This is a genomic window from Pantoea sp. X-Soil-ISGK-259 (assembly GCF_059730705.1).
Genome location: NZ_AP035987.1, coordinates 170,852 through 286,194, shown reverse-complemented (window position 1 = coordinate 286,194; position 115,343 = coordinate 170,852). Strand labels below are relative to the sequence as shown.

The 115,343-nt window shown below is 52.3% G+C and carries 109 protein-coding genes, 2 pseudogenes and 1 riboswitch; of the genes and pseudogenes, 46 read left to right on the top strand and 65 right to left on the bottom strand.

Annotated features, from left to right (window positions below):
- Positions 1–156: 156 nt before the first annotated feature.
- A complete protein-coding gene (gene uilS / locus AC6I77_RS20560) occupies positions 157–1,017 on the top strand; it encodes a UilS family quorum-quenching N-acyl-homoserine lactonase (protein ID WP_497817284.1) in 861 nt (286 codons plus the stop codon).
- A 168-nt stretch (positions 1,018–1,185) separates the two neighbouring features.
- Here uilS and AC6I77_RS20555 read toward each other — a convergent pair whose 3' ends face one another.
- The 5 genes from AC6I77_RS20555 to AC6I77_RS20535 form a co-directional block, all read right to left on the bottom strand.
- On the bottom strand, positions 1,186–1,356 hold the full coding sequence (locus AC6I77_RS20555; RefSeq protein ID WP_497817283.1) for a DeoR family transcriptional regulator: 171 nt from the start codon (positions 1,354–1,356) through the stop codon (positions 1,186–1,188).
- 51 nt (positions 1,357–1,407) lie between these two features.
- The gene (locus tag AC6I77_RS20550) at positions 1,408–2,049 is read right to left on the bottom strand and encodes a DUF1109 domain-containing protein (RefSeq protein ID WP_485523243.1); all 642 of its coding nucleotides are present in this window, start codon (positions 2,047–2,049) and stop codon (positions 1,408–1,410) included.
- Positions 2,036–2,590 carry a sigma-70 family RNA polymerase sigma factor gene (locus tag AC6I77_RS20545; protein ID WP_008924684.1) on the bottom strand — a complete coding sequence of 185 codons (555 nt, stop codon included), beginning with the start codon at positions 2,588–2,590 and terminating at the stop codon, positions 2,036–2,038. The genes AC6I77_RS20550 and AC6I77_RS20545 overlap by 14 nt, the downstream gene beginning before the upstream one ends.
- Before the next feature lie 71 nt (positions 2,591–2,661).
- Positions 2,662–3,903, bottom strand: coding sequence for a protein-disulfide reductase DsbD family protein (locus AC6I77_RS20540; RefSeq protein ID WP_497817282.1), 1,242 nt, complete (start codon positions 3,901–3,903; stop codon positions 2,662–2,664).
- A gap of 24 nt (positions 3,904–3,927) precedes the next feature.
- Positions 3,928–4,491 (bottom strand): peroxiredoxin, encoded by a 564-nt coding sequence (locus AC6I77_RS20535; RefSeq protein WP_003855159.1) that lies wholly within the window; start codon positions 4,489–4,491, stop codon positions 3,928–3,930.
- Between the two features lie 360 nt (positions 4,492–4,851).
- On the opposite strand from AC6I77_RS20535, the gene AC6I77_RS20530 reads away from it, so the two are divergent.
- Both AC6I77_RS20530 and AC6I77_RS20525 read left to right on the top strand, forming a co-directional pair.
- Positions 4,852–6,060 carry an aldose 1-epimerase family protein gene (locus AC6I77_RS20530; RefSeq protein ID WP_497817281.1) on the top strand — a complete coding sequence of 403 codons (1,209 nt, stop codon included), beginning with the start codon at positions 4,852–4,854 and terminating at the stop codon, positions 6,058–6,060.
- A 251-nt stretch (positions 6,061–6,311) separates the two neighbouring features.
- Positions 6,312–7,406, top strand: coding sequence for an alpha/beta hydrolase family protein (locus AC6I77_RS20525; protein ID WP_497817280.1), 1,095 nt, complete (start codon positions 6,312–6,314; stop codon positions 7,404–7,406).
- On the opposite strand, the gene AC6I77_RS20520 is transcribed toward AC6I77_RS20525, so the two are convergent.
- A complete protein-coding gene (locus AC6I77_RS20520) occupies positions 7,312–8,385 on the bottom strand; it encodes a helix-turn-helix domain-containing protein (RefSeq protein ID WP_080601082.1) in 1,074 nt (357 codons plus the stop codon). The genes AC6I77_RS20525 and AC6I77_RS20520 overlap by 95 nt on opposite strands.
- 595 nt (positions 8,386–8,980) lie before the next feature.
- Here AC6I77_RS20520 and AC6I77_RS20515 point away from each other — a divergent pair.
- Positions 8,981–9,751: an ABC transporter substrate-binding protein gene (locus AC6I77_RS20515; RefSeq protein ID WP_003855153.1), complete on the top strand. Its 771-nt coding sequence runs from the start codon at positions 8,981–8,983 to the stop codon at positions 9,749–9,751.
- 36 nt (positions 9,752–9,787) lie between these two features.
- Complete coding sequence (locus AC6I77_RS20510) at positions 9,788–10,855, top strand: DUF2817 domain-containing protein (RefSeq protein ID WP_497817279.1); 1,068 nt, start codon at positions 9,788–9,790, stop codon at positions 10,853–10,855.
- Between the two features lie 2 nt (positions 10,856–10,857).
- Here AC6I77_RS20510 and AC6I77_RS20505 read toward each other — a convergent pair whose 3' ends face one another.
- Complete coding sequence (locus AC6I77_RS20505) at positions 10,858–11,631, bottom strand: HalD/BesD family halogenase (RefSeq protein WP_497817278.1); 774 nt, start codon at positions 11,629–11,631, stop codon at positions 10,858–10,860.
- 99 nt (positions 11,632–11,730) lie between these two features.
- Between AC6I77_RS20505 and AC6I77_RS20500 the strand changes: the two genes are divergently transcribed.
- A complete protein-coding gene (locus AC6I77_RS20500; RefSeq protein ID WP_497817277.1) occupies positions 11,731–12,636 on the top strand; it encodes a LysR substrate-binding domain-containing protein in 906 nt (301 codons plus the stop codon).
- A gap of 98 nt (positions 12,637–12,734) precedes the next feature.
- Here the strand turns inward: AC6I77_RS20500 and uca are convergent, their stop codons facing one another.
- The 6 genes from uca to AC6I77_RS20470 all read right to left on the bottom strand — a co-directional run bounded on the left by uca (position 12,735) and on the right by AC6I77_RS20470 (position 20,507).
- Positions 12,735–16,340 (bottom strand): urea carboxylase, encoded by a 3,606-nt coding sequence (gene uca / locus AC6I77_RS20495; protein WP_497817276.1) that lies wholly within the window; start codon positions 16,338–16,340, stop codon positions 12,735–12,737.
- Positions 16,341–16,458: 118 nt separating this feature from the next.
- Positions 16,459–17,094 (bottom strand): urea amidolyase associated protein UAAP2, encoded by a 636-nt coding sequence (locus AC6I77_RS20490; protein WP_039661427.1) that lies wholly within the window; start codon positions 17,092–17,094, stop codon positions 16,459–16,461.
- Between the two features lie 10 nt (positions 17,095–17,104).
- Entirely contained in the window at positions 17,105–17,833 is a 729-nt protein-coding gene (locus AC6I77_RS20485) for an urea amidolyase associated protein UAAP1 (RefSeq protein WP_497817275.1), read from the bottom strand.
- A complete protein-coding gene (locus tag AC6I77_RS20480) occupies positions 17,830–18,615 on the bottom strand; it encodes an ABC transporter ATP-binding protein (RefSeq protein WP_003855148.1) in 786 nt (261 codons plus the stop codon). The genes AC6I77_RS20485 and AC6I77_RS20480 overlap by 4 nt, the downstream gene beginning before the upstream one ends.
- A complete protein-coding gene (locus tag AC6I77_RS20475; RefSeq protein ID WP_140033883.1) occupies positions 18,612–19,427 on the bottom strand; it encodes an ABC transporter permease in 816 nt (271 codons plus the stop codon). Before AC6I77_RS20475 ends, AC6I77_RS20480 begins: the two co-directional genes overlap by 4 nt.
- Before the next feature lie 24 nt (positions 19,428–19,451).
- The gene (locus AC6I77_RS20470; protein ID WP_008924671.1) at positions 19,452–20,507 is read right to left on the bottom strand and encodes a putative urea ABC transporter substrate-binding protein; all 1,056 of its coding nucleotides are present in this window, start codon (positions 20,505–20,507) and stop codon (positions 19,452–19,454) included.
- A 60-nt stretch (positions 20,508–20,567) separates the two neighbouring features.
- Positions 20,568–20,666, bottom strand: a riboswitch (guanidine-I (ykkC/yxkD leader).
- A 286-nt stretch (positions 20,667–20,952) separates the two neighbouring features.
- Here AC6I77_RS20470 and AC6I77_RS20465 point away from each other — a divergent pair.
- Together AC6I77_RS20465 and AC6I77_RS20460 are read left to right on the top strand one after the other, a co-directional pair.
- Complete coding sequence (locus tag AC6I77_RS20465; RefSeq protein ID WP_497817274.1) at positions 20,953–22,002, top strand: ABC transporter substrate-binding protein; 1,050 nt, start codon at positions 20,953–20,955, stop codon at positions 22,000–22,002.
- On the top strand, positions 22,002–22,688 hold the full coding sequence (locus AC6I77_RS20460) for a molybdate ABC transporter substrate-binding protein (protein WP_497817347.1): 687 nt from the start codon (positions 22,002–22,004) through the stop codon (positions 22,686–22,688). Before AC6I77_RS20465 ends, AC6I77_RS20460 begins: the two co-directional genes overlap by 1 nt.
- Positions 22,689–22,822: 134 nt before the next feature.
- On the opposite strand, the gene AC6I77_RS20455 is transcribed toward AC6I77_RS20460, so the two are convergent.
- Positions 22,823–23,206, bottom strand: a complete 384-nt coding sequence (locus AC6I77_RS20455; protein WP_003855134.1) for a cupin domain-containing protein — start codon at positions 23,204–23,206, stop codon at positions 22,823–22,825.
- Positions 23,207–23,477: 271 nt separating this feature from the next.
- On the opposite strand from AC6I77_RS20455, the gene AC6I77_RS20450 reads away from it, so the two are divergent.
- Positions 23,478–24,275, top strand: coding sequence for a MetQ/NlpA family ABC transporter substrate-binding protein (locus tag AC6I77_RS20450; protein ID WP_003855132.1), 798 nt, complete (start codon positions 23,478–23,480; stop codon positions 24,273–24,275).
- A 139-nt stretch (positions 24,276–24,414) separates the two neighbouring features.
- Here the strand turns inward: AC6I77_RS20450 and AC6I77_RS20445 are convergent, their stop codons facing one another.
- Entirely contained in the window at positions 24,415–25,122 is a 708-nt protein-coding gene (locus AC6I77_RS20445; protein WP_008924668.1) for a phage antirepressor KilAC domain-containing protein, read from the bottom strand.
- 388 nt (positions 25,123–25,510) lie between these two features.
- On the opposite strand from AC6I77_RS20445, the gene AC6I77_RS20440 reads away from it, so the two are divergent.
- Together AC6I77_RS20440 and AC6I77_RS20435 are read left to right on the top strand one after the other, a co-directional pair.
- Entirely contained in the window at positions 25,511–25,945 is a 435-nt protein-coding gene (locus tag AC6I77_RS20440; protein ID WP_008924667.1) for a 6,7-dimethyl-8-ribityllumazine synthase, read from the top strand.
- Between the two features lie 51 nt (positions 25,946–25,996).
- Positions 25,997–26,470: a nuclear transport factor 2 family protein gene (locus AC6I77_RS20435; RefSeq protein WP_003855128.1), complete on the top strand. Its 474-nt coding sequence runs from the start codon at positions 25,997–25,999 to the stop codon at positions 26,468–26,470.
- A 44-nt stretch (positions 26,471–26,514) separates the two neighbouring features.
- Here AC6I77_RS20435 and AC6I77_RS20430 read toward each other — a convergent pair whose 3' ends face one another.
- Positions 26,515–26,910 (bottom strand): hypothetical protein, encoded by a 396-nt coding sequence (locus AC6I77_RS20430; protein ID WP_003855127.1) that lies wholly within the window; start codon positions 26,908–26,910, stop codon positions 26,515–26,517.
- A 357-nt stretch (positions 26,911–27,267) separates the two neighbouring features.
- Between AC6I77_RS20430 and AC6I77_RS20425 the strand changes: the two genes are divergently transcribed.
- The 3 genes from AC6I77_RS20425 to AC6I77_RS20415 all read left to right on the top strand — a co-directional run bounded on the left by AC6I77_RS20425 (position 27,268) and on the right by AC6I77_RS20415 (position 30,290).
- Positions 27,268–28,038 (top strand): hypothetical protein, encoded by a 771-nt coding sequence (locus AC6I77_RS20425; protein WP_003855125.1) that lies wholly within the window; start codon positions 27,268–27,270, stop codon positions 28,036–28,038.
- Between the two features lie 121 nt (positions 28,039–28,159).
- A complete protein-coding gene (locus AC6I77_RS20420; RefSeq protein WP_497817273.1) occupies positions 28,160–28,549 on the top strand; it encodes a DUF1090 domain-containing protein in 390 nt (129 codons plus the stop codon).
- Between the two features lie 466 nt (positions 28,550–29,015).
- On the top strand, positions 29,016–30,290 hold the full coding sequence (locus AC6I77_RS20415; RefSeq protein ID WP_003855119.1) for a Glu/Leu/Phe/Val family dehydrogenase: 1,275 nt from the start codon (positions 29,016–29,018) through the stop codon (positions 30,288–30,290).
- A 42-nt stretch (positions 30,291–30,332) separates the two neighbouring features.
- On the opposite strand, the gene AC6I77_RS20410 is transcribed toward AC6I77_RS20415, so the two are convergent.
- Positions 30,333–31,502: an ROK family transcriptional regulator gene (locus tag AC6I77_RS20410; protein WP_033763325.1), complete on the bottom strand. Its 1,170-nt coding sequence runs from the start codon at positions 31,500–31,502 to the stop codon at positions 30,333–30,335.
- A 296-nt stretch (positions 31,503–31,798) separates the two neighbouring features.
- Between AC6I77_RS20410 and AC6I77_RS20405 the strand changes: the two genes are divergently transcribed.
- The 5 genes from AC6I77_RS20405 to AC6I77_RS20385 are packed head-to-tail and all read left to right on the top strand — an operon-like array spanning position 31,799 to position 36,828.
- A complete protein-coding gene (locus AC6I77_RS20405) occupies positions 31,799–33,046 on the top strand; it encodes an extracellular solute-binding protein (RefSeq protein WP_375150343.1) in 1,248 nt (415 codons plus the stop codon).
- Positions 33,047–33,055: 9 nt separating this feature from the next.
- Positions 33,056–33,964 (top strand): carbohydrate ABC transporter permease, encoded by a 909-nt coding sequence (locus tag AC6I77_RS20400; RefSeq protein ID WP_497817346.1) that lies wholly within the window; start codon positions 33,056–33,058, stop codon positions 33,962–33,964.
- Complete coding sequence (locus AC6I77_RS20395) at positions 33,954–34,793, top strand: carbohydrate ABC transporter permease (protein ID WP_497817272.1); 840 nt, start codon at positions 33,954–33,956, stop codon at positions 34,791–34,793. The genes AC6I77_RS20400 and AC6I77_RS20395 overlap by 11 nt, the downstream gene beginning before the upstream one ends.
- Positions 34,794–34,795: 2 nt before the next feature.
- The gene (locus tag AC6I77_RS20390; protein ID WP_110411957.1) at positions 34,796–35,743 is read left to right on the top strand and encodes a carbohydrate kinase family protein; all 948 of its coding nucleotides are present in this window, start codon (positions 34,796–34,798) and stop codon (positions 35,741–35,743) included.
- Between the two features lie 2 nt (positions 35,744–35,745).
- Positions 35,746–36,828, top strand: a complete 1,083-nt coding sequence (locus AC6I77_RS20385; protein ID WP_105099744.1) for an ABC transporter ATP-binding protein — start codon at positions 35,746–35,748, stop codon at positions 36,826–36,828.
- Positions 36,829–37,067: 239 nt separating this feature from the next.
- On the opposite strand, the gene AC6I77_RS20380 is transcribed toward AC6I77_RS20385, so the two are convergent.
- Entirely contained in the window at positions 37,068–39,008 is a 1,941-nt protein-coding gene (locus AC6I77_RS20380; protein ID WP_497817271.1) for a methyl-accepting chemotaxis protein, read from the bottom strand.
- 521 nt (positions 39,009–39,529) lie between these two features.
- Here AC6I77_RS20380 and AC6I77_RS20375 point away from each other — a divergent pair.
- Positions 39,530–40,663 (top strand): Fic family protein, encoded by a 1,134-nt coding sequence (locus AC6I77_RS20375; RefSeq protein WP_008924656.1) that lies wholly within the window; start codon positions 39,530–39,532, stop codon positions 40,661–40,663.
- A gap of 74 nt (positions 40,664–40,737) precedes the next feature.
- On the opposite strand, the gene AC6I77_RS20370 is transcribed toward AC6I77_RS20375, so the two are convergent.
- From AC6I77_RS20370 to AC6I77_RS20315, 12 genes are all read right to left on the bottom strand, one after another.
- The gene (locus AC6I77_RS20370; RefSeq protein WP_105099745.1) at positions 40,738–41,079 is read right to left on the bottom strand and encodes a YebG family protein; all 342 of its coding nucleotides are present in this window, start codon (positions 41,077–41,079) and stop codon (positions 40,738–40,740) included.
- A gap of 156 nt (positions 41,080–41,235) precedes the next feature.
- Positions 41,236–42,030, bottom strand: coding sequence for an SIR2 family protein (locus tag AC6I77_RS20365; protein ID WP_003855101.1), 795 nt, complete (start codon positions 42,028–42,030; stop codon positions 41,236–41,238).
- On the bottom strand, positions 42,027–42,587 hold the full coding sequence (locus AC6I77_RS20360; protein ID WP_003855100.1) for a non-canonical purine NTP pyrophosphatase: 561 nt from the start codon (positions 42,585–42,587) through the stop codon (positions 42,027–42,029). The genes AC6I77_RS20365 and AC6I77_RS20360 overlap by 4 nt, the downstream gene beginning before the upstream one ends.
- Before the next feature lie 208 nt (positions 42,588–42,795).
- Positions 42,796–43,695, bottom strand: a complete 900-nt coding sequence (locus AC6I77_RS20355; protein WP_283543427.1) for an ABC transporter substrate-binding protein — start codon at positions 43,693–43,695, stop codon at positions 42,796–42,798.
- Complete coding sequence (locus AC6I77_RS20350) at positions 43,692–44,486, bottom strand: amino acid ABC transporter ATP-binding protein (protein ID WP_008924653.1); 795 nt, start codon at positions 44,484–44,486, stop codon at positions 43,692–43,694. The genes AC6I77_RS20355 and AC6I77_RS20350 overlap by 4 nt, the downstream gene beginning before the upstream one ends.
- Positions 44,470–45,396, bottom strand: coding sequence for an amino acid ABC transporter permease (locus AC6I77_RS20345; protein ID WP_008924652.1), 927 nt, complete (start codon positions 45,394–45,396; stop codon positions 44,470–44,472). The genes AC6I77_RS20350 and AC6I77_RS20345 overlap by 17 nt, the downstream gene beginning before the upstream one ends.
- Positions 45,397–45,405: 9 nt before the next feature.
- Positions 45,406–45,918: a GNAT family N-acetyltransferase gene (locus tag AC6I77_RS20340; RefSeq protein WP_003855096.1), complete on the bottom strand. Its 513-nt coding sequence runs from the start codon at positions 45,916–45,918 to the stop codon at positions 45,406–45,408.
- Between the two features lie 10 nt (positions 45,919–45,928).
- Positions 45,929–46,870, bottom strand: coding sequence for an ABC transporter substrate-binding protein (locus AC6I77_RS20335; protein ID WP_008924650.1), 942 nt, complete (start codon positions 46,868–46,870; stop codon positions 45,929–45,931).
- A gap of 10 nt (positions 46,871–46,880) precedes the next feature.
- Positions 46,881–48,194 carry an LLM class flavin-dependent oxidoreductase gene (locus AC6I77_RS20330; RefSeq protein WP_497817270.1) on the bottom strand — a complete coding sequence of 438 codons (1,314 nt, stop codon included), beginning with the start codon at positions 48,192–48,194 and terminating at the stop codon, positions 46,881–46,883.
- A gap of 80 nt (positions 48,195–48,274) precedes the next feature.
- Complete coding sequence (locus tag AC6I77_RS20325) at positions 48,275–49,426, bottom strand: amidohydrolase (protein ID WP_497817269.1); 1,152 nt, start codon at positions 49,424–49,426, stop codon at positions 48,275–48,277.
- Positions 49,427–49,445: 19 nt separating this feature from the next.
- Complete coding sequence (locus tag AC6I77_RS20320) at positions 49,446–50,444, bottom strand: MsnO8 family LLM class oxidoreductase (RefSeq protein ID WP_497817268.1); 999 nt, start codon at positions 50,442–50,444, stop codon at positions 49,446–49,448.
- Between the two features lie 419 nt (positions 50,445–50,863).
- Entirely contained in the window at positions 50,864–51,598 is a 735-nt protein-coding gene (locus AC6I77_RS20315) for a GntR family transcriptional regulator (protein WP_003855087.1), read from the bottom strand.
- Positions 51,599–52,042: 444 nt separating this feature from the next.
- On the opposite strand from AC6I77_RS20315, the gene AC6I77_RS20310 reads away from it, so the two are divergent.
- The 8 genes from AC6I77_RS20310 to AC6I77_RS20275 all read left to right on the top strand — a co-directional run bounded on the left by AC6I77_RS20310 (position 52,043) and on the right by AC6I77_RS20275 (position 62,630).
- The gene (locus AC6I77_RS20310; RefSeq protein ID WP_039661439.1) at positions 52,043–52,492 is read left to right on the top strand and encodes a PTS sugar transporter subunit IIA; all 450 of its coding nucleotides are present in this window, start codon (positions 52,043–52,045) and stop codon (positions 52,490–52,492) included.
- Positions 52,493–52,540: 48 nt separating this feature from the next.
- A complete protein-coding gene (locus tag AC6I77_RS20305; RefSeq protein ID WP_003855084.1) occupies positions 52,541–52,813 on the top strand; it encodes a PTS sugar transporter subunit IIB in 273 nt (90 codons plus the stop codon).
- A 39-nt stretch (positions 52,814–52,852) separates the two neighbouring features.
- The gene (gene ulaA, locus AC6I77_RS20300) at positions 52,853–54,226 is read left to right on the top strand and encodes a PTS ascorbate transporter subunit IIC (protein ID WP_187513084.1); all 1,374 of its coding nucleotides are present in this window, start codon (positions 52,853–52,855) and stop codon (positions 54,224–54,226) included.
- A gap of 533 nt (positions 54,227–54,759) precedes the next feature.
- The gene (locus tag AC6I77_RS20295) at positions 54,760–56,322 is read left to right on the top strand and encodes a pyridoxal phosphate-dependent decarboxylase family protein (protein WP_008924644.1); all 1,563 of its coding nucleotides are present in this window, start codon (positions 54,760–54,762) and stop codon (positions 56,320–56,322) included.
- Between the two features lies 1 nt (position 56,323).
- Positions 56,324–57,616, top strand: a complete 1,293-nt coding sequence (locus tag AC6I77_RS20290) for a lysine N(6)-hydroxylase/L-ornithine N(5)-oxygenase family protein (RefSeq protein WP_039661441.1) — start codon at positions 56,324–56,326, stop codon at positions 57,614–57,616.
- Position 57,617: 1 nt separating this feature from the next.
- Positions 57,618–59,972, top strand: coding sequence for a GNAT family N-acetyltransferase (locus AC6I77_RS20285; protein WP_497817267.1), 2,355 nt, complete (start codon positions 57,618–57,620; stop codon positions 59,970–59,972).
- A 76-nt stretch (positions 59,973–60,048) separates the two neighbouring features.
- Positions 60,049–61,275 carry an MFS transporter gene (locus tag AC6I77_RS20280; protein ID WP_497817266.1) on the top strand — a complete coding sequence of 409 codons (1,227 nt, stop codon included), beginning with the start codon at positions 60,049–60,051 and terminating at the stop codon, positions 61,273–61,275.
- Positions 61,276–61,490: 215 nt separating this feature from the next.
- Positions 61,491–62,630 carry an amidohydrolase gene (locus tag AC6I77_RS20275; protein WP_442843769.1) on the top strand — a complete coding sequence of 380 codons (1,140 nt, stop codon included), beginning with the start codon at positions 61,491–61,493 and terminating at the stop codon, positions 62,628–62,630.
- 177 nt (positions 62,631–62,807) lie between these two features.
- Here AC6I77_RS20275 and fhuE read toward each other — a convergent pair whose 3' ends face one another.
- Entirely contained in the window at positions 62,808–65,030 is a 2,223-nt protein-coding gene (gene fhuE / locus AC6I77_RS20270) for a ferric-rhodotorulic acid/ferric-coprogen receptor FhuE (protein WP_337028588.1), read from the bottom strand.
- 443 nt (positions 65,031–65,473) lie between these two features.
- Here fhuE and pagP point away from each other — a divergent pair, with 443 nt between their 5' ends.
- Complete coding sequence (pagP, locus tag AC6I77_RS20265) at positions 65,474–66,043, top strand: lipid IV(A) palmitoyltransferase PagP (protein ID WP_039661446.1); 570 nt, start codon at positions 65,474–65,476, stop codon at positions 66,041–66,043.
- 18 nt (positions 66,044–66,061) lie between these two features.
- Here pagP and AC6I77_RS20260 read toward each other — a convergent pair whose 3' ends face one another.
- Both AC6I77_RS20260 and AC6I77_RS20255 read right to left on the bottom strand, forming a co-directional pair.
- Complete coding sequence (locus AC6I77_RS20260; RefSeq protein WP_181405302.1) at positions 66,062–67,144, bottom strand: tyrosine-type recombinase/integrase; 1,083 nt, start codon at positions 67,142–67,144, stop codon at positions 66,062–66,064.
- A gap of 422 nt (positions 67,145–67,566) precedes the next feature.
- Positions 67,567–68,676 (bottom strand): SDR family oxidoreductase, encoded by a 1,110-nt coding sequence (locus AC6I77_RS20255; protein WP_105099760.1) that lies wholly within the window; start codon positions 68,674–68,676, stop codon positions 67,567–67,569.
- Positions 68,677–69,767: 1,091 nt separating this feature from the next.
- Between AC6I77_RS20255 and AC6I77_RS20250 the strand changes: the two genes are divergently transcribed.
- On the top strand, positions 69,768–69,998 hold the full coding sequence (locus AC6I77_RS20250) for a hypothetical protein (RefSeq protein ID WP_003855058.1): 231 nt from the start codon (positions 69,768–69,770) through the stop codon (positions 69,996–69,998).
- Between the two features lie 182 nt (positions 69,999–70,180).
- Here the strand turns inward: AC6I77_RS20250 and AC6I77_RS20245 are convergent, their stop codons facing one another.
- Positions 70,181–70,444, bottom strand: a complete 264-nt coding sequence (locus tag AC6I77_RS20245; RefSeq protein ID WP_369700130.1) for a hypothetical protein — start codon at positions 70,442–70,444, stop codon at positions 70,181–70,183.
- A gap of 997 nt (positions 70,445–71,441) precedes the next feature.
- On the opposite strand from AC6I77_RS20245, the gene AC6I77_RS20240 reads away from it, so the two are divergent.
- The 4 genes from AC6I77_RS20240 (at position 71,442) to AC6I77_RS20225 (ending at position 76,538) form a co-directional block, all read left to right on the top strand.
- Positions 71,442–72,173, top strand: coding sequence for a fimbrial biogenesis chaperone (locus tag AC6I77_RS20240; protein ID WP_231572349.1), 732 nt, complete (start codon positions 71,442–71,444; stop codon positions 72,171–72,173).
- A gap of 72 nt (positions 72,174–72,245) precedes the next feature.
- Positions 72,246–72,782 (top strand): CS1 type fimbrial major subunit, encoded by a 537-nt coding sequence (locus AC6I77_RS20235; protein ID WP_003855056.1) that lies wholly within the window; start codon positions 72,246–72,248, stop codon positions 72,780–72,782.
- Positions 72,715–75,270 carry a TcfC E-set like domain-containing protein gene (locus AC6I77_RS20230; protein WP_497817265.1) on the top strand — a complete coding sequence of 852 codons (2,556 nt, stop codon included), beginning with the start codon at positions 72,715–72,717 and terminating at the stop codon, positions 75,268–75,270. The genes AC6I77_RS20235 and AC6I77_RS20230 overlap by 68 nt, the downstream gene beginning before the upstream one ends.
- On the top strand, positions 75,267–76,538 hold the full coding sequence (locus tag AC6I77_RS20225) for a hypothetical protein (protein WP_497817264.1): 1,272 nt from the start codon (positions 75,267–75,269) through the stop codon (positions 76,536–76,538). The genes AC6I77_RS20230 and AC6I77_RS20225 overlap by 4 nt, the downstream gene beginning before the upstream one ends.
- A 452-nt stretch (positions 76,539–76,990) precedes the next feature.
- Here the strand turns inward: AC6I77_RS20225 and AC6I77_RS20220 are convergent, their stop codons facing one another.
- From AC6I77_RS20220 to AC6I77_RS20180, 9 genes are all read right to left on the bottom strand, one after another.
- Positions 76,991–77,683, bottom strand: a complete 693-nt coding sequence (locus AC6I77_RS20220; protein ID WP_003855051.1) for an amino acid ABC transporter permease — start codon at positions 77,681–77,683, stop codon at positions 76,991–76,993.
- A 16-nt stretch (positions 77,684–77,699) separates the two neighbouring features.
- Positions 77,700–78,404 (bottom strand): amino acid ABC transporter permease, encoded by a 705-nt coding sequence (locus tag AC6I77_RS20215; RefSeq protein WP_003855049.1) that lies wholly within the window; start codon positions 78,402–78,404, stop codon positions 77,700–77,702.
- A 64-nt stretch (positions 78,405–78,468) separates the two neighbouring features.
- Positions 78,469–79,284, bottom strand: a complete 816-nt coding sequence (locus AC6I77_RS20210; RefSeq protein ID WP_003855047.1) for a transporter substrate-binding domain-containing protein — start codon at positions 79,282–79,284, stop codon at positions 78,469–78,471.
- Positions 79,285–79,304: 20 nt separating this feature from the next.
- Entirely contained in the window at positions 79,305–80,042 is a 738-nt protein-coding gene (locus AC6I77_RS20205; RefSeq protein ID WP_497817263.1) for an amino acid ABC transporter ATP-binding protein, read from the bottom strand.
- Positions 80,043–80,054: 12 nt separating this feature from the next.
- Positions 80,055–80,621, bottom strand: a complete 567-nt coding sequence (locus AC6I77_RS20200) for a peroxidase-related enzyme (RefSeq protein ID WP_008924630.1) — start codon at positions 80,619–80,621, stop codon at positions 80,055–80,057.
- Positions 80,618–81,100, bottom strand: a complete 483-nt coding sequence (locus AC6I77_RS20195) for a CMD domain-containing protein (RefSeq protein ID WP_003855044.1) — start codon at positions 81,098–81,100, stop codon at positions 80,618–80,620. The genes AC6I77_RS20200 and AC6I77_RS20195 overlap by 4 nt, the downstream gene beginning before the upstream one ends.
- Entirely contained in the window at positions 81,097–82,551 is a 1,455-nt protein-coding gene (locus tag AC6I77_RS20190; protein ID WP_457171616.1) for an NAD(P)-binding domain-containing protein, read from the bottom strand. Before AC6I77_RS20190 ends, AC6I77_RS20195 begins: the two co-directional genes overlap by 4 nt.
- Positions 82,552–82,904: 353 nt before the next feature.
- Positions 82,905–83,864, bottom strand: a complete 960-nt coding sequence (locus tag AC6I77_RS20185; protein ID WP_497817262.1) for a LysR family transcriptional regulator — start codon at positions 83,862–83,864, stop codon at positions 82,905–82,907.
- Between the two features lie 186 nt (positions 83,865–84,050).
- A complete protein-coding gene (locus AC6I77_RS20180; RefSeq protein WP_187513095.1) occupies positions 84,051–84,365 on the bottom strand; it encodes an antibiotic biosynthesis monooxygenase in 315 nt (104 codons plus the stop codon).
- Between the two features lie 143 nt (positions 84,366–84,508).
- Here AC6I77_RS20180 and AC6I77_RS20175 point away from each other — a divergent pair, with 143 nt between their 5' ends.
- Positions 84,509–84,910: a VOC family protein gene (locus AC6I77_RS20175; RefSeq protein WP_497817261.1), complete on the top strand. Its 402-nt coding sequence runs from the start codon at positions 84,509–84,511 to the stop codon at positions 84,908–84,910.
- A gap of 185 nt (positions 84,911–85,095) precedes the next feature.
- On the opposite strand, the gene fetB is transcribed toward AC6I77_RS20175, so the two are convergent.
- The 4 genes from fetB to AC6I77_RS20155 form a co-directional block, all read right to left on the bottom strand.
- Positions 85,096–85,875 carry an iron efflux ABC transporter permease subunit FetB gene (fetB, locus tag AC6I77_RS20170; protein ID WP_497817260.1) on the bottom strand — a complete coding sequence of 260 codons (780 nt, stop codon included), beginning with the start codon at positions 85,873–85,875 and terminating at the stop codon, positions 85,096–85,098.
- Positions 85,862–86,530, bottom strand: coding sequence for an iron efflux ABC transporter ATP-binding subunit FetA (gene fetA, locus AC6I77_RS20165; RefSeq protein ID WP_497817259.1), 669 nt, complete (start codon positions 86,528–86,530; stop codon positions 85,862–85,864). Before fetA ends, fetB begins: the two co-directional genes overlap by 14 nt.
- Before the next feature lie 276 nt (positions 86,531–86,806).
- Positions 86,807–87,295, bottom strand: a complete 489-nt coding sequence (locus tag AC6I77_RS20160; RefSeq protein ID WP_003855038.1) for a hypothetical protein — start codon at positions 87,293–87,295, stop codon at positions 86,807–86,809.
- A 179-nt stretch (positions 87,296–87,474) separates the two neighbouring features.
- Positions 87,475–88,134, bottom strand: coding sequence for a DUF1345 domain-containing protein (locus tag AC6I77_RS20155; protein ID WP_497817258.1), 660 nt, complete (start codon positions 88,132–88,134; stop codon positions 87,475–87,477).
- Between the two features lie 314 nt (positions 88,135–88,448).
- Here AC6I77_RS20155 and AC6I77_RS20150 point away from each other — a divergent pair, with 314 nt between their 5' ends.
- Both AC6I77_RS20150 and AC6I77_RS20145 read left to right on the top strand, forming a co-directional pair.
- Positions 88,449–88,628, top strand: a complete 180-nt coding sequence (locus tag AC6I77_RS20150; RefSeq protein WP_442843771.1) for a hypothetical protein — start codon at positions 88,449–88,451, stop codon at positions 88,626–88,628.
- 166 nt (positions 88,629–88,794) lie between these two features.
- On the top strand, positions 88,795–89,475 hold the full coding sequence (locus AC6I77_RS20145) for a VIT1/CCC1 transporter family protein (protein WP_039661827.1): 681 nt from the start codon (positions 88,795–88,797) through the stop codon (positions 89,473–89,475).
- A gap of 29 nt (positions 89,476–89,504) precedes the next feature.
- Here AC6I77_RS20145 and AC6I77_RS20140 read toward each other — a convergent pair whose 3' ends face one another.
- Together AC6I77_RS20140 and cybB are read right to left on the bottom strand one after the other, a co-directional pair.
- Complete coding sequence (locus AC6I77_RS20140) at positions 89,505–89,855, bottom strand: DUF3147 family protein (protein WP_497817257.1); 351 nt, start codon at positions 89,853–89,855, stop codon at positions 89,505–89,507.
- A gap of 84 nt (positions 89,856–89,939) precedes the next feature.
- Positions 89,940–90,464, bottom strand: a complete 525-nt coding sequence (gene cybB / locus AC6I77_RS20135) for a cytochrome b561 (protein ID WP_187513098.1) — start codon at positions 90,462–90,464, stop codon at positions 89,940–89,942.
- 472 nt (positions 90,465–90,936) lie between these two features.
- Between cybB and AC6I77_RS20130 the strand changes: the two genes are divergently transcribed.
- The 4 genes from AC6I77_RS20130 to AC6I77_RS20115 all read left to right on the top strand — a co-directional run bounded on the left by AC6I77_RS20130 (position 90,937) and on the right by AC6I77_RS20115 (position 96,697).
- On the top strand, positions 90,937–91,875 hold the full coding sequence (locus AC6I77_RS20130; protein ID WP_497817256.1) for a GlxA family transcriptional regulator: 939 nt from the start codon (positions 90,937–90,939) through the stop codon (positions 91,873–91,875).
- 475 nt (positions 91,876–92,350) lie between these two features.
- A complete protein-coding gene (locus tag AC6I77_RS20125) occupies positions 92,351–93,961 on the top strand; it encodes an EAL domain-containing protein (protein WP_497817255.1) in 1,611 nt (536 codons plus the stop codon).
- Positions 93,962–94,044: 83 nt separating this feature from the next.
- Entirely contained in the window at positions 94,045–95,664 is a 1,620-nt protein-coding gene (locus tag AC6I77_RS20120) for a methyl-accepting chemotaxis protein (protein WP_497817254.1), read from the top strand.
- A 685-nt stretch (positions 95,665–96,349) separates the two neighbouring features.
- Positions 96,350–96,697: a hypothetical protein gene (locus AC6I77_RS20115; protein WP_003855026.1), complete on the top strand. Its 348-nt coding sequence runs from the start codon at positions 96,350–96,352 to the stop codon at positions 96,695–96,697.
- Positions 96,698–96,858: 161 nt separating this feature from the next.
- On the opposite strand, the gene AC6I77_RS20110 is transcribed toward AC6I77_RS20115, so the two are convergent.
- From AC6I77_RS20110 to AC6I77_RS20095, 4 genes are all read right to left on the bottom strand, one after another.
- Positions 96,859–97,782, bottom strand: a complete 924-nt coding sequence (locus tag AC6I77_RS20110) for a substrate-binding domain-containing protein (RefSeq protein WP_105099774.1) — start codon at positions 97,780–97,782, stop codon at positions 96,859–96,861.
- 86 nt (positions 97,783–97,868) lie between these two features.
- On the bottom strand, positions 97,869–98,648 hold the full coding sequence (locus AC6I77_RS20105) for a TIM barrel protein (RefSeq protein WP_497817253.1): 780 nt from the start codon (positions 98,646–98,648) through the stop codon (positions 97,869–97,871).
- A complete protein-coding gene (locus tag AC6I77_RS20100; protein WP_003855019.1) occupies positions 98,648–99,661 on the bottom strand; it encodes a Gfo/Idh/MocA family oxidoreductase in 1,014 nt (337 codons plus the stop codon). The genes AC6I77_RS20105 and AC6I77_RS20100 overlap by 1 nt, the downstream gene beginning before the upstream one ends.
- Positions 99,662–99,673: 12 nt before the next feature.
- The gene (locus tag AC6I77_RS20095) at positions 99,674–101,122 is read right to left on the bottom strand and encodes a sugar porter family MFS transporter (protein WP_497817252.1); all 1,449 of its coding nucleotides are present in this window, start codon (positions 101,120–101,122) and stop codon (positions 99,674–99,676) included.
- Positions 101,123–101,308: 186 nt separating this feature from the next.
- On the opposite strand from AC6I77_RS20095, the gene AC6I77_RS20090 reads away from it, so the two are divergent.
- The gene (locus AC6I77_RS20090; protein ID WP_187513102.1) at positions 101,309–103,270 is read left to right on the top strand and encodes a sigma-54-dependent Fis family transcriptional regulator; all 1,962 of its coding nucleotides are present in this window, start codon (positions 101,309–101,311) and stop codon (positions 103,268–103,270) included.
- Here the strand turns inward: AC6I77_RS20090 and AC6I77_RS20085 are convergent.
- Complete coding sequence (locus tag AC6I77_RS20085) at positions 103,251–103,637, bottom strand: YkvA family protein (RefSeq protein ID WP_008924616.1); 387 nt, start codon at positions 103,635–103,637, stop codon at positions 103,251–103,253. The genes AC6I77_RS20090 and AC6I77_RS20085 overlap by 20 nt on opposite strands.
- Before the next feature lie 114 nt (positions 103,638–103,751).
- Positions 103,752–104,369, bottom strand: a complete 618-nt coding sequence (locus tag AC6I77_RS20080; protein WP_008924615.1) for a TetR/AcrR family transcriptional regulator — start codon at positions 104,367–104,369, stop codon at positions 103,752–103,754.
- A 177-nt stretch (positions 104,370–104,546) separates the two neighbouring features.
- On the opposite strand from AC6I77_RS20080, the gene AC6I77_RS20075 reads away from it, so the two are divergent.
- Positions 104,547–105,755 carry an MFS transporter gene (locus AC6I77_RS20075; protein ID WP_008924614.1) on the top strand — a complete coding sequence of 403 codons (1,209 nt, stop codon included), beginning with the start codon at positions 104,547–104,549 and terminating at the stop codon, positions 105,753–105,755.
- A gap of 110 nt (positions 105,756–105,865) precedes the next feature.
- Here AC6I77_RS20075 and AC6I77_RS20070 read toward each other — a convergent pair whose 3' ends face one another.
- Positions 105,866–106,843 (bottom strand): MBL fold metallo-hydrolase, encoded by a 978-nt coding sequence (locus AC6I77_RS20070; protein ID WP_008924613.1) that lies wholly within the window; start codon positions 106,841–106,843, stop codon positions 105,866–105,868.
- 81 nt (positions 106,844–106,924) lie between these two features.
- Between AC6I77_RS20070 and AC6I77_RS20065 the strand changes: the two genes are divergently transcribed.
- The gene (locus tag AC6I77_RS20065; protein WP_476157870.1) at positions 106,925–107,851 is read left to right on the top strand and encodes a LysR family transcriptional regulator; all 927 of its coding nucleotides are present in this window, start codon (positions 106,925–106,927) and stop codon (positions 107,849–107,851) included.
- Between the two features lie 107 nt (positions 107,852–107,958).
- A pseudogene (locus AC6I77_RS20060) lies at positions 107,959–108,377 on the top strand (GNAT family N-acetyltransferase).
- A gap of 171 nt (positions 108,378–108,548) precedes the next feature.
- Here the strand turns inward: AC6I77_RS20060 and AC6I77_RS20055 are convergent.
- From AC6I77_RS20055 to AC6I77_RS20025, 7 genes and pseudogenes are all read right to left on the bottom strand, one after another.
- The gene (locus AC6I77_RS20055; RefSeq protein WP_497817251.1) at positions 108,549–109,973 is read right to left on the bottom strand and encodes an alpha,alpha-trehalose-phosphate synthase (UDP-forming); all 1,425 of its coding nucleotides are present in this window, start codon (positions 109,971–109,973) and stop codon (positions 108,549–108,551) included.
- A gap of 115 nt (positions 109,974–110,088) precedes the next feature.
- Positions 110,089–110,637 (bottom strand): GNAT family N-acetyltransferase, encoded by a 549-nt coding sequence (locus AC6I77_RS20050; protein WP_140033902.1) that lies wholly within the window; start codon positions 110,635–110,637, stop codon positions 110,089–110,091.
- 301 nt (positions 110,638–110,938) lie between these two features.
- Positions 110,939–111,379, bottom strand: coding sequence for a GNAT family N-acetyltransferase (locus tag AC6I77_RS20045; protein WP_033763312.1), 441 nt, complete (start codon positions 111,377–111,379; stop codon positions 110,939–110,941).
- Positions 111,380–111,491: 112 nt separating this feature from the next.
- A complete protein-coding gene (locus AC6I77_RS20040; protein WP_105099783.1) occupies positions 111,492–112,169 on the bottom strand; it encodes an anti-sigma factor in 678 nt (225 codons plus the stop codon).
- Positions 112,166–112,714 (bottom strand): sigma-70 family RNA polymerase sigma factor, encoded by a 549-nt coding sequence (locus AC6I77_RS20035; RefSeq protein ID WP_497817250.1) that lies wholly within the window; start codon positions 112,712–112,714, stop codon positions 112,166–112,168. Before AC6I77_RS20035 ends, AC6I77_RS20040 begins: the two co-directional genes overlap by 4 nt.
- A gap of 61 nt (positions 112,715–112,775) precedes the next feature.
- Positions 112,776–113,336 carry a fasciclin domain-containing protein gene (locus tag AC6I77_RS20030; RefSeq protein ID WP_003854991.1) on the bottom strand — a complete coding sequence of 187 codons (561 nt, stop codon included), beginning with the start codon at positions 113,334–113,336 and terminating at the stop codon, positions 112,776–112,778.
- Positions 113,337–113,529: 193 nt separating this feature from the next.
- Positions 113,530–113,889, bottom strand: a pseudogene (locus AC6I77_RS20025) (methyl-accepting chemotaxis protein); the annotation flags it as partial.
- A 53-nt stretch (positions 113,890–113,942) separates the two neighbouring features.
- On the opposite strand from AC6I77_RS20025, the gene AC6I77_RS20020 reads away from it, so the two are divergent.
- Positions 113,943–114,290, top strand: coding sequence for a hypothetical protein (locus AC6I77_RS20020; RefSeq protein ID WP_033742849.1), 348 nt, complete (start codon positions 113,943–113,945; stop codon positions 114,288–114,290).
- A 92-nt stretch (positions 114,291–114,382) separates the two neighbouring features.
- On the opposite strand, the gene AC6I77_RS20015 is transcribed toward AC6I77_RS20020, so the two are convergent.
- Both AC6I77_RS20015 and AC6I77_RS20010 read right to left on the bottom strand, forming a co-directional pair.
- Positions 114,383–114,910, bottom strand: a complete 528-nt coding sequence (locus AC6I77_RS20015; protein ID WP_140033905.1) for a rhodanese family protein — start codon at positions 114,908–114,910, stop codon at positions 114,383–114,385.
- Positions 114,907–115,224, bottom strand: a complete 318-nt coding sequence (locus tag AC6I77_RS20010; RefSeq protein WP_003854984.1) for an ArsR/SmtB family transcription factor — start codon at positions 115,222–115,224, stop codon at positions 114,907–114,909. Before AC6I77_RS20010 ends, AC6I77_RS20015 begins: the two co-directional genes overlap by 4 nt.
- Between the last annotated feature and the right edge of the window lie 119 nt (positions 115,225–115,343).

Sequence of the window (115,343 nt, the reverse complement as noted above, 5' to 3'; positions counted from 1 at the left end):
AAGCCCGGGTTTTAGCAGCATCGGAGGCGGATTTGTCCGCATTTCAGACAAAAGGTGTCAGCAGTCTGATCTGGATCTAAGTAAAAACGGTGCGGATGTGAAAGGGTGCTAGCTGAACTTTCTGACCTTTAACCTCAGCAAGGAGCATGACTCACGATGGAATTATCTACCCACACTCTTCCGGAAGGCATTGTGCTGACGCTGCGTCAGCCCACAGCGACCACTAAATCCCCGGTGATTATTCTGTGTCACGGCTTTTGCGGAATCCGTGAGATTTTACTGCCTGCGTTCGCAGAGGCGTTTACCCAGGCAGGTTTCGCGACACTGACATTTGACTACCGTGGATTTGGTGACAGCGAAGGCGAGCGGGGTCGTCTGGTGCCTGCGATGCAGATCGCTGATATTCTCTCGGTCATCACATGGGCAAAACAGCAACCGGCGCTGGACCCGAGCAGAATAGGTTTATGGGGCACGTCTTTTGGCGGATGTCACATCTTTGGCGCGGCAGCGAATAACCCGGATGTGAAATGTGTTGTCAGCCAGCTCGCCTTTGCGGATGGGGAAGAGATTGTCACCGGGCAACTGGACGCGACGGAGAAGGCGGGCTTTATTGCTACGCTGGAGAAGATGGATCAAAAGCGGCAGAACAGTGGCAAAGAGATGTTTGTGGCCATTACTCGCGTGCTGAACGATGAAGAGTCAAAAGCGTTCTTTGAGGAGAACCGGCATAAGCATCCGAAAATGGACATCAAAATCCCGTTTTTAACCGTCCGGGAAACGCTGCACTACAAACCCGCGATCAATGCCGCGAAGGTCACCTGTCCGACACTGGTCGTGGTCGCCGGTCAGGATAGCGTGAATCCGCCGGAACAAGGGCGTGCGCTGTTTGATGCGGTAGCCGCAACCAATAAGCAGCTCTTTGTGGCCGAAGAGGCCCGTCATTACGATATTTACAGCGGTCATCACTTTGCATCAGTGATTAAGGTGCAGACGTCGTGGTTCGCGGCGCATTTGTAACCTGAAGCAGGCTCGCTTCTGCGTGGTGTTCGCAGACCTCTGTCGCGCGCCGGCAGGAGCGAGTTGATTCCGTGCTGAACATTGCGCAGGTTCACACCCCTCTCTTCAGCCTCAAACACCTCATGCCGTTGTTTATCACGCTTTTATTCCACGACCCGCGTTGCGATTTCATGCCATTTCGCCACGATAAATCGCGCCGTTAAAACCGGTCAGCCCGGCCTCCGGATTCATGGCACAGCCGCCAATAAATGCCTGATCAGACAGAATTCCCGGGATCTGGTCGATCGCGGTTTGTCCGACCGTGCCGTCCGTGATCTTATGTCTCTGCCCGCCCGGCATAATCCTGACGGAAACCTGATTGAGCTGGTCGCAGAGTAATAAACAAAGTCATTACTTTCCCAGCTGAATCCAGCGGCGTCCGGCCAGCACCGTCAGCGCCACAATAGTAATGCCTGCGGCAAGATGCATTGAGAAATCAACAATATGCAGATGAGTGTCATGACACAGCGATAGCAGCATTGATGAGGTAAACGCGCAGCCACAGCCGCTCAGCGCGAGACTGCGCGCGGGATAAAGTGAACGGGTGCGTTTCAGGGCGATCACCGACATCAACATCATCGGCACGCTGGCAGACAGCATAAACAGATAGCAGTGTATCCCCTCACCAAACCGACCAGCACCTGCTGGCGGGGCTTCAGGTGACATATTGATCAGATTTAGCCCCAGCCACAAAACAGCCAGCAGTAGCGGCCAGCGCGGACTGATCGGTTTCCTGCCTGCAATGCTCAACGTAAAGGCTGCCGCAAGTGTGCTTCCCGCGATGATGAGAGACAGCAGTACGGCAACCAGCGCGAAAAACGCGCCGGGCTGCGACCAGTCAGTAAACCGGCTGTGAAACGCCCAACTGGTCAACGCGCCACAAGGGAGGGCAAGCGCGATCCAGCCCGCGACGCGCCAGGCCACAGGCCAGACGCGCTGCACCGGCTGCGCAGAGGCGCTGAGCTGATCAATTAACTGGTCATGATTTCTCATGCACACCCCGTCCATATTTTCTAAGATTGACCATTGCGCGATGCAACAGGGATTTAACCGCTGAGAGAGACTGATGGGTTTCAGCAGCTGCCTGCGCCAGACTCTGCTCACGCAGATGTACGGATTCGACAATCTCCCGCTGGCGTAGCGGAAGGATATCCAGATAACCGGAGAGGATATCGTTATCAGACTGGAGTTCACTGCTTTCAGCCGGGCGTTTTTGCAGCGCTTCCTCATCCTGTACTTCCTGACGTCGACCATGCTGACGCAACGTATCAATGGTCCGTGCAGAAGCAATTGCTGCAACCCAGGGCAGTATCGGGCGCTGCGGATCGTAGGTGTGGCGAACCCGATGGATCGCCAGCAGCGTCTCCTGAATCACATCTTCGACCAGCACCTCGTCACGGATTTTTTTGCACACTAATGCACGGATGGCCGGAACCATCGCTTTCAGTAACTGGTTATAGGCTGCTCTGTCGCCCGCCTGCGCCCGTGCCATCAGGGCAGGCCACTGCTGTGCGCGTGGATCAGTCTCTGACATTCGTCATCAGCAGTTCAGCACACAGTGACAGTGGCCTGGAAACGTCCCAGGAAATCGCTTAGTCAATCGTCTCAGGTTTTCTTTCCTTTTTCCGTTGCCTGATCGAGCGCAGAAATGACAATACCCGGCGTCAGGACCTGCGGTAGTACTACCGGTTTACCGCCATCAGCCGGGTAGACCACGTAGAGCGGCAATCCGCCGCGTCCGAAATCACTCAGCGCCTGTTCAACATCAGGATTATATTTGGTGGAGTCTGCAACCATGTAAATGGTATTCGTCCGCGCCATTGCGGCCTTGACCGCCTGCGTCGAAAGTGAAGTGCGATCGTTTACCTGGCAGGTAATACACCATGATGCCGTAAAATTCACCAGGATAGGCTTGCCCTGACCTTTAATCGCGTCGACATTCTGCGGCGACCAGGAGACAGTCGCTGCAGCCTGTGAAGCGGTTTCCGTTTCAGCAGGCGCGCTGGCAAAACGGTTCAGGTTCAGCAAAGGCACGACGACGAGTGCCAGGAAGAACACAGTTGCAACATGCATTACAACATGGCGCTGTCCCATCATACGGCGTTTCTGTGCCATGCCATACAGCCAGGCGGCAAAACTAAACAGCAAACAACAGACCAGAATCGCCGCCAGCGCTGCCGAGCCTGCCTGACGTTCCAGAACCCAAATCAGCCAGCCCACCGCGCCCAGCATAGGAAACGCCAGGCCCTGTTTCAGCGTGATCATCCAGGCCCCCGGTTTAGGCAATATGCGCGCCAGCACCGGGAAGAACGATATCAGGGTAAAAGGCGCAGCAAAGCCCAGCGCCAGCGAAATAAAGATAATGAGACTAATCAGCGGAGGCTGGGTGAGGGCATAACCCACCGCGCTGGCCATGAATGGCGCACTGCAGGGCGTCGCAACGATGATGGCCAGTGCACCGGTCAGGGCTGAACCCATTAACCCTGCACGATTGCCGCCCACTTCGCCAACGCGTTGAACCGACAAGCCGACCTCAAACAGACCGAGCAGATTCAGTGCTGAACCGAGCATCACCAGAATTAACGCGGCGATGACCAGCGGCGATTGCAGCTGAAATCCCCACCCAACGGACGTACCACCCGCTCTGGCCAGCAGTAATAGTGCTGCCAGGGCGACCATCGTCAGGACCACGCCCAGCAGAAATGCCAGGCCCTCTGCGCGGGCGTGAGAGGGCGATTCGTGATGGCGGATCAGGCTCAGTGCTTTCAGCGAGATTACCGGAAACACGCAGGGCATGAGGTTCAGAATAATGCCACCCAGAAAGGCAGCTGCAATCGCAGTCAGCATGATATACCTGCTCAGAAGATGAAGTTATGCCGGATTGGCCTGACGATATTTTTTAACAGCATCCATCGCTTTCTGAATATGCGTATCAGGATTTTTGTCGGTGAAGCTCAGCAGAATCTTGCCATCCGGCGCGATCACATAAGAGGTGCGGTCGGACAGTTTCTGACCTTTCATCTCCATGGTGCTTTTGTATTCAGCCGCCACTTTAGCGCCAGGATCGGCTGCCACGGTGAATTTGTCACGGCATTCCAGCTGAGAGAATTTAGCAATCTGATCGGTATTGCCGGCAGTGACACCAATCACGGTCGCACCCTGTTTTTTAAATTCATCGGACGCTTCGGCAAAATCATGCGCTTCAAGCGTGCAGCCAGCGCTGAACGCCGCCGGGAAGAAGTAGAGTACAACCGGGCCTTTCTTCAGAGCCTGCTGCAAAGAGAAGGTGGTCGATTTACCCGCCAGTGCGGCGTCGAGTTTGAAGTCTGGCGCTTTTTCACCGACCTGTAACGCCGCAAAGGCAGATGTTGCCGGAACACTCAGTGCCAGCAGCGTAGCGACGGCCAGGGTTTTCAGGGTGTTTTTCATTGGCATTTCTCTCTCCATTGACGAACAGACGGGGTTGCCTGACGTCTCTGATAAAAGGTTCGTTCAAAAATGGAAAAAGTTGCGGGGTTTTGAAATATTTTTACGATTTATTCGATTTAGGTGGTCTGGCTGAAAGGGTCAGGGAAATGCTCACAAAGCTGAATCGAATACAGCTAAGTCCGGATTTAACATTAAATTGGTCGCGATTATTCCTTTTTGGCTGCTTAATTATGTGATTTAACCCGCATTTATTCCTCTGGACGTTGCCGATTTACCGGCAGGTGAGCGTCGTCACGTTTCTGGTGAGCCTCAACCAGTAAATTCCGCTTAACGTATGAAAAAACGATTCAGCAAATGAGGTAAATAATGAAAATTAAACTGGCGTTAACGGTAGTAGCGGTTCTGGTTTCTGGTTCTGCAGCCGCAAAAACATGGGTGCTGACGAGTGCTGAAGAGGGCACAGATCAGGGAAACTGGCAGATTTCCAGTAGTGAGCTGAAGTTTCAGGGCAAGCCGTTCAGCATCGAGCAAAAAGTTCTGCACGGCGGCAAACAGGAAGGCAGTAAAACGCTGACGATTCGCAGTCAGGATGGCCTGACTATCACGCTCAGTCCCACCCGTGGCATGAACCTGCTGCGCGTCGAAGGCTTTGGTACGCGTATGGGCTGGGATTCACCGGTCAAAGAGGTGGTCAATCCTGCTTACATCAATCTGGAAAGCCGCAACGGCCTGGGCTGGCTGGACGGTTTCAATGAAATGATGGTGCGCTGCGGCTACGAATGGACCGGTCATCCGGTGACTGACCAGGGCCGCATCTACACCCTGCACGGTAAAGCAGGTAACACGCCGGTTTCACAACTGGAAGTTGAAGTGGCAGATGCAGCGCCCCATGAAATCCGTATTCGTGGCCTGATTAAAGAGAGCACCTTCAAGAAAACCGATTTGCAGACGATGACCGAACTGCGTTACGTGCCAGGCAGTAACAGCTTCAGCCTGCATGATGTGTTAACTAATCACGCTGACTATCCGCACGATTACCAGATCATCTATCACAGCAACTTCGGTAAGCCTATTCTTGAAGAGGGTGCACGTTTCCTGGCACCGATGTCCGGCATCAGCCCGTTTAATGATTACGCAAAAGCCGGATTAAAAGACTGGCAGACTTACAAAGGGCCGACCAAAGACTTCGATGAGATGGTATTCAACATCAAACCCCTTTCTGACAGTAATCATCAGACCGTGGCTGCAGTGATAAATAAAGCCGGAAACAGCGGCGCATCCATTCAGTTTGATACCCGCCAGCTTCCAATGCTTACGCTGTGGAAAAATACCGACACCTTAAAACAGGGCTACGTGACCGGTATTGAGCCGGGCACCAGTTATGCTTATCCGGTCACGATTGAGCGCGAACAGAAACGCGTTAAGCAATTGCAGCCCGGTGCCAGCACGGCGTTTGATCTGACCTATACCTTGCTGCATAACAGCCAGCAGGTGAATGACGTTGAGAAACGCATTAAAACTATTCAGGGTGATACAAAGATTGATGTGAGTGAGACGCCGATAGCGAAAGAGTAATAGCAGAACGCCCCGGCATATTGTGTCGGGGCTTTTTTCAGGAGAGGGTCAATGATTTCTGTAACTTCATAATTACTACTGCTGGAAGATTCTGACCCGCCATGGTGTATTGTCGCCGCTATCAAGTTTGGATGGCTGCATAATTAACCGCCATTTTTGCACTTTTAAAGACCTGGATCGTGTAAAAGGACGCATCGGTGCCTTGCTGCCCGTTATTAATAGGGCTCATTCATCACAGCAGGGCATTCATCATGTTGTTCAGAGCAGCGTTTATCGCATTATCGGTTTTAATCATCTCTTTGCAGGCTCATGCAACGCCAGGCTTCCGCCAGGTGACATTAAAAGGGGATCAGGGAGTGCCCCTGAACGTAGCCGTTTGGTATCCGGCGGCGGTCCAAAAAGGAGTCAGTGAAACGGTTGGAGGGAACGCCGCCTTTGTCGGCACGGACATTATCCGAGATGCTGTACCCGCATCTGGAAAACATCCACTTTTACTCATTTCACATGGGTTTAATGGCAGCTGGAGGAATCTCTCCTGGCTTGCTTCAGCAATGGCCGCGCAGGGATATATTGTGGCTGCACCTGATCATCCCGGCACGACGACTTTTAACCACAATCCTGAAGATGCCAGAAAACTATGGCGGCGCCCTGGTGAAATTTCACGGGTAATTGATTTCGTCAGTCAATCTTCAGAATTAACTGGCACAGTAGACCCGGCGCGCATAGCTGCAGCAGGTCATTCACTTGGCGGATGGACAGTCATGTCGCTGGCTGGTGCACGTTTTGATCCGTTACGCCTCCTGCATGACTGTCAGCGACACGTACTTCGCGGAGACTGTAAACTGACAACCAGGCTTGGAATAGATGACGCTTCAGCCCGCAACGTTTTTTTATCTGACTGGCAAGATAAAAGAATTAAAGCCGTCGTGTCACTTGATGCTGGTTTAGCACCAGGTTTTACGCCCGTAAGCCTTAGCAAAATTAACATACCCGTACTTATTCTGGCGGCAGGCAACGGTATGGTGGGCGAACTTCCAGCGCCTGAGGAATCTGAATATCTTGCTAATCAAATGCGTGTATCATTGCGGAAATACATCCTCATTAAAGGCGCAACACACTTCAGTTTTATGCAAATATGTAAACCCGGTGCAGAGAAAATTATTGATGATGAATCTCCGGGCGATGGCATTGTTTGCCATGACGATAAGGACGCGGACAGAACCGCGCTGCATCAGACGATAACGACTGAAATTACAGTTTTTCTGAATTCTGTACTGAATTATCAAGCGCCTGCTGGCGAAATAAACGCGGCGAAAGTCCTGAAAGCCGCTGAAACTCACGATTAAAATTCGATTTAGTCATAAATCCGGACTCCAGCATGATATGGGTAACGGGTAATGATGTGCTAAGCAGGAGTTCTTTTGCCCGTTCAACCCTGAACCCATTGATCCACTGAGAAACGTTGCATTGTTTGACAGAGTTAACCGCTGCAGAAAAATTGCGGGCGGGTACGCCGGTTTTTCTTGCCAGAAGAGCCAGGGTCAGATTGGGATCAAGATAGAGCTCAGATTCATGGATCTTTTTTTCCAGCACAATATATAACTCAGTCATATCAGCTGCTGGCGCTTTTTCATCGGTGGTATCTTTTTCCTGCCTGATATCTGGCTCAAATTGTTGATGCGAATTTATGAAGTTGTAAATAATCACACCAACAATCGGTAAGAGCAAAAGTTGAGTGATGAGAATTATTAAAGCGGCATGCTTTCCGCCACTGATATCAAAATCAATTGCGATGAGAAGATCTGTCAGTGCCGACAGGCAGAGAAAGCTTCCTGCGAAGAACGTCAGGCTAGCTTGCTGAGGGATCTCTTTCAGGCGATTGAATTTTAGTTTTTGCTCATTCACAAAAGCTTTTTTGAGCAGTCCAACGCCGTAGCTGAAAAAAAGCAGGCTGAGAATGAAGTCAGTCACAGGAGCCCAAACCAATCTGATCGCCAGCGATACGAGGACTGGCACAATCATGACGAATAAGTCATGTTTGCGTTTGTTGTCGTTAAGTGGGACAAAAGTGTGCCATGCAATCGCAGGTAATAGCATGGCCATAACAGACTGCAAATCCCTCAGAAAGTGAGAATCGTATTCCCAGCGAATGGTATTCAGTGAAACCAGGATGATGCAGGCCGAAAGGAAACGCAGTGCGCCGTTATTGCATGGTTTGCCAGAAAAGACTGTTGCCATCAGCAAAAATAAAGCAAGCAGGGTAATGACAGGAAAAGGCACTGAGAGCATAGGTACAGAACCAGAGCTGTAAATTTCCTGAATCATTACATAATCGACCACAAGTTGTCTTGTCTGGCCTTGGATGTTAAGTAAGGTCCTGACTAAGAAGAAACCGGCCTTAGTCAGTTTTGAACGTCATTGAGCTATTCAGGTATGGAAGGGTAACAGGAGTCACGCTGGCATCTGTAATTTAACATAAGATAGATTGTGCGCATCAATGGTATAGAGGCAAAGCTGACCTGGCCATCCTGGGCAACCTGCTGATAACCCCCGAACATGAGCTCTGAATGCCCTCTGAAAAAGATTCGTTTTTAAATCGTACTTTCTGCGTAATCTATCTGCTTTGATAAATCCGCTACTGCCTGACAAAACAAACCTCTTCTAAAACCAGAATTCTGAATCAGAGCTTTGATTTTTGCTGTTGCCTGACCTGAGCAGGCCCAGACCCTCATCCCGATTTATATCTGAAATTACCATCAGCATTAAGCAAAATTTAACGCCGTACAAAGATTCGCTAACTCACTTAATATTATAAGATTTTACTCTGGATGAATGCTGCTTATCTCTGGCGGGAAATGAACCTGCATGTTATTTGATTAAGGTGTCGTGCTTAAATTCACCAGCCTTCGGGAAATAAAACATGAAAAAGAGCTTATCTCTCGCATTACTGTTTTCGCTTACCGCGTTCACCCAGGGTGCATGGGCACAGCAAACGCTGCGCTTTGGTGTGGACCCTACATTCCCGCCGTTTGAATCTAAGGCGGCTGATGGGTCATTACAGGGTTTTGATATAGATATTGGTAATGCCATCTGTGCTCAGGCAAAGGTGAAGTGCCAATGGGTGCAAATGGGTTTTGATAGCAGCATCCCTGCTCTTCAGGCGAAGAAATTTGATGCCATCCTGTCAGCTATGTCGATGACCGATAAGCGCCGTCAGCAGGTGGCGTTTAGCGACATGCTGTATAACACGCCAAGTGCCCTGCTGGCACCGGCTGACAGCAAGCTGACGACCGACGTTGCTTCTCTGCGCGGTAAGACCATCGGTGTGGCTCAGGGCACCATCCAGGAAACGTACGCCAAAACTAAATGGGAGTCACAAGGCGTCAAAATCGTCTCGTATCCTAATCAGATGGAAGTCTATCCCGATTTGGTCGCCGGACGTCTTGATGGCAGCCTGGCGAATGCGGTCTCCGCTGAACAGGGATTCCTTACCTCACCGGAAGGCAAGACGTACGCCATTAAAGGAACACTGGTGGATAAAGTCATTTTTGGTGATGGCGTAGGTATTGCGTTACGCAAAGGCGATGAAGCGAATCTGAAGATGATCAACACGGCACTGGCTGAGCTTCATAAAAACGGAACTTATGATCAGCTCACTAAAAAGTACTTTAAATTCAAGGTTTATCCCTGATTACTATTGTGTGACGAATTCGGGAAGGTAGAGACTATGGCATTGCCCGACTACCGCGTTCAGCGTGAACGCTTTATGGCCGCAGTGGAGCGCAAAGGTGCTGCGATAACCTCATATCGGCATCCTCTTCCGGGTCCGCAGGGCGAAGCGCTATATACGGATGTGGCACGACTGGGACCCGCCAGCGCATCGCGTCTGATGCTGGTCGTCTCTGGCACACATGGCGTTGAAGGCTATTATGGTTCGGATTGTCAGATAGCGTGGCTCGATTCGCTGGATAAAATACCTGCTGACACCGCATTGCTGCTTGTTCATCTGCTCAATCCATGGGGTGCGGCGCATTTACGGCGCGTGAACGAAGACAACATCGACCTCAACCGTAACTTTATCAACTTCAGTCAACCGGTTCCTGATAACCCGGAATATGCGCAGTGGCACGCTATTTATCATGGCGACCGTGTCAGCGCAGACCGGCAACTGACTGAGGCGATGGACAACGTGGGCTGGCAGTCAGTTAAACGCGTGGTGGAAGCGGGACAATATACGTTTGCAGATGGCTTTTTCTTCGGCGGGCATCAGCCCGGCTGGTCTCATCTTACGATGAAGGCGATCATCGAACAGCATCTCTCGGTTGCGAAAATCATTGTCAGCTTCGATCTTCATACCGGCGCTGGCGCATGGGGCCATCCGATGCTGCTCTCAATTGCAGAGCAGCGTTATGCTGCTCACGACTGGGGCAAAGTCATTTACGGGGAGTGGCTGACGTTGTTATTCACCGGTGCCGGACGTGACAGCGTAACGGGCGTGACGGCAACGGCGACCGGATATCTGTCGCAATATCTGCTGACGTCGCTGGCGGAGACGCAAATATTGCCGCTGGTCGTGGAGTGTGGAACTTACGAGGGCCAGGATATGCATCAGCGGGTGCGTGAAGATCACTGGTTGCATCTCTATGGCGAACCCGCCAGTGCGGCAGGTCAGGCAGTGAAGCAACAACTGGTAGAGGGATTCTGGCCCGCCGATGAGGACTGGCGTGCGTTAGTGGCGTTTCGTACGCAGCAGATTTTCCAGCGTGGCTGGCGTGCCCTTACAGACACGCCCTGATGTTATAATTTGCCGTAGAAGGTCATACGCGCAGTTTCGGATAAAGCAATGTCAGGCTGAGTATTGTAGGCCAGTACCGCCAGCATCCGGGTGACCTCGCCTTCAGTTGGGGTCACCCGGTGCAGTGAATTACGGCCACGAAACAGCACCAAATCCCCGGCATCAATCTCCAGCTCATTAACCGGCTGGCGTGCATCAAGAACGGCTTCAACCCCTGCAAAGTTCATCTCACCGGCATCGGCATCCCGCAAATCTTTCACGTATTGAAATATGCCGCCCGCCAGCGGTTTCTGGACCAGCAAGGTGATAGCAAAGGAGGAGTTGTCGAAGTGCCAGCCCAGCTCCTGTCCGTGAGGCGCATAGTGCAGGTTGATCGAGGAAAGCGGGTCCGCGTAGGGATAGAGCGCATCCTCACCCAGCACATCGCACAGAAAACGCTGGAACAGGTCATCATTATAAAGCTGACGCAACGGCGAATCGGCAGCGATCAGATCATCAGTAATACAGCCTTTGGTGCTGAGCACATCCCGATTACGCGGGTGATTGGCTGAGAAAGCCTCATCAGGCTTCATCAGATACACATTGTGTTTGCTGCGGGTATGATAGGCCAGATGACGTTGCGCATTGCCCTCTTCGATGATCGCCTCTAAAGCCTGTGGTTTTAAAAACTGACGCAGTACCAGCGCGCCAGACTGGTTTAATTGCTCACGACAGCGTTGACGCCAGCCGTGGTCGGCCAGCGGATGAAGATCGAGACGAACAAGGGAACCAGACATAGCAACATTTCTCACGATGGGCAGGTGTAATGTTACTCTACCTGTCGCCTGCCACACTGCGTAACGATAAAAATTTACTGCCCTGATAAGGAAGCGTTAATGCCTGCCCAAATGCCAAGGTTGCCAAAAATCAGCGTCATACAGTCATTCAAGGTGGCCGCCGAGCTGGGAAGCCTGGCAAAAGCCGCCGCCCAGCTGGCCTTAACGCCGGCGGCGGTCAGTCAGCAGATTCGCCAGCTGGAGGAGCAACTCGGCAGCGCCCTGTTTTTACGCACGCAGAGCGGTGTCATGCTGACCGAAACCGGAAAAGAGTATCTGCGCTATGTCACCGAGGCCTTTGATATCCTGCATCTTGGCCAGCAAAATATTCGCCATGCGGCCAGTGCACCAAAACTCACGGTTTACGCATTACCGGCGCTGGCATCCAAATGGCTTTTGCCTCAACTGGCGAGCTGGCGCGATCATTGCCCGAATATTGATCTCTCATTATATGGCACGCATTCTCAGGTCGATTTCACCGCCATGCCCGCTGATTTCGTGATCTGTTTCGGTGAAGATCGTTACCCGCAACTGGATAAGCTGAAACTGTTTCATGATGAGGTGCTGCCGGTGGCAAGTCCGGCGCTGCTGCAACGCTTTGCGCCGGAAACGGTTCTGAGTCAGGCACCGCTGATCCATCTCGACTGGGGAAATGAAGGCCGTTTTCTGCCGGACTGGCCGGGTTGGTTTCAGACCAAAGGCATGGACGAACCGCTGCCGCAGCCCGCCTTTAGTTTTAATCTGACTTCACTGGCGATTGATGCGGCTGTTGCGGGTATGGGATTGCTGCTGGGACAACGACGCCTTATCGCGCCCGAACTGGCGCGTGGCGATTTGGTGGTAGTGGATGATCTTTTCCTGCCACTGAGCAAACCCTATTTCCTCGCCTGGCCACAACGCACGATGAGCCAGCCTGGCAGTGAAGCACTGATCGGCTGGTTAAACGAACAGGCTGCAGGTCGCTGATAGCCGGTGAACGTAAATGCCTGCGCCCGCCAGAGGTAACCGCCGGCGGGCGCAGGATAGTATTGTCACACCTTTATGTCACTACGCTATAAGCATCGTTACGCATTGTCCTCAGTGATGACTGCCACGCGCTGCCCTGCACGGACTGCGCTGCCTGGCTGTACGCTGACCTGCTGAACAATACCATCGCACGGGGCCAGAAGCGGGATCTCCATCTTCATCGACTCCAGCACGACCAGGACATCCCCTTCCCGAACCCTGCTGCCCGCCGTCGCCTGTACCTGCCATAAATTGCCGGATACCGGGCTTTCAACCCCCTGCTCACCCGGCTGCAGCGGTGCATCGCCGCCTTCATCCGCCACCGTTTCCTGACTGTCGAAATGCGCCTGGCCGCTGGCTATCCAGCGATCCCGTTCAGCATTGAATGCGTTTTGCTGATGATCGCGAAACTCGCCGATACTCTCCGCTTCACGTATGAGGAAGTCCTGATACTCCGCCAGCCGCAGCGTGCTGTGCTCAATACGCAGCGGATAGCGACCAAGTGGAAAATCGCGGCGAATCTGCAACAGTTCCTCCGCAGAGACCGGATAAAAACGGATCTGATCAAAGAAGCGCAATAGCCAGGGTTTGCCACCGAAATCGGCGACTTCATGATAGCGATTCCACATCTGCAGTGTGCGCCCCACAAACTGATAACCGCCTGGTCCCTCCATGCCATACACACACAGGTACGCGCCGCCGATGCCAACCGAGTTTTCCGCCGTCCAGGTGCGGGCAGGATTATATTTCGTCGTCACCAGGCGATGGCGAGGATCCAGTGGTGTGGCGACTGGCGCACCCAGATAGACATCACCCAGCCCCATTACCAGATAGCTGGCGTCAAACACCGTGTTCCAGACGGCCTGCTCATCCGGCAGATCGTTTATCCGGCGGATAAACTCAAGATTACTCGGGCACCATGGCGCGTCCGGGCGCACGGTAGTCATATATTTTTCGATGGCTTTCTGACAGGCCGGGTCGTCCCAGGAGAGCGGCAGATGCACCACGCGTGTGGGCACCTGCAGGTCATCACTCATGCAGACCGTCTCCCACTCACCCCGCACCCACGTCAGCAGTACGCTAAGCGTGAGCGTTTCCGGCTGAAAGTGGATTTGTAGCGAGCGAATTCCCGGCGTGATATCAATTATGCCGTTACGGCCCTGCGCTTCCAGCGCCTGCATTAATGCATGAATGCGAAAACGCAGCACCAGATCCAGCTCAGGCTCGCCGGCCTCCAGCAGCAGATGCGTATCGCCAGAGAGACGCGCCACCAGACGTTTATCCGCTTCGCCGCAGGTCATTACGATGGGCGACGTCAGCGGCGCAGGATGCCACGCTGTCTCGTGTGGCTTAAGCGTTGCGAGCTCGCTGAGACGGCTCTGGGCCAATCGACGTGCTGTCGGGATATCCACGGCTACAAACTGCACTTTGTCACCGGCTTTGAGCTGTCCCAGTTGCCACAGATCCGCTTCAATGACCGTCACCGGACAGACAAACCCGCCGAGACTCGGGCCATCCGGCCCCAGGATTACCGGCATATCGCCGGTAAAATCGACTGCGCCGATGGCGTAAGGGTTGTCATGAATATTCGAGGGATGCAGCCCTGCCTCGCCGCCGCTGTCGCGGGTCCAGATCGGCTTTGGCCCAATCAGACGTACGCCGGTGCGGCTTGAGTTAAAGTGCACTTCCCATTCTGTGGCAAAGAAGGTCGCGATATAATCCGGTGCAAAGAACTCCGGTGCACCGTGAGGGCCATAAATGACACGCAGTGTGCGTACTTTGGCGAGATCTGTGCGCAGTGCAGCGGGCAGTTCTGCGCCGTCTGGGATTGCGGCTTGCGGAGCCAGATGCAGCACGTCGCCGCTACGCAGCGCACGTCCTGCGTGTCCGCCAAACTGGCCCAGAGTAAAGGTGCTTTTGCTGCCCAGATAGTCAGGCACCTGAATGCCACCACGCAGGCAGAGATAGCTTCTGACGCCCGCGGCTCTCATCGCGCCCAGCTTCAGGGTTGAGCCAGCCGGGATAGTAAATACAGAGTCCATCGCCTGTTCAACACCATCCAGCGTAACACTCAGCGATGCGCCACAAATCACCGCCTGAATCTCTGTATTAAATTTCAGTGTGGGTCCGTTGAGGGTGATCTCCAGCGCGGCGTCCCCCTCGGCATTGCCCAGTAGTCGGTTGCCGAGACGCAGAGCACGATCATCCATCGGTCCAGACGGCGGCACACCGACCGCCCAGTATCCCAGACGTCCGGGATAATCCTGAACACTGGTCTGGGTTCCGGCACTCAGCACTTCAACCGTTGCCGCCTGATAGCTGAGTTGCTCCAGGCAGCGGGTCCAGGGTTCCCCCGCTGTGAAGGGAGAAAAAGCTAAAATCTGTAACAGATAGAGGCGGTTGGTTTCAACGCCATAGAGACGGGTTTCCGAGAGTGCCTGTGCCAGGGTCGCGATGGCTTCATCGCGTGTCGGTCGCCAGGCGATGGCTTTTGCCAGCATCGGGTCGAAGAATGGCGGAACTTCGCACCCCGCCTCCACCCAGCGGTCAATGCGCAGGTTTTTACCGTCTGCCGCCGGAAAGGCGACCTCGGTTAACAGTCCAGGCGATGGCTGGAACTGGCGGCCCGGATCTTCCGCATAGATTCGTGCCTGAACGGCATGGCCCTGTGGATTCAGCGTGGCGGCTAAAGCAGTCAGTGAGGGGAGATCGCCCGCGGCCAGTTCAATCATCCACTTCACCAGATCAACGCCCCAGACCTGCTCTGTCACGCCATGTTCAACCTGCAGGCGCGTATTCACTTCGAGGAAATAGAATTGCTGCGCCGCGCCGTCATAAACAAACTCCACTGTGCCGGCGCTGCGGTAATTCACCGCTTTTCCCAGGGCGATGGCCGCCGAACACAAGGCCTCAGCCATGCCTGCGGGCAGATTCGGGGCTGGCGTCTCTTCAATCACTTTCTGATTACGTCGCTGAATCGAGCAGTCGCGGACGCCCAGTGCGATGACCTCGCCCTTGCCGTCACCAAATATCTGCACTTCAAGATGCCGGGCACGTTCGATATATTTTTCGAGAAACACCCCGGCATCGCTGAAGTTGTTCTGGCCCAGCCGCTGTACGGTTTCAAACGCATCTGACAGCGCCTGCGCATCACGACAGACGCGCATACCAATGCCGCCGCCGCCCGCTGTGCTTTTGAGCATCACCGGATAGCCAACACTCTCTGCGGCATGATGCGCTTCGCTGACATCTGCCAGTAATTCACTGCCTTCCAGCAACGGCACGCCTTCTGCTCTCGCCAGTGCGCGGGCGGTGTGCTTCAGGCCAAACGTCCGCAGCTGCTGAGGCGCAGGACCGACAAAAATCAGTCCCGCAGCTTCACACGCTTCGGCAAAGGCGGCGTTTTCTGACAGGAAACCGTAGCCAGGATGAATCGCTTTGGCCCCGCTTTGCTGCGCGGCGGCGATAATTTTATCCGTCATCAGATAAGTTTGTGCGGCAGGCCCCTCGCCCAGGCTCAGCGCCACATCGGCTTCGCGGATATGTAAACTGCTCAGGTCAGCTTCGGAGTAAACAGCAACGCCTTTCACCTGCATGGCACGCAGCGTGCGCAGAATACGACAGGCGATAGCACCGCGATTGGCAATCAGTAAGGTATCAAACATAAGCGAACTCTCAGGGATGCGGGTCGTCCCGCAACATTCGATATTCCCTGGGGCCGTCCCCGGGGCTGACTGGCTCAAAACGTGCGGCCGGCAACATGCTCAGCCTCAGCAGGCTGGCTTAGTTCCAGACCAGCACTTCGGCGGGTGTCGGGTTCCAGCCGTTGCAGGGGTTGTTCAGCTGCGGACAGTTGGAGATCAGCACCATCACGTTACACGCCGCCACCAGTTCAACGTATTTGCCGGGCGCAGATAACCCATCCTCAAACGTCAGGCCGCCTTCGGGTGTCACCGGAACGTTCATAAAAAAATTGATGTTGGCGCCGATATCGCGCTTATGCAGACGACCATCGTGCAGGCAGGCGCAAAGGAAATTATCCCGACAGCTGTGCATATAGCGCTTATCCTGGGCATAGCGCACAGTGTTGCTCTCCTGCGAGCAGGCACCGCCGAGGGTATCGTGGCGACCACAGGTATCAGCAACGATCGTCAGCAGCGGATTACCCAGATTTGAATAGAGTACGCTGCCGGTAGTCAGATAGACTTTTCCCTGACGACGCAGAGTGCGCTGAGGATCGTAGCGTTCCCGCGGGTTATCAGTGTTATAGAAAAGAGTATCAATCGCCTGATTGCCTTCGAGATCGAGCAGGCGCAGCGTTTGCCCTTTTTTCACTTCAAACAACCACGGCTCGCCTGCCGGGATCTCGTGGCGATAGACAGCATCTTCAGGACGACGATCAGAGTGGATTAGTGTCATCGCAGCCTCCTTACAGGGCAAAAAATTGGGTATTTTGAAATGCGCGCTGGTTTTCACCGCGAGTGACCATTGCTTTGCTCACAGTCTGCATATCGTCCGCCTGATACCAGCTCAGCTGGACCGGGCGCGGAAGATAGTCAGTGGCGGGATCCTGCGGATGTGGCAGCGCAGTCAGCACCATCAGCACGTCCATCGGCGCATAGAGTTCGACGAAGTCGCCTGCATGGCTGTTGCGTGCGCTGAACCGAAAGCGGCCCTCTTCATCCACTGTGACCTTGCTGAAAAAGTTGACGACCATCAGCAGGTCTTCCAGGCCCAGATCCCATTTGCCCATTTCCACCAGCAGATTATCTGTACCGTTGCGATAGAAGCCGTTGCGCAATTCCTGGTAGCGGCCTGCTCCATACTTATCCTGTGTTTCCGCCGCGTTGAGTACGCCGCCAAACGGGTCGTGCCAGCCGCAGCTATCCGCGACGATCGCAGCCATCACACGTCCCATGTCTGAATAGAAACAGTGACCGGTGGTCAGGTGCGCGGTGTGCTGACCTTTCAGGGTATCAGGCAGATTCAGCCGTTCACTTTTCTCGTGCGGATTGAGCATCATCATGCTGACGTTCGCGCCGCCCTCGATGTCGGTCAGGCGCAGAATCTGCCCTTTACGCAGAATCAGCGAGGTATGCGCTCCGCCTGGCAGCAGCTCTTCGCGCAGGCTCGGGGCTGAATGAAAAAGTTCTGTCATTGAGCGATCTCCTTAAGGGGATAAATGTTGTTTTTGCTGCCGGTGGCCAGCTGAGAGAGGCGCGTTTCATTGAGCGGGATGTCATAAGTGATACGCGCGCCCCATGCATTGGGGGCCTGTGGATCGATTCGCACTTTGTCGAACACCAGCAGCCGGGTACCCAGATTGAAGCCTTCGGCCAGATCGTGCGTGACCATAAACACCGTCATCCTGGTTTCGCTCCAGAGCTGCAGCAGCAGTGCATGCATATCTTTGCGAATGCCGGGATCCAGTGCGCCAAACGGCTCATCCAGCAGCAGCACGCGCGGCTGCATCACAAATGCCTGAGCAATCGCCAGTCGCTGCTGCATTCCGCCGGAAAGCTGAGCCGGATATTTATCCAGTGAATGGCCCAGACCGACTTTCTCCAGCATCTGTTTTGCCTGGTCACGGGCCTGGCGTTTCCGTGCGCCAAAAAGCCGTCCGGTAAAAGGTGACGCCGGAAGTTCGAGGCCAATGGCGACGTTATCCAGCACGTTGAGATGGGGAAAAACCGAATAGCGTTGAAAAACCACGCCTCGGCTGCGATCGGGCTCCGCGGAGAGCTGCTCGCCATCCAGCGTGATCGATCCTCGCGTTGGTTTTTCCTGACCAAGCAGCAGGCGTAAAAATGTCGACTTACCGCAGCCGGAAGCGCCCACCAGCGAGCAGAACTCACCCTCTTTCACCTGCAGATTGATGCGTTCCAGCACCACGTGGTCGCCATACTCCTGCCAGATATTTTTGATATCGATAAAACTCATTCCCGGCCTCCTTCCGCCCAGGGGAAACAGGCTTTGTGCAGCTGACGCAGCGCGAGATCCATCAACCACGCCAGCAGCGTGATCCAGATGACATACGGAATAATGACATCCATCGCCATATAGCGGCGGACCAGGAAAATGCGGTATCCCAGCCCGGCGGTCGCGGAAATGGCCTCAGCGGAGATCAAAAAGAGCCACGCGGATCCCAGCAGCAGACGCAGTGAGGTGATCAGCCGTGATAAGAGTTGCGGCAGCACGACCCGCAGCACCACCGTCCAGCTGTTCGCCCCCAGGGTTTGTGCTTTAATAAACAGCTCCGCGGGGATTTCCCTGGCCCGATGTTCCAGATCGCGCGCCAGCATGGGTGTAATGCCGATAACGATCAGCATTACTTTTGACAGCTCATCCAGCCCGAAGACGATAAACAACATCGGCAGCAGCGCCAGCGGCGGGATCATCGACACGACGGTCATGAACGGTGACAGTGCCGCACGAGTCATCGGGAAAACGCCCGCCGCAATCCCGATGCAGAGACTAATGAGCGACGAGATCGCCAGGCCTGTCAGTAAACGACTTAAACTAATCCATGTATCCACCCACAGCAGATACTCCCCACTGCGCTTGTCCGGGGTAAACGCCATCCGGTCTATGGCCGCAATCATCTGCGACAGGCCGGGCAGCAGTTTGTCCTGAGGATTCGCTTCCAGACGCACCGCCGAACTGATAAACCAGACGGCGATTAGCAATACAAAAGGTAACAGCATCAGCGTCAGGCGCATTCCCTGCCGGGGATAGCGGTTGATGTGGCGCATGGCAAAAACTCCTGATATCGGTGATTACAGCTTGCCCGCGGCGGCCATCTTCAGATAGCTGTCGTCGAAGCGCAGTTTGATGTTTGCTGTATCACCGACGGTGATGTTGCCGGGGAAGCTCATGCCGATGAAGTCGGCACTTTGTGCGCCCTCGCCCAGTAATCCCTTATCAAAGGAGAATGCGGCGACGCGCTGCATGGTTTTCGCCAGATCGGGAGAAGAGACAAATGTCTCGGTTTCGGCAGGCGTCCAGAACAGATGGGTGGTTTTCAGCTGCGCCTTGTATCCGGCGAGGTCAGTACCGGAATCGGCGGCCATGGCACTCAGCGCCTGCGTATCTCCAGACTGCATTTTCGCCATCATCTCAAACCAGGCGCCGGTCAGCGCCTTGCCTAGCGCGGGGTTGTCTTTCAGGGTGTCGGTATTGACCACCATCATGTCAATCAGTTCGCCTGGTACGGCCGAGGAGCTGAACACTTCAGTGGTTTGCGGGGTTTTCTTAATCACCGAGAGCTGCGGGTTCCAGGCCACGGCGGCTTTGACGTTGCTGGTGCCGAAAGCTGAGACGATATCCGCATCAGAGGTGTTCACAACTTTGACATCTTTCTCCTGCAGTCCGGCTTTTTCCAGCCCGCGAACCAGCAGGTAATGCGACACCGACAGCGCAGGAAGATAGACTGACATTCCTTTCAGATCGCTGAGTTTCTTATTTTCCCCTTTCAGCACCACACCGTCGTTGCCATCGGAATAGCTGCCGGTGATCAGCGCCGTCGAGTCAACGCCACCTGCCGCAGGAATGGTCAGCGCATCCATGTTCGTCATGGTGCAACCATCAAACTGTCCTGCGGTGTACTGGTTAATTGACTCGATATAATCGTTGAGCTGGGTGATATGAATTTTAATGCCATATTTGCTGGCCCATTTATCAATGATCTTCTCATTGCTGATGGTGCCCCACGGCATCCAGCCTGCGTAAATGGTCCAGCAGATGTTGAACTCTTTTTTGACTGCGGCGGAAGACGGCGCGCTGACCAGCAGCGCCAGAGACATAACAAGCGTCAGGAGTGGTGATTTCTTCATGGTTGACCTCTGGTTGGCACAAAAAAACGGGAGCAGCGCAAGACACCAGATGGTGCCGCTGTCTCCCGGGCTTTTGTCCCGCCGTGTAACCTCGCAGAGGTCGCCAGCTCTCGGACCAGCCATTCACCTGCGTGAACCGGAACCCTAGCCAGCTATTTCAATCAATTGTGTCTGACGCTGCTTACTGCTAAGAGTCAGGCAAATGGCGTGCCAGAAATTAAATACTGAAATATCAGCAAAATAGACGAGACAAAATCTATGAGGCACCGGGATGGTGAGCCAGTAACGGGCGTTGCACATAATCAGTGCTGAGGTGAAAGGCACAATAAAATTTTGACGTACGCCCTTTTGATTATTCCTTCAAAAGATGAGGTGTAACCCAGACGATGACGTCTGCTACGTATCGCTATATAATTCTCTGTATAACGATTTTCGAGGATAGTTAATGAAGCGCTTCTGGCAGGCATGCACACTGAGTTTACTTATACTCCTTCCACTCTCTTCCCATGCGTCACGCCAGATAACCGATCAGACTGGCCGTCAGGTCACGATTCCAGACCATGTTGATCGCGTCGTGGTGCTTCAGCATCAGACGCTGAATCTGCTGGTGCAGATGAACGCCACGGATAAAATTGTGGGTGTAATGGCGAACTGGAAGCAGCAGCTTGGCGATAGCTATGCCCGTCTGGCACCCGAGCTAAACCAGAAAACCACGCTGGGCGATCTGACGCATGTCGATCCCGAAAAACTGGTGGCGCTGCATCCGCAGGTGGTTTTTGTCACCAACTATGCGCCGCATGAGATGATCGACAGCATTACTGCACTGGGCATTCCGGTGGTTGCTATCTCGCTGCGTCATGACCAGCCGGGAGAAAAGGCCAAAATGAATCCGACCCTCAGCGATGAGGAGATAGCCTATGACAAAGGGCTGCGGGAAGGTATTACGCTTATCGGCGAGATCATCAATAAACCTGAAGAAGCGAAAGCACTGATTGAGGCTACCGATCAGGGCCGCAAAATCGTCAGCGATCGCCTCCGGGATATTCCGGCGGATAAACGTATTCGCGCTTATATGGCTAATCCGGATCTCACCACCTACGGCTCCGGCAAGTATACCGGGCTGATGATGCTGCATGCTGGGGCGGTCAACGTCGCTGCGGCGACCGTAAAAGGTTTTAAAACCGTGCCTATGGAGCAGGTGATCGCCTGGAATCCACAGGTGATTTTTGTGCAGGATCGTTATCCTTCCGTCGTTAATGAAATCAACAGTTCACCGCAATGGCAGGCGATTGACGCAGTCAAACATCATCGCGTTTATTTAATGCCGGATTACGCCAAAGCCTGGGGCTACCCAATGCCTGAAGCGATGGGGCTCGGCGAATTATGGATGGCAAAAAAACTCTATCCGCAGAAGTTTACAGATATAAACATGAATAAGCTGGCTAACAGGTGGTATCAACGCTTCTATCGCACCACTTATCAGGGACCAGAGTGATGCGCGTACTGGCGGCGGGTAGCCTGAAAACGGTCTGGCCTGCAATGATGGCGCATTTCCCTCATCCTGTCGAAACCCACTTTGGTCCCGCCGGCTTGCTCCGCGAACGGATCGAGGCGGGTGAGCGCTGTGACCTCTTTGCTTCAGCCAGTGAGGAGCATCCACAGAGGCTGCTGGCTGCCGGGCGAGCTCTGGCGCTGATGTCGTTTGCGACCAATAAGCTCTGCCTCACGGTGCGCAGTGATTGCATTCAGGCGGGTGATGACTGGTATCAGCTGCTCACACGAGACTCGCTGCGAATCGCAACCTCTACGCCATTAGCCGATCCTTCAGGCGATTATGCTCAGGTTCTTTTTGCCCGGATGGGCCCGGCCGGAGAGGCCGTGCGCCAGCGCGCACAAACGGTGGTGGGCGGACGTGACTCAGCAGCCATTCCCGCAGGCAAGCTGGCGGCGGAGTGGATTATCCAGAGTGATCAGGCGGATCTGTTTATCGGCTACGCCAGCTATCGAAAAGCCCTGAGCCAGATTGCCGGCCTGCGGGTAATTGATATCCCCGAGGCTTTTAATCCTGTTGCGCGTTATGCCTGTGCCGTAATCACGTCTGAGGCAGGACAACTGGCTGCATTTTTAAGATCGGAACCGGCAAAAGCAGTACTTCGGGAAGCGGGGTTTGGTTGTGATTGAAAGACCCCTATTGTTCGCAACCTGGAGCCTTGTCACTTTCACTTCAGGCGTGTAAGCAATCGCGAAGGCGAAATGGATTCGGTCTGCAGAGTGGCAGCACGGCAGTGTTTTACGTTGCCGTGCTGCTTCAGGATTTAAAATTCCGCTGGCTCACCCGGCAATGGCTCGGTTAACTCCTGCCCTTTTACACCCGCATAGGTAATCACCAGTTCAGCTGGCTCATTCAGGGTATAGCCCCGATGCGCACTATTAACCGTCTCATTGAGGGCTTCACCTGCATGGAAAGTCCGTTGCTCACCGCTCTCTTTATCTTCCACGATCAGTGTGCCGGAAAGAATAAACGCCGCATTTGGCATGGGATGGGTGTGCCAGGGCAATGACGTGTGGGCAGGCAGTGACAGCCGCATGACGGTCAGTTCTGGTTCGCCAGCAGGATAGGCTTCGATAACTTCACCGTTCCACGCCTGACTGCTGCGCATCACTTCAACTGCGTTAATCCCGCTATCTTGCTTTGACATGGTTAATCCCTGTTAATAATCAATAAAATGCCAGTTACGACCCATGCCTAAGCGTAGAAGAAAATCACATGGCTGCGTAATACGCGGGCACACAGAAGATTTCATCCAGCAAAATCAGTAATCCAGGCAACCCATTATTGAAAGGTAAGAAGCTGGTTAATTTATGTTCGAATTACGCGTTGTGGTTATAAGATATATTCCGGCGTCAGTACGCAACCTGTGATTTCTGTATTATCTTTGATTCCATCTACTACCTGAGGGATTTCTGATAATGAAAGGTCTGTTTACGGCATTACTTGCCAGTTCTGTTTTATTATTGTCCGCCTGCTCAAAAGATGACGATAACAAAGTTAAAGTCGCGATTAATACCGGCCCGGACGAAGCGATCTGGCAGGTGGTACAGCAGGTTGCTAAAGATAAATACAAACTTGATGTTGAAGTGCTTAACTTCAATGATTATGTGCTGCCAAATGAAGCGCTGAATAACAAAGAAGTCGATGCCAATGCGTTCCAGAGCCTGCCGTATCTTGAGTCTCAGTCTAAAGAGCGCGGCTATAAATTTGCTGTAGTCGGCAAGACATTCGTTTTCCCGATTGCGGCTTATTCGCACAAAATCAAAAACATCAGTGAACTACAGAATGGCGCCACGATCACCATTTCTAATGAAGCCACTACGCTGGGACGCAGCCTGCTGCTTCTGCAGGCGCAGGGCCTGATTAAACTGAAAGACGGAGTGGGATATTTACCCACTTCGCTGGATATCGTCGAAAACCCAAAAAATCTGAAGCTGGTTGAGGTGGACACGCCCCAGCTGACCCGCACGTTAGATGATCCCAATGTAAGCCTGTCGATTATCAATACCAACTTCTCGGCTCAGGCTGGATTATCAGCACACCGCGATGGCTTATTCATGGAGAGTGCCTCATCGCCTTACGTGAATGCACTGGTATCTCGTGAAGATAATAAAGACAGCGATAAAATTCAGAAGTTAAAGGCTGCACTGCAGTCACCTGAAGTCGCGGCAAAAGCAGAAGAAGTTTATAAAGGTGATGCGATTAAAGGCTGGTAATTCATCCTGCAATCCATAACGTCGAAAAGGCCGCACTCTGTCGCGGCCTTTTTTGTCTCTGTATTTCAAGCCAGGCTTCAGTTATCGGTACATTTTATATATTTGTCCCTCTGCTCCGCCTGCTAAATCAAAGGCGCGGTTATGCGGCTGCGCCTTTAAGTTGAGCAGAAAGATGACCTGCCCAAAGGCTGGCGACCCATTTCACCCCTTTCGACGTAAAGCGAGCCTGAGAGAACGCGTGCTGGTTTTCGCCCGTGCCGGAGTGCAGCGTAAAATAGCCCGCCTGAAGATGGTAGTGCTGCGGGGTAAGTGTTCCCCTGGCACGATACATGATGTTTCGCTCCAGCAGGAACTGGCGGAACGCCGGTTCTTTCACTTTTAACATTTTGCAGAGCTGACGAAAGCCAAGACTCTCATCAACCTCAACGAAATTATCGAAGAACGCTGCCTTGGGTGCTGAGAGAGCCAGCTGCTGCTCAGCCGCCTGACGCTGTTCGAATTGCTCGGCCCAGGCGCGAGCCGCTTCAGCCGGGTTAGTGAAGTCAGGCAGATGTGAGGTTTTTTCGCGATCCTGCCAGCGATCCAGCACCTCAGCTGTGAAGCCTGGCGACAGGCGTGCCACGGCCAGCAGCGAGTCTCGCTTGTTGAGACGGTACTCCTGACGCACTTCCCCTTCCCGCTCATATTCATTCACGCTAAGTGGCTGGGAGAGACGCGCGGCCGTCTCCAGACTTTTGATTAAACGCTTCACTTCTCCATGTGTGATACCGGTCATCTGAGCCAGCTCACGACTGCTCATTGTGACCGATTGTTCCAGAGACCTGAGGCTTTCAGTCGATATCATCATGGATTCACCCCTCACTATCGCTTCCAATACCCGGCGGGCAGTCCATTTATTATACAAATACCTGTTCGGATATCCAGTATTTTATTTAAGCAATTCCGTAACTGGAAGCGGTTACGCAGATCAGGCAATAAGAGGCGGGTGTTGAACGAATAAGTGCGATGGCGTTGAGATTGTCAGCGCGTTATCCGCCTTTGCTGCAGCATATGAGGGTAATTTTCCCTTTGGTTATTTACATATAATCACAATGGTGGACACAGAATCTTTACATTACAGTATAGTGATGATTGTCAGCAGGTTAGTTGCCTGCCAGACTCACTATTTTGATTCGGGGTGCAGGGGCGCAAGCTGGCTCGTTACCACTGGATGTCACCTATAAATGGAGAAAGTCATGCAGCCGTTGAAAGTCGCCTTTATTAAAGCCAACTGGCACAGCGAAATCGTTTCGCAGGTTCTGACAGGATTTGAACAGGAACTGGAGAGCCGTGGGACCTCATACGAAATGAAAACCTGGGATGTGCCAGGGGCTTTTGAAATGCCGTTACTGGCGCAACGCCTTGCGCAGACCGGCAATTTTGATGCCATTGTCTGTGCAGCACTGGTGGTAGATGGTGGCATCTATCGTCATGATTTTGTCGCCCAGGCCGTGGTCAGTGGTCTGATGCAGGCGCAGCTGGCAACCAATGTGCCGGTTTTCTCCGTTTCCCTTACGCCACATAATTTCCAGCCTTCAGCCGAGTTTATCGACTTCTATACACAGCACTTCGTGAAAAAGGGTCAGGAAGCGGCACGTGCTGTCTGCCAGATTCACGCTCTCGAACTCTGATCATCCCGAATAATGATGGGGCTGCAGCCTGCGCGATAAAAGGAAACAACATTGGAAAATTCACGTCCGCCTCTACCGCCCTTTACCCGGCCTGAACAGGCAATTGAAAAAGTCCGTCTGGCCGAGGATGGCTGGAACAGCCGTGATGCTGAGCGGGTCTCTCTGGCCTATTCAGCGGATAGCCAATGGCGTAATCGCGATACCTTCCTGACCGGCCGGGCAGAAATTGTCGCTTTCCTTCAGCAAAAATGGCAGCGGGAGCAGGAATATCGGCTGATTAAGGAGCTGTGGAGTTTTGACCAGAACCGGATTGCGGTTCGGTTTGCTTATGAATGGCATGACGAGCAGCGTCAGTGGTATCGCTCCTATGGCAACGAGAACTGGGCCTTTGACGAGCAGGGATTAATGATGCAGCGCTTTGCCAGCATCAACGATCTTAAAATCGATGAAAAACAGCGATTGTTTCACTGGCCACAGGGGCGGCGTCCGGACGACCACCCCGCGTTGAGTGAGCTCGGTTTATAGTGTGAACGTACCAGCGGAGAGCGCGGCTCTCCGCCGTCATCAAATCAGCCCTGCACACCCTTATTTTCGACAAAGGTAGCTTTGCTGTTTGTAACCGTGTAAGCCACTTTTTTGACATCCTCAGGTGACGTGGTCACTTCTACAGGTGCGATTGTCACTCGACCCATACCAAACAGGGTTGGCACATAGCCGCCAATCTGGTGCTTTCCGGCAGGAACGTGCAGCAGCATGCTTTCGCCATTAGGTAATCTGCCGGCGTCTTTGCCATCTACGGTCAGGAACACACTGGAGCCATCATCTGCACGAGTCTTGATGTGTGAGACATCAATCTGCGTCGGACCAGCCGCAAATTCATCTGGCGCATCGCTGGCGGCATGTTTCGCACAACCAGTCAGTACAGCCGCAACCGTTACCACGGCGAGAGTAAAACGATAACGCATGGGACACTCTTTCTCCTGATCATCAGAACCCGCTATTTTAACGATTTGCCGGGTGGATGTAAGGGGTTAAGCAGTCAGCATGCTCTTAAAAAGGTAACAGGAGATCCGTTCCCGGTATATTTGCGTAAAGAATCTTTACTGAATAAATACACAGTTCTTTTCAAACGGTCCTGGACACTTTTAACTCTCTGATCATCATGAATTTACCATCAGAATAATAACGAATAAGCGAAGCGTCACGCGGCTTTCTCGCCGATTTTACACGGCTTTTCCCTGTTAATTCGCTGTTATAAGGTTCATAGTAGCCACTCATCCCCGGTTCAATACGGCGGCCTCTCCCTCAACAGAGGGCACGATATGCATTCTTTTACTACCGATACTATTTGCGGATTAACGGGTACGCATCCGGCTAACCTTAAACGCTGGATTAAACAGGGTTTACTGACGGCGCAGCAGAATCCCGACATCTGGAACGATGATCATCTCAGCGAAATCTATGCCTTAGTGGGATTAACCGCTACAGGCGCGACGCCTGAAGAGATCAGAGAGGGACAGCTGGCCGCATCAACGGTCACGACCTATGGCTGGGCAGCGCGTAAAGGCGACATGCTCTGGCAGCTTGAATTTGGCACACCCTTGTCGCTTGCCCGTCAGATGCACAACATGTCCAGCAACTACAGTGGTGATGATTTTATCATCAATCTTTTGCGACCTCTGAGCGTCTGGCTTCATGCCGATCAGCGTCAGGGTGCATCGCGACGCCTGGCGCGTTTTGAGCAATCTGTGCAGCAGCAGGCGGATAAAGTGATGCGCCTCTCATCGCGAAATAAATCATCAGTCCCTTTATTTCTGGAAGCGGTGAGTGTTCTGGATAAGACTGAAATCTGGCTCGAAGCGATTCGTCTTACTGCCATGGGCTTTAATGTCGAGGTGGATTCACATGCAAGTGGAGAACCTGCACTTAAGACCGAGCTTTACCAGCATCATGTCATGTGGTGTGGTGCCGGGATTTCTCAGGAAATGCAGGACTACTTTGAACAGCAGCATCAGAATGGTCACCCGGTAATGCTCAGCGGCCCGGATCGTAACCTGCATTACTTCCACTCTTCTGCATCATCAGCTGCCTGAAGCAGGCAGCCCTCCATTTCCCTTCTTTTCTTCCACCGCCGGTAAATTTTTTTTCGTTAAGAATCTCATAAGCTGGCTCCGTATACTGGTGCCACGATTCTGACTCATTGACGAGACGATAATGAAAAAGACCTTACTGACCTTCTGCCTCTATCTGTTACCACTTAGTTTGACTGTGGCTCATGCGGCCACGGCCCTGACAGGGTGTGCCGCCAAAAAGCAGGCGATCGAAACTCAGCTCTCTTATGCGCGCCAGCACAATAATACTCATCAGGTTGCTGGCCTTGAAAAGGCGCTACGCGAAGTCGATCAGCACTGTAGCGAAAGCAGCCTGTCAAAGGAACGCCACGAAAAAGTGACAGAGAAAAAGCGCGAAGTACAGGAACGGGAACAGGAACTGGCAAAAGCAAAAGCAGAAGGACGCAGCGCCAGCAAGATCCAGAAGCGTGAAGATAAACTGGCCGAAGCGCGTCAGGAACTGAATGAAGCTGAACAGGCCCTGAGCCGTTAACCATCTTTTGGGTCAGCCCTTTTACTGGCCCGCTATTTTTGTCTTTTCTGCACGACTCCCTCCCTCTTTTCTAAATCACTGATTAGCCAGCGCTATTAGCGCATGACTCATTACTTTATGTAATCCTTTGATTACTTATTCTCATGCACTTAATTGGTGCAACAAAGTCAACACAGATGCGATCAATTATTTAACTTTTTGAGCACCCTCAAAGAATTGAAAGATAGCGATATTTCCCGCCCTATGCATTGAATACGCACTTAAGCCGCATCATTATTCGCATTAAGCCAGTAACTATAACTAATCTATGCACTCAGGTTGCCCCAAAACAGGGCGTCGCTGCACGTCAGCATGCCTGGCACCGCATCTTATTTGTTTCAGGAGTGTTAGATTATGTCCGCGCAATACACTGCGTTTAACGTCCACGGCTCCACACAATAAATAACTTCATTAAGAAAGGTTTTTTATGGATAAGTTATCTTATGCGTCTGAAAGTAGCACATCTGCCTGGTCCACCTATCTGCAACAAATCGACCGGGTTGCGCCTTATCTGGGCGATCTTTCACGTTGGATAGATACTTTGCGTCATCCAAAACGTGCGTTGATTGTTGATATTCCTCTCCAGATGGATGATGGCTCAATTCGCCACTTCGAAGGCTATCGCGTTCAGCACAACCTGTCGCGCGGGCCAGGTAAAGGCGGTATTCGCTACCATCCGGACGTCGACCTTAATGAAGTCATGGCCCTTTCCGCCTGGATGACCATCAAGTGTGCGGCAGTTAACCTGCCCTATGGTGGTGCCAAAGGGGGTATTCGCGTTGATCCTTTCAAACTGTCCGATGGCGAACTTGAACGACTGACCCGCCGTTATACCAGCGAGATCGGCATTATCATCGGCCCGCAGAAAGATATTCCGGCACCAGATGTTGGCACCAACAGCAAAGTGATGGCTTGGATGATGGATACCTACTCCATGAACCATGGCACAACGATCACCGGCGTCGTCACGGGTAAACCTATTCATCTGGGCGGTTCACTGGGACGTGAAAAAGCTACCGGTCGCGGCGTATTCATTACCGGACGCGAAGTGGCGCGTCGTGCCGGTATCGAAATTGAAGGCGCGCGCGTTGCGGTTCAGGGCTTTGGTAACGTGGGTAGCGAAGCAGCACGCCTGTTTGAAGAGGCCGGCGCACGCGTGGTCGTGATTCAGGATCATACCGCCACACTGTTTAACGCCGATGGTATCAATATGGCCGCACTGACTGAATGGCAGATCGCCAATAAGCAGATTGCCGGCTTCCCTGGCGCTCAGAACATTGATAAAGAGGCGTTCTGGACCACCGGGATGGATATACTGATTCCGGCCGCACTGGAAGGACAGATTACCCGCGAGCGTGCTGAAGTCCTGAGTTGCAAAATCGTGCTGGAAGGGGCAAACGGACCAACTTATCCGGATGCCGATGACATGCTGGCAACGCGCGGCATTATTGTGGTACCGGATGTGGTCTGTAACGCGGGTGGCGTAACGGTCAGCTACTTTGAATGGGTGCAGGACATGGCGAGCTTCTTCTGGAGCGAAGATGAGATCAATCGTCGCTCAGATAAAATCATGACGGAAGCGATGGTTCACGTCTGGGAGAAGTCGAAGGAGAAAGATTGCTCGCTCCGCACCGCAGCCTATATCGTGGCGTGTGAGCGCATTCTGATGGCGCGTAAAGATCGCGGTATCTATCCAGGTTGATACGAAAGGCGCTGTTGCCTGCAACAGCGCCGATTTCCTTGCCTACTTCATCAGTACCTGAAACTGCGGGTTAAATTCATCGAAAATCGGCAAGGCTGCAGCACCCAGCGCAGCGGTATCGCTGCCGGTCATACCAATCTTTAGCCGCATATCAAACAGATAACGTCCCCGCACCGACTGATAAAGCGGTGGCAATCGTTTTATCATCTGCTCCAGCAAAGGCGCAGGCATCATCCCACCAATTATTACCGCTTCAGCATCAAACACCGACTCCAGAATATTGATCGCCTGACGCAACGGCGTCATTACACTCTCAATCCATGCAGTAAAGCGCGCGGGTTCAATCTGCAACAAATCTTCTGGTAACGCTCGCATCGGATCGAGGCCGCAGAATTCATACGCTGCCTGCAATGAGACATACCGCTCCAGACAGCCCTGATTGCCGCAGTAACAGTCCCGACCGCCCGGCTCCACCACGATGTGTCCGATCTCGCCCGCATTTTGAGCGTGGCCGGTATAGATATGGCCATCGGTGAAGATGCCTGCACCCAGACCGGTGCCGATGTAGAGATAGATAAAGGAATTAAGATGCCGCGCCGTGCCGTGAAAGCGCTCGCCGATAGCGGCCACCGTAGCGTCATTTTCCAGCGTGACCGGTAATCCGCTGATAGTGGCGAGCTCCGCCTCGATATCGACCTGCTCCCAGCCGTTCAGTGTCGTGGGGCCTGTTGATGAAATCCCCTCCACGCCAAAAGGCCCCGGCATCACCACGCCAATACCCAGCACTTTCTGCCACTGAGTACCAAGAAAGGCACGCATCTCTTCCAGCACGCTGGCAATGCACGCCAGAGTGGCAGCAGGCTGAGGCTTTTGCACCATAAGGAGGCGGCGGAAATGCACTTCGCCGCTAAGATCGACCAGCACCAGTAACAGTGTCTGATGATCGAGATGAATCCCGATTGACCACGCACTGGTGGGATTGAGCGTGACCGGAATCGAAGGCTGACCACGGCCGCTGCGGCGCGGCTGTCGGCTGGTCAGCAGCTCGGCCTGCTCAAGCTCCGCTACGATATTCGAGACAGTCTGCGGCGTCAGCGCTGTCATGCGAGCCAGTTCTGCGCGGGTCAGCTCACCGTGAAGTCGAATGGCTTCAATCACCACACGTCGGTTGTGCGCCCGCGCATGTTCAAGGTTGGTACCCGAGGTTTTCATGTTGTTTTCCATTACAGCGGGGCCTGACAGTATTGGTCCCCAGTGTCATTCGGGCAAACAATATCTTTGATGCTGCACGCAATTTCTGCACATCAGAATAGGCAATTTTGCCATAAAAGCGCAGTCTGAGTGTTAGCGTTGTTACGGCTTTGTTGCACAGATCTTCAGCACTGTGGCATGCCGTTTGCTTAACTCCTGACAGGTCAGTTTATATGCTGACCAAATTACGCCCCCGATTAAATCAATCAAATTGATTTAATTAACCGACAGCCTGTTGCTGCATAGTGGAGAAGACCATGTCACAGCGTTATACCCCCAAACTGAAAGCCGGTTTTGCTGCCTTACTGATGTTAAGCGCAGGCAGCGCGGCGGCGGCCAGCCAGATCAATGCCCTGTTTATGACTCAGGCGGCTTACAGCGAAAACGATATCCGCGCCATGACGCAAAATTTTCAGAAGCAGCACCCGGATGTCACTGTCAATCTGGAGTTTGTTCCTTACGAAGCGCTGCACGATAAAATCGTGGCAGCGCGCGGTGCAGGCGGTAATGGCTATGATGTGGTGCTCTTTGATGCCATCTGGCCAGCAGAGTTCGCCCGATTTGACCTGCTGCAGGATGTCAGCGCACGCATTACGCCAGAGGAAAAAGAGAAGGTCTTTCCGGGCGCGATGAACACGGTGATTTACAAGGGTAAGACGCTGGGTATGCCGTGGATTCTGGATACCAAATACCTTTACTACAACAAAGCGATGCTGGCTAAAGCGGGCATCACCACCCCGCCGCAGACCTGGCAGCAGGTGCTGGATGACGCGAAGATCATCAAAGATAAGAAGATCGTCAACTATCCGCTGGTCTGGAGCTGGTCTCAGGCTGAAGCGCTGGTGTGTGACTACACCACGCTGGTGTCAGGCTTTGGTGGAAAGTTCTATCAGAACGGCAAGCTCGACTTCTCCAGTCCTGCCTCGCTTAAGGCGCTGAACCTGATGAAAAGTTCGCTCGATGATGGGCTGAGTAATCCAGCATCCCGTGAATATCTGGAAGAAGATGTGCGTAAATCGTTCTCTAATGGCGATGCGGCTTTCGCGCTGAACTGGACCTACATGTACAACATGGCGAACGATCCTAAGCAGAGCAAAGTGGCGGGCGACGTTGGCATTATGCCAGCGCCGGGCGATGCGCCTGGAAAAGTGGGCGCAGTGAACGGCTCAATGGGACTGGGTATCACCAAAGGCAGTACGCATGCCAATGAGGCGTGGCAGTACATTCAGTACATGACCTCACAGCCTGTCCAGAATCAGTATGCCAAGCTCAGCCTGCCGATCTGGAAATCTTCTTATCAGGATGAGGCGGTGAAAAAGGATCAGGAGAGCCTGATTGCCGCAGCGGATAAATCATTAAACGTGATGCTGTCACGTCCAGAGACTGCTGATTATTCTCGTCTGTCCAATCAGCTGCAGCAGCAGTTACAACAGGTCTTGCTGGGAAAAACCCCGGCGCAGGACGCGATGGCAACGATTGATAAAAGCGCTGCCCGGCTGCGTTAAGGAGTCATGATGCTGAGTTTGCGTCAACGCGAACAGCGTCAGGCATGGGTGCTGCTTGCACCCATGCTGCTGGTGATGCTGTTGTTAACCGCCTGGCCTCTGCTGCGCACTATCTGGCTGAGCTTTACTGATGCTGCGCTGATTGGCAGCGGTGAGTCACCCGCCTGGATTGGCCTGGAAAACTATCTCTATGCGCTTACCGATCCCGACTTTCGGGCGTCGATCTGGCGCACGCTCTACTTCACCGTTGTATCCGTCACCTTCGAAGGCATCATCGGTGTGCTGGTCGCGCTGCTTTTGAATCAGAAATTCATCGGGCGAAACGTGCTGCGGGTGTTGGTAATTCTGCCATGGGCGCTACCGACCATTGTCAATGCCATGATGTGGCGGCTGAACTTTAACCCTGATTACGGCAGCATTAACGCGCTGCTCAGTCAGCTCGGTATTATTGATGGCTATCGCAGCTGGCTTGGCTCGCCGGGTGCGGCACTCAACGCGGTAATGTTCGCGGATATCTGGAAAAACTATCCACTGGTCACGCTACTGGTGCTGGCGGCACTGCAATCGATCCCTGAGGATCTGTTTGAAGCGGCACGGCTGGATGGCGCATCCGCCTGGCGTCGTTTCCGGGCGATTACCTTCCCAGCAATTGTTGCCCCGCTTGGCGTTGCACTGGTATTACGCACCATCGATGCTTTTAAAATCTTCGACATCATCTATGTCATGACCCGCGGCGGCCCGGTGGACAGCACCAAAACCTTAAGCTTTTTCGTCTATCAGGAGTCGTTCAGCTATCTGCGTGCTGGCAGTGGTGCGGCCTACGCAATATTGATGACCCTGATGTGCGCACTGCTTATTACGCTTTACCTGCTGATGTTATGGCATCAGCGTCGCCGGAGTTCCGCTTATGAAAACTAAACTGCGGGGTATGCTGCGTTATATGGCGGCGCTGCTGGTCGCCATCAGCATTCTGGCGCCAATGGGCTGGCTGTTTTTAATGAGCGTCAGTTCTGCCAGTGATCTTTCACGCGTTCCGCTGGAGTGGCTGCCGCGTCAGTGGGATTTCAGCCGCTATCAGGGACTGGTTTCACTGGCACCAAACCAGCCGGGCAACATTTTTCTGCATGCACTCGGCAACAGTTTGCTGGTAGCAACGGTGGCAACGGCGATTTCGTTGCTGCTGGCAATACCGGCGGCATTCAGTTTCTCACGCTACAGCGGACGTGATGCCTGGCTCTCCGGTGCACTGGCGATCTATATGGTGCCGCCGGTGGCGTTTGTTCTGCCGCTCTACTTTCTGCTGCAACTGCTGGGGTTGCTCAACACACGTCCCGGTCTGGTGATGGTCTACTGCTCGCTAATCCTGCCGTTTCTGACCTGGATGCTGAAGAACCAGTTTGACTCGCTGCCGCGTGATATCGAACAGGCAGCGCGTCTGGATGGTCTGCGCTTCTGGCAGGTTCTGCTACGCATCACACTGCCGCTGGCGAAACCAGTGCTCGGTGCCGCAGCACTGTTTGGCTGGCTGCTGGCCTGGGATGAGTTTTTCTACGCGCTGCTGTTCACCAGCAACATTTCAGCACAGACACTGCCAGTCGCGATTGCCGGTTTCACCGCCGGACGTGCGACCGATGATGGCCTGATCGCGGCGATTGGTATTCTGGCTTCGGTGCCGCCACTGTTTATTGCCATCTGGTTGCAGAAAACGCTGGTCAGCGGTCTCACCAGCGGTGGAAGTAAGGGATAATTATGGATAAGACCATTGCGTCCACACTTTATGTGGTGGGCAACATTAATGTCGATTTAATCATGGGTACGCTCGGCGACTGGCCGGCACGCGGTACGGAAGTGATGCTGCAGCACAGTGCGTTACGTCCCGGTGGCTCAGCGGGTAATTGTGCGCTGGCGCTGGAGGCAATGCAGGTGCCGCATCGGGCTATTGCCAATCAGGGTGACGATGGCTTCAGTCACTGGCTCGCCAGCCATTTTCCCCACAGCGCCGCACACTGGCCGCGTTACGCCTGTGAGACCTCGCTCACGGTGGGCATAACCCATCCTGATAACGAACGTTCGTTTTTGAGCAATCACGGTCATATTACCGTGCTCACCGCTGACGATGTGCTGGCGCAGTTACCCCAGCAGGCGACGCAGGGCGATATTGTGCTGCTGTGTGGCACCTTTCTCTGTCATGAACTTTATCGCCGCTATCCGACGTTGCTGGCCGCGCTACAGCACCGAGGCTTTTGTGTCGCCGTGGATACCGGCTGGCCGCCTGCGGGCTGGAGTGATGAGCTTCGCCTGGAAATGGGTAACTGGTTGCCTGACTGTGACTGGCTGTTGCTGAATGAAGTGGAAGCGTTGGGTCTGGCGGGCGCAGACCTGCTGGAACAGAGCGGTAAACGGCTGGCGGCTCAGCTCAGTGGTCGCGGTGGTTGCGTGATTAAGTGTGGCGCAGAGGGCGCGCGTCTCTGGTCTGCGGCCTCGGTGCAATTTGCCGCCGGTCAGCCGGTGACGGTAGTCGATACCATTGGGGCCGGTGACAGTTTTAATGCCGGTTTTCTGACTGCACTGCTTTACCGCCAGTCATCGCATACCGCGCTGCGCTGGGGCATTGAAGTGGCCTCACAGGCAATAAGCAGCTCTCCGCGCCGCTATCCCAGCTGGCAACAACTCCAACTATCAAATGAGGTGCGCTGAACATGGCCAGTGTTGAACTTGTACAGGTGGCGAAGCGTTATGGTAAACAGAGCGTGCTGCACCCGCTGGATTTAACCATTCCTGATGGCAGTTTTACTGTTCTGGTCGGCCCCTCCGGCTGCGGAAAATCGACGTTGCTGCGGCTGCTTGCCGGGCTTGATACCGTCTCTGATGGGGCGATTATGCTGGATAAAAAGCGGATTAACGATCTCGATCCTGCCGACCGGGATATCGCCATGGTATTCCAGAGCTATGCGCTCTATCCGCACCTCACCGTTGCAGAGAATCTGGCGTTTCACATGCAGGTAAAAAAGGTGAAGCGCGAGGAGCAGAAAAGCAAAATCGCCCGCATCGCCGGCATTCTCGGCATCGATCAGCTCTTACAGCGTTATCCACGGGCCTTGTCCGGCGGACAGCGGCAGCGTGTAGCGATGGGACGGGCCATGGTCCGCAACCCACAGGTATTTCTGTTCGATGAGCCGCTCTCGAACCTGGATGCCCAGTTACGTATGGAGCTTCGTGCCGAAATTAAATCCCTCCATCAGCGCTTCAACACCACGATGGTTTACGTTACCCACGATCAGGTCGAGGCGATGACGCTGGCGGATCAGATTGTGGTAATGAAAGAGGGCGTGATTGTGCAACAGGGCGCGCCGCTGGCGATTTATGATCGGCCGGTTAACACCTTTGTGGCGCGTTTTATCGGTTCGCCGCCAATGAACCTGATGGATGCCTGCTTCCAGTCACGGGATGGCCTGCCTGGTGTTTGCTGTGGTAAGCAGTGGCTGCCATTGCCGCCTCGCTGGCACCGTGCCGCTCAGCAGCAGGCCGGCCAGCCGGTTACGCTGGGCGTGCGCCCTCACGATCTGATTTTTGATGCCAGCGGACAACCCGCTGCGGTAAATATTGTCGAGATCACGGGTGAATCAACGCTGTTGCATCTGAACTGGCAGGGTTTCCCGCTGCATATGCAGTTGAGCGGTCGTAGTGACGCCATGCCTGGCGGTACGCTAGCGGTCACCGTAAACCCGGAAAAAATGCACCTGTTTGATGCCAGCAGCGGTGAGCGGCTGACGGAGCAATGATTAATCTGAAGTCAGTAGTGAATGCAGGGGGCAAACCCGCTTAAAGCGATGGGAGCATACGCCTGTAGCAACGCATCGCGGGCTATGGACAAAAAACTCCCGGCGCTTTTTGAACAACGTAAAGCGTTAGCCCGGCTAAGGACGCACCTCAGGGCTGAGGTGCGTCATCGCCACGTTGAGTCGCCATGGATGGTGCTCTTGCGTCTTTGCGTAAGGCGTATGCTCCCTGAGCTGCATCCTTATGCCAGATGGAACTGCTCCACCGTCTGTGACAGCTGCTGCGCCTGATCTTCCAGTGAGCTGGCGGCCACCGACATCTGCTGCACCAGCGCGGCGTTCTGTTGGGTCACGCCATCCATTTCATTGACGGCAATCGTCACCTGGCTGATGCCACGCGCCTGTTCGCTTGATGCAGTAACAATCTCACCAATGATGCCCTGCACTGAATTGACCGCGTGCATCATCTCCTGCATGGTTTTACCGGCATCGTTTACCAGCCTGACACCACTCTCGACTCGCACGCTCGACTCTTCAATCAGTGCGCCAATCTCCTTAACCGCGTTCGCGCTGCGCTGGGCAAGGTTACGCACTTCAGAGGCGACTACCGCAAAACCACGGCCCTGTTCTCCGGCACGTGCGGCTTCCACCGCCGCGTTCAGCGCCAGAATATTGGTCTGAAAGGCAATGCTGTTGATCATCGTGGTAATGTCGCCGATCTTTTTCGAGCTGTCATCGATCTGCGCCATGGTCTGCACCACCTCACCCACCAGCGAGGCACCGCGACTGGCAATATGCGTCGCGTTTTCAGTCAGGCTGGTTGCCTGCTGTGCATTGTCGGCATTCAGACGAATCGTGGCGCTGATCTGCTCCATACTGGCTGCGGTCTGCTCCAGCGCAGCAGCCTGTTCCTCGGTGCGTGATGCCAGATTGAGGTTGCCGCTGGCGATCTCGCCCGCGCCCTGACGTACTGATTCACTGGAATCTTTTATCTGTCCAACAATCTGTCGGAGCTGGCTTTGCATGGTGCTAAGCGCGAAGAACAGGCTGCTGCTATCCCCCCTCTTCACCGGGATCCGGTTATCCAGCTTGCCATCAGCAACGGCCAGGGCAATATGCGCCGCTTCAACCGGCTCGCCCCCAATTGGACGCAGCACTTTACGGCTGAACAGCATGCCCAGTACCGCGCCGACCAGCAGAACGCTGACGACCATCAGGATCACCGCCCACATCAGCTGCTGGGTGGATGCGGCCATCACCTGACTGACCGGTGCAACAACGCCCAGATACCAGGCTTTGTCGCTGTTCCCAATCACTACTGGCTGCCAGGTAACCAGGGCATCTTCACCCAGCACGGCATCAAAATGCTGTACGACTTTCGACGTAAAGCCATCTTTTTCCCCTTTCCACGGTTTCCCAGCCTCATCTTTCACCGGCGAGGAGACAACGTTACCGTTACTGGAGAGTAGCAACGCATAGCCGCTGCCCTGCCAGGGTTTAATCTGATTCACTTTCTGTTGTAGTGAAGCCAGGGATATATCAGAGGTGACAACTGCTTTTAAGGTGCCCTGATCCATAATGACGGCCGCTACGGAGGTGAGCAGGGTCGGCACGCCGTTATAGGCATAACTATAGGGTTCGGTAAGCGTGTCTTTTTGTGATTTTTGCGGAACCAGATAGTAATCGCCCTGACCCGGCGTCAGATAAGAGAGCAGCGGATGCATGGCATATTTACCTGCTGCGTCACGATCCACAAAAAAGGCATAGCGCCCCTGTGGCGCCTGTCCAGGCTGTGAGGCGAACTCTGCATCACGGCCATCAAACGCATTCTGTTCAAAGATGACTGACATCGACAGATAGTCAGGATTCGCGCGTAACGCATATTCCATCACTTTATCGACCGCTTTGCGATCGGTAATACCGGCGCGGGGTAACGCGATCAGACTTTGACCGAGAAGGCTGGCAACATCGCGGGCATGGCTCAGCTCCTGCTGCACCTGCAAGGCACGGCTTTGCGCAATCTGCTGCAGATATTTTTCGGCCAGTAGTTTTTGTTCTTTACCTGATTGCCAGCTGAGGACCCCAATTGTCACGGTAAATCCCAGCACTATCGTTAAACCACCCATGATTAACATCTGCGCACGGGTACTCATTTTTTTCTTATGCGTTACCTGACCGGCCATAGTGATTCCCCTGGAATTTACCTGCCTCAATACCTCCCTGTGTTCATGGTGCTCCTGAGATCATTTATCGGCGGCGTTTTTTTGAACTTTAATGGGGCTTATCCTGCCGTGATGGGGGTCTCAACGTGCGCGGTACAGGAAAGTTGATCGCCAGGGGAAGATGGCAAAACTGCAGAACGGGCTTTTTTTGATCTGCAACAATATCGCCGTCCGCTATTACTGTCAGTTTATGTCAACAGTTGCTGTAGCCCCCTTATCGCAGTGGAGAGAGAACAATGATCGGTAAATCAGGATTGGCTGTTGGGATGGTTGTCTGGCTAGCGTATATCGCCTGGATCGTTCACTACTATTCAGACACTTTTATGCAGTTCTCCCGCTAGTAAACAGGGCCTTCGGGTCCTTTTCTTTGCCTGCCATTCCGCACGGTTGGCCTGTGAGCCAAATATCCGCTATTATCGACTCATCTCGTGAGCCGATTAACCACACTTATTCGGCTCATTCTCTTTAACCGTGAGTGGATGATGAGCGTTGACTGGATCTGGCAACAGCCGGAATGGCCCCAATTTCACTGGCAGGATAACGAGCTGCTACCACGCCTGCGCCATTTGCAGCAGCAGCGCGGTTTGCTGCTTGGCCGCGCCAGCCTGCAGTCAGACACTGAATCACAGACGCTGGATACCCTGTTGGGTAATATTCTTTCCTCTTCGGCAATCGAAGAGGAGCGGGTCAACGTGCAGTCAGTTCGCTCGTCTCTGGCGCGCCGGTTAGGCGTTACGGAAACGCAGCCCTATCCGGTCTCCGATCGGTCAGAAGGACTGGCCGCGATGATGCTCGATGCCATCAACAATCGCAGCCAGCCATTAACGCTTGAACGGTTATTTCAGTGGCACCACTGGCTCTTCCCGGCAGATGAATGGACAGTACAGCGCCTTAGCGTCGGGACGCTGCGTGGCAGTGAACCGATGCAGGTGGTTTCAGGACGCATAGATCGTCCCACGGTACATTTTGAAGCCCCACCGCGACACGGACTGGAGCAACAGCTGGCACAGTTCATCGCGTGGTTTAACAGCAGTCAGCATGATGTGATGCTGGACCCGCTACTGCGGGCCGCCATCTGCCATCTGTGGTTTGTCACCCTGCACCCTTTTGATGATGGCAATGGCCGTATCACGCGAGCATTGACCGATCTCGCCCTGGCACAGGCTGACAGCCAGAGCATCCGCCTGTACGCCATGTCTCCGGCAATACTGGCGCAGCGTGCCGGGTATTACCGCATCCTTGAGCAGACGCAGAAAGGCGGCCTTGATATCACCCGTTGGCTGGTGTGGTTTCTGGATATCCTGGATGAGAGCCTGAAACAGGCATTGGATGTTATCGATCGCACACAGTTGAAAGCGCGATTCTGGTTACGACATCAGGGGATGGCATTAAGTCCGGAACAGGTAAAAGTCCTTAACCGGCTGTTAGACGGTGGCGAGCAGGGTTTCGAACAGGGGATAAGCGCCAGCCAGTATCAGAAAGTCGCGAAAGTAAGTAAAGCCACGGCGACCCGTCATCTGGCGGATCTGGTTGAAAAAGGCTGTCTGTTCCGGCTTGAGGGAGGCGGCAGAAGCACCCGCTATCAGGTTAAAACCCGCGAGATACTTACAGATTAATGGGATGAAAGCGGTGATCAAACCGTTATTCAAAAACAGCAACGCCGGAAGGTTCGCTTCCGGCATTGTGGCAATTACGCGGCTTTAACAGCGCGCACTTTCCTGGCAGCAGGCTCTTCAGCCTGATCATCCGCGCCAGCCTCTGACACGGCTTCCGGTTGAGAGACGGAGACTGCCGCTTCCGGCAATTTGCTGGTGCGCAGAATATGCTGAACCGCATCTTTCTGTTCTGCAATCAGCAGGCCCAGGGTTTCAGCCTGAGATTCATCCAGTGCAGGTTGATGCTGTAACAGCCAGTCAGTGAAAGCTTCGGCCATATCGAGCATTTTGTCGTAGGCATCGGCCTCTTTCTTATTGGCAAACGTCATCTTCTCTTCACCCTTTCTGACTACAACAAATTTTGTTTCAACAGCCATCTTTTCGCCCTCAGGTACTGTGTATACATACAGTATATCATGCCGGTTATGCTTTGCCAGCAGAGAATAGAGTTTATCGGTTATGCACCGGCTAACCTTAACCGGGCGCAGGTTTTTTTTATTTTCCTGAGACTTCTCTGCCGGAAACTGCGCTGACTAGACCAGCAGCTCTTCGAGAAACATCGCCAGCGCCTTGCGTGGATCGTCTTCTTCAGAAACGATCACCTCGATCCCCCACTGCCCCAGTACCTCTTTGGCGACCGGGTTATTACGGTTAGTGAACAGATACGATTTTGGTCGCGCCGTCGCCAGCCCGGTGCGGCCCCACATTTTAGTCAGACGGTAAAACAGCAGGCGAATGTTGAAATCACTGATGCTGTAGCCGACAAACAGCACAGAATTGCCCATCACGTCATGGGTCAGTTTAATGTCGAGCGGCGAGTCAAAATAGAGACGTTCGAAATAGCTGCTCTCATCAAGCACGATTGAGGTGTCATCATCGAAGTCACCGTGCAGTTTGATGATGTGGCGCTTATCTTCGGTCAAAGAGACCAGGTCGGCAGCATTGGCCACTTTATAATAGGGTACGCCGTGCGCGTCGTGCGCCGCTTCCAGCCAGCGATCATAGTTAGTAGTGTAAATGCGGGAGAAGTTACCCTGGGTAATCATGGTATGAATTTCAGAAGACCGGACATCGATATCCGGACGGTGCCACTCGCGATCCATCCAGCTGCGCAGCGGGCCTAACGAACCTTTCTTCTGCTTGTAATACTCCGCCAGCGACAGATGCGTGCCATAGGTATTAAAGATTTTGGGATCGTAACCCAGCTCGTTTGCAAGATGCGCAATCAGTTCGTGCCACTCGGGAAGACCAAAATTGCGCGAAATACCGGCACCGGCAAATAGAATCAGTTTGCCGGAATCATAGGCGCGCTTAAGTTCAGGTTTCATGCCACTCCCCGCGAGGTTTTTAAAAAGGTAGCGAAGCGATCCAGCGCAATGCGCCGCATCGAAATCTCATTCTTGAGTTCACCCATCTCCGCAAAGGTCTGGTCATAGCCTTCGGGAATAAAAACACAGTCCCACTGAAAGCCACGTGTCCCGGCAGGTTTCGCGGCGATGGTGCCACGCAGTTCGCCAGAAAACTGATACATTTTACGGCCATCGCAATAGCCCAGCACCGTTTTAGCCGTCACCGCCTGGCTGTCGAGCCCCTGCACCAGCGCGGTAAAGCGCTCAGCGTCCAGGCGGTTCCAGAAGATGCGGGTCAGACCAGCGGGCAGACCATTGAGGCCATCCAGATAGAGGCCGGTATGCTCCACAAACAGCGGTCGCCCAATCAGCGAAAACGCTTTGGTGAGTTTGTCGCGCACCAGGTCGAGCTCGTTTTCAGTCTGAATTTCTTCGATGCGACGGGCAATGGGCAGCACTTCGACCCCGATGGGTTCGAGTATTTTGCGCACCTCAGCCAGTTTTGGTTCATTGGCAGAAAGGAATCTGATTTTCATGGGGCTTCCAGGTTAATTACTCCACCAGGCACTGAATGTTAACGGAAACAGGCGGGCAGGATAAATCACTAACGCTGAAGAGTGTAGCTCAATTCGGTGAGGCGCTGCGAGCCGGGGGCGGTCAGACGAGAGAGGCGCGGGAGGGGATCCAACATTGTTCTGGCTCACTTTTTTAATGAAAAGCCGGAACAGCGCCGGCTCTGTGGACTCAGTAAACAATGCCCGGTGGATTTACTGTGGAGTGCGTAATAGCTTCATCCTGTTCCCCCCAGCGGGCCAGCACCTGCTGATACTGACCGCCCGTAATGGTGCCGTCGAGCGCAGTCTGTAGCGCCGGGGCCAGACCATTGCCCTTCCTGGTGGTCACGGCAACCCAGGCGCGAAACGGCCCACTGCCCACCAGTTTTGTCTGTCCGCGTGACGCCACTTTCCAGGCCGCCATGGAGTGAGGTCCAAACATCGCATCGGCCCGCCCAGACAGCAGCGTCAGCGTCGCCGATGCATCATCAGTAAGGTAGATCGGCGTTACCGCAGGCAGACCTTGGGTCCGGTTCTGCTGATCCCAGCTCAGCAATATGCGCTCCTGATTGGTGCCCGACGAGACGATAATTCGCTTGCCGGCAATATCCGCCGGGCTATTAATCCGGCTGATTTGACTGTCGCTTTTCACTGCAAAGGCGTGGTTGTCGGCGCGATAGGTCGCAAAATCGAACTTCTTCTTGCGCTCTTCAGTAACGGCTATATTGAACATCGCGACATCATAGCGTCCGGCGCTGATGCCCAGCGGCCAGTCCTCCCATGAAGCCGGAACCAACTTCAGCTTTAAGCCCAGGCTGTCCGCCAGCAGTCTGGCAATATCCGGGTCACTGCCAATCCGTGTCACGTTGTCTGACGCCAGCAGTGACAGCGGCGGTGAGTTGGTGGCTGAGGTCGCAACCGTCAGCGTACCAGCTTCGATAAAATGAAAACCAGCGGGAATTTTAGCGATCGCCTGCGGATTAGCCGGGGCAGGGATCGGCACCTCATTTTTAAGCACATCAAGCTTCTCTGCCGCTGAACAGGTCAGCGTCGGAAGGAGCATCAGCGCGGTAAACGTTAGCCCTCTCATAACACGCGCGCCAGGAAACGGCGGGTGCGTTCATGACGCGGATGATTGAGCACCTGCGTCGTGCTGCCCTGCTCCACAATCCGGCCATCCACCATAAAGACCACGTTATCCGCCACTTCCCGGGCAAAGCCGATCTCATGCGTCACAATCACCAGCGTAGTCCCGGAACGTGCAAGCTTTTTAATCACGTCGAGGACTTCGCCGACCAGCTCCGGGTCCAGCGCCGAGGTCGGCTCATCGAACAGCATGACACGCGGATTAAGCATCAGCGCACGCGCAATAGCGATGCGCTGCTGCTGCCCGCCCGACAGATGTCGCGGCCAGGCATCCGCTTTATGGCGCAGGCCCACAATATCCAGCAGTTCACCGGCGCGCTGTATCGCTTCCGTTTTCGTTAACTGCCGATGCGCAATCGGCGCTTCAATCAGGTTATCCAGCACGCTGAGGTGTGGGAACAGATTGAAATTCTGGAACACATAGCCGACGTTGATGCGCTGGCGCAGAATCGCCTTCTCTTTCAGCTCATAAAGCTTATTGCCGCGTTGCTGATAGCCGATGTAGTCACCATCAATCTGAATAAATCCCTCATCGACCCGCTCCAGATGATTAATGGTGCGCAGCAGCGTGGATTTACCGGAACCGGAGGGGCCAAGAATCACCGTTACTGAACCGGGTTCCAGCGACAGCGAAACATCATCCAGCGCTTTATGTTTACCAAAACGTTTACTGACCCCGGTGATACTGATGGCTCCGGTGGTGTGTGAAGTGCGGTAATCAATGGCTTCTGACATGGCTGATCTCCTCGGTTGGATGAAGGGGTGTGACGCGGTTGCGCCACTGTCGCCAGCGAGAGGGTTGCGGTTCACGCGTGACGCTGCGGGCCATCCAGCGTTCAGCGTTATACTGAATCACGGACAATACGGTGGTAATAATCAGATACCAGGCGGCCCCCACCATCAGTAGCGGGATCACTTCCTGATTACGGTTGTAGATCATCTGGATGGTGTAAAACAGCTCCGGCATCGCCAGCACGTAAACCACGGAAGTGCCCTTCGCCAGGCTGATGATCTCGTTAAAGGCGACAGGAATAATGGCGCGCAGTGCCTGCGGCAGAATGATGCGGAAGGTGCGGCGCGTGGCGGAGAGACCCAACGCGGACGCGGCTTCTACCTGACCGTGATCGACACCGAGGATCCCGCCACGAATAATCTCCGCACTGTAAGCCGCCTGCACCAGCGTCAGACCAATAACGGCAGCCTGAAACTGGCCCAGTACGTTAATCGTCTGATACGCGCCCCACGACAGACCGGTGAACGGAATGCCGATCGACAGGGTGTCGTAGAGATAGGAGAAGTTATAAAGAATAATCAGCACGACAATCAGCGGCAGTGACCTGAACAGCCAGATATAACCCCACGCCAGCGTGCTCAGCAGCCATGACGAGGAAAGTCGCGCCAGCGCCAGCAGACCGCCCAAAAGCAGGCTGAATACTGTGCCCAGCAGGGTCAGCAGCAGCGTCTGACCCAGGCCATGCAGGATCACAGGATCAAAGAACCAGCGGGCAAACACGCTCCACTCCCAGCGTGGGTTAAAGGCCACCGACTGCACCACGCCCGCCAGTATAAACAGCGCCACGATAGCCCCGGCGGTGCGGGCCGGGTAGCGCGCTGGCACCACCTGTAGTTGTTGATGCTTGCTCATCGTCACTCCTTAACTCGCTTCGGCGACGTTATAAACGCCGATAACTTTACTAAAACGCAGTCGTCCGTCATGGGGCGGCTGGCCGTAACGCTCCAGATCGCCGCTGAGATCAAAATGAGGCTGATAGCCGTGGCCGGTATAGAGCCGTACCGCTTCCGGCTGGCGAAAGCCGGTGGTGAGAAACAGCCGCTGATAACCTGCCTGCAGCGCACGCCGCTCCAGCTCCTGCAACACCACCAGTGCCAGCCCCTGACGACGCAGATCGCTGCGTGTCCAGATACGTTTCAGCTCGGCGGTTTGTGGATCACAGGGTTTGTAAGCGCCCATCGCGATAATCTCGCCGTCACGCTCCAGCACAATAAACAGCCCCTGCGGCGGCAGATACCATTCGGTCAGTTCCTGCTCTTTATGCCGGGCAAAGTAGTCACCGTAGCGCGCGGAATATTCATCAAATAGCCCGCCGAGAATCGGCTGGAGCGCTGGTGCATCGGGTGAAACATCGCGAAAAGTGGATTCACTCATGGTCAGCTCCTTAGTCGCCCAGTCCGGCGGGATTGATTTCTGAACGGTCGATCTTCTCAACACCTTCACCCCAGCGGTTCAGCACCTTCTGATAGTCGCCATTGCCGATCACGCCGTTCAGCGCAGTACTGATCGGTTCCGCCAGGCCGCTTCCTTTCTTCACGGTAACGGCGATGTGCGCCGCTTTTGGCCAGCCACCATCGACACTGCCCACCAGGCGGGTTTTACCCGTCAGTGCCGCTTTCCAGGCTCCAATCACGTTGGGACCGAAGTATGCATCTGCGCGGCCTGCCTGCAGCGCCAGCGTTTGAGCCGCATCATCTTTGGCGTAGATCGGCGTAAAGGCTTTGAGTCCCTTTGCCTGATTCTCTTTATCCCATGCCAGCAGAATCGCCTCCTGATTGGTGCCGGATCCCACGATGATCCGCAGCCCGGCGATATCCTCTGCTTTAGTCAGTGATTTTATCGGGCTGCTGGTTTTGACATAAAAACCCAGGGAGTCTTTACGGTAGGTAGCAAAGTCAAACTTCTCTTTGCGATCTTTGGTCACGGTGATGTTGGAGATTGCCGCGTCATACTTGCCTGAGGCCACACCCAGTGGCCAGTCTTCCCACGACGCAGGCACGACGTTGAGTTTCAGTCCCAGGCTGTCAGCGACAAGCCGGGCAATGTCCACTTCACTGCCGAGCAGGGTTTTGTTGTCGTCGGAAAACACGGTGAGCGGTGGCGAATTCAGTGCCGCAACCGCCACGGTAAAGGAACCTGGCACCACAAAGTGATGACCGGCAGGCAACTGAGCGATGGCATCCGGATTCTTCACGGTATTGACTGGCGCTTTATTCGCTTCAAGACTGACCCGCTGGCCGTTATAGGAAACGCGGGTATCTTCCGCCAGCGCATGGCTGCTGGCCGCCAGAATAAGCAGGGCGAGAAGAGGTGATGTTTTTTTCATGGCCTGTGCCCTATTGTGAGGTGAACTGATTAACGGGTTGTTTCAGGGCAAAGCTGTCGCGCAGGGTGCTGCCCGGATAGTCGCGACGCGTCAGCCCGCGAGCCTGCAGAATCGGCACCACGCGGTCGACAAAGCGTTCAAAGGTATCGGGCGTACCGCCATTGATGATGAAGCCGTCAGCGGCCTGGGTCTCAAACCACTGCTGAAGACCATCGGCGACCTCTTCCGGTGTACCGTGGAACAGCGGGCGCGGCGTGGCGGCTTCCAGCGCCGCCTGACGCAAGGTGTGACCGTGCTCTCTGGCTTTTCGTTTGATCTCGTCGGTGGTGCTGCGGAAACTGTTCTGACCTATGTCGCCAATGTCCGGAAACGGCTGATCCAGCGGGTATTGTGAAAAGTCGTGATGGTCGAAGAAACGCCCCAGGTAATTGAGCGCATCGGTAATTGATACCAGCGCCGCCGTGGTCTGATACTGGCGCTCCACATCCTCTGCATCATCGCCAACAATCACGCTGACACCCTGGAAGATGTGCAGATCCTCTGGATGACGGCCATTCGCCTCCAGTTGCTGCTTCACATCCTGATAAAACGCCTGCGCCTCTTCGCGGGTCGGCTGATGGGTAAAGATGGCGTCAGCGTGGCGCGCTGCCAGCTTTTTACCGTCCTCAGAGGCCCCGGCCTGGAAGATAATCGGACGGCCCTGCGGCGTGCGGGCGATGTTCAGCGGCCCCTGCACCTGGAAGAAGTCACCGTGATGATCGAGCGTATGTAACTTTGCCGGATCGAAGAACTGCCCACTCTCTTTGTCGCGCACAAAAGCATCCTGCTCCCACGAATCCCATAAGCCTTTCACCACCTGCAGATACTCATCGGCAATGCGGTAACGCAACGCATGCTCAGGATGTTTCTGGCGGGAAAAGTTTTTTGCGGAACCTTCCAGCGGCGAGGTCACCACATTCCACCCCGCGCGACCGCCGCTGAGGTGATCGAGGCTGGCAAACTGACGCGCCACGGTGAACGGCTCGCTGTAGGAGGTGGAAACGGTGCCGACCAGTCCCAGATGTTCCGTAACGCCCGCCAGGGCAGACAGGAGTGTCAGCGGTTCAAAGCGATTGAGAAAGTGTGGTATCGATTTCTCATTAATAAATAATCCGTCGGCGACAAACAGGAAGTCGAGCTTGCCCTGCTCCGCTTTACGGGCGATTTTTTTGGCGTAATCCAGGCTGATGCTGGCATCAGCCTGTGCCGCAGGATGGCGCCAGGCGGACATGTTTCCCGATGCGCCATGCAGAATAGTGCCCAGACGAAGTTGTCTTGTGGTCATGATGCTCTCTCTTTTTTAGTCGTAGTGGTGCCCGACGACGGTGTTCAGAACCGTCGTGCGTTAGCGGGCTGCAGATGAATTCAGTTCAGAATGGATTCCCGACATCGCGCATTAAGATGTTGCAGCGCCAGGCGGGCCAGTCGGGCAAAGTAGTCGGCGGCGGGGGCAATCAGCGCCTCATCCGGGGTAAAACTGGCGTGATGCAGACCAAAATCACTGGCGCTGCCAATGCTGACAAACGCACCGGGCACCTGTTGCAGATAAAAGGCAAAATCTTCGCCCAGCAGATGCAGATCGGCCGTCTGCACCCGATAACCCGCCTGCTGCGCCACTTCACTGCTGAAGTTCGCCCAGTGCGCGTCATTGATCAGCACCGGCGGGCCAGGATGCCAGCTCAGGGTTGCCTGCGCGCCATTGGCTTCGGCAACGTGTTCAACCAGCACACGCACCCGCCGCTCCAGTTCCGCGCGCACCTGTAAATCATGGGTTCTGGCCGTGCCGCCAAACTCAACGCCGCCGGGTAACACGTTCCAGCTTTTACCGCCGTCGATACGCGTAATGCTCAGCACCAGACTGTCCAGGGCACTGAAGCTGCGGCTGGTGAGTCCCTGTAATGCCTGAATGATCTGGCTGGCGGTGACAATGCTGTCGACGCCCTGTTCCGGATACGCAGCGTGTGCGCCTTTGCCAGTCACGCGAATAATAAATTTATCCGTATTGGCGTAGAACGCCCCGCTACGGGTAGCGAATGTGCCAATGGGCAGCGAGGGTTCATTGTGCATGCCGAAAATGGCCTGTACCTCATCAAGTACACCCGCCTCAATAAACTGTCTGGCTCCTCGCGCGATCTCCTCTGCGGGCTGAAACAGAATGCGTACCCGGCCAGGCAATTGATCGGACAGCGTATTGAGCTGCAACGCTGCGCCCAGCATCACCGCGCTGTGCAGGTCGTGACCGCAGGCGTGCATGACGCCAGGATGACGGGAATGAAACCGCACGCCACTCGCCTCATGGATCGGTAGTGCATCGATATCCGCGCGCAGCGCAATCACCGTCTCTCCACTGCCAATCTCCGCCACCACGCCGGTCTCGAGGGGATAATCCAGAATCCTGATGCCCGCTGCGGCTAACCATCCCCGCAGTCGCGTCGTGGTCGCAAACTCCTGACCCGACAGCTCTGGCCAGGTATGCAGTTCGCGTCGCCATTCGATCAGTTGTGACTCATGGTTCATGATGACTCTCCACTGAGATTCAGGCTGCGACCAGATGATGCGTAGCCAGCAGTTCAAGTGACGTCAGGCGGGCAACCGGCTCGGTAATCGGCGTGTCGATCACGAACTCATCAATATCAAAATTATGATGCAGTGCATCCAGTTGAGCATGAACCTGCGCTGATGTGCCTTTTAGCAATGACGGTGTGCGCGGCTCTATTTTGTAATCCTTGTAACCGCCCTGACGCACATAGCGTTCGGCCTGCTCAAGACTGGCGACATTGACGCCTGGGCCCTCTTTCACTGCGACGTGATAATGGCGCAGACCGGAAACCAGCAGGTCTGCGCCGGCGGGTGAATCGGCCACCACCACCTGTACAGCCACCAGTGCGCGCTGACCGTGACTCAGGCGGGAGAAAGTACTTAACGCGCGCTCCAGTAACTGACGATCGCCATTGAGGTGGGCCGCAAACACAAACTGCCAGCCCAGACTGGCCGCGAGCCGGGCGCTCTCTTCACTGGCACCCAACAGAAAACGATTGGCCGGGCGTGACGGCAGTGGCGTGGCGGCTAAGCCTTCGTCATCGACATAAGGTTGAGCGGGTGTGAGCCAGCTATCCAGCAGCTGAAGCTGATTAGCAAAGCTCCCTTTTTTAGCGGCATCGACACCCTGTTGCAGTGCATGGGTGGAGAGCGGTAATCCACCTGGCGCTTTGCCTACACCGAGATCGATACGTCCGGGAGCCAGAGAGGCGAGCAGATTAAAGTTTTCTGCCACTTTATAGGGGCTGTAATGCTGCAACATCACTCCGCCCGATCCGACGCGAATATGACGGGTCTGGGCAACGATCCACGCAATTAACACTTCCGGTGAAGGACTGGCGAGCTGCGCGGTGTTGTGATGTTCTGCCAGCCAGAAACGGTGATATCCCCACTCCTCTGCCAGCTGGGCCAGCTGCAGGGTGCGCTGCAGCGCCGCGGTGGGCGTCTCGCCCTGCAGCACGGGTGCTTTATCTAACAGACTCAATCGATATGCCATTCACCTGGTCCTTGTTAATTCCGGTTGCTGACCAGTGTGCTGCGCAGATGATTATTGGTAAAACATCATATTGTTTTATGCTTTATTGAATTCGTCATAATGGGGAGGGATGAAAGGATAAATGAGGATAACGACGCTGAAACAGGATTTGATAGCCAGATCTCACGGATAAAACGGCCTGTTACCTGAAAAAAAGGCGATTGAAACCAGCGAGCCGGCAAAGTTATGCAGAAAATCGTCTTAAGTATGGAAAGCTGTTATGCGTTCTGCCGCGGCGCTGCCTTGATAACAGACATCGGGAATACAACACACTGAAGTCCATTCTGTACTGGAGGAAGAAAGCGCAGAACGTCGGGCAATTAAATAAGCATACTGAGCTTTCAATTGAGGAAAGATAAGTGACTAAAACATTATTTTAGTTAAGGTCGCTGCGAGTTTTGTTTCAGAGGAAAATACCGGGTATTGATAATCGCCACATTGACTTCACAGGGAATGCCGTCGTCGAGATAAACCGTTTCATTAAGCTGAATGACCGCATCGCCTTCCGCTAAATTAAGTAACGTAAGTGATTGTGTATCCGCAAGATTGACGGCTGTTAAATGCTGGTCTCTGAGCTGAACTTTTTTACCTGTCACCTCTTCAATATAGGCATATTTGGAGATTTCCAGCTTGCTGAATTCCATGCTGTTGAACAGGTTTACTGGCAGGTGGATATGTTCCAGTGCCACCGGAATATCGTCAAAACACATCAGACGTAAAATTTTATAAATCTGATCGCTGCTCTTGATACGCAGTGCCTGGGCCATGTCCGCTGAAGGAACCCTGACGATACTGACAGAGATGATTTTTCTGACACCTTTATGGCCATTTCTCTGAGCCTGATAATCAAAAGGTGAAAGCACATGATATCGGTGAGCCTGGCTACTTATCTCCGCGGAACCCACAAAAATACCCGATCCTTTTACCCGATATATTCTCTGCTGTTCTACCAGAATACGTGTCGCCTCACGCACCGTTGCGCGTGTAATGCCGATATTTTTGGCAATTGATATTTCGGTATCCAGCTTTTCTCCGGGTTGAAGGCCATCATCCTTAATTTTATTGAGGATGTAATTAACCACCTCTTTTTGCTTTTCAGTAATGCCATCAGCCATTGGCTTTCTTCCCATTTGCGTGAAGGACGGTCTCCCTCTAATCCGTGTCAGTACAGTTCTGCCTGACATTGCCGGATGAGTACCACTACGGCTCGCTGAATATGTGATCAACTTATCAAATTGGCACTGATGTTAAGCCTGTTCAGCCAAATTTTAACTTTACATGTTGTGTCAGTACACGTCGAAGGACATTATCGAGATGACTAGACATCTTTAACATGTACAGATGTACCGGTTAAAGTGAAATTTAATTTTATGTGCACGCTAAGAAACGCGTTATTTCTTAACGGCTTGATAAAACGTTCTTTTACGAATCGGACTGCCTTTATTTTCCCGCACAGTGAGTGGACGCAGGTTGCCTGCAGGTTCAGTCAAAAAGGGATGAAAGGCGATTTAATAAAAAATGACTGTACATATTCAGGCATTTTCAGCAGGAGCAAGGCGATGTCACACCTGGCTAAGTGGTTAAACAACGAGAAAATCCAGTACGTCGAAAGCGTTGCTGACTGGCAGGAAGCACTCGTCATTGCGGGGCGTCCTCTGCTCAGTGAGGGCGCAATCTCGCAGGATTACATTGATGCGATCATTCAGCAAAAAGAGGAGATCGGGCCCTTTTTCGTCATCGCTCCGCAGATTGCAATGCCTCACGCCCGTCCGGAACAGGGCGCGCACAAACTGGGGTTGTCGATTGTGCTGCTGGGCACAGCCGTGAAATTTGACTCTGAAGAGAACGATCCGGTAAAGGCCATTTTTATGTTTGCCGCGCCGGACAGCAATAGCCATATCGAAATGATTTCTGAGCTTGCAGAAGTTCTGTCTGATGAAGCGATCATGGCCCAACTCTTCAGGGTGACCAGTAAAGAAGCGCTGATAACGATTTTATCGGGCGTCTGAATTGCCCGCTAAAACACGACATGTGATCAACAGTGAATGAGGTGAGATATGAAAATTATGGCGGTTTGTGGTTCAGGTCTGGGCAGCAGCTTCATGATGGAAATGAACATTAAGAAGGTGCTTAAAACTATTGGTGTTGAAGCGGAAGTTGAACATTCTGATCTCGGCTCTGTTACGCCCGATGTGGCGGATGTTTTTGTGATGGCAAAAGATATTGCCTACAGCGCCAACCTTCCTGAACAGAAGGTTATCATCATTAACAACATTATTGACCTGAAAGAAGTGGAACAAAAAATACGCGAGTATTTTGAGAAAAACTGACGCTAATAATTAGATAAACACCTTACCCTCGAGGTTAATATGTTTACTCAAAATCTTTTGCAGTTCGTCGTCGACGTGCTGAAAGTGCCCTCAATATTAGTCGGACTGGTGGCATGTTTCGGACTGATTGCGCAGAAGAAGCCGTTTCCTGACGTTATTAAGGGCACGGTTAAAACCATTCTGGGCTTCCTGGTGCTGGCAGGCGGAGCGACCGTTCTGGTTGGTTCCCTGACACCACTTGGCGACATTTTTAAACATGCATTTGATGTTCAGGGCATCATTCCTAATAACGAAGCAATGGTCTCTATCGCACTGGCAAAATATGGTGCGCCAACCACGATGATCATGGCCTTCGGCATGGTCGCCAACATCGTTGTTGCCCGATTTACCCGACTTAAATATATCTACCTTTCCGGCCATGTGACCTTCTATATGGCCTGTATGATCGCGATTATTTTATCAGTTGCCGGTTTTGAAGGTGTGCAGCTTATTTACACCGGCTCACTGCTTCTGGGTATTCTGATGGCCACCTTCCCGGCAATTGCACAGCCTTATATGCGTAAGATCATCGGGGGCGACCATGTCGCGCTGGCGCATACCGGGACCATTGGCTATGTCTTATCTGGCTGGATCGGCTCTTTAGTGGGTAAAGGTTCTAAATCCACCGAAGAGATGAACATGCCAAAAAACCTCAGTTTTTTGCGCGACAGCACGATCTCCATCTCGCTAACGATGATGATTATTTACTTAATCCTGTCGGTGTCAGCAGGTAAAGAGTATGTAGAGGCCAACTTCAGTCATGGTCAGAACTACCTGGTTTACTCGTTTATTCAGGCCATAACTTTTGCGGCGGGCGTCTTTATTATTCTGCAGGGTGTGCGCTTAATCCTGGCTGAGATCGTTCCGGCCTTTACCGGCTTTTCAGAAAAACTGGTACCGGAAGCAAGACCCGCGCTGGATTGCCCGATTGTTTTCCCTTATGCCCCGAATGCGGTGCTGGTCGGCTTTATCTCCAGCTTTGTTGGTGGCCTGGTTGGGCTGTTTGTCCTCGGTCAGCTGCATTGGGTATTAATTCTGCCGGGTGTTGTGCCCCACTTCTTCTGTGGCGCTACGGCGGGCGTATTTGGTAATGCCACCGGTGGCAAACGCGGGGCGATTTGCGGTGCCTTTGCACATGGCCTGCTGATTACCTTCCTGCCTGTCGCGTTGCTACCGGTACTGGGACAGATCGGGCTGACCAACACGACCTTCTCGGATACCGACTTCGGCGTGACCGGCATTCTGCTTGGCAATATGGCTCACTTTATGGACAAGGGAACCATCACAATGATCATCACCGGTATTTTTGGCTTGTTAGTGATTTATAACTTCATGGCCAAAAAGAAGGCACCTGCTGAAACGAATGCAGGGTAAAAAGAAAGTGTACTAACCCAGAAAGGGCGATTAGCCCTTTCTGGGCGTGTGTTTCATCGGCTCTTCATTCCCCTCCTGGTCCTTATCAGAATCCCCCTCACCTGTGCCGACAATAGCCGTAATTTACGCTCGTTACGCTCATCCCTGACCTGAAACGCCTCATCGTGACACAGATTCACTGACATCTTCTGGCACTAATCACACTAAAAAAGGACTATTCCGAACACAAAATGTGATCTATATCACATTTACAACATTAGTCCGGCTAATAGATAAAATTTAACAATAAAACAATTGAATGATAATGATTAACATTTACACTCTCATCCGCATATAACAAAGCGTTAAACGCTGCAAAATCCACAAATAATATGCGGTATTTATTTTTTTAAGGTTAAAACCCTGGCGTCTTTGGTTGTCAGGATTTTTATCTGGTTAGTCAGATTTATGTTTACTGGAGTTGTTGAGCGCACATCCAACGCTGCTGGCTTAATGCCGGCAGGGTCACTGGTATTAACGCACAGGAACTGAACATGCTTTTACGCTCATCCACACAGGCGGCTCTGGATCTCGCGCCAGCCTCCAACGCCAGCGGTGCCGAAACGGCCATTTTTAACGATCAGCAACTGGCGGCCTGGTCGCAGCAGACTCAGGAAGTGCTAACGCTGATGACGCGCACCGTTACCGGCGTAGAGAAGCCCTTCAGCGGCATTCTGCCCCACGAACTGGCGGCGGAGTTCAGCGAGGTCAATCTCGATCACCCACTCGGCAACAACGAGGATGCACTGGCGGAGCTGAGCCAGCTCTATCTTCGTGACGCCGTCTGGTTTCACCATCCTAAATACCTGGCGCACCTGAACTGCCCGGTGGTGCTGCCCTCGCTGATGGCAGAGCAGATTATGGCGGCAGTCAACAGCTCGGTCGATACCTGGGATCAGAGCGCAGGCGGCACCCTGATTGAGCAGAAGGTGATCGACTGGACGCTTGGCCGTATTGGTCTGCCAGCCGGTTCGGATGGGATCTTCACCAGCGGCGGTACCCAATCCAACCTGATGGCAATGCTGCTGGCGCGTGACAGCTGGTGTGCCGCGCATCATCCGGGACACCTGATTAAGCATCGTGGCCTGCCTGAAACTGCCTCGAAATGGCGGGTGTTTACCTCGAAACTCAGCCACTTCAGCATCCAGAAGTCGATGGCGATTCTGGGACTGGGCTATGACGCGGTTATCGCCGTTGATCACGATGACCATTACCGCATGGACGCGGGATGTCTGGCACAGGAGATCGCGCGTTGCCGCAGTGAAGGGCTGATCCCGATTGCGGTGGTCGCCACCAGCGGCACCACAGACTTTGGCAGCATCGATCCACTGCCGGAAATCGCCCGTCTCTGTGACGATTACGGTTTATGGATGCACGTTGACGCCGCGTATGGCTGTGGCCTGCTGGTCTCTGAAAATCATCGTTCCCGCCTGAATGGCATTGAGCGCGCGGACTCCGTGACCGTTGATTATCACAAATCGTTCTTCCAGACCGTCAGCTGTGGCGCCTTCTTTGTGCGGGACAGCCAGAATCTGAAGCATGTCACGCACCATGCGGACTACCTCAATCCGCTCAGCGCCCAGCAGGAAGGCACGCCGAATCTGGTCAACAAAAGCATTCAGACCACCCGCCGTTTTGATGCGCTGAAAATGTGGCTGACACTGCGCGTCATGGGCCCGGCGGCGCTGGGTGATGCCTTTGATACCCTGATCGATCTGACACAGGCTGCGCACCAGCTATTAACGGCGCATCCGGCCATTGAAGTGCTGCACGCGCCTGAGCTGACTACCCAGATTTTCCGCTACATTCCCGGCAAACATGCCAGCGACGCGCAGATCGATGAGATCAACGCCGCCATCCGTAAAGCGCTGTTCCGCTCCGGTAATGCGGTGATCGCCGGAACCAAAGTGGATGGACGTCAGTATCTGAAATTCACCCTGTTAAATCCCACCACCACCATTGCCGACCTCGAAGATGTATTGAGCCTGATTGCGCATTACGGCCGCGAACAGGTTCGTGCTTCTGCGCTGAGCGCGGCGAATCAGGGAGCGATCTGAAATGAATAATCCTGTTTACGATTTTATTGGCATCGGCATTGGCCCTTTCAACCTGAGCCTGGCCTGTCTGAGTGAGCCGGTTGAGGGATTAAACGGTATTTTCCTGGATGAGAATCCCGGCTTTGACTGGCACACCGGCATGATGCTGGAAAACGCCCATCTGCAGACGCCGTTTATGGCCGACCTGGTGACACTTGCCGATCCCACCAGCCCGTACAGCCTGCTTAACTACATGAAGGAAAAAGGAAAACTATACTCTTTTTATATCCGTGAAGACTTCTTCCTGATGCGCAAAGAGTATAACCAGTACTGTCAGTGGGCCAGCTCGCGTCTGTCTAATCTGCGCTGGAACAGCCATGTCGAGTATGTCAGCTACGATGAAGCGGCCGGCATTTATCACCTCCAGGTGACCGACACCCGAAGCGGAGAGAAACAGCGCTATCAGGCGCGTCATCTGGTGCTCGGCACCGGGCCAAAAGCCTGGATGCCGGCGTGCAGCCAGCCGCACCGCCAGCGCCTGACCCACTCCAGCCATTATCTGGCCAATAAAGCGGAGTTGCAGCAGAAGCGTTCAATTACCGTGCTGGGTAGCGGCCAGAGCGCAGCGGAAATCTACTACGATCTGCTGACCGATATCGACCGCTTTGGTTATCAGCTCAACTGGATCACCCGCGCGCCGCGCTTCTATCCGCTGGAGTACACCAAGCTGACGCTGGAGATGACCTCGCCGGAGTGGGTGGACTATTTCCACGCCCTGCCCGCCAGCACACGCGACGAGCTGAATGCCCGTCACAAGAATCTCTACAAGGGAATCAACAGCAGCTTAATCAATGACATTTACGACCTGATGTATGTGAAACAGCTTGACGGCGATCTCAATGTCAATCTCTTCACACACTCGGCACTCACTGCGATGCGCTGGCTGCCGCAGGGGGAATTCGAACTGACGCTGCATCAGGAAGAGCAGGATTGCACCTTCACCCGTCGCACCGAAGGACTGGTGATGGCGACCGGTTATCACTACCAGCCACCGATGTTTTTAGAGGGTATCCACGCCCGCCTGCGCTGGGATGACAAAGGCCGCTATGACGTTCAGCGCAACTACAGCATCGATCATCACAATCAGATCTTCGTGCAGAACGCCGAACTGCATACCCACGGTTTTGTCACGCCGGATCTCGGCATGGCCTGCTACCGCAACTCAGTCCTGCTGCGTGAACTGACCGGACGCGAGGTGTATCCCATCGAGCGTCAGATCGCCTTCCAGACTTTCCCGGCTAAATCGGAGCATTGAGATGAGTTCACCAATACTGTTCAGGGCCGATCGTCCCGCAGGCCAGTTTACCCTGAGACCGATGCTTGAGCGCGATGCGTCACTCATCCACAGCTGGGTCACCCGTGATTACGCGCGCTTCTGGGGCATGCAGCAGCAGAGTCTGGAACAGGTCGCGGCGTTTTATCAGACGCTGACCGCATCCGATCCTCATGCCGCGCTGATTGGCTGCTGCAATGACAAGCCCATCTGCCTGATTGAGTGTTATCGCGCCCGCGACGACGAGGTCGGCACGTTTTATCCGGCCGCGCCTGATGATTACGGCATGCACATTCTGATTGCTCCGGCCAGCCAGCCAATCAAAGCCTTTAGCTGGCAGGTCTTCACGCTGGTGATGGACTACATGTTCAGCCGCCCTGAGGTAAACCGTGTCGTGGTAGAGCCGGACGTGCGCAATGAAAAAATTCACGTGCTGAATAAACGCGCCGGATTCCGCTATCAGCACACCATCGACATGGGCCATAAAACCGCCTGGCTGGCCTTTTGCCAGCGGGACGATTATCAACACGCGTTACTGCAGGAGTCGCAGACCATGAATACCTCCGCTTCACTGACCGACGGCACACATCTTACGGGCGACAACTGGACACAGGCCAACCGCATGCTGATCCGCAAAGCGATTGCCGAGTTCACACATGAAAAAATCATCACGCCGCAGGCATCGCAGGATGGCAGCTATCAACTGGCGGTGCCGGGCGGTGAAGCAACGTACCATTTCCAGGCGGCGCGGCTGGCGCTGGATCACTGGGAAATTGACGCGAAGTCACTACGCAAGCAGGAGAATGGTCGCGATCTGCCGCTGGATGCGCTGAAGTTTATTGTGGAATTCAATGGCGAGATTGGCATTCCGCAGGCGTTGCTGGCGACCTATATGGAGGAGATCAGCAGCACACTGTGCAGCAGCGTGTATAAACTTCAGAAGAATAATCCCGACAGCCAGGCGCTGGTCACAGCCGATTTCCAGACCGTGGAAGCGGCAATGACCGAAGGCCATCCCTGCTTCGTCGCTAACAACGGACGTATCGGTTTCGATGCGCAGGATTATCTGGCCTATGCGCCGGAAGCCGCCGCGCCCGTACACCTTATCTGGGTCGCTGTTCACCGCCGCAATGCCCATTTCTCCAGCCTTAGCGGGCTGAGCTATGAACAGCTGATGCGTGATGAGCTGGGCGACACCACCGTGGAACACTTCAATACGCAGCTGGTGAATAAAGGGCTGGCGGTTGAGGACTATATCCTGATGCCTGTGCATCCGTGGCAGTGGCAGAACAAACTGCTGACCGTGTTTGCGGCGGACATCGCTAATCACGATATTGTTTATCTTGGCAGCGGCGACGATGCTTATCAGGCGCAGCAGTCTATCCGCACCTTCTTTAATCGCAGCCAGCCTTCTAAGCGTTATGTGAAAACCGCACTGTCGGTGCTGAACATGGGCTTTATGCGCGGTCTGTCACCCTACTATATGGCGACAACCCCTGCCATTAACGGCTGGCTGGAACAGCTGGTGGCGGGGGATGCGTGGCTTCAACGCTGTGATTTCCGTATCCTGCGCGAAGTCGCTTCCGTCGGCTATCACAACCGCTACTATGAGCAGGCGATCAAAGGCGATTCCGCCTACAAAAAGATGTTTGCAGCGCTGTGGCGGGATAATCCCGCGGCCAGCCTGCAACCTGGCCAGCGTCTGATGACCATGGCCTCATTCCTGCACGTTGATCACCATCAGCAGGCTCTGCTGCCTGCACTGATTGCCGACTCCGGTTTGCCAGCGAAGCAGTGGATTGATCGCTATCTCACCTGCTACCTCAGCCCGCTGCTGCACTGCTTCTATCAGCATGACCTGGTGTTTATGCCGCACGGTGAAAACCTGATCATGCTGCTGGAGAACAACGTGCCAGTCAGTGCTTACATGAAGGATATCGGCGAAGAGATTGCCGTGATGAACCCGGATGCCGTGCTGCCGGAGGGCGTGCAGCGCCTGGCGGTGGATGTGCCGGAGAACCTCAAATTACTGTCGATCTTTACCGATGTATTTGACTGCATCTTCCGCTTTATCAGCGCGATTCTGCATCAGTCAGGAACGCTGCCGGAAGAGGATTTCTGGCAGGCGGTGGCGCAATGCGTGAAGGATTATCAGCAGGCGCATCCCGAGCATGCCACTAAGTTCGCCCGTTATGACATGTTTGCGCCGGAGTTTACCCGCTCCTGTCTGAACCGCCTGCAGCTGGCGAATAATCAGCAGATGATCAACCTTGCCGACCCCGCCGAGAATCTTAAATTCGCGGGTACGCTTGTCAACCCGATTGCCCGCTGGCGCTAAACGTTACACTGTCACTCTGGTTTAATGCGGTCACTTCGGTGGCCGCTTTTTAATGGTTATATTGCAGGTATTCATCATGGCTTCTTTTCTCCCGGTGGCGCAACTGACCCGCCGACATCTCATCTTTCCGCTGTCGCTGGTCTTATTCGAGTTTGCCACCTATATCGCCCATGACATGATCCAGCCCGGCATGCTGCTGGTGACACAGGAATTTAAGGTCGGGCCTGAATGGGTTTCTACCTCGCTGACCGCCTATCTGGCGGGTGGCATTCTGCTGCAGTGGCTGCTTGGACCACTCTCGGATCGCATCGGGCGGCGTCCGGTGCTGCTCAGCGGCGTGGCGTTTTTTATGCTCTCCTGCATCGCGACCCACTGGGTACAGAATATTGAACAGTTCATCCTGCTGCGGTTTCTTCAGGGCATGAGCCTCTGCTTTATCGGGGCGGTAGGTTACGCGGCGATACAGGAGGCGTTCACAGAGTCGCTCAGCATTAAAATGATGGCGCTGATGGCCAACGTCGCCCTGCTGGCCCCACTGGCCGGGCCGCTGGCGGGCGCAGCTTTTCTTACCGTGGGAGAATGGCGCACCCTGTTCTGGTTGATTGGGGCTGTCGCGGCGCTGGCGCTGGCCGGGCTGTGGTATGCCATGCCTGAAACGGCGGGCGATCGTCAGAAACCGCTGTCGCTGCGTTCGATTATTGGCGGTTATGCCTTATTGCTAAAAGAACCTCAGGTGATGCGCGGCTCGCTGGCGATCGGGCTGGTCACCGTGCCCTGCATTGCCTGGGTAGCATTGTCGCCCGTGATTTTGATCCACGGTGCGCAACTGAGCCGCATCGACTATGCGCTGTTACAGCTGCCGGTTTTTGCCGCCATGATTGCAGGTAATCTGACTCTGGGTCGATTATCCAGCCGTCTGCCCATTGAACAGCCTGTAAGACTCGGTGCATGGCCTGTGGTCTGCGGACTGACCATTGCAGCGATCGCCACCATGATTAACCCAGACAGCTATCTGTGGCTGACTGCCGGAATGAGTCTCTACGGTTTTGGCACCGGACTGGTCAACGCCGGACTGTATCGCATGACACTTTTTTCCAGCCGCGCAGGCAAAGGCAGCGTGGCAGCGATGCTTGGGATGGTGAGCATTCTGATCATTGCACTCGGCATTGAAGCCGCAAAAACCGCGTATTTCAGCTTCGGCAACGGTGGTTTTAGCATAGTGAATCTGATCTGCGGTCTGCTATGGCTGGGTCTGGTCAGCGCATTCCTGCGTGCAGGACAGCGAAAATTATGCGCGGAGTAGTCATTACCCAGCTATAAAAAATTGCGGGATGGCAAAACAGTGTTTGTCATTCCGCACGCTCAGAACACTGATTAAATCTCCTTCACTTCCGCATTGATTTTATTCAGATAAGCTTCGACCAAATCGTTACTTTATCTGCGTGTTGCGTCATTCGATGATGATTGCGCCTGCTGAGGCAATGGATAAATCTTTTATGCCGGAAACACAGGGATACCATGACTTTGCCTTTAACTGAACAACTGGTGCAGTGGCGTCGCGAACTGCACCAGCATCCTGAACTTTCGAATCATGAATATGCCACTACGGAACGGATTACACGCTGGCTGGAACAGGCAGGAATCCGGCTGAAGCCGCTGGGGCTGAAAACCGGCGTCGTGGCAGAAATCGGTCATGGCGAACCGCTGATCGCCCTGCGCGCGGATATTGATGCGTTACCGATTGAAGAAACCACCGAGCGACCGTGGCGATCACAGCAGCCGGGCGTGATGCACGCCTGTGGTCACGACGTTCACAGCGCCGTGATGCTCGGTGTGGCGTTGCAACTGAAACAGCAGGAAGAGACGCTGCCAGGCCGGGTGCGGATTCTGTTTCAGCCCGCCGAAGAGACTTTCAATGGCGCGCGTCAGCTGATTGAAGCCGGTGCGCTGGAAGGCGTTCAGGCGATATTCGGCCTGCACAATGCGCCTGACCTGCCGCTGGGCATGCTTCAGAGCCGGGCGGGTGCGTTTTATGCCAACGTCGACCGCTTTGTGATCCGCATTGAGGGCAAAGGCGCGCATGCCGCACGACCAGATGAGGGGATCGATTCGATCGTGATTGCCAGTCATATCGTGACGGCACTGCAGACCCTGCCGAGCCGGGTATTCAGCTCGCTGGAAACGGTGGTGCTGAGCGTAACGCGCTTTACCGCCGGTAATACCTGGAACGTGCTGCCGCAAAGCGTTGAGCTGGAGGGCACCGTACGCACTCACAACGGCGAGATTCGGGCGCAGATCCCGCACCGCATGCGGTCGCTGATTCAGGGTATCGCCGCCGGGTTTGGTGCGACCGCAGAACTGGAGTGGACCGAGGGACCACCGGCCCTGATTAACACGCCAGGCTGGGTGGATGTTGCTCTGGACGTTGCAGAACAGAGTGGCTATCTCGCGGAGCATGCTGAGTCGCCGCAGATGGGCGGAGAAGATTTTGCCTTCTATCTGCAACAGGTGCCGGGCGCGTTTGTCAGCATCGGCAGTGCCAGCCAGTTTGGGCTGCATCATCCCGCCTTCGATCCGGATGAAGCGCTGATTGGTCCGGCGGTGGCGTACTTCACCCAGCTGGTACCGCGTGCGTTGCAGATTGTCGCGGCGCAATGACGAAAAAAGGAATGCCGGTGACGGGTGACATCGCATTTCAGGAGCAGCCTGAAGCGATTGTGGTGGAGTCCACTGAAGGTTTTAACCTGGCACTACGTTTTACCTGAGTGCAGACCTGTTATGTTGTGAAAAACGCCTCAAATGAGGCGTTTTTCACAGGCGTTACAACGATACAAATCAGAAGGTGTAGCTGGCGGTCACTGAAAAATTACGCGGTTCGCCGTAGACCACAGAGCTGGCCACGTTGGTGTCATACTCTTTGTCGAACAGATTATTGAGATTGCCCTGCAGTGACAGGTTTTTGTTCACCTGATAGCGGGCGAATAGATCAACCAGTGCATAGCTGCCCTGCCGCGCGCGCCAGGTGCCATTACCTTCCGGGCCGCCGACATCGTTCCAGACGTGCGTCTGCCAGTTCACGCCGCCACCCAGCGTCAGCTGCTGCAGTGTCGGCAGACGATAGCTACTGAACAGGTTAAAACTGGTCTGCGGCAGTTGCGGGTTAAACGTGCTGCCATCGCGGTTTTCCGCGATGTAACGCGACCCGCCAAAAGTCATCTGCCAGTTGTCGGTTAATGCACCGTTGACTTCGAACTCCACACCACGACTCACAACCCCTTTGCGGCCAACGTAGGCAACATCTCCAGAGCCCTGAATGGTCTGCGTCGTCGCTTCACCTGCGTTATCCAGCTCCGTGCGGAAAACTGAAACGGAGGTTGTCAGGCGACTGTCCAGCCAGTCAGATTTCACGCCTGCCTCGTAGTTTTTACCGATAACCGGCGACAGGTAAGCACCGCTGGCATCGCGGTAATCCTGGGGCTGGAACACCGAGGTATAGCTGGCGTAAGCCGACCAGTTTTCGGCGAAGTCATAAATCAGCCCGCCATACGGCGTAATGTTGTTTTCTTCCGCTTCGCCACTTAAGGTTTCGCGATTCCAGTTGGTGTAACGGGCGCCGAGAATCAGGTGCAGCGGATCAGCAAGTGACAGGCGGGTTGCCATGTAAGTTGATTTCTGGCGAACCAGTTGGGTATCGCTGGCAGGCAGACGCGGTGTCCAGTTGGATTCCGGATACTGGCCGTTGAAGTCGTTATAGTTACCTAACGACGCCGACGAGATATTCTCAAAGGTGCTGAAGTACTTATTATCCTGGCGGGTGTAGTTGACGCCCACCATCAGCTCATGCTGGCGCCCCAGCAGTTCATACGGGCCGCTGGCAAAAGCATCCACTGCATCCACTTTCCGTTTGCCGGTGTTATAACCGGTTCCGCCCACCACCGGATAGTCAGCATAGGAAGAGACACCCGCGCCGGTATTGCGATCGAAATAGCCATCAAGATAGATCTGCTTACTGTCCAGACGCATCTCGTTGTGCGCCCCGTTCAGGGTGATGTTCCAGCCGTTATCGAAATCCTGCTTCAGGTTTACAAAGAGTTTGCGATTCTCTTTGTCGTTATAGGCCCAGTCAGGCGCGGTGTTGTAGCCGCGACGGGTATGAATCTGTGTGCCGTCCGTGTACCAGCGTGGTGCGCCGCCCCACATGGTGGAGTCGGTGTTGACCTGACTGAACTCATAACCGACAGAGAGCGTGGCAGAATCCGTCAGATCGGCGTCAACTACGCCATAGATGAACTGTTTTTTAGCGCCGTAGCGTTCGATGAAGCTGTTGTTATCCTGCCAGCCTGCAACCAGTCGGCCACGCACATTACCTGACTCACTGAGCGGCGCCGAAAGATCGGCAACATAACGCTGTTTGTTCCAGCTGCCGTAGCTGGCAGAGACGGTGCCGCCGAATTCTTTGCTGTCCGCATGTTTGCGTACCATATTGATGGCTGCTGAAGGATTGCCTGGCCCGGTCATCAGCCCCGTTGCGCCGCGAACCACTTCAACGCGCTCATACAGGGCCATATCGGTCTGTGCATCGCCCAGGTTCCAGCGTTCGGCAAAAGCAGTCGGAATGCCATCGACCATATAGTTGTCGATCATAAAGCCGCGCGCATAGTAGTTAGTGCGGTCCATATCCCCACTGATACCGTGGATTCCAGTGGTATTTGCCAGCACATCATTCAGCGACTGAAGTTGCTGATCAGCCATTCGCTGCTTGCTGACAATGCTGACTGACTGCGGCACATCACGCGCAGTGCCCAGCATTTTTGTACCTGCACGGGTAACCGGGACGCTGTAATCGGTTTCGGGCGAAGAGACCGCAGCAGCATTATCGGCAGCGGTAACGGTCAGAGTCTGGTCAGTGCTGGCAGCGGGTGCCTGAGTCTCTGCGGCATGCGCAATGTTATGTGCCAGTGATGAGGCGACAATCACGGCCAGCAACGAGAAGCGAAATGGACGTTGCAGAGCAATCACGTTCTTAATCCTGGGATGCTGAAGATCGAAGGCGTTCATTAATTCCTCAATTATCTTTATGTTTTTATGCTGCCATTATCACGGCCCTGCATCCTGCGGGCATCGCCTGACTGCTTATGCTCAGAGAAATCAAAAACCCTCTCGTAAGCGTTTACGCGCAAGTGTGAAAAAACTTTAAAGCAAATGAGAAATATACGCATTGCGATTATCAATGCAAGATTTGGTTAACAAACAATGCTGATTCTTTCAAAAAAGTATTTATCGGGTTCTGACTGCTGGAGAGGATCGCCAGCAAGGAAGGGATTTTCACATCAGTGTAAAAGCGAATTTAACCTCGGTAAGCAAATGCTGCTTCACTATAAATAATTATAAAATCCTGTAATGCCCGTTCATTGAGCTGAAGTTTCCCTTTCTCATGCAACAATCCCCGTCTTGATTCATTTTTTTCCTTATTTAACACCAGATATTGCAGGAATTCGTCAATGCGCAAAATTTTACCTCTTAAAGCGCTGATCATTACGTCCGTTTTCAGTGTATTTTCAGCCTCCGCCGCCACACTTATGCAGAATGTAAGTTCAGGCTGGGAAAATTTCAGCAATAACGTCGCCACCACCTGGCAGCAACCTGAGGGTATCGACTTTTACCTTCCCGCTATTACCTGGCACAACCGTGCAACCTACGATCGGGAACATATTAATAAATATAATGAAAGACCCTGGGGCGCAGGTGGCGGGATTTCCCGTTACGACGAAAAAGGCAACTGGAACGGCATCTATTTAATGGCGTTTAAGGACTCCTTTAATAAATGGGAACCCTTCGGTGGCTATGGCTGGGTGGCAACCTGGCGGCCGCTTGCTGATCAGAGTTTTCACTGGGGTGCAGGTTACACTGTTGGCGTGACCGCACGACACAACTGGGACTATATTCCGGTGCCAGCCGTCCTGCCACTGGCCTCAATCGGCTATGGCGATCTCGATTTCCAGATGACCTATATTCCCGGTACGCATAACAACGGGAACGTCTATTTTGCCTGGCTGCGCTACCACTTCTGATTATCCTGAATGTAAGCGTTAGCGTGACATCGCCATGATAGAGAGATCGTTCAGGGAAAGCGTCTCGCCATCATAGCGATGTCGCAGCAGATAATAACTTTCGCAGTGAATAATCTGCTCAACCGCATCCGAAAAGGTGTTCATCGCGCTGCGCATCTGGCTCAGATAGTCATGAGTGTCATACACCCGGTCGATACCCTCCAGCGCATGATTCATGATTTTGCGGGCCACATCATTAGGCGTGTCGAGCGCGGAAAGTTTAGATCGTGCGGTCCGGCGCAAATCGCGCGGCGTAAAGGCTTCCAGCCCGAGTCCGCGTGGAGCGCGAATCATCCGGCGCAATGCCTGGTTCAGTGCGCCTTTTGACAGTGGCTGTTGCGGATCCCGTGGCGCAGGCACCAGCCAGGGGGAATCGGGATCCGCATCGCGCAGCAATGCTTCAATGCATTGCTTCATCAGGGGTGAAATGGGTAACACATGTTCCCGCTGTGATTTGTTGCGTGTGCCCTGCATCCACAATCCTAACTGCAGATCGAACTCCGTTTTTTGCGCCTGTACGATTTCATCAGGCCGTCGGGCACTGACAAGACACAAACGCAGCGCCCAGCGGACTTGTTCTGATAATGCCCAGTTGTCCAGCCCATGCCAGAAAACCCAAATTTCCGCATCAGTGAGTTGCCGACTGCGCGGCGGCGTTGAGCGACCTGCGACATCCCGTTTCTTCATTGAGGCAATAGGTGAATGATCGAGATAACCCTGCATCTCAGCCCAGGCAAGGAATTGTTTAGTCAGCGCAAAGACCCTTCGCGCCTCCTCTTTTTTACCGTCGGCAATCAGAATGTTGTAGAGCCGGTTGAGCCGTAAACGGTTCAGTGCTTTGAGGGGCAGCAACCCGATGTTGGGCAGAACATGTTTTAGCAGCGATGAGATCGCAATCTCGGGACGCCGACGGCTACTTAGCAATGACAGTTTGACCCAGACTTTCATCACCTGCTCAACGGTGCCCTCATCGCCAAAATTATCCAGCTCACTAAGCGTGGCAGTTTTTACCTGCTCCAGCCAGACCAGTACATGACGGCCCACATACGCTGAACGGTCCATGGTCTGAGTCAGATTTGTTGTCACATCGCTACCTTGTTACTTCACTGCAAAGCGGGACATTCTAATGACAATGTGCATGTGACTCCAGACCTATTAAGTCTGGAGTCACAAAGACGCGTTTTGAGTAAAATTGAAGGCGTTGATGGGGTGTTATGCTGAACCAGAAAAGGGATTTTTACTGGATAAAAATGCGATACAGAAGCGCTTCAGGAGTGAAACATCAACGTAATGATCTTGTGACTCACTTATGTTCCTCAATGCCATCCATGGCGTATAAATTCCAGTCTCAATCGGGCAGCAAGTGATACCAGCCCGGAATGAACGCTGTGCGTCATTAGCTGCCAGCCTGACAGGATAATGATTTACACAGCCCGCTCTTCACCAAAACAGCATGTGCTTTACTGGCAGGCTCACCGTATCCACTATTTGAAATCAACCTGCATCAACTCGGCGATGGTGGAGTCGCGGGTTGTTACTACGCAGCGATCCAGGTAATCGGTAAATCTTGAGGGTTTGTTCATACCCAGTTGCAGCAGTTTGGAATTATCGAATACCACATTCAGGTTTGAGAAATGACCATACAAATTCATGGCGCGCAGCATGATGCGCTCGTTGCAGGGCCCGAACAGATCCTTAAAGGTTCTTCTGCTGTCAGAGAGCTGTTTATAGGACACCTTCTGATAATCAACGCCGAGTGCCCTGCTCCCTGATGCTTTAGCCATCGCTTCGTCAATTTCAGCGAAGGTCACACTGCTTTGTGTGCCAGCAGAGATATGAATCACCTCATTAATGACGTCTTCTGCATCAAGCAGCATCACCAGCGCATCCGCGCAGTAATCAACCGGAACGACATCAATACGATCGTCCAGGTCGCAGGTGAATTTCCCTAATGCCAGCGCCATACGGAATACCCAGAAAATACTGGCTGACGGCAGACAACCCTGATCGGAATGGCCCACGACGATTGATGGCCGGGCAATGACCAGAGGCAGTTCCGGCAGCTTTTCGGTCATCATTTTTTCAATTGAGGCCTTACTCCAGGTGTACTCGACAACATGTTGATCGCGGCTGGAATCCAGTCCGCCTTCAGTCACCAGCGAGCCACGCTCCGGTGCACAAGACATCGCCGTACCCACGTGGATAAATTTCTCAAGTCCCGCGACACGGCTCATGCGTTCAGCGAACTGGAATGTGCCTTCAACATTCACTTTCCAGATAGTGGGATTGTTACCAAAAGAGGCAACGGCAGCACAGTTAATAACGTGGGTGACGTCATTAATCCGGGAGTCATTGATAAAGTTTTCCGTTAATGCCAGATCACCTAAAATGATATTTTCAGGTGTTAACGTGTGAATAACTGACTCACTTAAGCCAAAGTTTTTCAGGTTAGCTTTAAGCCTTTTTAGCCCTTCTTCAACCGTCTCGCCTCTGACCAGCAGCAGCAGCCTATCCTTGACCCTGTTCTGTAATAAATTTGCTACAACAGCCCCGCCTAAAAAACCTGTAGAACCAGTAATAAGGATTTTTTTCATGATAGTGCCATTTAATCTGATTGATCAAAGGAAGCATTACTAAACCGCTTCCCAAACAGGAAACAATTAAAAAAAATAAATTGTTCAGGTAAATCATTTCTGATGTATGCGCTGGTGAGTTCAGGTTTACTGCTGAGTCCGACGTCAATGCTTTCCAAACCTGTCACTTCGTAAACCCGACCAGTATAAAGCCAGTTTCTATCGCCAGGCTCAACAACACTGCAGATATTTTACGAAACACGTTCGTTGAAGATTTATTTATATTCTACACAGGAGTAATAACTGCTGACCTCCCCACTCTGCGGCTAAGTTGCCGCTTTAATTTGAACCATTTTCCTCAGTCGGGATCAAGCTATATTAGATTTATATTTTGTGAACTTTACAGGTTAGTTATAAATTAAGTTTATTAAGAATCCATTAGGACTGAATTATTTTTCAAAGATTGTCTGCAGGTTAAACAAAAACAATTTAAATTATTCATTAAGCAAGCCGTTTAAATAGCGTTTAATTATCATCGTTTTGTCTCTGCCAATCATAATAGTCTTTTTAAAACGCAGGCGCTCTGAGACGTTTCAGTGCCGCGTCAGACAGAAACGGTTTCCCGGCGAGGGAATTTAACGCAAGAACGACACCCGCTCAAAGCATGACCAGTTCTCAACAGGATGCCATGGGTATTTTGTATGAATACGATCAATCCCTGACAACCCAGCCAGCCAAAGGCTCTCTTACTCGCATGAATGGCGTGAAAAGGGTCGAAACAGGCCGATGGGAAAGCGCGCGTCATGTCACGTTTAAAAGTATCGAGCCAAAAGAGCAATCTCTGCGACAGCCGGTTATTCTTCTGGTTCACAGTGACTACATGCCCTCTCACTTTATAAAGGAAAAGAATTCCTGCACGAAATATTATCTGTAAACAGATGCAGATTACTATTCTGAATAAAAACTCGCCATTTTTTCGCCTCACTGGCTGAAAAGCGTAACCACAGGTAACTATCTTCGTGATATCTGTATCCTGACGAGAGAAAAGAGCCAAAAAGGAGCTAAGCTCTGATGAGTTCAACGTGCAACTATGACTACCAGGATATTGAGTAATGAAAAAATTATCAGTTATCGTTATTGCTACCGGCCTGTTTTTGTCAGTAAATTTACAGGCTAATGCTGAGGGATGTCTTAAAGGAGCCGCAGTTGGAGGCGTGGCAGGTCATGTTGCTCATCATGGTGTTGCCGGAGCTGCAGCAGGCTGCGCAGTCGGTCACCATATGGCAAAGAAGAAGCAGAAAGAAGCTGAGAAAAATCAGCAGGCACAGCAGGCTCAGAAATAAGCTGAACTTTGGTGTTGACCTAGACCCGCCAATAGCCGGATAACACTTTATCCGGCTATTGTTGATTTTTATTGTTAACTACCCAGAATAAATACAGGTGTAGCTGTGCATGAACAGCAGGGATTCGCAGCTTATGATTTACGCTGGCTCATAAAATTATCACCTACCAATTCCGCAGTTATTTAAGCATCATGATTTTGACGCCATTCATCAACCATCTGTTTAGAGACTTCTTTTTTATAACAGGTCGGTGCATAACCACCCTGCTTGCTCCATGCGCTTCGTCCGCCACAGCTACTGCCATTTCGCGCAGCACTAAATGGGCATGCACATACACCTGAATATGAGACGATTGAATCCTCGATAATGCGCTGGCGAATGAGATCATCGTTTTGCTTTGATGTCTTCGCTTGAGACGCACCAACCCAAAATATTGTCAGGAAGATAACCAGACTAAAAACGATTCTGTTGTTATTCACGATTTCCACCAGAAGTGAGGACGATAATTTAACGCAGTCCAATTCATCTCAATCCTGTGAACAACAGACTATTGTGTGCCTAATCCTGGAAATGTTCGGTGTCAGAGGCGAAGGCGAAGATTCTTACCCAATAAGATATCAAACGAAGATTACGCATTAAAAACCATATCTAAGCCACAGTTCAGAGAAAATCAAAAGCTAATCATAGCGTTCGACCTCCTGAAGACGTTTTTACGAGATAACAGTTATCATCGGCCACATGATTATTCATGAATGCTTTCACAAACGCTTCCTGATTGATAGTTAGATATGTCAGTTACCGTAGCCTTACAGGTTTTGGTCATGATAATGATAAAAAATCTCCCTGATATGACACTGACCATTAATTTTATTTACTTTGTAACCCTCCAGTTATTAAATGAATATCAGTACTATCATCTAAATTATATCTAAATATTAGAATAAAAACCTATATACTTCTTCTTTATACATATAGATTGTCGCAAGCCTTCATCAATGTACAATTCTCAAACCCAGAGCACAGTGATTTGTCATCTCAGATAATGACATCACGTTTTATAGCGTTGCTTGCCTGAGGTTGGTTTTAGGATTCACGCTAAGCTTTATTCATTATGGGAGAAGGTCGTGGAACAAAAAAGAAAAGATAAAGTTATTGAGAAGTAATTTAAACAATGAATATGGCCAGCTGTAGTTGTTGATCGTACAACTCTATACGTTATGAACCTTAATTCTGGCTTGATATTTATAATTGCAATGCTGGATAGCAACCCCTTAATCATGGAATAAATTCAGGAATGCTGGCTTTTTCATTCTATCAGCCAGTACAGGCAAAACGGGTGAAACAGTATTGTGACATTTACTCATGGCCTTCGATCAGGGCTGAGTAATTCTATAAAGTTGGTTTTTTATGATAGTAAAATATACTAATCGGATAATTTCCTGTGTGAGTGCAGCCCTTGTTTTATTGTTATTTTCGCCATCAACTTTCGCTACACCGGTTATTGGCATCGGCAGTATGTATGATGTCCTGACGCCAGGAATGCAAAGTATGACTAAAAGAATATATAACACAGGTGACTCCACCGCATTTGTTCGGGTTGAGATTCTTGAAATACATCCTGAGCGACAGGATAAAAATAATGAGTTACCACAAAAAGAGGTATCCGGAAAAACACTGGAACGTGAGAGACTTATTGTGACACCACAGCGCCTTATTATTCCCCCATCAGGATTTCAGAGTGTCCGTATGCTCTGGCCTGGTGAGCGTAACAGTGAGCGATATTTTCGCATCAGATTCATCCCTGTTATGCCAGAGAGCGACGATGGCTTTGGACTTGATAAGAAAGCAGTGAGTGAATACCGTAAAGAAAACCTGCAGGCAGGACTTAATGTCCTCACCGGGTACGGAACTATTCTAATCGTCCAACCGGAAAAGCCTTTATTTAATACCGTGATACACGATGCGGCGCCAGACTCTTTATCAGTGCGAAATAACGGCAACGCTACGGTGTCACTGGATGCAATACGCCAATGTAAATTTGCGAATACGGATTGTGGTTCCGTAACACGAGAATTCATTCTTCCTGGCCGAACACACGATGTGAAACGGAAGGCAGGATATAAAACGAATTTCACTCTGATTGAGGGAAGCAACAAACGGAATTTGAGTTATTAATTCCGTAAATATCTTCAGGCGAAAGTTTGCCTGTAATTAAAGACCACTTAAAACATTAGGATATTATTAAACATGAAACGCAACCTTTCTATTCTTAAAAAATCCTTTTCTACCGCACTAATTTCCTGTGCAATTTTAGGCGGCGCAGTTGCGCATGCAGCTGACAGCCAAAGCTATACCATCAATTTATCTGCAACTGTTCCTTCAGATACTTTTCAGGTGATCCCTGTTGATTCTGGCTGGATTAACCAGACACAGGATATGGCTTACGACATTTCTACCAGCAAACTTAAAGTCTTTGAGAAAGAGTTTCAGTATAAAAATACCAATGGTGGTATTCAGGCAACACTGACCGGAAACCTCAACTCTGATGGTAAACCGCAGCTATCTAATGGAACAGATGTTATTCCTCTGGCTGTGACATTTAATGGTGTAACCCTTAGCAAAACAGCTACAACTGTTGTTACCAATGAAAATGCCAAAGCCGGTGGTCGAACAATGTTAAAAATTTCTCAGGCTGATGAGAAGGCTCTTGATATGAGTGGTTCGTTCACTGGTTCAGTTGCAATGGTCTTTGAACCTGCTGTCGTTACGCCGCCAGAGTCCTGATAAATATGAGTTAAATATTTCATTGAGCACACCAGATGAGGGCCGCCACAGGATTGTGGCGGTTTTTTATGAAAAGACTCTTTTTGCACTTATTTTACTTCCGCTTATATCCCATGCTGATGATATGATGCTGGCCGCAAATATGCGGAAATTACCTGAAGATTTCCGCCGGTACTTCTACAACTCTGAGATTATTGTTCAGGTCTATCTGAATGACAGCCGGTTATTTGATGCGGCGGTTGCCTTAAAAGAAAATGGAAATATTCGTCTGCTGCGTATAATCGATGACGCTCAGGATACTGACCCGGAAATTCAGACGCTATGGCGTGATTTACTTGCAAAAGGCGTATCGATTGGTAAATGCGAGAAAAACTGTCCATCCGGCCTGATGGCGGTGCAGTACAAACTTGATAATTCTGTGCTGAAACTTTATACCCAGAATTATGAGACAGCCCGTGCCAGAAGCACATACATTTCCATGCCGGAAGAAACACCCGGTGGAATAATTATGTATAACGATGCATCGGTTACAACCTCGGAGGCATCACGAAGCTGGGGCATAAATTCATCGCTCACTTCATCTCTTGCTAACTGGAGCCAGAAAGCATCCTTTCAGTCATCCGGAACGAACGGTAGATATAACTATAGTAGTTCTAGTCTTTATGAACTCTACACGCAAAAAGAACTTCAGGGCAGTTTTATTCGCCTGGGCTTTTTTACTCCAGACAATGATACCGGTAATGTACAGACATCCGGATTCGGTTACGACACCGTAGTCGGTGCAATGTGGGGAACTTCAGATACACTCCTGGTCAGTACGGACAGTGTCAGCGCCTGGCCTGTTTATGTGACTGGACGTAATCGATCCATCGCAGAAGTCTGGCGTGATAATCGCCTGATTCATACCCAGGAATTACAGGCTGGTGTGCAGGCGCTGGACACCCGTCAGTTGCCTGGTGGCATTTACGATATAACCATTAAAATCATTGAAAATGGGCAAACCGTCGATACTCAGCAGGCGCAGATCTACAAACCTCAGGGATGGAGCGACCCAAACCGACGCTGGCGTATGAATCTCTGGAGTGGCCAGCACAGAACCCTGGCTTCTGGAAAGGGTCGCGTACGAGACGATAACCCTTATGCCGTTGGGGGTGGCATTGATGTGCTGGCACACCCCCGTGCTGTTCTGGGCATTAGCGGAGCGGCGACAGATAAAGAAAATCAGGTCAGAACACGGGCGAATATAACGCTATCCCCTGATGACAGTCTTTTTGCCCAATACACGCTGGGAAACACAGAATATCAAACGAACCAAAATACCGACATTCGCTATTATCGCAATATCTCCGGTGGCAGTTCTGCCAGCATATTCTGGCGCTCAACAACGTCAGATATCTATGGGCACAGAACGTCATCACGCCAGCAGGGCGATACATGGGGAAGCACCCTTTCGCTCCGGCTTCCCTGGTCAACATCCGTCATTGTTAACGGGCAATATATGGATACTGTCTGGCGCCGCGGATTGGGTGCCGATATATCACTGACCACGCTGGCCTCTCTGTCCGGACATGACATAAATTATCGGGTCAGCGCATACGACCGCCCCGGCTTTAATGACAATCGTCGCGACCATGGTATTTCATTTGGTGTCAGCATCTCACTGGCACCGGCGGCACGGCACATCCTGTCAACTGAAACAGGCATGAACCAGAACCATGGGTATTCCAGTCTGAACTATCAGTGGCAGCCCGGAGAGGACAGTAGCATCCGCACTCTCGGAGGCGGCGTCTCATACAGTCAGCTAAATACCGTCATCAGCGGCAATGCCTCAGTTGATACGCCGTACGTTAGCGGAGATGGTTACGTTCAACATAATACTCAGGGTAATACCAACGTAGCGGGCGGTAATCTGAGCCAGGTTCTGGTTATTGGCGGAGGCAAAATGGCGTCTGTCAACGGAAGTAAAAGTCGTAGCATGGAGTCCGCCCTGATTGTCGACGTGGACTCAGATGATGACACGACGAATATCCTGGCTTCAGGCCGGATGGCTGAGACGCGGTTGAAAGTGGGGCGTAATATTGTACCGGCAGAGTTGTGGAAAAAAGATAACGTCCAGTTTACCGCCAGTGGCGGTGATGCTGTACAGGTCTCTCCAGCCTTCGACAGTGTGCAGATGCAACGTGGCAGCGTGAAATACATAAAAGTAAAGGCAGTGAAGACCTTCACTCTCGTAGGGATGCTGCAGGACGAAAATGGCAATGTCCTGAGAAACCGCTATGTGAACACTGATGTAGCCAGTGGCGTGATAAACGCTGAGGGAGTACTGACACTGGACTCCGGAACAGATAACAGAAAACTTAAGATCAGGGCCGAAGAAGGTTTACCCGCAATGCAGTGTGACCTCCCGACCGGAATCGACAGAAATAAAAAAGTGCAATTCATCAGCGCAATAAAATGCCGGGCTATCGACACGGGAGACAAAAAATGAAGAGCGTAATATTACGGTTTTTGATGAGCACCCTGCTGCTTGCCGGCTGTGCATCGGCCAACGCCACAACAATGGATATCACAGCATCGTTTTCACCTTCAATGGATAATCCGGAAAATAATGCGTTCACGAATACCACACCGCAAAGTGGATATTGTGCCACATGGCCAGCAAACTGTGCCGGCGGGATAAAAAGTCTGGCGACTGGACTGACACTTACCCCATCCAGAGGGCTGACACCACAGGATGACAAAAGAGAGAGTCTTTTTTTTAAATGGCCCTCGTCTACCCGGAAAATAATGGTTACAAATATAGAAACGGGAAACACGCAGGAGGTGTATTTCAGGGTATCGACGTTTAGTGGTCGTTATACTGCCAATAGTGACGCAGGAGTATACAATTGGGGTCGGGGAGACGCTGCTTTCAGTCTATATCCTGATGGCGGTTGCAGTAGTTTACATCCAGGGTGGGGCAGTTATGTTTGGCAGGCATGGTTATGGAGCGTCCCAGAAGGAAATTCCGGTTGTTATAAAATAACCAGTGTTGAACGCCCGGTTGGCGATAGTAAATTCATAAATAAAGTCAATGAGCTAAGTTTTGGATATGACCTCAAAGCCCCAGATCCATTGAAAATGGAATCCGGAATTTATACTGGAAGGCTAGCCCTACGTGTCGGACCTGGAGGCGATATCGATTTCGGTGACAACTTTCAGGCATCAGACAACGAACTCGATATCAATTTTACACTGACCGTGAATCATGAACTCAAACTGACAACGACACCCGAAAACCGGGCAGTGTCCCTGCAGCCCTGTGCGCCCGGCCGCATCTGTAGTGAAGAGGAAGGTTCTGCAAACTGGGAGCGCTGGATGGTGAACCGTATCACTCCTGAACTGACCGGAAAAAGTAACTTTACTCTTTCAAGCTCTGGCGAATTTACGGTTTATCTCCAATGCGAGCAGCAGAGCGGTTCAGACTGCGCCCTTAAAAGCGACAACACGCCTTCGCAGACCGTGCCCGTCCGGACCCTTCTGACCCTGCCGGAGAATATTATTGATCATTCAACAGGCTCAACCGTGTCAAAACGGCGACTGACCACAGGGAAAGATTTAACAAAAAACGTATTCACAACAAAAAGCTTTGGTCAGAACAGAGCTGGAAGCATCGAATTTCTGGTAGGGCAAAAAGACGTTGATACCATGCTAAAAACCCGCCCGGATACGTATCGTGGTGCTGTAACAGTCATCTTTGATCCGGATATTTATTAAAATCAATCTGGCAATGCCGCCGTTTTTATCATGTTGATGGATTAAAAGGCGCTGAAACAGAACGTTTCCGTTGCGGGCAATCAGTTCGCAACGGGAATAATCACGACATCAACGTTTTATCATGACTCTTCATCACAACGATAAAAATGCAGTTAGTAATTCACTTATGTATAGCGCAGTAACTGGCTGATACGCATTCAGGGTGAATGCCGTTCATCCTGTACGGGTTATTCAGTCATCAACAATGGGGCCTGCCCTGCTCCAGGGTTTAAGGGCATGCCTGTATAGGCCAGGTGTCTGTTTTCGGTTCATGGTCTGACTAAACGACATAAAAAATCCGGAAACGAAACGCTTCCGGATTTTTATACAGTTGCTGGATTGTTTAATCGCCAATTATCAAAACGGCATCAACCCGTTTAGTGACTTGCCGGTCAGGTAAAGCACGATACTGATTAAGTCCGCACGCGCAGCGCTGCCTCAATCCTGTCAGCAATTCGGGTGACTAAGTAGGCAATTACCATGTAGAACACCACCGCAATCAGGAAAGCTTCGAGATAATAGAAGTTCAGTGCTGCCGTCAATTGTGCCTGAGCAAAGATATCGACTACTTCGATGGCAAATGCCAGCGACAGCGCTTTCATGATCACCATAAAAGCATTTGCCAGATCGGGAATCGCCGCGACGATAATCTGCGGGAACATCACCCGACGAAACAGCTGTCCGCCGCTGTAACCGAGTGACAGGGCGGCATCCGACTGGCCGTTGTCAAACGAGTTCAGTGCCCCTTTCCACACTTCAGCCTGGAATGCTGCGACGCAGGCGCTTAACGCCACGATTATGATCACCCAGTTCGGCAGCGAGTGTGCATTGACTTCCACGCCCAGTAACGTGGCAACAAAGTGCAGCGCCGGAGGCAAGCCGTAATAGGCTAGGAAAATGACCACTACCATCGGCACACCTTTGAAGGCGATTTTGTAGATAATCACCAGCTGGCGCAGCACCGGCATGCGGCGATGCTCAATAAAGGCAAACAGCCCGCCCAGTAGTGTCGAACAGATAAAAACTGTAACAGCCATCAACAGCGTCACTGGCACCGCATCAAGAATGCTCCAGAAGTCCGGCAGCAAAACCTCAGCATCAAACATGGTTTTTCTTCCTCACTCAAACGCTGGTGGTGAACTTCACGCGCGCAGCAGACTTCGAGCTGTATTTCGCATGACGTTGTTCAAAGAAGCGGATAACCAGCCATGCGACGCCGCACAGCAGCGAATAAAGTACGGCCAGCACGAGATAGGTGCCGAACTGATACTGGTTGTAATCGCGTTCCATAATCAGGTGCGCGGTCGCCATCACATCTGCTGCACCGATGTACATCACCAGTGCCACGTTGTGAATCAGATAGATGATTGCATTACCGTAACCCGGCAGCGCAAAGTGCACCGCCTGCGGGCCAACGACACGCAGCATTTTCTGGCGGAAACTGTAACCAAGGCTGTCGGTGGCATCGTGCTGACCACGTTCAACCGCGAGGTAAGCCGGGCGCATCACTTCCGATAAATAACCGCCGTGATACAGGCTCAGACCAATCATTGCCGCCACGTTGGCCGTGAAGAAGTCGTTAAAGCCAAAGTTATCGGTGATCAGTGGCATGCCGTAGAAAGCCACAAACAGCTGCAATACAACCGGCACGCTGCGGGCATAAGAAACGTAGAGATCGGCCAGCTGGCTGAGCACGGGAATACGGCGCACGCGGAAAAAGGTCGCGATCAGCGCCAGAAAAAACCCGACAATCATCGCCACAAACATGATGCCGAGCGTTAAAGGCAGTGCCGACAGCAGTTCTGGAATCATGGAGGAAAGATTCACGGTTAAACACTCCTGCTAATAAGGACAGCATGCGCCCGGCTCATCGCCGGACGCAGTGAATCTATTACTTCATGTATTTGGAGACGTCTTCGCCAAACCACTTTTGCGCCAGCTTATCCAGCGTGCCGTCCGCCTTCAGCTCTTTCAGCGTTTTCGTGATGTCATCATTCAGTGCCTGATTCTGAGCAGAGCGGTGGATCAGAACATAGGTATTGTTAATGACCACCGGCTCACTGGCTTTGATAGCCAGCTTCTGGTTGTCGATTACTGTTTGCTCACCGAGGTTTGAAGGCAGGATGAGTGCGTCATATTTACCGTTCTGTACTTCTTTCAGACGATCCGGATAAGGCACCCCGGCGCTGGACGCTTTGATGGTGATCTTGTCGTTCGGGTTATCCTGCTGCCACTGGGTGACGAACTTATACACGCCCCCACCTGCGGTGACAGGCACGATCTTCTTGCCGACCAAATCTTTCATACCATTGATATTGCTATCGCTGCGGCTGTAGATCTTCATCAGGCTGGCACCGATTGGCGCATCAGGTATCAGGAACTGTTTGCTGCGCGCAGGCGCTTTATAGTATCCGCCGGTGGCCATGTCATATTTGCCGGTTACCAGGCCGGTTTCCTGTGCGATATCCGCCGCACCTTCCATCACAAATTTGTACTGTGGCAGTTTCGCGTTGATGGCTTTCAGCACGTCCGGCTCGTATCCCTCGGGTTCGTGACCAATTGCGCCCCATGACAGCGGCTTGGATTCTGCAGCGGTGGCGATTTTGATAGTACGAACGGCGTCAGCAAAGCTGTTACCGCTGATCAGGGCCAGTGCGATGATGCCAGGCGCGGCCAGGCGACGTAATGTGGTTTTGATTGCAGGCATGTTTTTGATTCCTTTAATTATTAGAATACTTTTTCTGAGTTGAGGAACTGGGCAAGGCGCGGCAGCGTTGGGTTATCAAACATCTCTGCTGGCATCCCCTGCGCCGCCACCACACCCTGATCCATAAACACGATGCGATTCGAAATGCTTTTCGCAAACTGCATTTCGTGCGTCACCAGCAGCGAGGTAATGCCGGATGACGCCACATCTTTAATCACTTTAAGCACTTCACCCACCAGCTCAGGATCGAGCGATGAGGTCGGTTCATCAAACAGCATCACATCCGGACGCACCGCCAACGCACGGGCGATACCGGTCCGCTGTAACTGGCCGCCCGATAACTGCGATGGATAGTGATCGAGCCGGGTTCCCAGGCCTACGCGTTCCAGCTCCTGCACGGCGATGTCGCGCGCTTGCTGTTTGGTTTTACGCTGGATAACAATCAACGGATCCATCACATTTTCCAGCACCGTCATATTTTTAAACACGTTAAACTGCTGAAACACCATGGCAGTGCGCAGACGGATAGCCTGAATCGCTGCTTTGTCGGGTGACTGATAATCCATGCGGATCTGGTCGAGTTGAATCGTCCCCGCTGACGGCTTCGCCAGGTAGTTAATGCAGCGCAGCAGCGTAGTTTTCCCCGTACCACTTGGCCCAATGATCGAAACCACATCGCCGCGTTTTACTGACAGATCGATACCTTTCAGAATCGGGTTACTTCCGTACGCGAGCGTAATATTGTTGAGTTCTAACATCCGGTGCAGCCCTTATTTGTTCAGGTCAGCATGGCCAAGCACATGCATCAGACGGTTGGCCCAGCCAAAGATGGCGATAGCGTGGATCAGATCGATAATCTCCTGATCGTTCATGCCGACGGCGCGAAGTGCGGCAACATCTTCCGGCGTGGCTTCAGACGGTGTGACCGATAAACGACGCGCAAAGTGATAAATAGCCGCGTCGCGTTCACCCAGCACGTCCGCACGGTCGAAATAGATGGCACTGACCACGGCGTCGCTGTCGGCCAGCTGTGCATGACGGCGCGCATGCACCACCGCACAGTAGCGGCAACCGTTAACAATGGAAGCACCCAGTGCGCCAAGTTCACGATCCGCGCGGTTCAGACCACCGTCAACATACATAATGGCGTTGAATAAACCGGTACGCGCAGTGTAGCTCTCTGGATCGTGTACCAGCGTGCGCACATACTCTGAGATCTTCTTGTTGGACGGCGTCACTTTCATCGCATCAAGCTGTGCCGGCGTTGCCTGTTCAACCTCTACGGGTGTGATATAGGGATGCCAGTGCAGCGGCTTGAGATTAACCGACGGAATCATGCGGACCTCATCAGACGTAAGCCAGCCGCGACCCGCGTCTGGAAATTAAGAAAGGCGATCAGTTCAGAGAGCGCGACAATTTGCGGGTTGCTCAAGCCGGCCTGCTCCAGCAGGCGAATGTGCTGTTCAGTCGCCTGAATCGGGTGCTGTGTCACCATGTCAGCATGACGTGCAATCGATGCCAGCGGTTCCTCATGCACAGGATTACCGGCCGCGAGCGCCAGTAACGCGTCAGACGGGTTCAACACTGCCAGCTGTGCATGATAATCGCGTTGCAGCGGTTCATCCGCGTTCAAGACCGCCATACGTTGCGCCAGCGCCAGACGGAGAACCGCAGGCAAACCCTGTTCGTCTTCCGGCGTTAACACTGACAGACGGCACGCTTCTGCACCCTCAACAAATTCGGGACGCAGGCGGCGCGTCTGATACAACGCTTCTTCGGGTACTAATCCGGCTGCCTGATCAATAACGTCGCTCACAACGCGTTCTCCTGTTTTAGTCGCGGGGTTGAATCTACCCATTCATCGCCCAGTAATTCCGGGGTGTTAAAAGCCTGTAAGTTGGCATAGTGCTGCCCGACGTCATCGGCGAACAGTGAAGCAGCAATGCCGCGCACCAGGCGTTCCGCTCCCGCACTCACTGCAGGAATATCGCCAGAAACCTTGCCGTGCGTCAGCATCGCAGCATCATTGAAACAGTGTATGTGCGCCAGTATCGGGCAGGCACCCGGCGTCAATTCGCGGAATTCAAACGAAGGACCGAGATCCGGCGCTTCCAGCAGGCTGTGTCGTGCAGTCCCCATTTCCGGCTGATAGCGTCCGTCGGACCAGCTACGAATATGCGGCGCAATAGCAGCAAACTCCGGACGACCGTGAAAATCGTTGGTGAAGCCGGTGGCGGCGATCAGGAAGTCGTAGCGCAATACGCCCTGGGTCGTTTCGATCAGCAAGCCATCGGCTTCCTGCTTAACGGCCTTGATGGCGCAGTCGAGGAAGAAACGTGCATTGTCATGACGGGATACGCGCAGGGTTGAAGCACGCGGCGGCGGCGTTTGCGTCGCGGCGGTGTAATCGACAAACTTCCACTTCCAGACGTCGGGGAGTTGATACATGCCATGCACCACGCCCTGACTGCCAATGCCCGTCATCTTATTAATGCGCGGCATTTCTTTACGTCGGATCAGCAGATCGACTGCGGCAGCGCCCTGCTCCAGGGCGGTGGCAGCGTTATCCATCGACGATGCGCCTGCGCCAATCACCGCGACGCGTTTGCCCTGTAATGCGGCAAAATTGATGTTATCGGCGGAGTGTGCCCAGAACTGGCGATCGATACCTTGCAGGAAATCCGGGACGGCAAAACCACCGAGTCCTGAACGCCCGGTAGCCAGCACCAATCGGCGTGTGTAGACGCGCCCGGTTTCGGCACCGTCCAGATCGAGCGCAATGAGATCCCCGTCCTGCGCGATATGGGTGACACGCACGTTGTTCTGCACCGGCAGATTCAATACCCTGCGGTACCAAATCAGGTAATCCATCCACTGCGCTTTAGGAATTTTGTCCAGTGCTTCCCATGCTTCATTCCCCCACTGTGCCGTGAACCATGCACGGAAGGTCAGCTGCGCGAGACCCAGAGCCGGACCGTGTAGCGTTTTCGGCGAGCGCAGCGTTTCCATGCGCGCAAAAGTAACCCAAGGCCCTTCCAGCCCTGCGGGCGCAGCGTCATAGGCCACCACATTGCTAATGCCGGTGAACTGTAATTTAGCGAGCGCTGCCAGACCGCACATGCCCGCACCAATCACCACTACATCGCGAACGGGTGCGCTCTGATAAGTCCGTTCCGGTACCCATGATTTGGCAGGCAGCTCCAGAAACTCCAGATCCTGCTGAAGCTGAGCTTCCAGCGCATCAAGACCTTTGGCGACAAATGTCATAAAGCAATCCCCTGGTGTCAGCGATCGCATGAGAGCGAGCGAAAACGGTCAATGTGCGTCAATGAGACGGCCTTTGATTATCTTCAAAACACATAATAGGCGGCTAACAATCATTAAAACGCATAGTAAGAACTAAGTTTTCGCATAATCCTCTTGCCCTAATTCAGAGTCAATAACTCCGCTCAGGATTCGACCAATGGATTTCTTATATCTTATGCTGAAAAAGCTATAAGCATTGAATAGGAAGGGATTTTTTATAAATGGGTGTCTGGTTCTGCCTTAATACCTGCAGTAAAAACGATCTCTATATCGCAGCCTTCCACTTGATAGTGACGTTAAAACGAAAACCGTTATTAATCCTGATTGATGATTCGCATAATGCGAGGGTGTTCACTGGCAGTCAGACGTTTAAATCCAGGCAGCAACTGCGCGGCGGCATCTGCCAGCGCCTCCACCAGCGCCTGCGCCGCGCTGGAAAGCTGGCGGCCCTGAGGCGTGATCACACCAAAAAAGTAAGGGATATCTTCCTGAAGCGGGCGGATCGCCACACCGGCCAGCGGCATGCCCCAGCCTGTAACCGGTTCGAGGATCGCCACACCTAATCCAGCCCGCACGCAGCCCAGAATATTCGCCGACGAATTGGTTTCAATAGTTTCCATCAGCGGCGCTTTGACCTTCTTCAGCGCTTTATCATAGCGGCCACGCAAACGCAGCGGACTCCAGGGGGCAATTAAACGGCGGCCTGCTAACTGACTCAGCGATAGCGTACTGTTCAATGCCAGCTCATCTTTTTCCGGCAGCGCGACCACGCACTGCGACTGTCCAATCCAGTGCAACTCAACCGCGTGATGTTCAAGCGGCAAACTGCACAAACCGATGTCAGCCTCTGCGGTGATCACCGCATGCGCCGTCTGAACGGCGGATTCACTGATGATTTGCACTTTGTTTTGCAGATTCAGCGCAGCCAGTGCCTGTGGCAATAAGCCGGCAGCCAGCGCGGGCGTAGCCGCAATACTGAGCGGGCGATGCTGCTGATGCGCAATTTCCTGAGCACGCAAGCGTATCTGCTGTAATGACAGCAGCGCTTTTTGCACATACTGATGCAGCTGCAACGCCTCTTCTGAGGGATGAATGCGCGGACCATTACGAATAAACAGTGGGTAACCCAGCGATTGCTCCAGCTCCTGAATCAGACGGGAAACGGCGGGTTGTGAGCGGTTTAGCACTTTGGCTGCCGCGGTGACGCTGCCCGCAGAGATTACCGCCGAGAAGGCTTCCAGCTGACGCAGATCGAGGTCATTTAACAAAGTCATCGCGAGAATTCTTCCCTAAGTCATTGATCGTTCCCGATAAACACACGGGAAAAAATCCATCATAGAGAGAGTTTGTCAAATTAGCCATAACGACAAAAATCGCGTGGCAGTTGCCGATTCGTCACGGCGTGTATCCGGCGACTGAATGCAGGATATTCATGCCGCCTTAATGTGGCGGCGGCCAGGTCACTTTAATGCTGTTATCGTCTGAACGTGGTGCTGGAAGACGAAAGGATCTGATATCAGTTCAAACTGTTCATCATCTGGATAGGTCACGGCAATCTGGTACTCTTCACCAGCAAACGCTTTGATTGCCTCTAAATCTTCCCAATATGTTGCAAGAAAAAAATGTTCCCATTTCCCTTGCGTCTCTCTTCTCACATAGGCTCCCAGATTACCAGGCGTCCTTTGTGAATGTTCAACGCCGGTCTTCTGCAGATGAATCGCAAAACTCTCTGCATGGATAATTGGTACGCATCCGTGCCATGTCCTGACAATCATTTCACTATCCTCATGTTATGGAAGGGATTTTAACCATAGCATGCCACTCGCTAAACCGGAATTATTTATCAGGAGCGGGTAAATCATGTTTGTGTTAAAACACTCTTTTACGCAAACCGGAACGGAAACCAGCTGGAGCAGAAATGAGAACACAGAAGCGATGTATCGGATACGTGGCAATCGTAGTTGATGACTATGACCGGGCAATTGAGTATTACACGCAAAAACTGGGTTTTACACTTGTTGAAGATACACCACAGCCGGGTAAGCGCTGGGTTGTAGTCACACCCAATCCTGAGAGTGACTGCAATCTTCTTCTGGCTCGCGCATCAAATGAACGACAGAAAAATTTTATCGGCAATCAATGCGGCGGAAGAGTTTTCCTTTTTCTGCAGACAGATGACTTCTGGCGTGACTACAACGCGATGAAATCGAAAGGCGTCACGTTCTGCCAGCAGCCGCGAGAAGAAGAGTATGGCACCGTGGTGGTATTCGAAGATCTTTACGGTAACCGCTGGGACCTTTATCAGAACAGACAAACTTAAAAGCTGTCCTCCAGATAACGCGATGGACCAGCAAAAGCACGAATCCAGACACGATATCTTTGATACTGGATAAGTGCTTATGAATTATTTCCCGGCACGTTGTTATCAGCTAAATATCAGCAAGTAAACCAATAGCGCTTCTATTGCGCTCAGGATGCAACGTTCAGATCCGCGAATTAGTATCTTTAATCCCGCTTATTTTCCGATATTTTCAGCTGCGACCTGGCATTATAAAAACGTCTGTAAGATAAATAGACCGCGATGATTGTTGACAGGCTGGCGGTTCCAATCAGCATGAACGTCACCATAATCTGATACTTAATTGCTTTGAGCGGATCGATTCCTGCGAAGATCAATCCTGACATCATCCCAGGAAGGCTGACCAGTCCGACCGTTTTGGCCGCATCTACTGTGGGGATCAAAGCTATACGAATGCTGTCAGCAATAATACGGCCCGACGACAACTTCACTGATGCGCCCAGGCTCAGCATCTCCATAATTTTCTGGTGATTATCGCTGAAACGCTGGTTCAGATTGCTGTAACAGAGCCCTACCGCGACCATGGCATTACCGGCAATCATGCCTGAGATGGGAATGACCTGCATCGGCACAAAGGCGATTGCGCCGCTAAGCACAAGAATCGTCAGTGTGATGACGGTGCCACTGAAAATAGCGACAAAGGATATCGCAAAGGCGTTATCGATATTCCGACCGCGCTTGCGTGCATTGATTGCGGCATTTACGCAGATAAACAACACCATCACTACCGTCAGCCAGCTGTTATTAACGTCGAAAATTGACTTCAGCACGAAGCCAACAATAATCAGCTGGATAATCGCCCGGCATACACTCCAGATAATATCTTTGCTCATGCCGAGCTTTTCTTTCTGACTGATTAGCAAAGCAATGACGACCAGCGTCAATGAGAGCAACAGTGAGGTGTCACTGATATTATGTTGATTCACGCTGATGCTCCTCTTCGGGCGTTGCCAGACGAAGCACATTCCCGGCCTGCTCAATGTCATTTACATCGTGACTGATACGCACCACCGCCACCTTGTCTTCAACTGAAATTCTGTTAATCAATGAAAGCACCGCCAGCCTGTTTACGTCATCAAGGGCGCTGGTGACTTCATCCAGTAGCAAAATATCCGGCATAAACTGCAGATTACGAAGCAGCCCGATACGCTGCTTTTCCCCACCGGAGAGCTGTTCAACAGATTTATTCAGCATATCGGGTGAGAGATTGACACTCTCAAGGTGAGCAACAAGCCTTTCCCGATGCGGTTTCTGGCGCCGGATCTGCCAGGGAAGCGCGAGGTTGTCGTAAACCGTCTGACCAAACAGCTGCGGTGTCTGAAAACAGTACGAGACCTGCTGGCGATACGCCTCTGCGTCCAGGGTGGTGATGTCGTGGTTTTTGAAGAAGAGTTGCCCGGAATCTGGCGTAATGAGGGAAGCCATAATTTTTAAAAGTGTGCTTTTTCCACTGCCAGAAGGGCCGGTCAGTAATACGCAATCGCCCTGATGTAACTGCAGAGATACCGGTCGTAGTAGCTGACGATCTCCGACTGTAAAAGTGACCTCCTGCACATCGAGCAGGGGCAAAACTCTGTCCATATTTACGCCTCAGGACCTTAAGAGAAAGTGGCAGGATTTTTGCGTCAGACGGAATCAGACACTGCCTTTCATGGGCCGGATACACGTGGTGTGCTTTGCCGCCCATTTACAGCGCGAATGGCGGGTTAAGCGCATCGGACTGCGAGACATAAGAGTAGTCATTTCAGAACGGCTAATCATCTTCTGAGTTAAAAATGAGTGGATTGAAACAGCTGTGGGTCGTTCCTCCGCAAAAAGCAAGAGGGTCAGACAAAGGTGGCTGACCCGCTGCGGCAATTATTTGTTTTCCCAGTGGGTAGAAACGGGGTTTGTGACCGTATTCATTTCCTGTGTATAGGTGCCGTTCTGCTGTGCGATGGCCTCGCCGGTGTCGACAATCGCGTTCTGAATGAAAACGTTCTGCTTTTCACTTTTGATAAAGGTTAACTGGTGAAAGGCCGTTTTATTCCCCCAGTCAGCAGAAGGCAGAGAGATAAAACGCACGGTGAACGTTTCATCATCAAACTTGCCCTGCATAACGTAAACGCCGTAGTGGTTTTCGCCCTGAGAAATGATCTTGTAGGTGCCATTGTCGTAATAATAGATCTCAGCGTCCGGAAACGGCTTTTTGTCATACATTTTGCGGTAGTGCAGCACCTGTTTGATGGTGGGCTGCCCGAAACTGACAGTCAGGTTTTTACCATCCGCTGAGGTCGTCAGACCTTCAGCATGAACACTGCTCATCAGCATTAACAGGCTGGTTGTAACCATTGCAGTTGCTTTCACTCTCTTTCTCCTGATCGGATCACGGGAACAACAAACGTATAACACGACAGAACTTACACGGCAGTGCGTGTCGGTTGAAGAGGCAGATAACACCTCATTACACATTGTTATAATCACTAAAGGTGACCAGGTTGTTACAGAATGACAGCTCCGCAAATGATGCCAGGCTGTCACTGGATTTAATTCAGTAAACCAGCCCCGACATTCACCGATAAACCCAGAATAGCCAGATTGAAAATAAAGGAGATAACAGATTGCAGTAATGCGAGTTTACGCATCTCTGTTGTTCCGGTAGCGACGTCCGCAGTTTGTGACGCAACTGCGATGGTGAATGAAAAGTAGAGGAAATCCCAGTAGCCCGGATCCGTCGTTTTATCGGGGAATATCAACGGACTCACATTTTCACTCCGGTTAAGGTAGTGCTGGTGAGCATAGTGCATCGCAAATGAGCTGGGCAACATGGCCCAGGATGCGATCAATGTCATTGCTGTCAGCAACAAATGCATGAGTCGTGGTGTGCCGGTCAATCCTTTCAGGGTAGGGAGTTCACTCAGAATAGCCACAATGCTGACCATACACGCCACGATTACAATCCCCAGCACCAGCGCGGCACTCTGATCCTGCAACTGAGCAATACGCTTAATTCCCGTTGCATCGGTTCGCAGCATACGAACCCAGAGAATGCAGAGATAGAGCCAGGCCCACACATTCCAGCTAATCAACAAACGCTGCATCTGACCCAACTGAGCAGAGAGCAAAAAGTAGCACATTAAACCGGCAGCAACAGAGAGCACCAGACGCAAGCGGGTATAGAGCGTGGAGGTTAAAGATGTCGGCATCGTAAAGCCATTATGGTTTAGTCAGAATGATATCCACTTTAGCTAAAACCGGGTAAAAATTATAAACAAAGAATCAATACTTACACTTTTTAAGTACCCGCCAGGTTCGATTCCAGAACGTGAAATGTGTAAAAAGCGCAGCGAATCACTTATGCAGTAAAAGTCTGCTGGTATTGAGAGGATGAATAATCTAACGGTGTTTATTTTATCAGGTATGGCTCCCGCTTTAGCAGTAGTTTTTTGGTGAATTATCTATTTCGCCTTTACGATAAAAACAGATGTTGATAATTCTCAATCACGCTAACCTGAGGGCAGTGAAAATAAATCTCCACCCTCTTTATTTTTATGGCGATTTCCAGCTCAATCAGGGTAATAAACAGATCGCCAGGCAATATCTGGAAAAAGCACTCAAAGCAGCGCCGCGTCCAGGGCGGGAAATCGCTGACAATGGACGGCATGTTGATATCGAACGTGATCTCAGCAAGCTTGATTAAGGTTTTTTAACGATGGCCCGCCGGTTCCCTCGTTGACTTTCGCCCCGCGTCTATACTTTTTCGAGGGCGACTGATCTAAACCGACGACGTCATGATTTACAGATTGAGTGCCTGCTGCGGCCTGCTTTAAAACGTTAACGTCTGACACAAGAGGGATAAACGGTTGATACATGGAGAATCGCACAAAATTTCGCGATCTGGCTGGCTGCGAGCAGCCGTGCTGGGTGCCAATGATGGCATTGTTTCGACGGCAAGCCTTCTCACCGGTGTCGCTGCTGCTAACAGCGCTTTTCATAGTCTGCTTCTGGCAGGCGTAGCCGGCGTGGTGGCCGGTGCCATGTCTATGGCGACAGGTGAGTACGTTTCTGTTTCATCACAGGCTGACACCGAGCGCGCCGCTATTGCCGAAGAACAGGCCGAACTGGAAAGCAACTATCAGGCTGAAACACACGAGCTGGCAGCAATTTATACTCATCGCGGTTTGAATAAAGAATTAGCGCATGAGGTTGCCACCGCACTCATGAAACATGACGCTCTTGATGCGCATACGCGTGATGAACTTGGCATCTCTGATATCTCCAGCGCCCGGCCGCTTCAGGCTGCACTGTTCTCTGCAGGCAGTTTTACGGTGGGGGCATTAATTCCGCTTATTGTCGCTCTGACTTATTCAGGTATTGCGGGTATTGTTATCTCGGCTCTGCTGGCGCTGATGATTTTAGGGGCTGTAGCCGCCAGAGCCGGCGGAGCACCAGTCATACGCAGCGTCATCCGTGTCAGTTTCTGGAGCAGTCTCGCAATGGCGCTGTCCGGCGTGACTGGCGCTTTGTTTGGCCATTTCGCAGGGTGAATTAAGGTGACGCGTAAGCATTACCTTAACTACATAAGCTGAATACCAAAGCACTTTAAAAACATCGCCCAGAGAGCAAAGAGGATGACAGTGATTACGCAGGATATCAGTAGCGTCAGCCAGAAGCCGGTTCGCTGATAGAGGTAGGGAAAAAGAACGAACATCGGCAGTGTCGGCACCACATACCAGAAAGTGTACCAGGCATGAGCGCTGATTTTTTCCTGTGTCTGCCCTTCCAGCTTCATCCAGATCAGCACCAGAAGAGTGACCAGAGGTAAGGCGGCAAGCAGGCCGCCCAGTCGATCGCTGCGCTTCGCCGCTTCTGATATCAGTACGACCATAAACGCCGTAATGGCATACTTCGCTATTAACCAGAGCATGATTCTCCTCAAAATTCCTGTACATCTCACCGACGAGTGCAGGATCGTGAACGATCAACACGCTCTGATTATCAGGCCACGCGCTTACGGCATCATCCTGCGCAACGTGTCATCTTTCAGAAAATAGTGATGGAACAACGCCGCCACCGCATGCAGACCAATTAACCAGTATCCCAGTGGCGCCAGGGTTTCGTGCCAGTCAATTAACATACTGGCAGTGGCAGGGTCCGGAATCGTCGCGACAGGCATGTTAAGCCCAAACAGGGACCACTCTTTTCCGCGCAGGTAACGTGAACTCAGCCCCAGGATCGGTAATACAACAAAAAGTGCATACAGCAAGGTGTGCACCAGATGCGAAATACCCGTCTGCCATCGCGCAACAGGTGGCGTGATCGGCGGGGTTTTCGTGCGGGTGCGCAAAAAAAGACGGGCTATCATCAGGAGCAATATGCAGAAACCTGCTGAAAAATGAGTAATCATAACCACATTTCGCTGCCAGGTGCCCTTATCTGCCATCCAGCGCAGCTCAATCGTAGCGTAAGCCACGATGATCAACAGAACCGTAAGCCAGTGAAAAAGAATTTGCGAACCTTTGTATTTGCTCAACATCGATAAACTCCAGTGACTATTTTTTTATGTCACTATACCAGCAAATAATTAGATGTTTATTAGCAATTTACCTGTGATTTTAAAGCTTAATAACTCAGCTGCAAAGCAGCCATCCGATGCTTCACAGCATCTGGCTATGGCCTGATTGCACGCTTCGTTAGGTTCACGCTGTAATGCATCCCCTTCACCTTCTCAGACGCATTTGTGGCTGAAAAAACCCTCTATTTAACAATCTGATTACATTCATTTACTGCCCAGATGTTCTGCATCTCAGGTTCAGTTTGCATGACGGTAGCGCGTTGTGGCTCTATACACGCTTAACAGGTTAAACAGCTGCTTTGATTGTGTTACGCAGTAAGTAACAATTTTCACGCAATTTACGACAATTTAACACCATGGGGTTCAGGCAATGCGAATTGCGATACTGGCTATTGAGGGCAGCGTTCTCTCAGCCATTTCAGGAATAGCAGACATGTTCTGGATAGCGAATTATGCCGTTGCTTCCAGTCCACAACATGCAGCCCGGTTTGAAAACGACCCTTTTCAGACCGTTATCGTCAGTCCGGATGGTGGCCCCGTATGGGACGTTCAGGGCCGTCTCATTCACATTGACAGCTCCTTTCAGTCAGTTGGTCAACCTGATGTCATTATTGCGCCCGGCATGGTGCTGGGAAACAGCCGGGAGCCCGTGAATATGCTGGGCGTAAAAGAGGCCGCCGTCTGGTTAAGGAAGCAATATGACGCCGGTTCTATCGTCGCCTCAACAGGTACAGGTGGGTTCATACTGGGCGAAGCAGGTTTGCTTGACGGAAAGTCTTTTTCAACAACGTGGTGGTTTTATCACACCATGCGGGAACGCTACCCACTTGCCCAGTCTCAATGGGGTAAGGTGCTTGAGGAAGATGGACGGGTATTGACCACCGGCGGCTGTTTCTCATGGATTTCGCTGGTTCTGCATATTATTCAGAAAGGCGCTGGAGCCGATGTGGCAAAACTTGCCGCAGGCATGTCGCTAACGGACAACGACTCTTTATGCCAGCACCTTTATGTCCCTCCCGGGCTGGCAGATAATGGCCACCCACTTTTATTACGTGCTCAGGACATCATACGGTTTAAAAACCCCTCTATCAGCGCGGCAAAACTGGCTGAAGCACTCAATACCACTGAACGCACGCTGCAACGAAAACTTAAAGCGCTCACGCAGGAAAAGCCTAAAGAATTCATCACCCGCATAAGAATAGAATCTGCCTGTGTCATGCTCGCGAATCCTACGATCAGCATACGTCAGGTGGTGACAGAGTGTGGCTATTCAGAAGAGACAGCCTTCAGAAAAGCATTCACACAGATAATGGGAATGGCGCCAGCACGTTACCGCCAATGGCTTGCCGACAAAGCCTCACCACAGGGCTAAAACATACCGGCATTTACAGATGGGATACTGGATGAACTGGCAGCAGGTTATTATGAGGTGATGATCACTTAGCGTTATCAATATAAACTCTGGATTTAAGCCCCCTTTCTGCAGGAGCTGTAATCAGTTAAACTGATTACAGCTCCTGCACTCGTTCACTTTATTTGAACTATATTTTCCTGTTACATTGCCGATATAACGACATGTTTATTTTTGAGAGTATTAACGTTTACCGTTATTCCCTGGTATTACACTGATAATTTACGCCAACCCGATCATCTTGACATAAAATTGATGATTAGATTACAGTGTATTAGCTGTTGCGCTACACAATCTATTTTAGAAAAAAAGGTGATATTACGTCATTCATTATTTATATGAGTGACCGAAATCTTTCAGACAAAAATTTAGCCATTGACCCAGTGTTTTTTGGGAAAAATTAATTTCTTTTAAACCACATAACACCAGGGGAGAAATGATGAAGGCAAGGCACGCAACTATAATTTCAGAAGCTTTTCAACACCCTGAGCGTGCGGATAAAAAGAAATTATGGGCGTCATTGATCATTTCATCAATTCTGGTCGCTTTGTCAGCGATCTTTTTTTACTGCATTAATTCATCCTCTGACGACAAACAAAGAACCCGGACACTGGAGAACCTGGTAATAAAAATCGACGGAATTCTGGCGGACGCGATCGAAAGTGCCACCGCACTAATAAAAACGGGGACAGACTGCACAAGCCAGCAACTGCAGTCAATAAAAAAAACCGTTCAGACAAACGGCTATATTCGATCGCTGACTCTGTTTGATGCCTCCGGGAATATTTACTGCTCCTCATCGACAGGTCAGACCTACATTCCAAACGAAAGGGTTAACCTGAACATCAGGCACGATATCAGAAAACGCATCGAACAAAATGAAAAAGGAATTTCAATAAAACTCATATCCGGCTCCAATCGCGTGCCAGATAAAAATGCAATGGTGATTTTAATACCTTTCAATAATGGCATAATGACACTTGCAATAGATGCCGGATATTTTACGACACCACTCAGCACAATCCATCTGGTAAGCAACAAAATTTATACACTTGAAGCAGATGGAATGCGACTCTCCTGGCATGGTTTAACAGCATCTTCTTCGGTGGAAGAAAATGGTTATTTAAAAAAATCCACCCTGTTTCCGTACAAAATAATAGAGACCTCATCAGAAAATACCGATGACATTGACCATACGATAATCTCTGCGGGTTTTTTTTCTTCCCTGTTTCTGGCATTTTTCCTTACCTCACGCTGGACACTCAACCGATTCTACTCCAGAAAGCGTTACATCATTAACGCCCTTAGAGACAAGGCTTTCTCTTTTGACATACAACCGGTATTCAGCCTGAACGAAAAACGCCTTATGGGAGGCGAGGTTTTGATACGCTGGAGAGTGAGCCCGTCCATAATGATATCGCCCCACCTTTTTATTCCTGTTGCTGAAAAACATAATATCGTGAACAAACTGGCAGAGTTTCTTTTAACCGATATTGCTGACAGAATCTTAGCAGGAAGTCTGATACTTCCGCCTTCGTTCAGGCTTAACTTTAATGTTCATTCCTCTCACTTTGAACAGGAATCTCTTATCATTGCCTGTCAGTACTTTCTGAATGCCACGGCAGCCTGCAAAATAAAACTGGTGCTGGAATTAACTGAACGCCAGGAACTGGCGCAGCAGATGAGCGTAAAGACAACTCTCAGCGTTTTAATCGCAGCGGGTGTTGAGATGGCCGTGGATGATTTCGGAACCGGCAGTTCAGGGCTTCGCTATCTTTACAACAGCAACTTCAGGTGCATAAAAATTGATAAAAGCCTGACTGAAGAAGCCATTTCTAACCCACTTGCCTGCACAGTAATGGAGTCCAGTATTCAACTGGCCCAGAAACTGGGTAAAGTCATTGTCGTAGAGGGAATTGAAACACAACAGCAGTTAGAACTTATCAGCCGAATGGATCTGAAAAATGAAGTTCTGATACAGGGATATCTGTGGTCGCGCCCACTCTGCCCACAACAATTTGGTTATTTCATAAATCATAATGCATGAATGAACACATTAATGCTTAGGGTAACCATTGCGGCATTACCCCCATCTTCATTTTCACCACACACTCACCAGGAACGTTAATAATGAACAGAGTTAAGCAGGTTTTTGAAAATCTAAAGATCAGATCAAAGCTTGGAATTTCTTATTTCGCACTGATTTCTTTTCTGCTTGTCAGCGTCCTTATCGGACTCAACGCGCTGGGAATGGCCAGAACAAGTATCACCGGTATGATTAACGACGACTATCCAACGATATCTTTAGGCAATGACCTTATTCAGAATATAAATCAGGGTGTCCAGCTACAGCTGATGCTGATAAATGCCGAAGATCCCGTTTCCAAAGTGACCATTGAGCGTGAGATGCTGGAAAAAACAAAGAATATCAGCACCACGTTTGGCGAACTGCGGCGTCTTGCAGACGACAGTGACTCACAGAGGATCCTTGATGATATTGAGGTCAAACGCCGCGAATTCCTGAGTTCGCGCCAGGATTTCCTGTCGCGCCTGGCCGTAAATAAAGCGGAGGCAAACTCGTTTTATCTCAACTCAACAGTGAAACTACAGGATGCGTATGTTAAGCAAGTATCGAATTTCATCGGGTTACAGGAAGCCCAGATGAAAAGCTCCTATGAAAGTTTCACTACGCGATATAACAGCGTACGCAAGGAGATTATTTTCATCTCTCTGTTCAGCATCCTGACAGCCATTACGCTGGCACTGTTTATTACCCGATCGATTACTGCCCCGCTTTATGACGTTATCGCCCGGGTACAGCGAGTCGCTGAAGGGCACCTCACTAACAGTATCAGCACGCAACGTCGGGATGAGACAGGACTTCTCATGAACGCCATTGGCGCCATGCAAACTAATCTCAGTGTGATGGTCCGTCAGATACGCGAAGGTGCAGAAAATATCGCTACCGGGGCCCATCAGATACTCGCCGGCACCCGTAATTTATCGGAACGAACGGAAGAGCAAGCCAGCTCGGTAGAGGAAACGGCTGCCTCTGTTGAGCAGTTTACCGCCACCATTGCCCACACCCGCAGCAATACGCGCTTTGCCTCCACGCTCTCAGCGCAGGCTGAGAATGCCGTCAGTCAAAACGGTGAAATGATGCAGGCCGTGACGGTTAAGATGAATGAAATCGAAGCCTCCTCACGTCAGATGGCGGAAATACTGACCTTGATTGACTCGATTGCGTTCCAGACCAATATTCTGGCGCTCAATGCGGCGGTTGAAGCAGCGCGTGCCGGTGAGCATGGCCGGGGATTTGCGGTAGTGGCGCAGGAGGTTCGTTCCCTGTCACAGAAGACGGCCACTTCATCCAGCGAGATAAAAGCGTTGATTGAAAAGTCTTCATCCCAGACACGAGACGGACAAAGAATGACAACGGACGCAAACCAGTTGATGGGCGGCATGATCAGCAACGTTTCTGAGATGAAAACAATCCTGAGCCAAATCGATCAGGCTGCCGTCGAACAGGCGGACGGTATTGCTCAGATTAATATTGCCATTACGCAGATCGACACCACCACCCAGCAGAACGCCGCTCTTGTAGAGGAATCGCTTGCTGCTTCCGCCATGCTGAATGATCAGGCCGTTATCATGATGCGTACGGTAAGCGCATTCAGGACTGAGGACGCTCCGTCAGAGAATGTTCAGGGATTGAGCAATCACAAAGAAATAACTTACGCCACGGCGTGATGAACCTGATTAACTCAGGTTTCAGGTAGCCATTCTCTCACGCCACACGCAGATTATCGTGCAGGCAAAGCCATCCTCTGTGGTGGCTTTTCTCGCTTTCGTATTTTGAAATTTGGTTGATCAGGCAGTAACCGCCAGCGTGTCGCCCGCATATGTGAACAAACCTGCATAATTCCGGGACGTCTTATCCGCCGCCAAATCCGCTTCACGCCGTACTACTCACCTGAGTTGCGAAACCCCATCAGGATGTTGACCCACCAGAATATCCCGCTGAACCGCAGAAACAAATCAGACTGAGTGTTGAGCCAGGTTAAGTCATTACTCCAGTCAGCCTGGGGAATTTGAGATTTAAGAGAGCGATAAATCTTAAACTTAACCTGAGGTTCATTGTGTAAAATAACTAAAACCTGTACCTGAATGCGCTACGTACATCTGTAAATACACTGCTCACTGGAACGATTAGCATGCCCGATGTGAGTCCTTCTTTAAGTCAAATCCGCCTCCCATCGCCAGAATCTGTTAACGTCTCGCTTATTATTAGTGCCAGTCTAAATAAGAGTTAAAATGACACACGTTATCGTCACCTTTTGACTCTATATTTTTCATTCAAAAACAGTAACTTCTACTCTGATTGTAGTTCGCCTATGCTGGCTGCTTACTACGTTTTACGTCAGAGGGATTTGCTATGTTTAATGTGTCCGCAACCTACAGTGCAGAGGCTGTTGAATGCCTTTATGAAGTCATCGACATTCTTAACCTCAAGGGGGCACGCTGCCACGTGATCTTTGATAGTCAGGCATCCCGTGCCGCGGTCATTGAAGCCGATACAATAGAAGAACTCGGCGAAATGCGTCACCCTGTACTGGCCGTTCTGGAACTGGAGCGCGTGACCAGCATTAACACCATTTTGCGGATTAAATCGTTCTGGACTGATCCGGAGGGCGTCAGGCCTGACGTTGAGCCTGGCAGCCTGGCTAAAGCACTCTATAAAGCGCTGACTATCAAGAAACAGATTACGCTGGTCGGTTTGTAAGAGACGGTTGAAAATCATTCACTGGCAATATGCGCGCGTGTTCAATTCCCCATTTCACCGTTCACGGTCCAGAATACGCGCGCATGTTCATCATTGTTCAGGCACCCCGGTTGATCATTTTCACCTGAAAGAGATGTTCGTAAATAACCCTGAACGTGGGACTACTTTGAATTCTCAGCAACAAAGTTCAGATAATTTTCAGGTGTAATCAGCTTGTAAGGCACCCAGTTAAGCGTCTCAACCTTTTGTTTGTTCAGCAGGGCTTTGGTCACCTGAACTGCGCCGGTAGCCTGTCCTTTTGCATCCTGAAAAATAGTGAGCACCATCCTGCCGTTTTTAATGAACTGCTGACCATCGGGTGTTCCATCAATTCCCGCCACAAGGATTTTATCGTTCTTCGCCTGGTTTAAAGCCATAATCGCGCCAATCGCCATCTCATCGTTGTTTGCAGCAATGGCGTCAATGGGACGCTGATTTAGCAGCCAGCCAGAAACCACATCAACCGCTTCATTGCGTTGCCATTTCGCTGTCTGCTTCTCAATAACTTTCATGTCTTTATATTTACTGATAACCGCTTCCACAGCACGGGTACGCTCACGGGCCTCTTCATTCGACAGCGCGCCCATCAGTATCGCTACATTACCTTTGTAGTTCATTTTCTTTGCCAGCGCCTCCATCTGCATTTCGCCACCCAGCGCCGAATCAGAACCAACATATGCCATATCTGCTGGCAGTTTCACTTCCGGTTTACGATTTACGAAAACCAGCGGAATACCGGCATTTTTGGCGGCCGTGATCATCGGTAAAACACCCTGAGTATCAACCGGATTGAGAATAATGGCGTCAACGCCCTGGTTGATAAAGTCATCAACCTGCTGCACCTGCAGCGCGACATCGCCTTTGGCATCAACAAACTGGCTCTTGAGTTCACTGGCGTTAAGCTCTTTCTGCATCTGAGTGCGAAGGATGGAGACAAAGTTAAGGTCGAAGTTAGCCAGCGCAACGCCAACGGTAAACGTTTTGGCACTGATTCCTGCACTAAACAGCAGGGAGCAAAGACAAAGCAGAAGATTTCTGATGTTCATAGTCAATTCCTGTAGGTTGAGGTTGTTATTGTTTTCATTGACGTTATTGTGCGTCGGGTAACAGGCAAATACCCGACACATGCTGCTTACAACGTAAAGTGATCGCGGAACTGCTGGACAGCCGCTGTGCTATCACCGCTGGCCCAGCCCTCCATGGCGACGGTGCCGCTGTAACCTATCTCCTGCAGCGTCCGTGCAATAGCCCGGTAATTGATCTCGCCGGTGCCCGGCTGCTGGCGGCCTGGTACATCGGCAACCTGGATTTCCCCTATCGCAGAACCGCAGCGCCGTACCAGTTCAATCAGATTGCCCTCGCCAATTTGTGCATGGTAGAGATCCAGATTCATCTTCAGCGCCGGGCTGTTGACCGCTTCGACCAGCGCCCGCGTTTCAGAGGCCAGGGCGAAGGGTGTGCCCGGATGATCGATCGGCAGATTAAGGTTTTCGAGGGTGAAAACGCGTCCGGCTCGTTCACCAAGTTGTGCAACCTGGCGCAGCGTATCGGCGGCCTTGAGCCACATAGCGCCCGTTGCCGTTGTCACGGGTTTTACCGGCAGTCCGCGGTCGTCAAGTCCGGTGCCATGCAAATTCAGTACAGGACAACTGAGACGTTCGGCCACAGCCAGTGAGGCTTCAGCACTCTGCAGTAACTGCGCTATCTCTGTTTCATCGGTAAGATTACCGCTCAGATAACCGGTCATAGAGGTAAAGCGCGCACCGGTCGCCATCAGCGCATCAATATCCTTGTTGGCCCATCCCCAGATTTCGACGCCGAAACCCAGCTCATGAATGCGTTTTACGCGCTCTGTAAATGGCAGCTCCAGAAATACCATTTCAGCGCAGACGGAAAGTTGATAATCAGCCATCAGCGCGCCCCCAGCTTAACCGGCAGGTTGCTCTGTACAGATTCGATACAGGCCAGCGCAATTTCCAGCGCGTTGCGCGCATCTTCGCCCGTGGCGCGAGGCGTTTCACCACTTCGGATACAGCGGGCAAACTCGGTCATTTCTGCCACATAGGCCTCTCGCAGCAGATCTGAATCCAGTCGCGACGTATCGACGGCTATTCCGCTGGCGGTGTAACGCACGCAGTGGTTGGCATTGATGTGGCCCGCCTGCAGCATGCCTTTACTGCCAAAAACCTCACCGCGCACGTCATAGCCATAGACCGCCTGAAAGTTTGCCTCAGCTATAGCAATAGCGCCGTTGTCGAAGCGAATAGTCACAACCGAGGTATCCAGCAGCCCTTTATCCTTAAAATCTGGCCGCACCAGCGCATCGGCCAGCGCATAGACTTCTACCGGCTTTGCGCCATGATTGAAGTGCAGTAGCGTGTCAAAATCGTGAATCAGCGTTTCAAGGAAGATGGTCCATTGCGGAATCGGCGCTGGATCGTTCAGGCCTGGGTCACGGGTCACAGAGCGACTAAGCTGGGTCGTGCCATTCTCACCGTTTTTTACCGCTGCAATTGCTGCCGCAAAACCGGAATCAAAGCGGCGATTAAAGCCCACCTGTAACACGACGCCTGCCTCTTTTGCCGCCGCGATGGCGCGATCGGCCTCATCCAGCGTGACAGCCATAGGCTTTTCGCAAAACACATGTTTGCCGGCTCTGGCCGCGGCAATCACCCACTCCGCATGCGTCCGTGCTGGCGCGGCAATCGCAACGGCGTCGATTTCATCATCCTGAAGCAGCGCATGCAGATCGCTATACGATTTGCTCACCCCAAGCCGGCTGGCGAGCTTCTCTGCTGCGCCAGGGAACGGATCCGCCACTGCCGCAAGGGTGGCACCAGGCACACGCCAGGCCAGATTTTCCGCATGGAAGCTGCCCATGCGGCCTGCGCCGATTAAACCCACGCGCACTGTTTGATGGTTCATAAAAACTCCTTATTATTTTGCTTTTGCCCAGGCGGGCGATGAAGGGTGTTGTTCAGATCGCTTCACCTCAGCAGCGAAACGACGGGATTTGGAGAGCATCAGCGGTTCAATGTGCTCCAGCGACACGCCCCGGGTTTCCGGTAAAAAACGACGGACAAACCAGAACGCGATGAGCGATCCCACCGCGCATAACATCAGCGGGAAGGCACCATGAAAGTGTTCCATCAGCACCTGGCTGCGGTTCATCATCGGGAAGCTTTGGGTAACGATAAAATTAGCGACGTACATCGAGGCGAACGCAAAGCCCATCGCCACGGCGCGAATCCGATTAGGAAAGATTTCTGAGATCAGCAGCCAGGCACCCAGGCTCCATGAGAGGCCAAATATCAGCACGAAGGCCAGCAGTCCAATCACCGGCAGCTGGCCACCTGCATCGGCGATAAATGCCAGGGCGGTGAAGATCATAGAGAGCGCGCATCCCAGTGCCCCCCAGCGCAGCAGCACTGTCCTGCCCAGACGATCAATGGTACTCAGACAAACGGCCACGCCAGTCAGCAGCGCAAGACCAATGAAAATGCTGTGAAACAGGGAAGACTGGGTACTGCCGGTGATGTTTTGTAAGAGTGACGGCGCGTAATAGAGCAGGATGTTGATACCGGAAATCTGCTGCAAAATAGCAATGGCACAACCCACCAGCAGGATATAGCGTGCCCGCGCATCCCGCAGGATGCCGCGCTGACGGGTCTGGATGTTGTCATCCCGATTTGACGTCAGGATTTCCTGTAACAGTCGCTGGGCGTGACGGGCATTTGAAAGACGCGTCAGCACCTCAAGGGCCCGCTCTTTTTTGCCGTTCAGCGCCAGCCAGCGCGGTGACTCTGGCATAAACGGCACCAGCAGCAGAAATAGCACGCAAGGCACCACGCCCGAAGCGAGCATCCAGCGCCAGCCTTCACTGACAATCCACTGATGCGGCATGCCGCGTGCAATCAGGTAATTCACGATATAGACGGTAACCTGTCCGCCCACCATCAGCATCTGCTGCAGGCCGAGCATCCGTCCGCGCCAGTCTTTGGGTGAAACTTCAGCGATGTAAAGCGGCGTAATCGCAGAGGCCATCCCGACCGCCAGCCCGCCAGTCAGTCGCCAGATAACGAAATCGGTCAGCGATCCCGCCAGCGCAGCGCCCACTGCGGAGAGCAAAAAGAGTAGAGCGGTAACGATTAGGGTCGTTTTGCGACCGATACGATCAGAAATGAAGCCAACACTCCATGCGCCGACGATGCAGCCGAGAATGACGTTGGACACCGCCCAGCCACTTTCCCATGGCGTTAAATTCAGATGTTCTGTCAGCGGGTCGATAACGCCAGAGATTACAGAAGCGTCATAACCGAGAATCACGCCACTTAGTGAAGCAATGGCACAGATAAACAGAATCAGCCGTAAATTGTGTTTGCGCATAACAACTTATTTCCCTTCGCATGATTGATTCAGGTGATTGCATCAACCTTTGCAAAGGTGGTGCCAACCAAAATCCGGGAAATTTTGTGAGCGCTGACACAACGTCACACCACAAACTGGCAACAATGTTTACATGTCAACTTAACATGTCCATAAAATGGACATTTAATTCCACTGGAGTGGCGTGTGAATCAGCAATTGTTATTACGAGATGAGAGCGAGTCGATCTTCAGCCTGCCCGACAGGGAGGCCGCCGACAGTTGGGACGCGCTGTTATGGCGAAGCTGGGAGAGCTTTACCCAGGGCGAACCGCCGCCAGCGCTTCGTGAAACTATTCTGCACTCCTGGCAACGCTCGCAGCAGTACGCTATCGATCCAGATCGATTTATCTATACCGCGCCCCCAGCCAGCGAACTGACTGCGATTCTTGAAAACAATGCAGAACTCATTCTTGTTGCACGCAGCATTATGGAAAATTTGCTCGCCTATAATCCGGACGGGCACATTAACCTCACCGATGCGCAGGGTGTAACGCTCCATTTTTGCGGTGCCGACCTGACACCGATCGGCAGTATTCTGCGTGAAGAGGTATTGGGTACTAACTGTACCGCGCGCTGCCTGATTGAACAGCGACTGGTCTATGTGTTGAGCGGTGAAAACTGGAAGTTTGATTTGCGAAAACGCCGCCGGCAGTGCGCTGCGGCCCCCGTCCGTAATGAAAACGGACAATTGATAGGTGTGCTCACACTGACCGCCACGCCTGATAATTTCAACGTCCACACACTTGGCACGGTCCAGGCGGCGGCAGAAGCAGTCGGACAGCAACTGATGCTACGACGCCTGCTGGCTGAACAGCAGTCCATTCTTGAGACGCTGAATGAAGGTGTGATTGTCTGTGATAAACAGGGACGCATTAAAACCCTTAACCGCTATGCGCGCCAGATTTTCAGCGGGCTGAATCCAGGCAATATCCCGATTGATGAACTGCTACAGCCACAAGGCGGATCGCTGCTGACCATGCCTTTTTGTAATGACATCGAGTTGCAGTTCAGGCCAGCCGGCCTGGCCCCTCTCTCCTGCCTGATATCATTGATGCCCGCGCCGGATGGCGGACGCGTGCTGTCGCTGCGTGAAAATCAGCGTATCCGTGCCATTACACGACGTGTCATGGGCGTGAATGCCAGTTACACCTTTGACATGATTCGCGGCCGCTCGTCGCGTCTGCAGCAGGCAATTCATAAGGCCCGGGTCAGCAGCCGAACCGACAGCACAGTGCTGCTCAGCGGTGAAAGTGGCACCGGCAAAGAGTTGTTTGCGCAGGCCATTCATAATGCCAGCCCACGTCAGCAGGAAGCGTTTATCGCTCTTAACTGCGGCGCACTGCCACGCGATCTGGTGCAAAGCGAGCTGTTTGGCTATGCGGATGGCGCCTTCACCGGTTCACGGCGTGGCGGTTCGGCGGGCAAGTTTGAACTGGCTGACGGCGGAACCCTTTTCCTGGATGAGATTGGTGAGATGCCGCTCGAAGCGCAAACCAGCTTGCTACGCGTACTGCAGGAGAGTGAAGTGCTGCGTATCGGCGCGGCTCAGCCCGTGAAAGTGAATGTCCGCATTATCGTGGCAACGCACTGCAACCTGCTGGATGCCGTGGAGAAAAATGCCTTTCGGCGCGATCTCTATTACCGCCTGAATGTAATTTCATTAGAAATTCCTCCGCTGCGTGACCGTCGTGAAGACATACCGGAGTTGGTGAATATTTTCATTCAGGCGCTCTGCACACGTCTGAAGCGTATTCCGCCTGTGGTCGCGCCGGACGCAATGACCTGTCTGCAAGCCTGGGATTGGCCGGGAAACGTACGTGAACTGGAAAATGTGATTGAGCGTGTCGTCAACCTGAGTGAAGGGTTAGAAATAACCCGCGCCGATTTGCCCGAATCCCTGCAGCAAGTCTCAGCCAGTGATGCGCCCGGAGAGATTCAACCCTCACTGCAAAATCTGGAGCGGATGCATATTTTACAAATTGTCAGTGAACAACAGGGGAATCTGCGTCAGTCGGCGCAACTGCTGGGGATCTCACGAACGGCGTTATATAACAAGCTCAATGCATGGAAAATCGACTACCGTGCTTTCAGGAAAAATGATGCCTGAACGCTGCGACGATTTGGCTGAACAGCACAGTGGCACCAACAATCCATATCGCGATAACGATCCCTGCCGTTACGCGACTGACAGGACGTTTACTGGCTTGCGCTGCAGTTTCACGATGTTCGCGCATAACCTCGGGGGGAATAAGACGCACCACCAGCATGATCCCCAGCGGTACAATGATCAGGTCGTCGAGATAGCCGATAACGGGAATGAAGTCGGGGATCAGATCGATGGGTGAAACCGCATAGGCCGCGACAATCATCGCCATCACTTTAGCCACTAACGGTGTACGGGGATCGCGGGCGGCGAGCCATACCGCATGCACATCCCGTTTGATGTTTCGTGCCCACGTTTTGATGTCAGTCATAAGCTTACTTTTCACGAAACGTCTTTTCCTTATTGAGGACAACGGTTATTCCGCTTTCGTACAACGCTCCTCACAAAGACTCACCCGCCGTGTTGAGTCCGGGCGCCATTTCAGTCAATCAACACTACGACAATAGGCATCCCAGGTCTTCATGGCAGTTGATACCGCCGCATCAAGTTCTTTACCGGTTGCGCCATCGCGGGCTTCGGTCGACAGGCCGATTTCAAAACTGTGAAAAAACCTGGCCAGTGCCTGCACATCTGTACCGGAAACCAGAAGCCCCGCCTCTTTCGCTCTGGTGACACATCGCAAAAATCCCGCTCTGGTCCTATCACGTTGCGCTGCCAGAAGCTCACGAATGTGCGCGTTTGCAGGTGAACAGGTATTAACGGATAGCGCGATCAGGCAACCGCTGGGATGTCCCTGATCTGTCTGCATCTTTGCGGAGCGACGCAAGGCGAGTTCGATAGCCTGTCGGGGTTCAAGCGAATCGTCCCATAGACAATCGTTCACCTGACCATAAGTCGTCATATAGCATTCGACAACCTCTTCGAACAGCGCCTCTTTAGAACCAAATGCGGCGTAAAAACTGGGGGCAGTGATACCGTTACCGAGATTCGACTTGAGCATGGCAAGCGAAGTGGACTCGTAACCGTGTTGCCAGAAAAGTGTCATCGCCTGACGAATTGCTTCGTCACGGTCAAATGTTCGTGGACGTCCCATCTGAGCCATATCCGTTCCTTTTTGACTTGCCAGACATAAATACTAATCGATACATATATTCTTGACAAGTTGCGCGGGGGCTTATAGTTTCGAATATATATACCGATCGATATTTATATCAGCCAGCCTGTTATCACGCGGGTTTTCGCAATATTTAAGCGTTACAAACTTAAAAAAGGACTCAACGTGCACGTCAATACCGCATTCAGTGAAACCACAACACAACGAGGCCTGCCTCTGGCTTCCCTGCTGGCATTTGCCATGACTGGCTTTATCGCCATTCTGACCGAGACCCTTCCGGCGGGTCTGCTTCCGGAGATCGGAAAAGGTCTGGGTGTTTCTCAGGTAATGGCAGGCCAGCTGGTCAGTATCTATGCGCTGGGATCGCTGCTGGCGGCGATTCCTTTAACGGTTCTGACCAGTGGATGGCGACGTAAAAAAGTGCTGCTGCTTGCCGTCGGGACTTTCCTGATTTTCAACACCGTTACCACCCTTTCATCCAGCTACTGGCTGACGATGGGGGCTCGCTTCATGTCCGGTGTGGCTGCCGGACTTGCATGGGGAATCCTGGCGGGCTATGCGCGCCGCCTCGTTCCTGCTGAATTACAGGGCCGCGCGCTGGCTATTGCGATGGTTGGAATACCGGTTGCCCTGTCGCTGGGAACCCCGGCAGGCGCATGGCTGGGCAGTATGATGGGATGGAGAATCCCCTTTGGGATCATGGCAGCACTGGCCATTATTCTCTTTATCTGGACATGGGTGGCGATTCCTGACCTGCCGGGCCAGCAGGCTGACCGTCGACTGCCGGTATGGCAGGTTTTCCGTATGCCCGGCGTCAGGCCCGTTCTGGCGGTTATCTTTCTGTGGATGACGGCTCACAACATTCTTTATACGTTCATCGGACCATTCCTGCAGTTGTCGGGACTGACCGGAAACGTCGGACTTATCCTGCTGATTTTTGGCATCGCGGCATTGGTCGGCATCTGGATCACCGGAATGTTGGTAGATCGTCATTTGCGACATCTGGTTCTGCTCAGCCTTGCAGCACTGGCGGCGGTTTCTGTGGTGCTGGTCGCAGGCATGCGGGAACAGATTGTGGTCTATGTGGCTGTCATCGTATGGGGTTGGTCGTTTGGTGGTGCATCAACCCAGATGCAAACGGCCGCCGCTGATTCGGCTGGCAATCATGTCGACGTTGTTCAGGCGATGGTGACAACCGCATGGAATCTGGCTATCGCCAGCGGCGGCGTTACTGGAGGACTGCTTCTCAATAATGCCGGTGCGGTATCTTTCCCCTGGGCGCTACTCACCTTTATGGCGGTTGCGTTGATCATCGCCTGGCGGGCGAAAAAGCATGCTTTCAGGCCGGGTGCCAGAGGAGGCCCAGTGAAATAGTGATGTTGAAAGGCGTCCGCAATGGACGCCCGATAAATATCCAATCTGCTTTGCTTTGAGCTTGTGACCGGTAAATCTGTCTGAACGCGTTTTGCCAAACCCATTATGTGTTAATTGTTGGCCTCGTCAGAAACTGACTGCCCGAGCTGGGTGGTGTAATTAGCGGGCACCCAGCGATAAGCATTACCCTCGTGCTGAACATGACCCAGACCCGGGAAAGCGATATGCGCCGCAGCCACCCAGTAGCCCTGATCGGCAGCCTGTTTCAGTACCCTTTCACGTGTATTAATAGCCTGTTTCTGATCGACATCAAAATGGATGGCCACTTCGGGGTCTGGCATTTGCACCGCTTTGGCATGGATGATGTCTCCCCATAACATCAGCGTCTGCCCCTGGCTTTCCACGCGATAAAGTACGCTGCCCGGCGTATGGCCAGCGGTCGACTCAGCACGGATTCCTCCCGGTAATGTAGCGGGTGCCATAAATGTTTTAAGCAGGCCAGCATTCATGACCGGGCGAAGCGTTCGTTCAGAATCCGCAAAGGTGTGAGCCTGACTGGCTTCCACTTTGCTTGCGTTGGCCGGATTAAGCCAGAAATCGACATCCCGTTTATCCACATACACTTCAGCTTCAGGAAAAGCCGGCTTGCCTGCACGCGAGACACCGCCTGAATGATCGGCATGAACATGAGTCAGAAGCACAGCATCGATCGATTCAGCCGGATAGCCAGCAGCGGCCAGGTTGGTCAGCAGATGTCCGCCATCGTGGCCAAAAAGCTCACCGGCGCCAGTATCGACTAAGATGCGCTTTTTGCCATCATCGATAACAAAGGCGTTAATCGACGTTTCAGCCTGCGGCGTCATCGCCTCTCTGGCCATTCCCTTGCTGAGTTTATCCGGTGAAATGTTTGTCAGTAATGTATTAAGGGGAATGGTCACCGTGCCGTCGGAAACGGCGGTAATGCGCAATTTACCTAACATCATCCGGTAATAACCCGGAGCCTGTTGATCCCGTGCAGACGGCTGTTCGGCTGCATAGGCCGGACTGAATGCCATAAGTGACGCCACCAGCATCAGTAAAATTTTCATCAATTATTCTCCAGAATGTTTCATCACAACGTGGTGGGCAGTATCCTCAGACAATCCATATCACTCAAATTGATTAAACTGATGCTCACTATCAGAGAAAATGATTTTCATCGTATCGACCTGAATTTACTGACGGTGCTGTTAGTTCTGAAGCGGGAAGGCAGCGTCTCTCGTGCAGCAGAAAAGCTGCATCTGGGTCAGCCTGCGGTCAGTAATGCACTGGCCCGGTTGCGGGTGATGTTCAGCGATCCGCTCTTTGTGCGGACAGCGAGAGGAATGGAGCCTACCCCGCGAGCCGAGGCGCTGATCGCTGAGCTGGGACCTCTGATGGCGCAGATGCAGAATGTCCTTTTTCAGCCAGCATCCTTCACGCCTTCTGAGGCGACGCATGTTTTTCGGCTGGGGATGAGCGACTGGGTTGAGCGCTCAATCATGCCGGCACTGTATGCGCGCATCACGCGCACCGCGCCGGGCGTGACGCTTCAGGTCACGGCCAGCGATCCCTTCAGGGATGTGGAACTGGTCGCACGTGGCGAGATCGATCTTGCCATATCGGTGGGCGATAACACGCCCGCCACGCTGCAGCGCGAGAAGATCGTTTCACATAGCTTTTGTACGTTGTGGCATCCGGAGCAGCTTTCGTTATCTGCGCCGCTGACGCTGGAGGATTACGTGGCGCATGATCATCTGCTGGTTTCCTATCGTGGATCAACCTGGAGCGCCATTGATGACCAGCTTGCGACCCTTGGAAAGGCACGTTCGATTCGCTACGTGACGCCGCATTTTTCCTCTCTGCCGCCGCTACTGGTGCGCACGCCCGCGTTAGCTACCGTCCCCGCCGGTCTGGCGGATGACTGGATAACCCATTACGGTTTATGCTCCAGCCCTGTACCGGTGGCGACTCCCGAAATCGCTCTTTCGCTGCTCTGGCATAAACGCTGTGATAACGATATGCCGCTGAGCTGGCTCAGGGAGGAACTGCGTAGTGTGATGACAGAGCGAATCTGAGTAGCTGCTCTTATGGGATGCTAAAACCTGCTTTGCAGTTCAACCGCCCTGAACAACGTCGAAAACCAGACTTTGCAGAAAATGGATGCTGAGAAGAGGATAAAAATTTGTCTGACTACCAGCTTGCTGGAACTGTTCGGTCTGTAGAGAATTTTTGCCGCTTACGTATTATCTCAGGACTGACGCCACGTCCCGCCGAAGCTGCCCGCCAGGGACTTCCTGACAGCTGTTATGGTATTCATTCCTTTATAGGGAAATCGTCATCGGAATAGGACGTATCGTAGGCAACGGCGCGCTGAATATGGATATTGTCGATGTCGCTGTAGATCCCGCGCATCATGGAAAAGGTCTGGGCCGCATGATAATGGAAACGCTGACAAAGTGGCTCGATCAAAATGCCTGTGATAGCGCTTATGTCACATTGATGGCAGATGTTCCGGCGCTGTACGAAAAATTTGGTTTTACGCGCGTCAGCCCTGTAAGTGAAGGTATGGCAAGGATCTGGAAAAATACCAAAAAGTCATGAAATAGTGATGCTCCCGTTTAATGCAGACCCTAACATCACATCATTAAGCACTGATCCAAATAACACATTGATGAGCAGGTAGATAAAACGTTACCTGCTCTGCTCTCTGTCAGCGTGAACCTGTTAACTTCCACACCTTCACTTTATAAAGCACCGTTTACGTTCTGAAGCTCAGTATCTCGCCCGGCTACTGCTTAATCGCGGAAAAAATGCCGGTGGCGGCAGAGCCTGAGGCGCCGCCGGCTCAGCGTTCAGCATGCTTAAGAACGCCCCGGCCCAGTGATGATTGTTGTGCATATGCAGGCCATTCATCAGACGTGCATGCAGACTTCGCCGTTCGTGTAACGGCATCTGCAGGGCGCGATGCACCGCACTGGCCATGGCGTCAGGATCATAAGGATTGACGATGATGGCTCCCTCCATCTGCTCGGCTGCACCGGCAAACTGCGAGAGGATAAGCACGCCAGGATTTTTCGGGTCCTGCAGGGCGACATACATTTTCGCCATCAGACTCATACCCGCCATTAATGGCGTTACCAGCGCAACGCGTGAGGCACGATAGATACCAGCCTGCTCTTCCCGGCTATAAGCATGGGTGAGATAGTTCACCGGATACCAGTTCATTGTGCCATGTACGCCATTCAGCTCGCCGCACAGTGCTTCCAGCGCATGACCGAGTTCAGACGCATCATGCGCGTGTCCGGCTGCCGGAGGTGCCAGCTGCAACAGCGTGATATTTTTCTGATAGTAATCATGTCTTCTTAACAGTACCTCCAGGGTACTGATGCGGTAAGGCAGCCCCGAACTCTCATCAAGATGGCCGCCGCTAAGCACGGTATTTTCTGGCAGACTTTCGCGGCACTGCATTTCCATGTAAGCACAGCTGTTGCTCTCGCGCAGACATTGCACATCATCAAGATCAATCCCGACCGGAAATACACCCACTCTTATTATCCGGCCATTGATTCGAAAACGTTGTGCCTCCAGTCGCTCCAGTCTGAATTCGCTCTCCAGCCAGACCAGGAAGTTATTCATATCCTGCACTGTCTGGAAGCCAATCAGGTCACAACAGAGTAATGAGTCAGTGAACCAGCGCCATTCGGGAATGGTTTCAAACATCCTGCCAGCCGGGAAAGGCTGATGCAGAAAAATACCCACTGAGTTGGTCAGCCCTTCTTCACGAATATAGGAAGCACAGCCAAGCAGATGATAATCCTGAATCCAGATAACATCGTCGGGTGTGGCATTTTCGCAAATGGCGCGCGCATAGGCTTTATTAATATTTTTATATTCCTGATAGCCACTGGTGGAAAATCGGGCCATGTCAGGGCGCTGGTGAAAAACAGGCCAGAGTCCTTTGTGAATATAGTTGTGGTAACCCTCATTCAGCTCGCCCGGCGTATAGGAGAAGGTCACGGTTTCATACTGGCCAGTCTGCTGCACTAAGTAGGATCTTGACGCGTCGCTGGGTATCACTTTGCTCTCACCATCCCAGCTAATCCACAGCCCGCCCTGACGGGAAAGTATGCCTTCATAAACGGCAGTAAGCGTCGAACGTTGACATTGATTATGAGAAACAAGGATAAGGCCTGACATGGTGTGTTCCTTAAGAACCCGCTGCGAGAAAGCAACATTGCCTGGCAGTGAGCCGCTATTAATCGGAGGTCGGATAATAAACTGGAGAAAACCGCTCATTTGCGTGCGCCCGGGCTTAGTGCCTGCTGGCGCTTTTGGCGCAAATCGGGTCGTATCCCCCTTCGTGCAGCGTCGTCACGTAGACACCGGGCAGCGAGGGAAAAGAGATAAATCCGTTACGCTCGAAGAAATCCGGTACAGGCTCACCCATTGCAATGATGCTCCGGCAGCCCCTGGCGCCAGGATGAGACAGACAGCAGTGCAGCAGCCATGAGCCGAGCCCGATAAAACGATATTCCGGCGAGATGAACAGGTTCCGGATTACCCAGGTCTCCGCCATATCGGTCACGACGCGGGCAAAACCGATTTGTCGGCCATTGCGGTAAAGTCCAAAACAGAGGCTATTGTTCAGCGCCAGAGTCAGAGAGCGGGTGTCCGGTATCGATTCACCCAGCCACTGAGAGATCAGGCGATAGTTCAGCAGTGCCGGATCGGTACTGGCCTCGATGGCATCTCTGAACCATTTGCGGGGCGAAACAAGGCGAAGGCGCTGTTGCTCAGCAAGTTCAGTGACTGCAGCATCGCTGCACCCTGGTATGGACCAGGGTTTGTTAATGCATTTCATCCACGGCTTCCTTGAACATAGGCGCATCAGCGCCCGGTGCCGTTAATTAAACCGATCGGCCTGTAAAAAAGGCGTAAAAAGAGGCAGATGAAACGTAAAAACGCTGCAAAACATCCGCCGCCCTGGCATCGCCGGACGGGGAAAGTGCAATAAGTCAGCGAGTTGAATACAGAGAATGTACGCAGTGATAAGTCAAGAAGAGTGGCCTGCCCGGGTCCACTCGCTCCCAAAGCGGGTTTACTAAACGCGTGGCAGGGCCATATTTACTGCAGAAATGAAGAAATTAAAAATCTCTTTTAAATCAGAACCGAGCCATCATTGTCTGGAATGATACGCCGTTGAAAAACTTAACCTCTCCCACTCTCTTAAATCCCAGTTTTTCATAGAAGGGAACGGCGAAGAGTGAGGACCGTACACTGATTTCTGATCGCAGCATGGGCGCTACCTGCTGCCAGAGTGCCCTTGCCACCCCTTGACGGTGAAACTTTGGATGCACAAAAAAGTATTTCACTAGATTGCCTTCGAAAAGGGTGAGTACGCCTGTTACCTCACCTCTTTCCACGGCAATCAGCCAGAGATAGTCATCTGCAACGATCAAAGGTTTAAGCACATCGGGTTTTATGCTCTCGATAAACCAGTGCGGACAGGGCTCTGCCTCTGAAAAGTTACACTTTATCGACACACTGTGTATCAGCTCACTGATGCCTGTCGCATCAGACTCAATGGCCGCTCTGATTTCCATTCTTTTGTCCTCCCCCTGATGTTGTGAATGTAAAGAAATGGAGGTTTGCCATTCGGATTGCCACCCACTCACCCTGTCTCCTGAATTCCGGCTGAACCTGCGCCATTGACTATCAGAGCAACGTCACTTTGCCCTGGAAAATCACCGGCCCGGATGGCCCGCTGAGTTTAGAACCCCCAACAGGCTCCAGACTCACCGCCAGCACCGTCTGATTGTTTAACTCGCCTGGTGCTAATCGGAAAGCGTTACTGTCGATGTGATTGATCAGTCCCAACGATTGCGGCGCAGCACTGCCTCTGATCAGCCAGAGTTGCAGGGCTTTATTCTCTGGCAGCGTGATGTTTAGCGCCGAGACCTGAATGCGTGACGCTGACTTATCCAGACTCACCACAAACTGTGCGTTGGGCTGCGCGCCACTGAGTACCGCAATGGGCTGCAGGGAATGCGGGGTATCCGGCTTAATCACCTGGGTGTAAATGAGGAGGCCCGCCATTGCCGCCGCCAGACTCCAGCCGAGCCAGAAGCCAGGTTGCCTGCGGACTGATATCGTGCCAGAGGCGCCAGCGTTCCGGTTAAGGTCCTGCCTGATCAGCGGCCAGACCGTAGCGGGAGGAATAACGTCGTGGGTGAGCAAATCGATGCCGTTAAACGCTTTCTGCCAGCGCAGCACCTCTGCAGCAAAGTGTGAATCGTCATTGAGGCGTTTATCAAGCCGATGGCGTGTCACATCGTCGGTAAGACCCAGCACATATTCCGCCGCAGTGAGATCATTGTGTTCCTGAGCAGTCATAGGCCTATGCACTCCCGAAGATGGATTAAAGCGCGACGGATCCAGCTTTTAACCGTACCCTCAGGCTGACTCATGGAGAGCGCAATCTCACTCTGCGACAGGCCACGATAATAAGCGAGCGAAATACTTTGTCGCTGTTCTGAAGGTAAGTGCGCCATACAATGTTGAAGACGACGCGCCTCTGCAGGACTGTCATCCGCGGGAAGTAACGTCTGAAAACCCGATTCCGCTTCGCTGATTTCTTCCAGTGAACAGCATCGGTTCTCATGTTTTCGCAGGAAATCAATCGCCCGATTTCTGGCTATGTGGCTAAGCCAGATGTGCGGCTCACTGCGCGCATCATCGTAATAGTTTGCCGACTGCCAGATGTGGATAAACGTGTCGTGCAGGATCTCTTCTGCCCAGTCCCGGCGCCTGACCATCCGCAGGATGATCCCATAAAGTCGGGGCGACAGGACGCGGTAAAGCTGCTCAAGAGCAGCTTTATCACCGCCGGCTATCTGGTTCATTAAGTCGGCCTGAATGTGGGGTACATTTTTTGTCATCGGCTTCCCTGTAAAAGGTGTGGCCACGCAATCAGTGGCCACACACAGTATAGGTAACGCTTTATGGCATCAGTACAGTATCGATAACGTCGATGACACCGTTACTCTGGTTCACATCATAGGTGGTGATATTAGCAATATTGCCCTGAGCATCTTTAAGCTGAATGTTATGTGGGCCGTTGGACATCACCCAGAGTGATTCGCCATTAACTGTTTTCAGCTCGGCTTTACCGCCACCGGCTTTGATTTTTTTCTCCAGCGCTTTCATGTCCATTTTTCCTGCGACCACGTGATAGGTCAGCACGCTGGTCAGTTTTTGTTTATTTTCGGGCTTCAGCAGGGAGTCGACGGTACCCTTCGGCAATTTTTCAAACGCCGCATTAGTGGGTGCAAATACGGTAAAAGGCCCCTTGCCTTCAAGCGTCGGAACCAGCCCGGCGGCTTTGACGGCGGCCACCAGCGTGGTGTGATCTTTGGAGTTAATTGCGTTCTCAACAATATTTTTTGACGGGTACATGGCCGCTCCACCGACCATCACCGTGTCGCTGTCCATACTCGCCGCGAAAGTGGCGCCGCTGAAGACTAATGCAGATAAAAGCAGAGTTGGCAGGAATGGCTTCATTTTCACTTCCCTCATTCAGTTTGCGGACAGGGCCGAAGTGCCCTTATCTGTTAATACGAATGAGGGAGGGAAACGGATGCAAAAAATTTTATTTTTTTTGAGCTGCCTGTTCAGGCCCCGCTACCGGGGCCTGAACAGATGTCACTCACTATCTGTCATAAGTCCATTCGGACCTGAGTAGTTAGCTGTCTGCTCAGATACGGAAGGCGTTAACGGCTTCACGTAAAGAGTGCGCCTGAACTGAAAGAGACTGCGATGCAGAAGAGGATTCTTCCACCAGCGCCGCATTATTCTGCGTCACACCATCCATCTGGTTTACCGCAATGCTGACCTGAGAAATACCCTGCATCTGTTCAGCCGAGGCGAGCGAGATGTTATCCATTGCCACAGCCAGTTTTCCGACCATAGCGTTGATATCCAGAATACTCTTGCCGGTTCCGGTTGCAACGACAACACCACTTTCGACCTGCGCCACAGCCTCTTCAATCAGATGTTTAATATCCCGGGCAGCCGTCGCGCTGCGCTGCGCCAGCGTCCTGACTTCACCGGCGACCTTTTCTGTTTGATGAAATGCCGGAATATCGCGCGAGTACAGCAATTCGTTCATTGTCAGGCACCGATGCACAGTGTGTTATTAATCTGACCACGCAGGCTGGCATTCTCATCGTCAGTAAAATCTCCCAGCAGGTTAATGCTATTAACAAAGCATTTATCTATGGTGAAAAAGGCTACATTGAAATACCCGACTACTGGAAAGCCAGACGGGCGACCGTGCATTATTCCATCGGCGAAACAGAAGAGCTGCATTTTCCCTGCGATTTTGAGCTTGTTTATGAAGTTCAGCATATACATGCGTGCCTGGACAGTAACAGGCTGACCAGTCCGGTCATGCGTGCTGACATCACTATAGACACAGTCTCTATGCTGGAATCGATACATAAAGAGTGGTCTTAATGACATAAAATATCGCTGTAGTTTATACGATGAAAACAGTGCGCATCTGCCTACAATTGATGAAAGCTGAGAATTAAGATGCGTCCTTGAATCTATTTCGCCGTTCTGTTCCAGGGCATCTTTTGCAACAACGTTGCCATCCCGCAAAAACCCGTCACGCCAGAGAAAATTAAACCGGCACCTATCACTCCTGAGAGCAAAAATAATCGGCTATCGAGGGTATATCCAGATACCACACCCAGCAGAACCAGTGAACCCGCCGTAATATGAACCTGTCTTATGACAGGCAACGGTTGTTTTTTATCTTCGACGGTCGGGAACGTGGCACTTTTCCACGCATTAATGCCTCCGGACATCAGGAAGACGTTTTCAGAGGTTGCCGCTTTTATAAGTGCATCAGCGTTACTGGTGGTTCTCATCCCTGCCTGACAGTGAAAAATCACAGGACGGGAGCCTGCGTTATCGACGCATTTACCCGCGGTGATGTCGGAAAGTGGCAGTGAGACCGCCTCCGGAATGTGTTCTCTGAGATAATCTGCACGTTCACGGATATCAATCAGCACGGCTCCTTGCGCAATAAGCTCACTGGCTTGCAACGGCGATATCGATTCAGACTTCATTTTAAATCCTCCGGGCAATAGATATCTTTTAGTGTGGAGACAACTTTTTTAACCGCATCGTCTTTTATGAAATAGTTCACCCGCTGAGCCACCTTTGAAGACTCAATCAGACCATCTTCTTTCATTTTCGCCAGGTGCTGAGAGGTGGCAGAAGGTGTCAGCCCACTTTGCTGGGCCAACTCCCCTGACGAGGTGCCGGGTTTTTCAATAAGGATGCAGAGGATTAAAAGGCGATTGCTGTTACTCATCGACTTCAGCAACGTTGTCGCCAGCGAAGCGCTTTCCTGCAACCGAACAAGCTGACTGTTTTTCATGTTTACTATTTTAGGATTCTCTAAATTAAGTAAATACTAAAATACAAGCAGGCGGGATGCAATGGCTAATTTTTGCCGATGACTGTTGAAGAGGCCTGACGGTAAGCACACAGCCTGCA

Coding starts and splice junctions, on each gene's coding strand:
- AC6I77_RS20325 (WP_497817269.1), bottom strand. CDS start 49,426: ATGAACCATGAGTCACAACTGATCGAATGGCGACGCGAACTGCATACC.
- AC6I77_RS20370 (WP_105099745.1), bottom strand. CDS start 41,079: ATGGCTGTTGAAACAAAATTTGTTGTAGTCAGAAAGGGTGAAGAGAAG.
- AC6I77_RS20320 (WP_497817268.1), bottom strand. CDS start 50,444: ATGGCATATCGATTGAGTCTGTTAGATAAAGCACCCGTGCTGCAGGGC.
- AC6I77_RS20260 (WP_181405302.1), bottom strand. CDS start 67,144: ATGGACCGTTCAGCGTATGTGGGCCGTCATGTACTGGTCTGGCTGGAG.
- pagP (WP_039661446.1), top strand. CDS start 65,474: ATGCGCAAAATTTTACCTCTTAAAGCGCTGATCATTACGTCCGTTTTC.
- AC6I77_RS20120 (WP_497817254.1), top strand. CDS start 94,045: ATGAACAGAGTTAAGCAGGTTTTTGAAAATCTAAAGATCAGATCAAAG.
- AC6I77_RS20470 (WP_008924671.1), bottom strand. CDS start 20,507: ATGAAGAAATCACCACTCCTGACGCTTGTTATGTCTCTGGCGCTGCTG.
- AC6I77_RS20175 (WP_497817261.1), top strand. CDS start 84,509: ATGAGAACACAGAAGCGATGTATCGGATACGTGGCAATCGTAGTTGAT.
- AC6I77_RS20510 (WP_497817279.1), top strand. CDS start 9,788: ATGGCATTGCCCGACTACCGCGTTCAGCGTGAACGCTTTATGGCCGCA.
- AC6I77_RS20365 (WP_003855101.1), bottom strand. CDS start 42,030: ATGAAACCTGAACTTAAGCGCGCCTATGATTCCGGCAAACTGATTCTA.
- AC6I77_RS20440 (WP_008924667.1), top strand. CDS start 25,511: ATGCAGCCGTTGAAAGTCGCCTTTATTAAAGCCAACTGGCACAGCGAA.
- fetA (WP_497817259.1), bottom strand. CDS start 86,530: ATGGACAGAGTTTTGCCCCTGCTCGATGTGCAGGAGGTCACTTTTACA.
- AC6I77_RS20390 (WP_110411957.1), top strand. CDS start 34,796: ATGGATAAGACCATTGCGTCCACACTTTATGTGGTGGGCAACATTAAT.
- AC6I77_RS20185 (WP_497817262.1), bottom strand. CDS start 83,864: ATGACTTTGTTAAATGACCTCGATCTGCGTCAGCTGGAAGCCTTCTCG.
- AC6I77_RS20490 (WP_039661427.1), bottom strand. CDS start 17,094: ATGACACTAATCCACTCTGATCGTCGTCCTGAAGATGCTGTCTATCGC.
- AC6I77_RS20545 (WP_008924684.1), bottom strand. CDS start 2,590: ATGTCAGAGACTGATCCACGCGCACAGCAGTGGCCTGCCCTGATGGCA.
- AC6I77_RS20340 (WP_003855096.1), bottom strand. CDS start 45,918: ATGAGTGAATCCACTTTTCGCGATGTTTCACCCGATGCACCAGCGCTC.
- AC6I77_RS20425 (WP_003855125.1), top strand. CDS start 27,268: ATGCATTCTTTTACTACCGATACTATTTGCGGATTAACGGGTACGCAT.
- AC6I77_RS20115 (WP_003855026.1), top strand. CDS start 96,350: ATGTTTAATGTGTCCGCAACCTACAGTGCAGAGGCTGTTGAATGCCTT.
- AC6I77_RS20525 (WP_497817280.1), top strand. CDS start 6,312: ATGTTGTTCAGAGCAGCGTTTATCGCATTATCGGTTTTAATCATCTCT.
- AC6I77_RS20385 (WP_105099744.1), top strand. CDS start 35,746: ATGGCCAGTGTTGAACTTGTACAGGTGGCGAAGCGTTATGGTAAACAG.
- AC6I77_RS20350 (WP_008924653.1), bottom strand. CDS start 44,486: ATGTCAGAAGCCATTGATTACCGCACTTCACACACCACCGGAGCCATC.
- AC6I77_RS20515 (WP_003855153.1), top strand. CDS start 8,981: ATGAAAAAGAGCTTATCTCTCGCATTACTGTTTTCGCTTACCGCGTTC.
- AC6I77_RS20015 (WP_140033905.1), bottom strand. CDS start 114,910: ATGAAGTCTGAATCGATATCGCCGTTGCAAGCCAGTGAGCTTATTGCG.
- AC6I77_RS20420 (WP_497817273.1), top strand. CDS start 28,160: ATGAAAAAGACCTTACTGACCTTCTGCCTCTATCTGTTACCACTTAGT.
- AC6I77_RS20285 (WP_497817267.1), top strand. CDS start 57,618: ATGAGTTCACCAATACTGTTCAGGGCCGATCGTCCCGCAGGCCAGTTT.
- ulaA (WP_187513084.1), top strand. CDS start 52,853: ATGTTTACTCAAAATCTTTTGCAGTTCGTCGTCGACGTGCTGAAAGTG.
- AC6I77_RS20500 (WP_497817277.1), top strand. CDS start 11,731: ATGCCTGCCCAAATGCCAAGGTTGCCAAAAATCAGCGTCATACAGTCA.
- AC6I77_RS20225 (WP_497817264.1), top strand. CDS start 75,267: ATGAAGAGCGTAATATTACGGTTTTTGATGAGCACCCTGCTGCTTGCC.
- AC6I77_RS20030 (WP_003854991.1), bottom strand. CDS start 113,336: ATGAAGCCATTCCTGCCAACTCTGCTTTTATCTGCATTAGTCTTCAGC.
- AC6I77_RS20055 (WP_497817251.1), bottom strand. CDS start 109,973: ATGTCAGGCCTTATCCTTGTTTCTCATAATCAATGTCAACGTTCGACG.
- AC6I77_RS20140 (WP_497817257.1), bottom strand. CDS start 89,855: ATGCTCTGGTTAATAGCGAAGTATGCCATTACGGCGTTTATGGTCGTA.
- AC6I77_RS20305 (WP_003855084.1), top strand. CDS start 52,541: ATGAAAATTATGGCGGTTTGTGGTTCAGGTCTGGGCAGCAGCTTCATG.
- AC6I77_RS20085 (WP_008924616.1), bottom strand. CDS start 103,637: ATGACTGACATCAAAACGTGGGCACGAAACATCAAACGGGATGTGCAT.
- AC6I77_RS20080 (WP_008924615.1), bottom strand. CDS start 104,369: ATGGCTCAGATGGGACGTCCACGAACATTTGACCGTGACGAAGCAATT.
- AC6I77_RS20250 (WP_003855058.1), top strand. CDS start 69,768: ATGAAAAAATTATCAGTTATCGTTATTGCTACCGGCCTGTTTTTGTCA.
- uilS (WP_497817284.1), top strand. CDS start 157: ATGGAATTATCTACCCACACTCTTCCGGAAGGCATTGTGCTGACGCTG.
- AC6I77_RS20445 (WP_008924668.1), bottom strand. CDS start 25,122: ATGATGATATCGACTGAAAGCCTCAGGTCTCTGGAACAATCGGTCACA.
- AC6I77_RS20045 (WP_033763312.1), bottom strand. CDS start 111,379: ATGGAAATCAGAGCGGCCATTGAGTCTGATGCGACAGGCATCAGTGAG.
- AC6I77_RS20050 (WP_140033902.1), bottom strand. CDS start 110,637: ATGAAATGCATTAACAAACCCTGGTCCATACCAGGGTGCAGCGATGCT.
- AC6I77_RS20475 (WP_140033883.1), bottom strand. CDS start 19,427: ATGCGCCACATCAACCGCTATCCCCGGCAGGGAATGCGCCTGACGCTG.
- AC6I77_RS20375 (WP_008924656.1), top strand. CDS start 39,530: ATGAGCGTTGACTGGATCTGGCAACAGCCGGAATGGCCCCAATTTCAC.
- AC6I77_RS20065 (WP_476157870.1), top strand. CDS start 106,925: ATGCTCACTATCAGAGAAAATGATTTTCATCGTATCGACCTGAATTTA.
- AC6I77_RS20295 (WP_008924644.1), top strand. CDS start 54,760: ATGCTTTTACGCTCATCCACACAGGCGGCTCTGGATCTCGCGCCAGCC.
- AC6I77_RS20070 (WP_008924613.1), bottom strand. CDS start 106,843: ATGAAAATTTTACTGATGCTGGTGGCGTCACTTATGGCATTCAGTCCG.
- AC6I77_RS20555 (WP_497817283.1), bottom strand. CDS start 1,356: ATGCCGGGCGGGCAGAGACATAAGATCACGGACGGCACGGTCGGACAA.
- AC6I77_RS20450 (WP_003855132.1), top strand. CDS start 23,478: ATGAAAGGTCTGTTTACGGCATTACTTGCCAGTTCTGTTTTATTATTG.
- AC6I77_RS20180 (WP_187513095.1), bottom strand. CDS start 84,365: ATGATTGTCAGGACATGGCACGGATGCGTACCAATTATCCATGCAGAG.
- AC6I77_RS20125 (WP_497817255.1), top strand. CDS start 92,351: ATGATGAAGGCAAGGCACGCAACTATAATTTCAGAAGCTTTTCAACAC.
- AC6I77_RS20360 (WP_003855100.1), bottom strand. CDS start 42,587: ATGAAAATCAGATTCCTTTCTGCCAATGAACCAAAACTGGCTGAGGTG.
- AC6I77_RS20540 (WP_497817282.1), bottom strand. CDS start 3,903: ATGCTGACTGCGATTGCAGCTGCCTTTCTGGGTGGCATTATTCTGAAC.
- AC6I77_RS20345 (WP_008924652.1), bottom strand. CDS start 45,396: ATGAGCAAGCATCAACAACTACAGGTGGTGCCAGCGCGCTACCCGGCC.
- AC6I77_RS20480 (WP_003855148.1), bottom strand. CDS start 18,615: ATGAGTTTTATCGATATCAAAAATATCTGGCAGGAGTATGGCGACCAC.
- AC6I77_RS20330 (WP_497817270.1), bottom strand. CDS start 48,194: ATGACCACAAGACAACTTCGTCTGGGCACTATTCTGCATGGCGCATCG.
- AC6I77_RS20395 (WP_497817272.1), top strand. CDS start 33,954: ATGAAAACTAAACTGCGGGGTATGCTGCGTTATATGGCGGCGCTGCTG.
- AC6I77_RS20095 (WP_497817252.1), bottom strand. CDS start 101,122: ATGCGCAAACACAATTTACGGCTGATTCTGTTTATCTGTGCCATTGCT.
- AC6I77_RS20335 (WP_008924650.1), bottom strand. CDS start 46,870: ATGAAAAAAACATCACCTCTTCTCGCCCTGCTTATTCTGGCGGCCAGC.
- AC6I77_RS20200 (WP_008924630.1), bottom strand. CDS start 80,621: ATGATTCCGTCGGTTAATCTCAAGCCGCTGCACTGGCATCCCTATATC.
- AC6I77_RS20400 (WP_497817346.1), top strand. CDS start 33,056: ATGCTGAGTTTGCGTCAACGCGAACAGCGTCAGGCATGGGTGCTGCTT.
- AC6I77_RS20235 (WP_003855056.1), top strand. CDS start 72,246: ATGAAACGCAACCTTTCTATTCTTAAAAAATCCTTTTCTACCGCACTA.
- AC6I77_RS20380 (WP_497817271.1), bottom strand. CDS start 39,008: ATGGCCGGTCAGGTAACGCATAAGAAAAAAATGAGTACCCGTGCGCAG.
- AC6I77_RS20035 (WP_497817250.1), bottom strand. CDS start 112,714: ATGACAAAAAATGTACCCCACATTCAGGCCGACTTAATGAACCAGATA.
- AC6I77_RS20040 (WP_105099783.1), bottom strand. CDS start 112,169: ATGACTGCTCAGGAACACAATGATCTCACTGCGGCGGAATATGTGCTG.
- AC6I77_RS20220 (WP_003855051.1), bottom strand. CDS start 77,683: ATGTTTGATGCTGAGGTTTTGCTGCCGGACTTCTGGAGCATTCTTGAT.
- AC6I77_RS20415 (WP_003855119.1), top strand. CDS start 29,016: ATGGATAAGTTATCTTATGCGTCTGAAAGTAGCACATCTGCCTGGTCC.
- AC6I77_RS20315 (WP_003855087.1), bottom strand. CDS start 51,598: ATGGCTGATGGCATTACTGAAAAGCAAAAAGAGGTGGTTAATTACATC.
- AC6I77_RS20105 (WP_497817253.1), bottom strand. CDS start 98,648: ATGGCTGATTATCAACTTTCCGTCTGCGCTGAAATGGTATTTCTGGAG.
- AC6I77_RS20155 (WP_497817258.1), bottom strand. CDS start 88,134: ATGCCGACATCTTTAACCTCCACGCTCTATACCCGCTTGCGTCTGGTG.
- AC6I77_RS20280 (WP_497817266.1), top strand. CDS start 60,049: ATGGCTTCTTTTCTCCCGGTGGCGCAACTGACCCGCCGACATCTCATC.
- AC6I77_RS20410 (WP_033763325.1), bottom strand. CDS start 31,502: ATGAAAACCTCGGGTACCAACCTTGAACATGCGCGGGCGCACAACCGA.
- AC6I77_RS20110 (WP_105099774.1), bottom strand. CDS start 97,782: ATGAACATCAGAAATCTTCTGCTTTGTCTTTGCTCCCTGCTGTTTAGT.
- AC6I77_RS20210 (WP_003855047.1), bottom strand. CDS start 79,284: ATGCCTGCAATCAAAACCACATTACGTCGCCTGGCCGCGCCTGGCATC.
- AC6I77_RS20310 (WP_039661439.1), top strand. CDS start 52,043: ATGTCACACCTGGCTAAGTGGTTAAACAACGAGAAAATCCAGTACGTC.
- AC6I77_RS20465 (WP_497817274.1), top strand. CDS start 20,953: ATGAAGCGCTTCTGGCAGGCATGCACACTGAGTTTACTTATACTCCTT.
- AC6I77_RS20505 (WP_497817278.1), bottom strand. CDS start 11,631: ATGTCTGGTTCCCTTGTTCGTCTCGATCTTCATCCGCTGGCCGACCAC.
- cybB (WP_187513098.1), bottom strand. CDS start 90,464: ATGTTGAGCAAATACAAAGGTTCGCAAATTCTTTTTCACTGGCTTACG.
- AC6I77_RS20550 (WP_485523243.1), bottom strand. CDS start 2,049: ATGAGAAATCATGACCAGTTAATTGATCAGCTCAGCGCCTCTGCGCAG.
- AC6I77_RS20460 (WP_497817347.1), top strand. CDS start 22,002: ATGCGCGTACTGGCGGCGGGTAGCCTGAAAACGGTCTGGCCTGCAATG.
- AC6I77_RS20290 (WP_039661441.1), top strand. CDS start 56,324: ATGAATAATCCTGTTTACGATTTTATTGGCATCGGCATTGGCCCTTTC.
- AC6I77_RS20405 (WP_375150343.1), top strand. CDS start 31,799: ATGTCACAGCGTTATACCCCCAAACTGAAAGCCGGTTTTGCTGCCTTA.
- AC6I77_RS20455 (WP_003855134.1), bottom strand. CDS start 23,206: ATGTCAAAGCAAGATAGCGGGATTAACGCAGTTGAAGTGATGCGCAGC.
- AC6I77_RS20355 (WP_283543427.1), bottom strand. CDS start 43,695: ATGAGAGGGCTAACGTTTACCGCGCTGATGCTCCTTCCGACGCTGACC.
- AC6I77_RS20010 (WP_003854984.1), bottom strand. CDS start 115,224: ATGAAAAACAGTCAGCTTGTTCGGTTGCAGGAAAGCGCTTCGCTGGCG.
- AC6I77_RS20485 (WP_497817275.1), bottom strand. CDS start 17,833: ATGACAGAACTTTTTCATTCAGCCCCGAGCCTGCGCGAAGAGCTGCTG.
- AC6I77_RS20430 (WP_003855127.1), bottom strand. CDS start 26,910: ATGCGTTATCGTTTTACTCTCGCCGTGGTAACGGTTGCGGCTGTACTG.
- AC6I77_RS20275 (WP_442843769.1), top strand. CDS start 61,491: ATGACTTTGCCTTTAACTGAACAACTGGTGCAGTGGCGTCGCGAACTG.
- fhuE (WP_337028588.1), bottom strand. CDS start 65,030: ATGAACGCCTTCGATCTTCAGCATCCCAGGATTAAGAACGTGATTGCT.
- AC6I77_RS20535 (WP_003855159.1), bottom strand. CDS start 4,491: ATGCCAATGAAAAACACCCTGAAAACCCTGGCCGTCGCTACGCTGCTG.
- AC6I77_RS20255 (WP_105099760.1), bottom strand. CDS start 68,676: ATGAAAAAAATCCTTATTACTGGTTCTACAGGTTTTTTAGGCGGGGCT.
- AC6I77_RS20530 (WP_497817281.1), top strand. CDS start 4,852: ATGAAAATTAAACTGGCGTTAACGGTAGTAGCGGTTCTGGTTTCTGGT.
- AC6I77_RS20130 (WP_497817256.1), top strand. CDS start 90,937: ATGTTCTGGATAGCGAATTATGCCGTTGCTTCCAGTCCACAACATGCA.
- AC6I77_RS20190 (WP_457171616.1), bottom strand. CDS start 82,551: ATGACATTTGTCGCCAAAGGTCTTGATGCGCTGGAAGCTCAGCTTCAG.
- AC6I77_RS20100 (WP_003855019.1), bottom strand. CDS start 99,661: ATGAACCATCAAACAGTGCGCGTGGGTTTAATCGGCGCAGGCCGCATG.
- AC6I77_RS20520 (WP_080601082.1), bottom strand. CDS start 8,385: ATGATTCAGGAAATTTACAGCTCTGGTTCTGTACCTATGCTCTCAGTG.
- uca (WP_497817276.1), bottom strand. CDS start 16,340: ATGTTTGATACCTTACTGATTGCCAATCGCGGTGCTATCGCCTGTCGT.
- AC6I77_RS20205 (WP_497817263.1), bottom strand. CDS start 80,042: ATGTTAGAACTCAACAATATTACGCTCGCGTACGGAAGTAACCCGATT.